Annotated in this window: 101 protein-coding genes, 3 pseudogenes and 1 riboswitch (2 of these 105 cut by a window edge); of the genes and pseudogenes, 40 read left to right on the top strand and 64 right to left on the bottom strand. The window is 65.1% G+C overall.

Features of this window, described 5'->3' with window-relative positions:
* A protein-coding gene (locus ACX36O_RS03160; protein WP_213359281.1) for a mechanosensitive ion channel crosses the window boundary here: on the top strand, positions 1-638 show its 3' end. Its footprint begins 928 nt before the window's first position; only the last 638 of its 1,566 coding nucleotides appear in the window; its start codon lies beyond the left edge, outside the window; it ends in the stop codon at positions 636-638.
* A 142-nt stretch (positions 639-780) separates the two neighbouring features.
* Here ACX36O_RS03160 and ACX36O_RS03155 read toward each other — a convergent pair whose 3' ends face one another.
* The 6 genes and pseudogenes from ACX36O_RS03155 to ACX36O_RS03130 form a co-directional block, all read right to left on the bottom strand.
* On the bottom strand, positions 781-1,845 hold the full coding sequence (locus tag ACX36O_RS03155) for an NAD(P)H-dependent flavin oxidoreductase (protein WP_213359278.1): 1,065 nt from the start codon (positions 1,843-1,845) through the stop codon (positions 781-783).
* Between the two features lie 106 nt (positions 1,846-1,951).
* Positions 1,952-2,947 (bottom strand): annotated as a pseudogene (locus ACX36O_RS03150) (DUF3387 domain-containing protein); the annotation flags it as partial.
* 66 nt (positions 2,948-3,013) lie between these two features.
* Positions 3,014-5,164: pseudogene (locus tag ACX36O_RS03145) on the bottom strand (type I restriction endonuclease subunit R); the annotation flags it as partial.
* Between the two features lie 37 nt (positions 5,165-5,201).
* Positions 5,202-6,275: a Fic family protein gene (locus ACX36O_RS03140; RefSeq protein ID WP_213359273.1), complete on the bottom strand. Its 1,074-nt coding sequence runs from the start codon at positions 6,273-6,275 to the stop codon at positions 5,202-5,204.
* A 335-nt stretch (positions 6,276-6,610) separates the two neighbouring features.
* Positions 6,611-7,942 (bottom strand): restriction endonuclease subunit S, encoded by a 1,332-nt coding sequence (locus ACX36O_RS03135; RefSeq protein WP_488360034.1) that lies wholly within the window; start codon positions 7,940-7,942, stop codon positions 6,611-6,613.
* Positions 7,932-9,476, bottom strand: a complete 1,545-nt coding sequence (locus ACX36O_RS03130) for a class I SAM-dependent DNA methyltransferase (protein WP_213359256.1) — start codon at positions 9,474-9,476, stop codon at positions 7,932-7,934. Before ACX36O_RS03130 ends, ACX36O_RS03135 begins: the two co-directional genes overlap by 11 nt.
* Positions 9,477-9,608: 132 nt before the next feature.
* Between ACX36O_RS03130 and ACX36O_RS03125 the strand changes: the two genes are divergently transcribed.
* On the top strand, positions 9,609-10,169 hold the full coding sequence (locus tag ACX36O_RS03125; protein WP_213359253.1) for a redoxin domain-containing protein: 561 nt from the start codon (positions 9,609-9,611) through the stop codon (positions 10,167-10,169).
* A 21-nt stretch (positions 10,170-10,190) separates the two neighbouring features.
* Here the strand turns inward: ACX36O_RS03125 and ppc are convergent, their stop codons facing one another.
* Together ppc and ACX36O_RS03115 are read right to left on the bottom strand one after the other, a co-directional pair.
* Positions 10,191-13,004 carry a phosphoenolpyruvate carboxylase gene (gene ppc / locus ACX36O_RS03120; RefSeq protein WP_488360033.1) on the bottom strand — a complete coding sequence of 938 codons (2,814 nt, stop codon included), beginning with the start codon at positions 13,002-13,004 and terminating at the stop codon, positions 10,191-10,193.
* A 55-nt stretch (positions 13,005-13,059) separates the two neighbouring features.
* Positions 13,060-14,247: an aminotransferase-like domain-containing protein gene (locus tag ACX36O_RS03115; RefSeq protein ID WP_488360032.1), complete on the bottom strand. Its 1,188-nt coding sequence runs from the start codon at positions 14,245-14,247 to the stop codon at positions 13,060-13,062.
* A gap of 133 nt (positions 14,248-14,380) precedes the next feature.
* Between ACX36O_RS03115 and nth the strand changes: the two genes are divergently transcribed.
* The 4 genes from nth to ACX36O_RS03095 all read left to right on the top strand — a co-directional run bounded on the left by nth (position 14,381) and on the right by ACX36O_RS03095 (position 16,985).
* Entirely contained in the window at positions 14,381-15,043 is a 663-nt protein-coding gene (gene nth / locus ACX36O_RS03110) for an endonuclease III (RefSeq protein WP_213359236.1), read from the top strand.
* A gap of 73 nt (positions 15,044-15,116) precedes the next feature.
* Complete coding sequence (locus ACX36O_RS03105; RefSeq protein WP_371686506.1) at positions 15,117-15,692, top strand: hypothetical protein; 576 nt, start codon at positions 15,117-15,119, stop codon at positions 15,690-15,692.
* A 106-nt stretch (positions 15,693-15,798) separates the two neighbouring features.
* Positions 15,799-16,392, top strand: a complete 594-nt coding sequence (locus ACX36O_RS03100; RefSeq protein WP_371686505.1) for a chromate transporter — start codon at positions 15,799-15,801, stop codon at positions 16,390-16,392.
* On the top strand, positions 16,389-16,985 hold the full coding sequence (locus ACX36O_RS03095) for a chromate transporter (protein WP_371686504.1): 597 nt from the start codon (positions 16,389-16,391) through the stop codon (positions 16,983-16,985). The genes ACX36O_RS03100 and ACX36O_RS03095 overlap by 4 nt, the downstream gene beginning before the upstream one ends.
* Positions 16,986-17,007: 22 nt before the next feature.
* On the opposite strand, the gene cobT is transcribed toward ACX36O_RS03095, so the two are convergent.
* The 8 genes from cobT to ACX36O_RS03055 all read right to left on the bottom strand — a co-directional run bounded on the left by cobT (position 17,008) and on the right by ACX36O_RS03055 (position 24,924).
* The gene (gene cobT, locus ACX36O_RS03090; RefSeq protein ID WP_213359225.1) at positions 17,008-18,048 is read right to left on the bottom strand and encodes a nicotinate-nucleotide--dimethylbenzimidazole phosphoribosyltransferase; all 1,041 of its coding nucleotides are present in this window, start codon (positions 18,046-18,048) and stop codon (positions 17,008-17,010) included.
* Between the two features lie 30 nt (positions 18,049-18,078).
* A complete protein-coding gene (locus tag ACX36O_RS03085) occupies positions 18,079-19,590 on the bottom strand; it encodes a cobyric acid synthase (RefSeq protein WP_213362622.1) in 1,512 nt (503 codons plus the stop codon).
* A 110-nt stretch (positions 19,591-19,700) separates the two neighbouring features.
* Positions 19,701-20,843 (bottom strand): aminotransferase class I/II-fold pyridoxal phosphate-dependent enzyme, encoded by a 1,143-nt coding sequence (locus ACX36O_RS03080; RefSeq protein WP_371686503.1) that lies wholly within the window; start codon positions 20,841-20,843, stop codon positions 19,701-19,703.
* On the bottom strand, positions 20,840-21,823 hold the full coding sequence (gene cbiB / locus ACX36O_RS03075; protein ID WP_213359218.1) for an adenosylcobinamide-phosphate synthase CbiB: 984 nt from the start codon (positions 21,821-21,823) through the stop codon (positions 20,840-20,842). Before cbiB ends, ACX36O_RS03080 begins: the two co-directional genes overlap by 4 nt.
* Positions 21,824-21,881: 58 nt before the next feature.
* A complete protein-coding gene (bioB, locus tag ACX36O_RS03070; protein ID WP_371686502.1) occupies positions 21,882-22,931 on the bottom strand; it encodes a biotin synthase BioB in 1,050 nt (349 codons plus the stop codon).
* An 18-nt stretch (positions 22,932-22,949) separates the two neighbouring features.
* Positions 22,950-23,624 carry a 5,6-dimethylbenzimidazole synthase gene (gene bluB, locus ACX36O_RS03065; RefSeq protein WP_371686512.1) on the bottom strand — a complete coding sequence of 225 codons (675 nt, stop codon included), beginning with the start codon at positions 23,622-23,624 and terminating at the stop codon, positions 22,950-22,952.
* A 129-nt stretch (positions 23,625-23,753) separates the two neighbouring features.
* Positions 23,754-24,323 carry a cob(I)yrinic acid a,c-diamide adenosyltransferase gene (gene cobO / locus ACX36O_RS03060; protein WP_213359209.1) on the bottom strand — a complete coding sequence of 190 codons (570 nt, stop codon included), beginning with the start codon at positions 24,321-24,323 and terminating at the stop codon, positions 23,754-23,756.
* A gap of 10 nt (positions 24,324-24,333) precedes the next feature.
* Positions 24,334-24,924, bottom strand: coding sequence for a bifunctional adenosylcobinamide kinase/adenosylcobinamide-phosphate guanylyltransferase (locus ACX36O_RS03055; protein WP_213359205.1), 591 nt, complete (start codon positions 24,922-24,924; stop codon positions 24,334-24,336).
* Between the two features lie 175 nt (positions 24,925-25,099).
* Positions 25,100-25,339, bottom strand: a riboswitch (cobalamin riboswitch).
* A gap of 130 nt (positions 25,340-25,469) precedes the next feature.
* Here ACX36O_RS03055 and ACX36O_RS03050 point away from each other — a divergent pair.
* The 3 genes from ACX36O_RS03050 (at position 25,470) to ACX36O_RS03040 (ending at position 27,275) form a co-directional block, all read left to right on the top strand.
* Positions 25,470-25,778, top strand: coding sequence for a DUF904 domain-containing protein (locus ACX36O_RS03050; protein WP_488360031.1), 309 nt, complete (start codon positions 25,470-25,472; stop codon positions 25,776-25,778).
* A complete protein-coding gene (locus tag ACX36O_RS03045; protein WP_488360030.1) occupies positions 25,775-26,107 on the top strand; it encodes a cell division protein ZapA in 333 nt (110 codons plus the stop codon). The genes ACX36O_RS03050 and ACX36O_RS03045 overlap by 4 nt, the downstream gene beginning before the upstream one ends.
* A 343-nt stretch (positions 26,108-26,450) precedes the next feature.
* Positions 26,451-27,275, top strand: a complete 825-nt coding sequence (locus tag ACX36O_RS03040) for a sulfite exporter TauE/SafE family protein (RefSeq protein ID WP_213359186.1) — start codon at positions 26,451-26,453, stop codon at positions 27,273-27,275.
* 3 nt (positions 27,276-27,278) lie between these two features.
* Here the strand turns inward: ACX36O_RS03040 and ACX36O_RS03035 are convergent, their stop codons facing one another.
* Positions 27,279-27,965 (bottom strand): sulfite exporter TauE/SafE family protein, encoded by a 687-nt coding sequence (locus ACX36O_RS03035; RefSeq protein ID WP_213359183.1) that lies wholly within the window; start codon positions 27,963-27,965, stop codon positions 27,279-27,281.
* A gap of 93 nt (positions 27,966-28,058) precedes the next feature.
* Positions 28,059-29,456, bottom strand: a complete 1,398-nt coding sequence (hemN, locus tag ACX36O_RS03030) for an oxygen-independent coproporphyrinogen III oxidase (RefSeq protein ID WP_213359180.1) — start codon at positions 29,454-29,456, stop codon at positions 28,059-28,061.
* Between the two features lie 223 nt (positions 29,457-29,679).
* Here hemN and fnr point away from each other — a divergent pair, with 223 nt between their 5' ends.
* Positions 29,680-30,408, top strand: coding sequence for a fumarate/nitrate reduction transcriptional regulator Fnr (gene fnr / locus ACX36O_RS03025; RefSeq protein WP_213359170.1), 729 nt, complete (start codon positions 29,680-29,682; stop codon positions 30,406-30,408).
* Positions 30,409-30,510: 102 nt separating this feature from the next.
* Here fnr and ACX36O_RS03020 read toward each other — a convergent pair whose 3' ends face one another.
* The 16 genes and pseudogenes from ACX36O_RS03020 to ACX36O_RS02945 form a co-directional block, all read right to left on the bottom strand.
* Entirely contained in the window at positions 30,511-30,798 is a 288-nt protein-coding gene (locus tag ACX36O_RS03020) for a nitrogen fixation protein FixH (RefSeq protein ID WP_371686497.1), read from the bottom strand.
* 17 nt (positions 30,799-30,815) lie between these two features.
* Positions 30,816-32,285, bottom strand: coding sequence for a cytochrome c oxidase accessory protein CcoG (gene ccoG, locus ACX36O_RS03015; RefSeq protein WP_434087715.1), 1,470 nt, complete (start codon positions 32,283-32,285; stop codon positions 30,816-30,818).
* Between the two features lie 147 nt (positions 32,286-32,432).
* Complete coding sequence (gene ccoP / locus ACX36O_RS03010) at positions 32,433-33,338, bottom strand: cytochrome-c oxidase, cbb3-type subunit III (RefSeq protein ID WP_488360029.1); 906 nt, start codon at positions 33,336-33,338, stop codon at positions 32,433-32,435.
* Positions 33,335-33,511, bottom strand: a complete 177-nt coding sequence (locus tag ACX36O_RS03005) for a cbb3-type cytochrome oxidase subunit 3 (protein WP_213359150.1) — start codon at positions 33,509-33,511, stop codon at positions 33,335-33,337. The genes ccoP and ACX36O_RS03005 overlap by 4 nt, the downstream gene beginning before the upstream one ends.
* A 30-nt stretch (positions 33,512-33,541) precedes the next feature.
* Complete coding sequence (locus tag ACX36O_RS03000) at positions 33,542-33,853, bottom strand: OmpA family protein (protein WP_488360227.1); 312 nt, start codon at positions 33,851-33,853, stop codon at positions 33,542-33,544.
* 153 nt (positions 33,854-34,006) lie between these two features.
* Positions 34,007-34,633, bottom strand: a pseudogene (ccoO, locus tag ACX36O_RS02995) (cytochrome-c oxidase, cbb3-type subunit II); the annotation flags it as partial.
* Positions 34,634-34,648: 15 nt separating this feature from the next.
* A complete protein-coding gene (ccoN, locus tag ACX36O_RS02990; RefSeq protein WP_371698887.1) occupies positions 34,649-36,088 on the bottom strand; it encodes a cytochrome-c oxidase, cbb3-type subunit I in 1,440 nt (479 codons plus the stop codon).
* A 66-nt stretch (positions 36,089-36,154) separates the two neighbouring features.
* The gene (ccoS, locus tag ACX36O_RS02985) at positions 36,155-36,292 is read right to left on the bottom strand and encodes a cbb3-type cytochrome oxidase assembly protein CcoS (protein ID WP_091816006.1); all 138 of its coding nucleotides are present in this window, start codon (positions 36,290-36,292) and stop codon (positions 36,155-36,157) included.
* 24 nt (positions 36,293-36,316) lie between these two features.
* Positions 36,317-38,608 (bottom strand): heavy metal translocating P-type ATPase, encoded by a 2,292-nt coding sequence (locus ACX36O_RS02980; protein WP_488360028.1) that lies wholly within the window; start codon positions 38,606-38,608, stop codon positions 36,317-36,319.
* 201 nt (positions 38,609-38,809) lie between these two features.
* Positions 38,810-39,607 carry an enoyl-CoA hydratase/isomerase family protein gene (locus ACX36O_RS02975; protein WP_213359133.1) on the bottom strand — a complete coding sequence of 266 codons (798 nt, stop codon included), beginning with the start codon at positions 39,605-39,607 and terminating at the stop codon, positions 38,810-38,812.
* 31 nt (positions 39,608-39,638) lie between these two features.
* Complete coding sequence (gene lgt / locus ACX36O_RS02970; RefSeq protein WP_213359131.1) at positions 39,639-40,466, bottom strand: prolipoprotein diacylglyceryl transferase; 828 nt, start codon at positions 40,464-40,466, stop codon at positions 39,639-39,641.
* Between the two features lie 93 nt (positions 40,467-40,559).
* Complete coding sequence (locus ACX36O_RS02965) at positions 40,560-41,807, bottom strand: OmpA family protein (protein ID WP_371686493.1); 1,248 nt, start codon at positions 41,805-41,807, stop codon at positions 40,560-40,562.
* A gap of 162 nt (positions 41,808-41,969) precedes the next feature.
* Complete coding sequence (locus ACX36O_RS02960; protein WP_213359127.1) at positions 41,970-42,941, bottom strand: S49 family peptidase; 972 nt, start codon at positions 42,939-42,941, stop codon at positions 41,970-41,972.
* A gap of 89 nt (positions 42,942-43,030) precedes the next feature.
* A complete protein-coding gene (locus tag ACX36O_RS02955; RefSeq protein WP_371686492.1) occupies positions 43,031-43,420 on the bottom strand; it encodes a Rieske (2Fe-2S) protein in 390 nt (129 codons plus the stop codon).
* A gap of 18 nt (positions 43,421-43,438) precedes the next feature.
* On the bottom strand, positions 43,439-44,113 hold the full coding sequence (locus ACX36O_RS02950) for an HAD family hydrolase (protein WP_213359120.1): 675 nt from the start codon (positions 44,111-44,113) through the stop codon (positions 43,439-43,441).
* 79 nt (positions 44,114-44,192) lie between these two features.
* Positions 44,193-45,209: an RluA family pseudouridine synthase gene (locus tag ACX36O_RS02945; RefSeq protein ID WP_250130960.1), complete on the bottom strand. Its 1,017-nt coding sequence runs from the start codon at positions 45,207-45,209 to the stop codon at positions 44,193-44,195.
* Between the two features lie 653 nt (positions 45,210-45,862).
* On the opposite strand from ACX36O_RS02945, the gene ACX36O_RS02940 reads away from it, so the two are divergent.
* Positions 45,863-48,913, top strand: coding sequence for an Rne/Rng family ribonuclease (locus ACX36O_RS02940; protein ID WP_488360027.1), 3,051 nt, complete (start codon positions 45,863-45,865; stop codon positions 48,911-48,913).
* A gap of 210 nt (positions 48,914-49,123) precedes the next feature.
* Here the strand turns inward: ACX36O_RS02940 and ACX36O_RS02935 are convergent, their stop codons facing one another.
* Genes ACX36O_RS02935 through hemC form a run of 4 tightly spaced genes read right to left on the bottom strand, consistent with a single transcriptional unit; the run spans position 49,124 to position 53,325 of the window.
* On the bottom strand, positions 49,124-50,437 hold the full coding sequence (locus tag ACX36O_RS02935) for a heme biosynthesis HemY N-terminal domain-containing protein (RefSeq protein ID WP_488360026.1): 1,314 nt from the start codon (positions 50,435-50,437) through the stop codon (positions 49,124-49,126).
* Positions 50,438-50,441: 4 nt separating this feature from the next.
* Entirely contained in the window at positions 50,442-51,536 is a 1,095-nt protein-coding gene (locus ACX36O_RS02930; RefSeq protein ID WP_488360025.1) for a uroporphyrinogen-III C-methyltransferase, read from the bottom strand.
* Complete coding sequence (locus ACX36O_RS02925) at positions 51,533-52,369, bottom strand: uroporphyrinogen-III synthase (protein ID WP_488360024.1); 837 nt, start codon at positions 52,367-52,369, stop codon at positions 51,533-51,535. Before ACX36O_RS02925 ends, ACX36O_RS02930 begins: the two co-directional genes overlap by 4 nt.
* 5 nt (positions 52,370-52,374) lie before the next feature.
* Positions 52,375-53,325 carry a hydroxymethylbilane synthase gene (hemC, locus tag ACX36O_RS02920; protein WP_371686487.1) on the bottom strand — a complete coding sequence of 317 codons (951 nt, stop codon included), beginning with the start codon at positions 53,323-53,325 and terminating at the stop codon, positions 52,375-52,377.
* Between the two features lie 307 nt (positions 53,326-53,632).
* On the opposite strand from hemC, the gene argH reads away from it, so the two are divergent.
* Both argH and ACX36O_RS02910 read left to right on the top strand, forming a co-directional pair.
* Positions 53,633-55,087, top strand: coding sequence for an argininosuccinate lyase (argH, locus tag ACX36O_RS02915; protein ID WP_488360023.1), 1,455 nt, complete (start codon positions 53,633-53,635; stop codon positions 55,085-55,087).
* Entirely contained in the window at positions 55,084-55,356 is a 273-nt protein-coding gene (locus tag ACX36O_RS02910; protein ID WP_213359082.1) for a hypothetical protein, read from the top strand. Before argH ends, ACX36O_RS02910 begins: the two co-directional genes overlap by 4 nt.
* A 96-nt stretch (positions 55,357-55,452) precedes the next feature.
* On the opposite strand, the gene ACX36O_RS02905 is transcribed toward ACX36O_RS02910, so the two are convergent.
* The gene (locus ACX36O_RS02905) at positions 55,453-56,085 is read right to left on the bottom strand and encodes a lytic transglycosylase domain-containing protein (protein WP_371686485.1); all 633 of its coding nucleotides are present in this window, start codon (positions 56,083-56,085) and stop codon (positions 55,453-55,455) included.
* Between the two features lie 14 nt (positions 56,086-56,099).
* Positions 56,100-57,845, bottom strand: coding sequence for a proline--tRNA ligase (locus ACX36O_RS02900; RefSeq protein ID WP_488360022.1), 1,746 nt, complete (start codon positions 57,843-57,845; stop codon positions 56,100-56,102).
* 134 nt (positions 57,846-57,979) lie between these two features.
* On the opposite strand from ACX36O_RS02900, the gene ACX36O_RS02895 reads away from it, so the two are divergent.
* Together ACX36O_RS02895 and ACX36O_RS02890 are read left to right on the top strand one after the other, a co-directional pair.
* Entirely contained in the window at positions 57,980-58,642 is a 663-nt protein-coding gene (locus ACX36O_RS02895; protein ID WP_213359069.1) for an RNA pyrophosphohydrolase, read from the top strand.
* Entirely contained in the window at positions 58,639-59,178 is a 540-nt protein-coding gene (locus tag ACX36O_RS02890; RefSeq protein WP_213359067.1) for a CNP1-like family protein, read from the top strand. Before ACX36O_RS02895 ends, ACX36O_RS02890 begins: the two co-directional genes overlap by 4 nt.
* 100 nt (positions 59,179-59,278) lie before the next feature.
* Here ACX36O_RS02890 and proB read toward each other — a convergent pair whose 3' ends face one another.
* The 4 genes from proB to rplU form a co-directional block, all read right to left on the bottom strand.
* The gene (gene proB / locus ACX36O_RS02885; protein WP_250130959.1) at positions 59,279-60,427 is read right to left on the bottom strand and encodes a glutamate 5-kinase; all 1,149 of its coding nucleotides are present in this window, start codon (positions 60,425-60,427) and stop codon (positions 59,279-59,281) included.
* Between the two features lie 55 nt (positions 60,428-60,482).
* Entirely contained in the window at positions 60,483-61,652 is a 1,170-nt protein-coding gene (gene cgtA / locus ACX36O_RS02880; protein WP_213359064.1) for an Obg family GTPase CgtA, read from the bottom strand.
* A gap of 269 nt (positions 61,653-61,921) precedes the next feature.
* Positions 61,922-62,182 (bottom strand): 50S ribosomal protein L27, encoded by a 261-nt coding sequence (gene rpmA / locus ACX36O_RS02875; RefSeq protein WP_091815958.1) that lies wholly within the window; start codon positions 62,180-62,182, stop codon positions 61,922-61,924.
* Between the two features lie 20 nt (positions 62,183-62,202).
* Positions 62,203-62,514, bottom strand: a complete 312-nt coding sequence (gene rplU / locus ACX36O_RS02870; protein WP_091815956.1) for a 50S ribosomal protein L21 — start codon at positions 62,512-62,514, stop codon at positions 62,203-62,205.
* Between the two features lie 357 nt (positions 62,515-62,871).
* On the opposite strand from rplU, the gene ACX36O_RS02865 reads away from it, so the two are divergent.
* The 6 genes from ACX36O_RS02865 (at position 62,872) to ACX36O_RS02840 (ending at position 69,366) form a co-directional block, all read left to right on the top strand.
* Positions 62,872-63,801, top strand: coding sequence for a polyprenyl synthetase family protein (locus tag ACX36O_RS02865; RefSeq protein WP_213362616.1), 930 nt, complete (start codon positions 62,872-62,874; stop codon positions 63,799-63,801).
* A gap of 43 nt (positions 63,802-63,844) precedes the next feature.
* Complete coding sequence (locus ACX36O_RS02860) at positions 63,845-64,744, top strand: 3',5'-nucleoside bisphosphate phosphatase (protein WP_213359060.1); 900 nt, start codon at positions 63,845-63,847, stop codon at positions 64,742-64,744.
* A gap of 51 nt (positions 64,745-64,795) precedes the next feature.
* Positions 64,796-65,431: an L-threonylcarbamoyladenylate synthase gene (locus ACX36O_RS02855; protein ID WP_213359057.1), complete on the top strand. Its 636-nt coding sequence runs from the start codon at positions 64,796-64,798 to the stop codon at positions 65,429-65,431.
* A 111-nt stretch (positions 65,432-65,542) separates the two neighbouring features.
* Complete coding sequence (locus ACX36O_RS02850; protein ID WP_213359050.1) at positions 65,543-66,211, top strand: site-2 protease family protein; 669 nt, start codon at positions 65,543-65,545, stop codon at positions 66,209-66,211.
* Positions 66,212-66,377: 166 nt separating this feature from the next.
* Positions 66,378-66,974 (top strand): response regulator transcription factor, encoded by a 597-nt coding sequence (locus ACX36O_RS02845; protein WP_213359047.1) that lies wholly within the window; start codon positions 66,378-66,380, stop codon positions 66,972-66,974.
* A 112-nt stretch (positions 66,975-67,086) separates the two neighbouring features.
* Positions 67,087-69,366, top strand: coding sequence for an FUSC family protein (locus ACX36O_RS02840; RefSeq protein WP_488360021.1), 2,280 nt, complete (start codon positions 67,087-67,089; stop codon positions 69,364-69,366).
* A gap of 79 nt (positions 69,367-69,445) precedes the next feature.
* Here ACX36O_RS02840 and rimO read toward each other — a convergent pair whose 3' ends face one another.
* Positions 69,446-70,855 (bottom strand): 30S ribosomal protein S12 methylthiotransferase RimO, encoded by a 1,410-nt coding sequence (gene rimO / locus ACX36O_RS02835; RefSeq protein ID WP_213359028.1) that lies wholly within the window; start codon positions 70,853-70,855, stop codon positions 69,446-69,448.
* A gap of 189 nt (positions 70,856-71,044) precedes the next feature.
* A complete protein-coding gene (phaR, locus tag ACX36O_RS02830) occupies positions 71,045-71,638 on the bottom strand; it encodes a polyhydroxyalkanoate synthesis repressor PhaR (protein ID WP_488360020.1) in 594 nt (197 codons plus the stop codon).
* Between the two features lie 97 nt (positions 71,639-71,735).
* Here phaR and ACX36O_RS02825 point away from each other — a divergent pair, with 97 nt between their 5' ends.
* Positions 71,736-72,293 carry a HugZ family pyridoxamine 5'-phosphate oxidase gene (locus ACX36O_RS02825; RefSeq protein WP_488360019.1) on the top strand — a complete coding sequence of 186 codons (558 nt, stop codon included), beginning with the start codon at positions 71,736-71,738 and terminating at the stop codon, positions 72,291-72,293.
* A gap of 4 nt (positions 72,294-72,297) precedes the next feature.
* Here the strand turns inward: ACX36O_RS02825 and ACX36O_RS02820 are convergent, their stop codons facing one another.
* The 3 genes from ACX36O_RS02820 to ACX36O_RS02810 are packed head-to-tail and all read right to left on the bottom strand — an operon-like array spanning position 72,298 to position 77,859.
* Positions 72,298-74,082 carry a TolC family protein gene (locus tag ACX36O_RS02820; RefSeq protein WP_488360018.1) on the bottom strand — a complete coding sequence of 595 codons (1,785 nt, stop codon included), beginning with the start codon at positions 74,080-74,082 and terminating at the stop codon, positions 72,298-72,300.
* Positions 74,083-74,134: 52 nt separating this feature from the next.
* On the bottom strand, positions 74,135-75,397 hold the full coding sequence (locus tag ACX36O_RS02815) for an HlyD family type I secretion periplasmic adaptor subunit (RefSeq protein WP_213359007.1): 1,263 nt from the start codon (positions 75,395-75,397) through the stop codon (positions 74,135-74,137).
* 2 nt (positions 75,398-75,399) lie between these two features.
* Positions 75,400-77,859: a type I secretion system permease/ATPase gene (locus tag ACX36O_RS02810; protein WP_250130958.1), complete on the bottom strand. Its 2,460-nt coding sequence runs from the start codon at positions 77,857-77,859 to the stop codon at positions 75,400-75,402.
* Positions 77,860-78,188: 329 nt separating this feature from the next.
* Here ACX36O_RS02810 and crcB point away from each other — a divergent pair, with 329 nt between their 5' ends.
* Positions 78,189-78,584 carry a fluoride efflux transporter CrcB gene (gene crcB, locus ACX36O_RS02805; protein WP_213362615.1) on the top strand — a complete coding sequence of 132 codons (396 nt, stop codon included), beginning with the start codon at positions 78,189-78,191 and terminating at the stop codon, positions 78,582-78,584.
* Positions 78,585-78,673: 89 nt separating this feature from the next.
* Here crcB and ACX36O_RS02800 read toward each other — a convergent pair whose 3' ends face one another.
* The 11 genes from ACX36O_RS02800 to ACX36O_RS02750 form a co-directional block, all read right to left on the bottom strand.
* The gene (locus tag ACX36O_RS02800) at positions 78,674-79,195 is read right to left on the bottom strand and encodes a DUF421 domain-containing protein (protein WP_213359005.1); all 522 of its coding nucleotides are present in this window, start codon (positions 79,193-79,195) and stop codon (positions 78,674-78,676) included.
* Positions 79,196-79,208: 13 nt separating this feature from the next.
* Complete coding sequence (ntrC, locus tag ACX36O_RS02795) at positions 79,209-80,702, bottom strand: nitrogen regulation protein NR(I) (protein ID WP_488360017.1); 1,494 nt, start codon at positions 80,700-80,702, stop codon at positions 79,209-79,211.
* A 74-nt stretch (positions 80,703-80,776) separates the two neighbouring features.
* Positions 80,777-81,871 (bottom strand): nitrogen regulation protein NR(II), encoded by a 1,095-nt coding sequence (gene glnL / locus ACX36O_RS02790; RefSeq protein ID WP_488360016.1) that lies wholly within the window; start codon positions 81,869-81,871, stop codon positions 80,777-80,779.
* Positions 81,872-81,904: 33 nt separating this feature from the next.
* A complete protein-coding gene (locus ACX36O_RS02785; protein ID WP_488360015.1) occupies positions 81,905-82,462 on the bottom strand; it encodes a hypothetical protein in 558 nt (185 codons plus the stop codon).
* 166 nt (positions 82,463-82,628) lie between these two features.
* Positions 82,629-84,044, bottom strand: coding sequence for a type I glutamate--ammonia ligase (glnA, locus tag ACX36O_RS02780; protein ID WP_213358995.1), 1,416 nt, complete (start codon positions 84,042-84,044; stop codon positions 82,629-82,631).
* A 382-nt stretch (positions 84,045-84,426) separates the two neighbouring features.
* On the bottom strand, positions 84,427-85,260 hold the full coding sequence (locus ACX36O_RS02775) for a competence/damage-inducible protein A (protein WP_371687196.1): 834 nt from the start codon (positions 85,258-85,260) through the stop codon (positions 84,427-84,429).
* A gap of 35 nt (positions 85,261-85,295) precedes the next feature.
* Entirely contained in the window at positions 85,296-86,249 is a 954-nt protein-coding gene (locus ACX36O_RS02770; protein WP_213358993.1) for an EI24 domain-containing protein, read from the bottom strand.
* An 80-nt stretch (positions 86,250-86,329) separates the two neighbouring features.
* A complete protein-coding gene (locus tag ACX36O_RS02765) occupies positions 86,330-87,076 on the bottom strand; it encodes a 16S rRNA pseudouridine(516) synthase (protein WP_213358986.1) in 747 nt (248 codons plus the stop codon).
* A 6-nt stretch (positions 87,077-87,082) separates the two neighbouring features.
* Positions 87,083-89,446, bottom strand: a complete 2,364-nt coding sequence (gene parC, locus ACX36O_RS02760; RefSeq protein WP_371698231.1) for a DNA topoisomerase IV subunit A — start codon at positions 89,444-89,446, stop codon at positions 87,083-87,085.
* Positions 89,447-89,622: 176 nt separating this feature from the next.
* Entirely contained in the window at positions 89,623-90,690 is a 1,068-nt protein-coding gene (locus tag ACX36O_RS02755; RefSeq protein ID WP_488360014.1) for a lytic transglycosylase domain-containing protein, read from the bottom strand.
* Positions 90,691-92,667, bottom strand: coding sequence for a DNA topoisomerase IV subunit B (locus ACX36O_RS02750; protein WP_371687158.1), 1,977 nt, complete (start codon positions 92,665-92,667; stop codon positions 90,691-90,693). It lies immediately after the preceding gene.
* Between the two features lie 204 nt (positions 92,668-92,871).
* Between ACX36O_RS02750 and ACX36O_RS02745 the strand changes: the two genes are divergently transcribed.
* The 15 genes from ACX36O_RS02745 (at position 92,872) to ACX36O_RS02675 (ending at position 106,786) form a co-directional block, all read left to right on the top strand.
* Positions 92,872-94,098, top strand: coding sequence for an MFS transporter (locus tag ACX36O_RS02745; RefSeq protein WP_213358973.1), 1,227 nt, complete (start codon positions 92,872-92,874; stop codon positions 94,096-94,098).
* An 8-nt stretch (positions 94,099-94,106) separates the two neighbouring features.
* Positions 94,107-94,250, top strand: coding sequence for a hypothetical protein (locus ACX36O_RS02740; protein ID WP_213358971.1), 144 nt, complete (start codon positions 94,107-94,109; stop codon positions 94,248-94,250).
* Positions 94,251-94,453: 203 nt separating this feature from the next.
* On the top strand, positions 94,454-95,383 hold the full coding sequence (gene dapA / locus ACX36O_RS02735; RefSeq protein WP_371687159.1) for a 4-hydroxy-tetrahydrodipicolinate synthase: 930 nt from the start codon (positions 94,454-94,456) through the stop codon (positions 95,381-95,383).
* 65 nt (positions 95,384-95,448) lie between these two features.
* Positions 95,449-96,528: an NlpB/DapX family lipoprotein gene (gene bamC, locus ACX36O_RS02730; protein ID WP_488360013.1), complete on the top strand. Its 1,080-nt coding sequence runs from the start codon at positions 95,449-95,451 to the stop codon at positions 96,526-96,528.
* A gap of 97 nt (positions 96,529-96,625) precedes the next feature.
* Positions 96,626-97,408, top strand: a complete 783-nt coding sequence (locus ACX36O_RS02725) for an MBL fold metallo-hydrolase (RefSeq protein ID WP_371687161.1) — start codon at positions 96,626-96,628, stop codon at positions 97,406-97,408.
* 108 nt (positions 97,409-97,516) lie between these two features.
* Positions 97,517-98,974 (top strand): coniferyl aldehyde dehydrogenase, encoded by a 1,458-nt coding sequence (locus tag ACX36O_RS02720; RefSeq protein WP_371687162.1) that lies wholly within the window; start codon positions 97,517-97,519, stop codon positions 98,972-98,974.
* A 190-nt stretch (positions 98,975-99,164) separates the two neighbouring features.
* On the top strand, positions 99,165-101,399 hold the full coding sequence (locus tag ACX36O_RS02715; RefSeq protein ID WP_371687163.1) for a TonB-dependent receptor: 2,235 nt from the start codon (positions 99,165-99,167) through the stop codon (positions 101,397-101,399).
* A 52-nt stretch (positions 101,400-101,451) separates the two neighbouring features.
* A complete protein-coding gene (locus tag ACX36O_RS02710; RefSeq protein WP_371687164.1) occupies positions 101,452-102,129 on the top strand; it encodes a Fe2+-dependent dioxygenase in 678 nt (225 codons plus the stop codon).
* Positions 102,129-103,295 (top strand): alpha-hydroxy acid oxidase, encoded by a 1,167-nt coding sequence (locus tag ACX36O_RS02705; protein WP_213358945.1) that lies wholly within the window; start codon positions 102,129-102,131, stop codon positions 103,293-103,295. The genes ACX36O_RS02710 and ACX36O_RS02705 overlap by 1 nt, the downstream gene beginning before the upstream one ends.
* Positions 103,296-103,418: 123 nt before the next feature.
* Positions 103,419-104,183, top strand: coding sequence for an energy transducer TonB (locus tag ACX36O_RS02700; RefSeq protein ID WP_213358943.1), 765 nt, complete (start codon positions 103,419-103,421; stop codon positions 104,181-104,183).
* Between the two features lie 44 nt (positions 104,184-104,227).
* Complete coding sequence (locus ACX36O_RS02695; protein ID WP_250130956.1) at positions 104,228-104,923, top strand: MotA/TolQ/ExbB proton channel family protein; 696 nt, start codon at positions 104,228-104,230, stop codon at positions 104,921-104,923.
* Between the two features lie 4 nt (positions 104,924-104,927).
* Positions 104,928-105,344 (top strand): ExbD/TolR family protein, encoded by a 417-nt coding sequence (locus tag ACX36O_RS02690; RefSeq protein WP_488360012.1) that lies wholly within the window; start codon positions 104,928-104,930, stop codon positions 105,342-105,344.
* Positions 105,341-105,592, top strand: coding sequence for a hemin uptake protein HemP (locus ACX36O_RS02685; RefSeq protein WP_250130955.1), 252 nt, complete (start codon positions 105,341-105,343; stop codon positions 105,590-105,592). Before ACX36O_RS02690 ends, ACX36O_RS02685 begins: the two co-directional genes overlap by 4 nt.
* Before the next feature lie 109 nt (positions 105,593-105,701).
* The gene (locus tag ACX36O_RS02680) at positions 105,702-105,959 is read left to right on the top strand and encodes a hypothetical protein (protein ID WP_488360011.1); all 258 of its coding nucleotides are present in this window, start codon (positions 105,702-105,704) and stop codon (positions 105,957-105,959) included.
* Positions 105,960-106,072: 113 nt separating this feature from the next.
* Entirely contained in the window at positions 106,073-106,786 is a 714-nt protein-coding gene (locus ACX36O_RS02675) for a Bax inhibitor-1 family protein (protein WP_213362603.1), read from the top strand.
* A gap of 204 nt (positions 106,787-106,990) precedes the next feature.
* Here ACX36O_RS02675 and rlmD read toward each other — a convergent pair whose 3' ends face one another.
* The 4 genes from rlmD to surE all read right to left on the bottom strand — a co-directional run bounded on the left by rlmD (position 106,991) and on the right by surE (position 111,303).
* Complete coding sequence (gene rlmD / locus ACX36O_RS02670; protein WP_488360010.1) at positions 106,991-108,625, bottom strand: 23S rRNA (uracil(1939)-C(5))-methyltransferase RlmD; 1,635 nt, start codon at positions 108,623-108,625, stop codon at positions 106,991-106,993.
* 85 nt (positions 108,626-108,710) lie between these two features.
* Entirely contained in the window at positions 108,711-109,523 is an 813-nt protein-coding gene (locus ACX36O_RS02665; protein ID WP_213358933.1) for a peptidoglycan DD-metalloendopeptidase family protein, read from the bottom strand.
* A gap of 82 nt (positions 109,524-109,605) precedes the next feature.
* Positions 109,606-110,511 carry a protein-L-isoaspartate(D-aspartate) O-methyltransferase gene (locus ACX36O_RS02660; RefSeq protein WP_213358931.1) on the bottom strand — a complete coding sequence of 302 codons (906 nt, stop codon included), beginning with the start codon at positions 110,509-110,511 and terminating at the stop codon, positions 109,606-109,608.
* Positions 110,512-110,514: 3 nt separating this feature from the next.
* Positions 110,515-111,303, bottom strand: a complete 789-nt coding sequence (surE, locus tag ACX36O_RS02655) for a 5'/3'-nucleotidase SurE (RefSeq protein WP_213358923.1) — start codon at positions 111,301-111,303, stop codon at positions 110,515-110,517.
* 247 nt (positions 111,304-111,550) lie between these two features.
* Between surE and ACX36O_RS02650 the strand changes: the two genes are divergently transcribed.
* Together ACX36O_RS02650 and ACX36O_RS02645 are read left to right on the top strand one after the other, a co-directional pair.
* A complete protein-coding gene (locus tag ACX36O_RS02650; RefSeq protein WP_213358921.1) occupies positions 111,551-112,126 on the top strand; it encodes a YceI family protein in 576 nt (191 codons plus the stop codon).
* A 203-nt stretch (positions 112,127-112,329) separates the two neighbouring features.
* On the top strand, positions 112,330-112,964 hold the 5' end (the start) of the coding sequence (locus ACX36O_RS02645; RefSeq protein ID WP_250130953.1) for a DUF47 family protein. Its footprint extends 1,315 nt past the window's final position; only the first 635 of its 1,950 coding nucleotides appear in the window; the start codon lies at positions 112,330-112,332; the stop codon falls past the right edge of the window.

Here is a 112,964-nt window from a genome sequence, read left to right as displayed (position 1 = left end):
TCATCGTGCTGCTGACCTGGTACGTGGCGCGCTTTGCCGCCATGCTGCTGCGCTCGCTGTTGCAGAATGTGGGCGCCGACGCCCTGCCCGCCAAGCTCGGCATGCAGCGCATGTTCAGCGGCAGCCTGCTGCCCTCCAACCTGGCCGGCAGCCTGCTGATGTTCTTCGCCATGCTGTTTGCCGTGGTGGAAGCCGCCAACCAGCTCGGTTTCACCCAGGTGAGCGATCTGCTGACCACCTTCACTGCCTTTGGTGGCGACATCCTGCTGGGCAGCGTGATCATGATCATCGGCTTCTGGCTGGCCAACCTGGCCTATCAGGCGCTGAGCCGTGCCGAACACTCCTCCGGCCTGATCGCCAACATCGCGCGTTTTGCCATCCTGGGTCTGGTGATTGCCATGGGCCTGCGCGCCATGGGCGTGGCCAACGAGATCGTCTATCTGGCCTTCGGGCTGACGCTGGGTGCCGTGGCCGTGGCCGTGGCGCTCGCGTTTGGCCTGGGTGGCCGTGAAGCCGCGGCACGCCTGGCGAACCAGTGGGTGGATTGCTGCCTCAAGGGCGCCTGCAAGAAGGACAGCACGCTGGTGCTGCCGGATGCGGCCAGCAAGCCTCAGGGAACCGAGCCGCCGCAAGGCTGATCCGAAGCTGCAGGCTCCAAAGCCGGCTGTGCCTTTTCCGGTGCAGCCGGCTTTCTTGTTTGTGGCGCTTGGCGGCAACCATGCATGCCCGCGCCTGCCGCATGGAAAGTGATTCGGGTCCGTGGCCCCCCTGTTGCAGGACTCAGTCGCCCTTCCACTCCCTGACCAGTACCTGCATCAGCTCGGCCGCCGACATTTCCCGAGCCAATGGCGCGCCCTGCCCGGCCCACTGCGCGGCAAATTCATGATTGCCCTGCTGGCTGGCGACTGCGTTCAGCTGTTTGGCCACGTCGTAGGTCATGGGATAACCCGCGGTCGGCGGACTGCCTGCGGCTTCGCCAAACGTGATCAACCGGTTCACCATGCCGCGCGCCGGACGTCCGGAAATCACTTCGGTCAGGCGCGTACGGGCTGCGCGCTCGCTCTTGAGATTCTGGCGATAGGCGACGTTGGCAGCCGATTCGGGACACAGCACGAACGCGGTGCCCAGCTGTGCAGCCGCCGCCCCCAGATCCAGCATGGCACGGATGCCGGCACCATCCATGATGCCGCCGGCACCCACGATCGGCAGCCTGGTCTGTTGCACCAGCATGCGCACCAGCACCGCCGTGCTCCAGCACTCGTCCGGCGCCTGCGGATCGAACATGCCGCGATGGCCGCCTGCCTCGATGCCCTGAGCCACGATGGCATCGATACCCGCTTGCTCGATCCAGCGTGCCTCCTGCAAACTGGTGGCCGTCGCCATCGTCAGGATGCCCGCCTCGCGCAGCGCGGTCAGGGCCTGTGGCGACGGCAATCCGAAATGGAAACTCACCACCGTCGGGCGCAGCTCAAGCAACATCTGCAAGGCGGCATCGTCGTTCACAAAGGTACGGTAGATCTCGTTGAGTGCATCCGGCGGGGTCGCGCCCACCTCGGCAAACAGCGGTGCCAGATGCTGCACCCACGCGGCCTCGCGCGCGGCATCACGCTGCGCTGGCGCGTGGCAAAAGACGTTGACATTGAAAGGCTTGTCCGTCAGAGCGCGCGTTTCCGCGATCATCTGCCGTGCCTGTTCGAGGGTGTTGGCGCCGATGCCGAGCGAGCCCAGCCCGCCTGCATTCGAAACAGCCGCCGCGAGCCTGGGCGTGGAGGTACCCGTCATGGGAGCCTGGATGATGGGATACCGGATGCCTAGGCGCGCCAGGAATGTAGTAGACGAAGTCATGCGATGGACTCTCTTTCAGCGAAGACGGGGGGGACTTTCGCGATGGTAAATCTGTTTGGCAAACCCCTTTTGCCAAGCGGCCCAAATGGAGGGACGACCCCGCACGTCACGCCCAGCTTTCCCCCAGCGTCTCCACCTGCTGCAGCACCAGTTCCACCGCTTCTTCTGCCTGATCCGGAGGGTACTTGTACTTGCGCAGGATGCGCTTGACCATCAGCCGCAGTGTGGCGCGCACGCTCTCACGCCTGGCCCAATCCACCGTAATGTTCTTGCGCAGGTTCTCAGTCAGCTCGTGAGCGATCTTCTTCAGTGTTTCGTCACTCAACTCGCGCACGGCTGATTCGTTGTTGACCAGCGCATCGTAGAACTTCACTTCGTCTTCACTCAGGCCCAGTTCCTCCCCGCGTCGCGCCGCCTCGCGGAAGCGGCGGGCCATCTCCACCAGTTCCTCCATCACCTGCGCGGTTTCGATGCTGCGGTTCTGGTAGCGGGTAATCACGTTGCCGAGCAAATCGGAAAACTTCTTCTGTTGCACCACATTGGTGGCGAATTTGCTCCTGATCTCGCCTTCCAGCAGGCGCTCCAGCAACTCCACCGCGAGATTCTTTTCAGGCAGGTTGCGCACCTGCGCGAGGAAATCTTCATCCAGCAGGCCGATGTTGGGCTTTTCCAGCCCCACGGCGTTGAAAATGTCCACAACATCTTCGCTCACCACCGCCTGGTTGATGATCTGCCGAACAGCCAGTTCACGCTGCTCATCGGTTCTTCGTTGCTGGCTGGTGTCGCGTTTGGTGAGGATCACCTTCACGGCCTGCAAAAAGGCGACCTCATCGCGCACCGCCTTGGCCTCGTCCAGCGTACAGCACAGACTGAAGGCCTTGCTCATGGCCAGCGCCGCGTCGGCAAAGCGCTTCTTGCCATCGCGCTTGCCATCACCCTGCTCGGGCTTGAGCCCCAGCACATGGTTGGCAGCACCGGCCAGCAGGCGATGACCACCTGTGCGGAATGCACTGTAGTCAAAGCCGTGCAGCATGGCACGCAGCACATCCAGCTTTTCCAGCAGCACGGAAAGGGCTTCATGGGCGTCCACCGTCGGCCGGCCACGGCCCTGGCTGGCGGTGTACTCGCGCATGGCAGCCTTCAATTCGTTGCCAATGCCGATGTAATCCACCACCAATCCGCCCTGCTTGTCGCGGAACACCCGGTTCACGCGCGCAATGGCCTGCATCAGGTTGTGGCCCTTCATGGGCTTGTCCACATACATGGTGTGCACGCAAGGCGCATCAAACCCGGTCAGCCACATGTCGCGCACAATCACCATGCGCAAGGGGTCAGCCGGATCCTTGAAACGCTTTTCCAGCCGTTTCTTCACCTGGCTGCTGTAGATGTGCGGGCGCAGCAATTCCTTGTCACTCGCACTGCCCGTCATCACGATCTTGATGGCTCCCTGCTCGGGATCAGCGCTGTGCCACTCGGGACGCAGCTTGATGATTTCGTCGTAGAGGTGCACGCAGATGTCGCGGCTCATGGTCACCACCATGGCCTTGCCTTGCTGTGCCTTGTTGCGCTCCTCGAAGTGCGCCACCAGATCGGCAGCCACTCTGGCCACGCGCGGCTGGGCACCCACGATTTTTTCCAGCGCAGCCCAGCGGCTCTTGAGGCGGGCCTGGGTCCCCTCTTCCTCGCCCTCGGCCAGTTCATCGACTTCATCGTCAATCTGCGACAGGTCTTCCTCCCTCAAACGCAGCTTGGCCAGACGCGACTCGTAATAAATGGCCACCGTAGCGCCATCTTCCTTGGCCTGCTGCATGTCGTAGATGTGGATGTAATCTCCGAATACGGCCCGGGTGTCGCGGTCGGTGCTGCTGACTGGCGTGCCGGTAAAGGCCACGAACGTGGCATTGGGCAAGGCATCACGCAAGTGCTGCGCGTAGCCCACCTGGTAGCTGCTGGCGCCGTAAGGCGGGGGCGCAAACTCGGTCGTGCCTGCCTCTAACCTGCTCTCCCCATCACCGGTCGTGATCGCACCGTAGCTGGCGGTACTCGCCTTCGGTGCCTTGAGCCTAGCCTCGAAACCATACTGCGTGCGGTGCGCCTCGTCCGCCACCACCACGATATTGCGCCGGTCGGACAGCAGCGGAAACACGTCCTCATCTTCTCCAGGCATGAATTTCTGGATGGTGGCAAAAATGATGCCGCCGGAAGGCCGGTTGCCCAGCAATTGCCGCAATTGCTGCCGCGTATGGGCTTGTACGGGGGTTTCGCGCAGCAGGTCTTGCGCCAGGCTGAATACGCCGAACAATTGCCCGTCCAGATCATTGCGGTCGGTAATCACCACCAGCGTGGGGTTGGCCATGGCCGGCTCCTGCATCACGCGGGCGGCAAAGCAAGTCATGGTGATGCTCTTGCCGCTGCCCTGCGTATGCCACACCACGCCACCCTTGCCGCGCACGCCCGCAGCGCTGTCCGGCCGCGACGCCGCCACGACCTGTTCCACCGCCGCACGCACGGCATGAAACTGGTGGTAGCCGGCAATCTTCTTGACCAGCTGGCCGTCATCCTCAAATAGCACAAAGAAGCGCAGGTAATCCAGAAGATACTCCGGCGCCAGCACCCCGCGCACCAGCGTTTCCAGTTCGTTGAATGCTCCCAGCGGGTCCATACAACTGCCGTCAATGGTGCGCCACTGCATGAAACGCTCGGTATCGGCCGAAAGTGACCCCAGCCGTGCATCGCTGCCATCGGAAATCACCAGCACCTCGTTGTACTGGAAGATGTCCGGAATCTGCTCCTTGTAGGTCTGCAACTGCTGCCAGGCACGCCAGATATCGGCGACCTCGTCGGCGGGATTCTTCAACTCCAGCAGCACCAGCGGCAGGCCGTTGATGAACAGCACGATATCGGGCCGGCGCACATGGTGCGGCCCGCGCAGCGAAAACTGGTTGACGGCCCAGAACTCGTTGCGGGAGGGATCGGTCCAGTCCATCAGGCGCACAAAATCGCCCACGGTTTCGCCATCGCGCTGGTATTGCACCGGCACGCCGCCCACCAGCAGCTTGTGGAAGGCCCGGTTGGCCGACAGTTGCGCAGGAATGCCCAGATGCAGCACCTGCTGCAGTGCATCGTCGCAAGCCGAGGCCGGCATGCCGGGGTTCAGCCGCTGGATGGCGGCGAGCAGGCGCTGGGGCAAGATGGCCTGACGGAAGTCGCTGCGCTCGGGGTCGATGCCATCGGGAGCGATGTCCAGACCATAGCGCACCGTATAGCCTACCTCGGTCAGCCAGGCCAGGGCTTCCTGTTCGAGTTGGTCTTCGGTCATGGCGATGGCTCCTGCCTGATGTTTGCGTGCACAGCGATTACTCCCCCTGACTCAGCAGAATCCGGGTCAGCGCAAGATTGACGTAGTAGTTACTGCGCCCGATTTTCTGCTTTTCCACAAACCCGGACGCCGCCAATGCATCCAGATAACGGGTGGCAGTCAATCTGGAAACATTCAAATCCCGCTGCACAAAATCAATCTTGGTATACGGGTGCGTGAAAAGGTTGTTGATCAGATCCTGGCTGTAGAACTTGTGCTCGTCACGGATACGGTGCTTGTAGTCCATCAATGCTCCATGAATGGCCTGCACCGTCTGGATAGTCTGCTGTGCGGTAACTTCTACCGCCTCCAGCATGTACAGCACCCACTCCTCCCAGGTGTCCTCATCCCGTACCGTCTGCAACAGGCGGTAGTAGTCGCCCTTGTTCTGCACAATGTGCTGGCTCAGGTATAGCACCGGGATGTCAAGCAAGCCCTCTTTCACCAGATACAGCACATTCAGGATACGCCCGGTACGTCCGTTGCCATCATAGAAGGGATGGATGCTCTCGAACTGGTGATGCATCAGCGCCATCTTGATAAGCGGATCCACGTCGAACACTGCAGGATCGTTCATGAAACGCTCCAGATCGCGCATGAGGGCAACGATTTCTTCCGGCTCCTGGGGCGGCGTATAGACCGTGCGACCAGCCCCGTCCTTGAGTGCGGTGCCGGGTAGTTTGCGAAAACCTGCGTTGTTGCGCTCCAGCTCGCGCTGGATTTCGATGATGTGGTTGCTGGTCAGCAGCCCGGTGCTGCGCACCTGCTCGAACCCCACGCGCAAGGCCTGGCGGTAGCGCAGCACTTCCTTGGCGGCAGGGTTTGCGAATGCCTCCGGGTCCACGTCGTCCTTGAACAACTCATCATGCGTGGTGACGATATTCTCGATGGCTGAACTGTCCTTGGCCTCCTGCAGGCCCAGGGTGTTGATCAGGATGCTCTGGTTGGGAATGGAGGCAGCCACACCCTTGAGTTCGGCCAGGCGACGGCTGCTGCTGGCCAGTTTTTTCAGGATGCGCGGCGCATCGAAGCGTGCCGGATCCAGCGTCTCCAGAGGGAAAAGGGTTGCCATGAGGGGTTCGCAGCCTTGGACGTGTATAGAAAAACGGAATTTCTATACATGTTAGCATCGACGTGTATAGAAAAACGCGATTTGTATACATGTCAAGGTGCTTATGCGTCTTCGCTTGGCAATTAATCCACTAACTCATTGATTTTATTTAATTTTTACAAGATTCAGCAACCATTGTTAATTGTTTGCTAAACGCTCGGCCCGCCCAGACGCAACGTGTAAAAGGGCTTTCCCTCCCCTGTGTTCCTGCACAGGAAGTCCGTTTTCCAGGTCATCGGCAATGCAGGTAGCCAACTGCGCAAGCAAGGCCTCAATGTCTTCGTACGTTGGCACCTTCATTCGGTCTCCGATTCAGTTTGTGGCAGGCGCAGCTGGCCGGATACTAAACGGGGAAGCAAGGTATCGCGGAGTGTAACGAGCGTCCGAGCCTGCCTTTCGTTTTCCGCCAATCTGTCGAAAAGGTCTCCGACCACGTCAACAAAGGCTTCCACGATCGCCTTGGGCGGCTCGACGATGGGAATAGAGCGAAACACCTTCTTGCTGATCTCCATGAAGGTAGAGCCGTTGGCATGCCCTTTGATGCTCTGCATATTGTGCTTGCACCAGAACAACATGAAGAGTGGAGGTAGAGTGCTTCCAGGAAGCATCGCGATATAGCCCTGATTAATGGCAACTGGCATCTGCGCCACAGCAAGATAGCCTATGGGTGCCCGAGAAGACATCAAAAGGGTTCCCCCCGGCAGCAGGCCCGAGCTGATTTTCTCCAGGCCGGTTGCGCTGATCTTGCGCTCCGTCTCCAGCAGCACCGGACTCACCAAGCCGGATAAGTCCTTAGGAGATGTCCAATGATAGGTCGCCGGCGCCCAGTACGCCTCATCCTTGGTTGAGGGCGTAGCTCCTCCGACCGTTTCTACAAGATCTCCAATGGTACGAACCTGCCAGCCATACGGGATCATCCCCAACTCACTTGTGGATAGCGCATCTGGGAATAGGCCCGCCGTAGTCTCGTCCATGCCTTCGGGTGCACGGCCTTCCATCTTGGCGCGGACGGGATCGAAGTCGACGAACCATGACTTGAACAGAGTTTGGGCGATGGCTTCGAGGGTGGCGTTGGTTTCGCGCAGGAGGGTGATGCGGTCATCCAAGCTACCCAACATTCCAGCGATTTCACGCTGAACAGATATGGGCGGCAAATTGATCGGAACCGCTGAAAGAATTCCCGTATTTAGATTGGGCATCGTTGCGCCCACAGCGTGCCGCACCAACCAGTCCTTGGTATCTGGCAAGCGCAAGCAGTGCGAAATGAATTTCGCGTTTGCAATGCGCTCTGCACCCAAGCGCACCTTCAAGCAACCGGTGCCACAAAACCATCCGACCTCATGCTCGCGAATCAAAGCATTTTTCGTCACGTCGCCACGACGGCTAAACACAATGTCATTCAACATCAGTTTGTGCTGTGACAGGCGATCAACATCTGATTGATCTATTCGTGCAATGCCATCCTCAACGATTCCACCATCGCCAATATTTGTTGGCATGACAACTGGAATGCCCACCTCTTTGTAGTCGGAGGTATGCAGCTGGCTGCCAAAGGGACCTGTTTGAATTGCGCCACCTTGCTCGGCACAAATCTCACCTAGGGTTGTGAGTCGCCACTCAGAACTCATACCCCAGCCCCCCCAGCTTCTGCCGAATCAGCGCATCCAGCTCTGCGCCTTTGGCCATTTGTTCGCCCAGCTTAGCGGTGAGCTTCTGCATCTTTTCGGCAAAGGCCTCGTCGTCGTCGTCCACCTCTTCGGCACCCACGTAGCGGCCGGGGGTGAGCACATGGCCCTGCTGGGCGATCTCGGCCAGGGGCACGCTGCGGCAGAAGCCGGGCACGTCCTGGTAGGCGTCGCTGCCTGCACGCCAGTCGGCCACGGTCTGGCCGATGCGCTCGATGACCTCGTCGCTCAGCTCGCTTTGTACGCGGCTGATCATGCGGCCTTGTTTGCGGGCGTCGATGAACAGCACTTCACCCTTGCGGCTTTTTTGCTTGGCCAAGAACCACAAGCACGCTGGGATTTGCGTGTTGAAGAACAGCTGGCCCGGCAGGGCCACCATGACTTCCACCACATCGGCGTCCACCATGGCTGCGCGAATCTGGCCTTCGCTGTTTTGGCTGGAGCTCATGCTGCCGTTGGCCAGCACAATGCCGGCTCGGCCCGTGGGCTTGAGGTGGTGCAGGATGTGTTGCAGCCAGGCGTAGTTGGCGTTGCCGGCGGGCGGTGTGCCGTAGACCCAGCGGGCGTCGCCGTCCAGGCTGGGGTGCCACCAGTCGCTGATGTTGAAGGGCGGGTTGGCCAGGCAGTAGTCGGCGCGCAGGTCCGGATGCTGGTCACGCACGAAAGTGTCAGCCGGCTCGCGTCCCAGGTCGAAGTCGATGCCGCGAATGGCCAGGTTCATGGCCGCCAGGCGCCAGGTGGTGGGATTGGATTCCTGCCCGTAGATGGACACGTCGCCCCGCTTGCCGCCGTGCGCCTCGATGAACTTTTCGCTCTGCACGAACATGCCGCCCGAGCCGCAGCACGGGTCGTACACCTGGCCGTGGTGCGGGGCCAGCACGGCCACCAGCGTCTTGACGATGGCGGCCGGCGTGTAGAACTGCCCGCCGCGCTTGCCCTCGGCACTGGCGAACAGGCCCAGAAAATACTCGTACACCTGTCCCAGCACATCACGCGCGACCGAGGCATCTTCACCAAAGCCGATGGTGGAGACCAAGTCCACCAGCTCACCGAGCTTGCCATCGGGCAACTGGGCACGGGCGTAGCGCTTGTCCAGAATCCCTTTGAGGCGCGGGTTCTCGCCCTCGATCAGGGTCAGAGCGTTGTCAATCTGCTTGCCGATTTCGGGGCTGCGGGCACCGGCGCGCAGGGTTTCCCAGCGTGCGTTTTCGGGCACCCAGAAGACGTTGGCGCTGGTGTAGTAATCGCGGTCTTCCAGCTCTGCGGCAATGTCTTCGTCGGCAGCATCGCCGTAGTAGTACTCGTCCTCGGGGTCGCGCAGGCGTGCCTTGATTTCGGTCTGGCGAGCCGTGAAGGTGTCGGAAACGTACTTGAGAAAGATCAGACCAAGCACCAGGTGCTTGTATTCGGCTGCATCCATGTTGGCGCGCAGCTTGTCGGCGGTGGCCCAGAGGGTTTTCTTGGTGGAATCGAGCATGGCGGGAACGGTGTGTAAGCGGTCGATGGTACCAACTCCTGCCCTGCTTTTAGCCTCGCTCAGCCGCCTTTCGCACTCTGGAATTTCGGGGCCGCGGCGAAGAGGATAGTTTCAACCCGCTATGCTTGCCCCATGCAATCTTCCGAGCCAACCCCCAAACCGTCCGGGCCCTCGCCCTGGCGCCGCCGCGCCCGCTCCTGGGCGGTCAATCTGGCCGTCCTGCTGGCCGCTTTCATGGCCGCTCACCTTTGGCAGACACGCAACATGGCGTCCGGACAGGCACCCGAGGTGCAGTTCGAGCGCGCGGCCAGTGTCGGCGCCACGCATACGCTGACGCAATGGCGCCAGCAGCACGCCGGAGAGCCTGTGTTGCTGTACTTCTGGGCCACCTGGTGCCCGATCTGCAAGCTGGAACAGGGTTCGGTGGACGCGCTGGTGCAGAAGTACCCTGTGCTGCCCATCGCCATGCAGTCCGGCCCTGCCTCGACGGTGGCGGCCTATGAGCAGAAAAGCGGCCTGCGCTGGAACAGTGCCATGGACCCGCAAGGTGACATCGCGCGCACCTTTGGCGTGAACTCCACCCCCAGCTTCATCATTCTGGCGCCGGATGGCAGCATCTCCAGCCGGACGGTGGGGCTGACCAGCAACTGGGGCCTGCAATTGCGGCTACTGTGGGCGCGTATCGCTGGCTGAGACCGTGGTGCCGGCACAGCCTTAGCCGGTATTGCGCAGCCCCGCAGCAATCCCGTTCACCGAGATATGGATCCCGCGCTTGAGCCGCGCCGGCTGCTGCTGCCACGCCGGCAGCGCCAGTTCGGCGGCATCCGGCGCCCCGTTCTCCTTGCTGGCCCGGTAACGCCGCATCAGTTCCACCTGCAGGTGGTTGAGCGGATCGATGTACGGAAAGCGGTGCGCAATCGAACGCGCCAGCGCCGGGTTGTGCGCCAGGCGATCGCTTTCGCCGGTGATCAGCGCCAGCATGTCCTGCGTGGCGTCCCACTCGGCACGGATGGCCCCGAAAATCCGGCGCCCCAGCGCCTGGTCCGGCACCAATTCCACATAGCGTTCGGCAATCGGCATGTCGGTCTTGGACAGCACCATGTCCAGGTTGGACAGCACGGTGGCAAAGAACGGCCACTCGCGGTACATGGCCTGCAGCGTCTGCAGGCGCTGCGCGTCCGGCGCATCACCACCCGCCATGAGCCACTGCCGCACGCCACTGCCAAAGCCGGCCCAGCCCGGCAGCGCCACGCGCGACTGGCCCCAGCTGAAGCCCCAGGGGATCGCCCGCAGATCCTCGATACTGCGCAAGGCCTTGCGGCTGGCCGGGCGTGAGCCGATGTTCAGCTCGGAAATCTCGCGCAGCGGCGTGGCTGCAAAGAAGTAGTCTGTGAAGCCGGGCGTTTCGTACACCAGCGCGCGGTAGGCCGAGAAACACGCATCGCTGATCTGTTGTGCTGCCTGCAAATACGCCTCGGGCACCGGCTCGGACGGCGCCAGCAGACTGGCCTCCAGCGTGGCCGCCACCAGGGTTTCCAGGTTGCGGCGGCCAATTTCCGGATTGGCGTATTTGGAGGCAATCACTTCGCCCTGCTCCGTCAGGCGGATCTGGCCGTTCACGGTACCGGGCGGCTGCGCCAGGATGGCCTGGTAGCTTGGGCCGCCACCACGCCCCACGGTACCGCCACGGCCGTGGAAGAGGCGCAGCTTCACGCCGTGCTGTTCGCGCAGCGGATCGAACAGCGTCAGCAGTTCCTGCTCGGTCTGATACAGGTTCCAGTTGCTGGTGAACATGCCACCGTCCTTGTTGCTGTCGCTGTAGCCCAGCATGATGTCCTGCTCGGCGCCACTGGCCAGCACCATGTCCAGCACGCCCGGCAGCGCATACCACTCGCGCATGATGCGCGTGGCGGCCTGCAGGTCGGCAATGGTCTCGAACAGCGGCGAAACGATCAACCGGCTGCGCCCCTGCGCCGTGCCGAAGCCGCGCAGCAGGCCGGTTTCCTTCATCAGCACCATCACTTCCAGCAGATCGCTCACATCCTCGGTGTGCGAGATGATGTAGTGGCGCAGCGCATGGCGGCCGTACTGTTCCAGATGCTGCAATGCGGCACGGAACACCCCCAGTTCGCCATGGACCTTCTCGCTGTAGTCGGCATGCGGCACCTGCAGCGGACGCACATCGGCCAGCACCTGCTGCAGGCAGGCGCGTTTGCCGGCTTCGTTGAGCGCGCTGTAGTCGTCCTGCAGCTGCGCCACGCGCAGCAGTTCGGCCACCACGGCTTCGTGTTCTTCCGAGTTCTGGCGCAGGTCCACTGTGGCCAGGTGGAAGCCGAACACCTCCACGGCGCGCAGCAGTTCGGACAGGCGCAGTGCCAGCAGCGGCGTGCCGTGATGCTCACGCAGTGAGCACTCTAGCAGGCGCAAATGGGCCAGCAGTTCGTCGGCGCTGGCATAGGGTTCTCCCCTCACGGCCGGCGCATACGGTGCGTCGATGCCGGTGCGCTGCTTCAGCGTCGCCGCCACCCGGGCATAGATGCCGATCACCACGCGGCGGTAGGGTTCGTCCTTGCGATGGATGTTGGTATCCCCCACGGTATCAGCCAGCGCCTGCAGTTCCGGCTCCACATCGACCAGGATGGTGGACATGGACAGCTCCAGCCCCAGCGCGTTGAGCTCATGCAGGTAGTGCGTCAGCGCGGTTTCGCACTGCAGGCGGAACGCCAGCGCCAGGCTCTCGGCGGTGACGAAAGGGTTGCCGTCGCGGTCGCCGCCAATCCAGTTGCCCATGCGGAAGAACGGCGCGATCGGCTGGCCGGGCAATGCCTCTTCCAGTTCGGCATACAGGTGCGGCACCTCGCGCAGAAAGGTGCTGTGGTAGTAGGCCAGCGCGTTGCGGATTTCGTCGGCCACGCTGAGTTTCTCGTCGCGCAGCATGCGCGTCTGCCACAGCTGGGTGATGCGCGCCTTGAGCAGCAGCGTGTTGCGCTCGCGCTCGCGGGTGGTTACGGCCTGCTCGCGCTCGGCTACCAGCTGCGCAATGGCACGCTCGGCGGTCAGGATGATGGTGCGCTGCACCTCGGTCGGATGAGCGGTCAGCACCGGCGACACATACGCCTGCTCCAGCAGTCCGGCGATGCGCTCGGCCGAAACGCCCTCTTCCTGCAGCCGCGCCAGGCCCGCCGCCAGCGAACCACGCTGCGCCTCGCCGCGGCGCTCGTGAAACTGGCGGCGGCGAATGTGGTGGTGGTCTTCGGCGATATTGGCCAGATGCGAGAAATAGCTGAAGGCCCGCGCCACCTGCACGGTCTGTTCCAGCGACAGGTTTTTCAGCAGCTCGGCCAGCGTCTGGCCGGCTCCCTTGTCGTCGCGGATGCGATAGGCGACCGACAGCTGGCGGATGCGCTCGACCAACTGATACACAGGCTCGCCCTCCTGCTCCCGGATCACATCGCCCAGCAGCTTGCCCAGCAGGCGGATATCGTCGATCAGGGGTTGCTCTTTGTGCAGGGAAGCAGACTGGGGCATGGAAGGTCTCGCAAAAGAAAAGAGTCAGCGGGCCTCTTGGCGAAATGGCAGCGCATCACAGCGCCTGGCCCATTCTCCGCACGCCCTCCTCGATCTTCTCCAGATCCGAGGTGGCAAAGCTCATGCGGAAGCAGGCCTGATCGGGCTGCTGGGCAAAGAAGGGAGCGCCGGGCACAAAAGCGACCAGCTTGTCGACGGCGCGCTTGGCAAATGCACCGGCATCGGCCTCGCGCCCGTTGGCGCCGGTCAGGCGCAGCCAGAAGAACATGCCACCGCTCGGCTCGTGGAAGCTGACGGCATCGCCCAGTTCGCGGCGCAGGCTTTCGGCCATGCAGCGGGCGCGCTCGGCATAGACACGGCGCACCTGGTTTACCGCCTGCGGCAGGCGGTTGCTCTGCAGATAGGCAGCTGCGGTGGCCTGGGCATAGGTGCTGGTATTGGCATCGCTGAATTGCTTGCACATTACGGCATTGGCCAGCAACGCCTTGGGAGCCACCAGCCAGCCCAGGCGCAGTCCCGGTGACAGGATCTTGCTCAGACTGCCGCAGTGGACTAGCCACTCACGGCTGCCGGGCACCTCACTGCTCAGCGCCAGCAGGCTGGGCGGCGGCGGGGCATCGAAGAACAGGTCGCCGTAGGGATCATCCTCCACCACCAGGGTCTGGTACTGCGCGGCCAGTTCCAGCACGCGCTTGCGGCGCTCCAGCGTGAGCATGGCGCCGCTCGGGTTGCCGAAGGTGGGAATCAGGTACACCAGTTTGGGCTTGTGCTCGGCGATCAGCGCCTCCAGCTGGTCGACCTGCACACCATCGCCATCGATGGGCGCGCTGATCACCTCGGCGCCATACAGGCGGAAGCACTGGATGGTGGCCAGAAAGGTCGGACCTTCCACAATCACCTTGTCGCCGGGCGAAATCATGCACTTGCCGATCAGGTCCAGGGCCTGCTGGCTGCCGGTGGTGACGATGAAGTCGTCCTCGGACAGCGGTGCACTCTTGTTGCCGGAGAGCACGGCAATCTGCTCCTTGAGCGGACCGAAGCCTTCGGTAGCGCCGTACTGCAGTGCCGCGCCGGGCCACTGCTGCAGCGCATCGGTGCTGGCCGCGCGAAAGCCCTCCACGTCGAACAAGGCAGGATCCGGAAAACCGCCGGCAAAGCTGATGATGCCGGGCTTGCCGAGCAGCTTGAACAGTTCGCGGATGGCGGAGGTTTCGCAGTTTTGCAGGCGAGAGGCAAATTGCATGGAGCGGGATCCTGGATAAAACGCACGACAGGCACTCCCCCTGCGGGGCGTGCCACAATCGCGCAATCGACAACAACAGACAGACTATAGCGGCTCCCGCCTTGCGTGGCGGGCTTGAAGTTTTTTGTTCCCCATGAAAAAAGACCAGATCGTCCGCTTCTTCAGCGTGCTGCAGGCCGCCAATCCGCACCCCGAAACCGAGCTCGCATACAGCACTCCGTTCGAACTGCTGATCGCCGTGCTGCTCAGCGCGCAGGCCACCGATGTGGGCGTGAACAAGGCCACGCGTCTGCTCTATCCGGTGGCCAACACGCCGCAGGCCATCCTCGACCTGGGCCTGGAAGGGCTGGAGAGCTACATCAAGACCATCGGCCTGTACCGCAGCAAGGCCAAACACATCATGGCCACCTGCCGCCTGCTGCTGGACGAGTTCGGCGGCGAAGTGCCGCACAGCCGCGAGGCGCTGGAAAAGCTGCCTGGAGTCGGTCGCAAGACCGCCAACGTAGTGCTCAACGTCGCCTTTGGCGAACCGACCATGGCGGTGGATACGCACATCTTCCGCGTCAGCAACCGCACCGGCCTGGCGCCCGGCAAGACGCCGCTGGCCGTGGAAAAGCAGTTGCTCAAGCGCGTGCCCAGGGAATTTCTGGTGCATGCTCACCACTGGCTGATCCTGCACGGCCGCTACATCTGCAAGGCACGCACGCCCGAATGCTGGCACTGTGCCGTGGCCGACAGCTGTGACTTCCAGCCCAAGACCCCTGCCAAGGGCACACGCCAAAAAGCGGCGGCATGAGGCCCTGCTGATCCGGCACGGAAACTTCCGCACCGACAGCCCGCCCAAGCCCGTTCAGCCCCGTGCACCCGCCATGCGTTTCGCCCCCCGCCGCACCCTGACCGACAGCGAAATCGCGCTGGTGCGCCCGTTGTTCCGCGACGGGTTGGACTATGCGCTGATCCGCATCCAGAGCGGCGGCTGGCTGGGACTGCCGCACCTGACCCGCGCGGCACTGGCGCATGGCAACACGCTGGTGTTTCCACCGCGTCTGGTGCACCACGACTTTGCCCTGGCCGATGACGCCACCAAGCTGTGGTTCGTGCACGAGCTGGTGCACGCCTGGCAGTGGCAGCGTGGCTTTCGCCTGTGGCGCCATGGGGTTCGGCTGGCCCTGCGCGGCGGCTACCGGCAGCAGCGTGCCTACCGCTACCAGCATCTGTTGCCCCATGCGGAGCGCTTCTGCGAACTCAACATGGAGCAGCAGGCCGACCTGATTGCACACTATTTCGATGCTGCCTTCCTCCACGGTGACGGCAGCGTGCACGACCGTGCCCGGCACCTGCAGCAACTGCCGCACTATCGCGCGCTGCTGGCGGAGTTTCTGCACGACCCCTGCAATCTGGCACTGGTGCCTGCCCACGGCACCCATCGTGCGCCGCTGGGGTGATCCACGCTCCAGCCCTCCTGCACCGGTGCAGCGGCCACTGCACCAGCAACGCCGCTGGGCCCTCCCGTGTATCCCCCGATGGGGCGCATGCCCTCATAATTGGGCCATGCCCAACACCCTGCCACCCTGCCAGCCCCGGTCCCGCGCCGACCTGTTCTGGTCCTTTACCTGGCTGGCGCTCCAGGGCTTTGGCGGCGTAATGGCCATCACCCAGCGCGAACTGGTCGATCGCAAGCGCTGGCTCACGCGCGAGCAGTTCGTGGAAGAATGGGCCGTAGCGCAAACGCTGCCCGGGCCGAATGCCATCAATTTGTGCATTGCCTTCGGTGCCCGGCATTTCGGGCTGTCCGGCGCACTCGCGGCCATGGCCGGCATGCTGGCGGCGCCGATGGTCATCGTCTTGCTGGTCGCCTTGCTCCATGCGGACCTGGCCGGTCATCCCGTGGCCCAGGGTGCCTTGCGCGGAATGGGCGCCGTCGCTGCCGGACTGGTCACCGCCACCGGCCTGCGCCTGGCCAGTGCCCTCAAGACCCATCCTCTCGGCCTGCCCCTGGCGGCTGCCATCGCCGTGCTCGCCTTCGTCGCCGTCGCCCTGCTGCGCTGGCCGCTGATCTGGGTGCTGCTGGGCCTGGGCAGCTTGAGCTGCGTGCTTTCCTACCTCCGCCTCGGCCACCGGGCCGCCACACGACAGCAGCCATGACCATCACACTCACCAGCGCCCAGTGGCTGGATATCTTCCTGCAGTTTCTCTCGCTGTCGCTGCTGGCGGTTGGCGGGCCGATGAGCACCGCGCCCGACATGCACCGCTATCTGGTGAGCCAGCACCACTGGCTGAGCGAAGCGCAGTTCAACTCTTCCATCGCGCTGGCCCAGGCCGCGCCCGGCCCCAATGTGCTATTCGTCGGGCTGCTGGGCTGGAATCTCGGCCTGAATGCCGCTGGCGGCCTCGCTGCCGGACCGCACGCCCTGGTGCTGGCGCTGTTCGGCCTGCTGCTGGCCATGACGGGTTGCATGCTGCCGGCACTCGTGCTGGCCTACCATGCCAGCCGCTGGGCGCACCGCAACCGACAGCGCCGTGCGGTGCGTGCCTTCAAGTCCGGCATGGCTCCGCTGGTGGTCGCGCTGATGATCGCCACCGGCTGGCTGCTGGCCGCCGCACACGACCATGCCAGACAGGACTGGCGACTCTGGCTGCTGACGCTGGCCGCCACCCTGATCGTCTGGCGCACGCAGGTGCACCTGCTGTGGCTGATCGCAGCGGGTGCCCTGCTGGGCGGACTGGGCTGGGTCTAGCCGCCCGGTTCACCCCCGCAAATCAGGCGGATTGCCCATCCACCCCGGCGCTGGCAAAACTCGCCATGTCGCGCAGCATGGTGCAGGCGGATTCGAGCAGCGGCCAGGCAATCGCCGCGCCCGAGCCTTCGCCCAGACGCATGCCCCAGTCCAGCAGCGGTCTGGCGTGCAGCACCTCGAGCATGTACTGGTGGCCTGGCTCGCCGGAACGGTGCGAGAAAATGCAGCGCTGCAGCACCCTGGGCTCGATCTTCGCGGCAACCAGCAGGGCCGAAGTGACGATCACGCCATCGATCAGCAGCAGGCGGTCTTGCGCCGCCGCCTGCAGCATCGCACCCACCATGGTGGCGATCTCGAAACCGCCGAGGGCTGCCAGTGCATCCAGCGCATCCCCGGTATCCGGGTTTGCTGCCAGCGCTTCGCGCAGCACCGCAATCTTGTGCCGCACCCCTTCGGAGTTCAAGCCGGTGCCGGCGCCGGTGCAGTCCACCAGATCCACCCCATGCAGGCGCGCCAGCAGCAGCGAGGCCGACGAGGTGTTGCCAATGCCCATCTCGCCCAGCATCAGGGCATTGCCCGGCAGGCTGCGCACCAGCTCCTGGCCGTTGCGGATCGCCTGCAGGCATTGCTCCATCGTCATGGCCGGGCCCTGGCTGCAATCGGCGGTGCCTGGCGCCACCTTGCAGACGCGCAGGGCCGGACGCGGCGCAAAATCATGCGCCACCCCGCAATCCACCACGGTCAGGGCAATGCCGTGCTGCCTGGCCAGCACACTCACGGCGGCGCCCCCGGCCAGGAAGTTCTCCACCATCTGCCAGGTCACGTCCTGCGGAAACGCCGACACGCCGCGCTTCACCAGGCCATGGTCCCCGGCAAACACCACCATCTGGGGCTGCTCCAGAACGGGGCGTGTGCTCTTGCGGATCATGCCGATCTCCAGCGCCAGATGCTCCAGCGCGCCCAGCGAGCCGAGCGGTTTGGTCTTCTGGTCGATGGCGCGCTGCAGTTCGGCGCGCAGTTCGGCATTCTCGAGGTCCAGCACAGGATCCAGTTCCAGACGCATGGTGATATTTCTCCCAGTCAGTACAAGCAATCAAACAAGCAGTTGGCGCAGCACGGGCGCGCCAAAATGCTCTTCCACAAAATCGGCAGCGCGCTCGAACACCGTGTCCAGCGCTACGGGCGCACTGCCGAACAGGGCCTGCAGCACGGCCGGCTGCTCCAGCAGTCCGTGCAGATACAGGCCCAGCACATTCCCCGCGTGGGGAATATCCGAGGTCGCAGCGCCATTGGTCCAGCCGATGACCTTGCCATCGGCATCCTGCAGCGCTTCGTGTGCCACATGGCCGGTGCGCACCATGGCCGCATGGGGCGCGGTCTGGCCCATGTGGATTTCGTAGCCCGCCACCGCCATGCCCGCCAGCGGCGCCCAGGCGCCTTCCAGGGGGGCGAAGCGCGCCTGCGTGCGGCACACCGTCTTGCGCGATTCGAACAGCGTCACCAGCGGCAGCAGGCCGATGCCCGGCCCGTTGCCGCCCGCACCCCGTGCCTCCACCCCTTCGAGATCGATCACGGCTTCGCCCAGCATCTGCAGGCCGCCGCACACGCCCAGCACCTTGCCGCCGCGCACCGCATGCTGGCGAATGGCGGCATCCAGCCCCCGACTGCGCAGCCACTGCAGATCGGCCGAAGTGCTCTTGCTGCCGGGCAGGATGATCCAGTCCTGCGCCCCCAGCGCAGCCAGCTGCTGCGCCTGGCGTACCCAGCGCACGCGCACGCCGGGCAGCTGCCGCAGCGGCTCGAACTCATCCAGGTTGCTGATGCGCGGATAGGCCACGATGGCTACCGTCACCGTGGCTTCCTCGCCACCGGTGGGCGCGTCGTCGAACACGCCGTCCTCTTCCGGCAGGCCATGGCCGCGCCACATGGGCAAGGTTGCCAGCACCGGCACGCCAGTCATCGCCTGCAGCATGTCCGGTGCCGGCGCCAGCAGGCTGGCATCACCGCGGAACTTGTTCAGCACGAAGCCGCGCAGCAATGCGCGATCCGCTTCGGGCATCAGTGCCCAGGTACCGTACAGGTGGGCAAAGGCGCCCCCGCGATCGATATCGGCCACCAGCAGGCAGGCCGCCCCGGTATGGCGCGCCACCCGCAGATTGACCACATCGCTGCCCATGAGGTTGATCTCGGCAGGCGAACCCGCCCCTTCGATCACCACCACGTCATTTTCGGCACGCAGCGCGTCGAGCGCTGCGGCAATCTGCGGCCAGACCTTCTCGCTGCGGCCGCGCCAGGGCATGGCTGTCAGCTCCGCATCCACCTGTCCCAGCACCACCACCTGGCTGCGCGTATCCGCCTCGGGCTTGAGCAGCAGCGGATTCATGCGCACTTCCGGCTCGGCGCGCGCAGCCAGGGCCTGGAAATACTGCGCGCTGCCGATTTCGCCGCCATCCGGACAGGCCGCCGTGCCGCCCACCACGCGCGCGTTGTTGCTCATGTTCTGCGCCTTGAACGGCGCCACACGCAATCCCTGTCGCGCATACCAGCGGCACAGCGCCGTCGTCAGCCAGCTCTTGCCCGCACCGCTGGTGCAGCCCAGCACCATCACGCACGGCGCCAGCCGGCGGCCGGATGTGTCCGCCGCCTGAGTCGCCCTGGCCGGCATGGCGTGTCCCGGCGCCCCCTCGCTCCGGCCTGCACCCTGCTGTATTCCGTTCATGCCTTCAACTCCTGCATCACTTCCGTCCAGGCATGCACCAGCGCCTGCTGCGCCTGCGGCGTGTGCACGCACAGGCGCACATGGCCCGGCAGGCCAAAACTGCAGCAATCACGCAGCTTGACTCCGCGCGCACGCAGCGCCTGCGTCAGGCTGTGCCAGTAGGGACTCAGCACGCGCAATGCCGAGGCATCCGCCTTCATGCCGTCCCACCCGCCGCTCGCATCGCAACGCGGTTGCGCCGGCTCGCCCCGCCCGCCCTGCACGTCCGGCTGATCGAACAGCAGCAGCGGCCAGGGCAGGCGCATCACGCCAAAATTTGTCTCGCTTGGAATCGCTTCCCAGCCCAGCATCTGCAAGCGCGCCATCTGCTGCAGTTTCCAGCTGCGCAGGATATACCGTGCCTCGTTCATCCAGCGCTGCGTCATGGGCGAGCACCAGCTTTCCAGCAGCGCCACGCCGTGCGCGCCCGTCGGCCACGACGGCCCCAGCTGCGCAAACTCCGCAATTGCGCCACGCTCCGCATGCAGCGGCGCAATGGCATAGGCGCCACGGATGCCGCACACACCCAGCGCCTTGTTGGGCGTCCAGAGCTGCCAGACCGCATCCCGGTCCAGTTCGGGAGCCAGCGGCTTGAACGACAACTGCAGCGGCGCGTAGGCACAATCCAGCACCACGATCGCTCCGGGCTTGCGCAAATCCCAGTCTTCCGGCAGGGTCAGCGCCTGGCCCAGCGGGCTGGACGGTGCACAGAGCCAGACCAGGTCCGCCTCGGCAATCATCTCCGTGCGCTTCAGCCCGACCTTGCTGGATGCCACGGCGTAGTCGCCGTAATGGAACTGCGGCATCCAGCTTGCGCCATGCGGATGGCGCAGGGCCGTCCAGGCCGCCAGCCGTGCAATCAATTCGCTGGCACTGGCACCGATCACGATGCGCTGCACTTCCACGTCATGGAACTCGGCCAGCTGCTCGCGCAGGCGCCGATAGGTGGGATCGGGATAGCGCGTGGCATCGGCCGCATTCAGCGCCTCCATCGTGTACGGGCACGGCCCGGCCGCATTGCTGTTGGTCGAAAAATCCCACGGCGCGGCCCCCATGGCATCGGTGCCGCCGTGCGCCGCAACCATCATGGTGTCTGTCATGCAGCCCTCCCCTGCCAGCCATGAAAGGCCAGCGCTGCGAACAAGATTGTGATTCCGAGCAGGCCCAGCACGGCCACTCGCGTCATCTGCACGGCGCGCGGCACATGGCTGGCCTGCGCCGCCTGTCCCGCCGCATGCAGGGTGTATACGCCCGGCTTGCGCAAGCGCACATCCAGGACCATCGCCATGGCGGCCATGGGCCAGCCACTGTTGGGTGAGGGCGTCCGCCCTGCCTCCTGCTGCAGGCGCTGCAGTGAACAGCGCGTCGGCCGCATGCCGGACAGCAGCAGCGCCAGTCCGGTGATGCGTGCGGGCAGCCAGGCCAGCACGTCATCGACACGCGCCGCCCATTTGCCCGCCCATTCCCAGACCTGGCCGCGGTAGTCGCCGCGGTAGCCCCACATGGAATCGGCCGTATCGGCATAACGGAACAGCGCCGCACCGGGCAGACCCAGCAACGCAAACCAGAACAGCGGCGCAATCACGGAATCATTCAGGTTCTCGGCGAGGCTCTCGATGGCGCTCTCGCGCACCTGCTCTTCGCCCAGCTGCGTCACATCACGGCTGACGATGCGCGCCAGTTGCTGCTGCCCTTCCTGCAGGGAACGCCCCAGCGCCACCTCCACCGCCGCCACCTCGTCGGTCAGCATGCGCCAGGCCAGCAACGGCTTCAGCGCAATGCCCAGCAGCAGGGCGGCCCAGCCCCACGGCAACTGCAACAATAGCCATTGCAGCGCTCCTGCCACTACCAGCACAAGCAACGCCCCGCCCCACCAGGCCAGTGCTCCGCGCCAGAAGCTCGGCCAGTCAGCCTCGTGCGGGCGCACCCGCGCCTGCAGCCAGCGCCCGGCACGGCCCAGGTAGTTGCCCATCCAGACAACCGGGTGCCAGCGCGGTGGCGGCTCCCCGATCCACTGGTCGATCATCAGGGCAAGCAGCACGGCTGCAAATCCGATCCAGAGTCCGTGTGGTCCTGTCATGGCAACACTCCTGCCGGGTCGGTAGCATGCACGGCACCCGCAAGGGTGCCGCCGCGGATCAGTGTCCCGACTTTCCCGCCGTCATGCCCAGACGCTCGATCAGCTTCAGGTCGGCTTCCACATCGGGGTTGCCGGTGGTGAGCAGCTTTTCACCGTAGAAAATGGAGTTGGCACCAGCCATGAAGCACAGCGCCTGCATGGTATCGGCCATGGCACTGCGGCCAGCCGACAGGCGCACGCGCGCCTTGGGCATGGTGATGCGGGCCACGGCGATCATGCGCACGAACTCCAGCGGATCGATGTCTTCGGTTTCGGCCAGCGGCGTGCCCTCGACCTTCACCAGATTGTTGATCGGCACGCTGTCCGGATAATGCGGATGCAGATTGGCCAGCTGGCCGATCAGCTCGGCACGCTGGCGACGGCTTTCGCCCATGCCGATGATGCCGCCGCTGCAGACATTCACGCCCACGTTGCGCACGTTCTCCAGCGTGTCCAGACGGTCCTGGTAATCGCGCGTGCTGATGATGTTGCCGTAGTTCTCGGGCGCGGTGTCCAGGTTGTGGTTGTAGTAATCCAGACCGGCTTCCTTGAGCTGCTCGGCATGGTCCTTGGTCAGCATGCCCAGCGTGCAGCAGGCTTGCAGGCCCACGTCCTTCACCGTCTTGATCAGCGTGACCACGTTCTCGATGTCGCGGTCCTTGGGCGCGCGCCAGGCCGCACCCATGCAGAAACGCGTGGCACCCGCGGCCTTGGCCAGCTCGGCGGCCTCGCGCACCTTGTCGGCTTCCATCAGCTTGGTGGCATCGACGCCGGTGTCATAGTGCACCGACTGCGGGCAGTAGCCGCAATCCTCCGGGCAGCCGCCGGTCTTGATCGAAAGCAGCGTCGCAAATTCCACTTCGGCCGGATTGAAGTGCTCGCGGTGCACCTGCTGTGCCTTGAACATCAGCTCGGGGAACGGCAGCGCAAACAGCGCCTCGATATCCTCCACCGCCCAGCGGTTGGTGCTCTGCGGCACCGGCTGGTTGTTGCGCGGGGCGCAGAAATGCACGGTCTGCTCGCCGCCGGTATGGCAGGTGGCGGGGGAATGGGTGACAGGAGTGTCCATCTTCGGGCTTTCTCTACATCAATCGGAAGAATCGCAGCACGCATTGTCCGCTACCGGGCTTTGCCCAGGCTGACAAAGCCCCTGCAGGAACGGGGCACTGTGGCCCCAGCTATTGTCAAAAACCACATCCGCCAGCGGCATGCGGCTGGCCCAGCGCTGCTGCTGCAGCATGGGCGCATCATAAAACTCGGGCACCGGGCCGATGCACAGCAGCGCCAGCGGGCTGGCCCCTTCGGGCAGCTGCAGCAAGGCACCCAGCTCGTCGGGATCGAAAATCGACACCCAGCCCACGCCCAGCCCCTCCGCACGCGCCGCCAGCCACAGGTTCTGCAGCGCGCAGCCGACCGAAGCGATATCCATATAGGGCATGGTGCGCCGGCCGAACACATGGCGCTCGCGCCCGTCCGCCAGGCATACCGCGATCAGCTCGGCCGCCTCGCGGATCCCTTCGACCTTGAGCTTGAGAAAATCCTCCTCGCGCTCGCCCAGCGCACGGGCCGTGGCCACGCGTTCGCGCTCCACGCAGCCATGGATGCGCTCGCGCAGCCCCGCATCGCTGATGCGCAGAAAGCGCCAGGGCTGCATGAAACCCACGCTCGGCCCTGCATGCGCCGCCAGCAGCAGGCGCTCCAGCACCTCCGGCACCACCTGGGCACCCGGCGTGAAATGGCGCATGTCGCGCCGCTGCGCCATCACGCGGTAGATCGCGTCCCGGTCTGCCGCCGGATAGGCATGCTGGGAGGAGCCCCCCGCTTCGGCATCCGGCCGGCCGTCAGCATCGCCGCCTAGACACAGGGCAATGGAATCGTTCACGGTGTGCGCTCAGTCCTCGATGCCGCGCTGCGCCGGAATGCCCGCATCGAAGGCATGCTTGACCGGGCGCATCTCGGTCACGGTATCGGCGATGTCGACGATCTCCTGCGGGCAGCGGCGGCCGGTCAGGCACACATGCACATCGCGCGGACGGTTCTTCAGCGTCTCCACCACATCTTCCAGCGGCAGCCAGCCGTACACCAGCGGATAGGTGATCTCGTCGCACACCACCAGGAAATACTCGCCGCTCAGGATGGCGGCCTTGGCCTTCTCCCAGCCGTCGCGCGCCAGCTGCGCGGACTTTTCCAGATCCTGGCTCTTCCAGCTGAAGCCGTCGCCCAGCCCCTCGACTGGCACGCCGATCTGCTCGAACATGCGGTGCTCGCCAAAGCGCGCACTCGGCACCTTCATGAACTGGTAGATCTTCACCTTCTTGCCGCGGCCGGTGGCACGCAGCGCCAGGCCGAACGCGGCCGTGCTCTTGCCCTTGCCATCGCCGGTATTGACGATCAGGATGCCGCGACGCTCGCCATCGGACTTTTCGTACGGTTTCTCCTTGGGCGGTTCCTCGATTTTCATGGGCATCCTTTCAGTCGGAAGATTTCAATGTCAGCGGCAGACCTGCCGCCATCAGGGTCACGTGGCTGCACACGGCTGCCACGCGCTGGTTGAGTTCGCCAAGCGCGTCCACAAAGGCACGCGTCTCGCGGCCGAGCGGAATCACGCCCAGGCCGATTTCATTGCTCACGATATACAACGGACCGGGCCAGGCCCGGATGGCCTCCAGCAGATCGGCAACCGCGGCTTCCAGCCGCGCAGCATCGGCGACCGGCTGCACATCCTCCTGCTCCAGCGGCATCAACTGCTGCGTCAGCCAGAGCGTGAGGCAGTCCAGCACCAGTGCCACCTCCGGCGCGCCATGCTGGCGCAACAGGCCGGGCACGTCCAGTGCGCCGCCCCACTCCGCAGCCTGCAGGGTCTGCATGCGCGGCACGCGCCGGGCGCGATCCTGCTGGTGGCGCGCGATGCGCTGCTGCATTTCCTCGTCCCAGGGCAGTGCCGTTGCCAGATACAGGGCACGGCGCCCCGCATCCTGCTCCAGCCAGCGCGCCACCAACTGCTCGGCGCGCACCGTCTTGCCGGATTTCTGGCCGCCCAGGATCAGTTCGTGATGCCTCATGCCGCCCTCCACGGCTGCGCACGGCGCACGCCAGGGCGCAACCCGTTCAGGAGAGAAAGACCAAGAGAGAAAATGTCCGCCAGCACCGGCACCAATGCCACCATGAGAAAAGCCCGGAAAACCGCTGGCGCCCCGCCGCTGCATTCCGTTCCGGCGCCGGCCCGCAGGCAGGCGCCCCAAATCAAGCTTGCTGGCCGGTATCCGGGCTGACGGCATGGCAGCGCTGCCTTCCCGGCACCTGGCCAGTGGCGTGCGAGAACACTGCGGCAGCCGCTTCACAACCCGGGCTGCGCCGTATCACCGTTGCGGGGGCAGCGCAGGCCTGTGCCCTGCCAGCCATCCCGGCAGGACTCCTGCTTCCCGTTTACCCGGCGGCCACAACGACCTGCCAGGCACCAGCAATCCGGATATTGTAGGACGATTCGCCCCGTCCCTGAGGAAAGCCCCCATGGCGTCCCGGCGCCATCATCTACAATGTGCAACAAAGGGCCAGGCCTGCAGCTGCAGGCCACGCCAGCTATCTTGTTGCCTGTCGTTCCCGTGCCATGACCACTCCCCTCACCCCGCTCTCGCTCGACCAGGTCGCAGACCGCATGGAGCACATGCTGCTGCGCTACCAGGAGCTGCAGAAAACCGCCGCCCTGCTCCAGGGCCAGCTGCAGGAAGTTACCCAGGAGCGGGATTCGCTCAAGTCGCGCCTGTCGGCCGCCCGCGCGCGCGTCGACGCCCTGCTCGCCCGCCTGCCGGCCGAGCCGGTGGCAGCGCCGGCCGCCCCGGCGCCCGCCATGGCCAGCGTCTGGGGCCAGCAGCCCCCTGCCGCACAGCCTTCTTCTGCCAAGGATGATCCGCAATGAAGCAAATCGAAGTTCCGATCATGGGCCAGGCCTATGTGCTGGCCTGCCCGGAAGGTTCCGAAGACCGCATGAACGAGGCAGTGCAGCGCGTCGACACCGCCATGTGCAAGATCCGTGATGCCGGCAAGATCCGCGCACGCGACCGCATCGCCGTGCTCGCCGCCCTCAACATGGCCTTCGACCTGATCGAGAAGGAGCAGCAGATTGCGGCCATGCCCGCCCTCGCCGCCGAAGGCGAGGTACAGCCGGCCGAGTTGGTGCACCCCCGCATGCAGGCCCTGCTGCAGCGCATGGACGAGGCGCTGGCCGAGGACGGCCGCCTGATCTGACAGTCGTACACAACGCGCGGGCTTTTACATCTGCAAATTTCCCACGCGGGCCGATTTCATCCTAAAATGAAGGCGTCTGCAGCGAGCTTGGCTTTATATTTCCTTGAACCAATGCTCTCTGAGCCCGGGCTTGGTAGATCGCTCGGCCAGCGTGATCATCTCGCGTTAGATGAACCCAAGGCCTTGCTGCCCTCGCCCACCTGAACCCCTCCGTTCAGGATGACGGTCTGGCTCTGCTGCAGACACCTCTCAGCCGTCTGGCGCCCCTCGCGACAGACCCCAAGCCGCCCCCCGGGCGGCTTTTCGCGTTCGGAGCTCCGAACGCCTCAGCAGATTTCCCGCCATGATCCTCGAACCCATCACCATTGTCGAACTGGCCGCGCTCGGCCTCACCGGCGGCTTCATGGCCGGCCTGCTGGGCGTGGGGGGCGGCATGGTGCTGGTGCCCTTCATCACCTGGATCCTGGCCAGCCGCGGCGTCGACAACGAACTGGCCGTGAAGATGGCGATTGCCACTTCCATGGCCACCATCATCTTCACCTCCATCTCCAGCGTGCGCGCCCACCACAAGCGCGGCATGGTGCGCTGGGATCTGGTCAAGGGTATCGCCCCGGGCATCATGATCGGCGCACTGGTCGTCAGCATCGGCGTGTTCGCCCTGCTCAAGGGTGCCTGGCTGTCCGTGGTGTTCGGCGTGCTGGTGATCCTGGCGGCGCTGCAGATGTTCCTGGATCGCAAGCCCAAGCCCACGCGCCAGATGCCCGGCCGTGGCGGCCAGATGGCGGCCGGCAGCGTGATCGGCTTCCTGTCCGGCCTGCTCGGCGCCGGCGGCGGCTTCCTGAGCGTTCCCTTCATGACCTGGTGCAACGTCGCCATCCACAACGCCGTGGCCACCAGCGCCGCCCTGGGCTTTCCGATCGCGGTGTTCAACGTGATCGGCTACGTGCTGGGCGGCTGGAGCGTGGCGGGCCGGCCGGAATGGTCGGTTGGCTACGTCTGGCTGCCAGCCCTGGCCGTGATCGCCAGCTGCAGCGTGCTGATGGCCCCGCTGGGCGCACGCACCGCGCACGCCCTGCCGGTCAAGACCCTCAAGCGCATCTTCGCCGGCATCCTGATGCTGCTGGCGGTCAGCATGCTGATCAAGGGTATCCGCCTGCTGGGCGCGTAAACCTCAGGGCGTGGTGCACCACGGCGCCTGATCATGCATCAGGCCCATCCACAGCGCCACGCCGGCGCTGATGGCCAGCGCTAGGCCAGCCAGGCGAATGCCCCATTCGCCATCGCCCAGCTTGCGCATGCGCAGCAGCAGCCACGGGCCCGCCATCAGCGACACGCTGGTGCCCAGCACGAACAAGGCCATCACGGCTGCCCCCTGCCATACCACGCCGGTCAGGGCCGCCACCATCAGTGCCGAATACAGCAGGCCACAGGGCAGGAAGGCCCACAGCATGCCCACCAGCACCGGCCCGAAAGAACCGCCGCGCTGCTGCAGGCGCTTGATGCGCTCCCACACCTTGCGCGCCGAGCGATCCAGCCAGGCCGGCTGCCGCCCCTGGAACATCAGCAACACCCCGAGCACCAGCGCGGCGACGTGGATCGTGCTCCACACCGGCCGCAGCGCGGCACTCTGCACCGTCAGCCAGCCCAGGCCCTGCATGGTGGCCGCGGCCAGCGCGCCCAGGCCGGCATAGCCCAGCACCCGCCCCACCTGGAACAGCCCCATGGCCGTATTCTGCTGCGCCGGCCGTTCACCGGCCGTGACGCCGATCCCCGCGCATGCCGCGCCGCACATGGCAATGCAGTGCGGGCCGCCCGCCAGGCCCATCAGCAGGGCCGTGACGATCAATGATGCTTCCATACTTCTCTTTCATGCAAAACGGCCGGCACGGTATGCACCGGTGCCGGCCTTGCCATGGCAGTCCCTCTCACCCTGCCGGGTGTCTGCCACCGATCAGATGATTTTAGAGAATTTCACGCGGGTGCGGTCCGCCTGCAGGTACTTGTCGAACACCATGGCCACGCCACGCACGAAATACCAGCCCTGCTCGGTGACGGTGATGCCGTTCTCGGTGATGCGCACCATGCCTTCCTCTTCCTTCTGCCCGAGCATCTCCAGCTCGCGCGCGAAGTAATCCTTGAAGTCGATCAGCCAGGCCAGGTTGATCGACTCGTAGTCGATCTCGCCCTGGCACATGATGGCCATGATGACGGCGCGGCGGATCAAGTCGTCTCGCGTCAGCGCCAGGCCACGCACCACCGGGAAATGGCCGCGCTCGACCGCGTCGTAGTAGTCTTCCAGCGTCTTGGCGTTCTGGCTGTAGGTGGCGCCGATGCGGCCGATGGCCGAAACGCCCAGGCCGATCAGGTCGCAGTCCGGCTGCGTGCTGTAGCCCTGGAAGTTGCGGTGCAGGCGGCCTTGGCGCTTGGCAATGGCCAGTGCATCATCGGGCAGCGCAAAGTGGTCCATGCCCACGTACACGTAGCCGGCATCGCCAAAGGCCTTGAGCGATTGCGACAGCATCTCGATCTTTTCGCCACCGCTGGGCAGCGTGTAGGCATCGATGCGGCGTTGTGCCTTGAACCGCTCGGGCAGATGCGCGTAGGCATACAGCGCAATACGGTCCGGCCGCAACTCGTTCACCTGCTTCAGCGTGCGTGCAAACGAGGCCGCGGTCTGCTGCGGCAGGCCGTAGATCAGGTCGACGTTGACCGACTTGAAGCCGATGCGGCGCGATGCCTCCACCAGCGCAAACACCTGCTCGGCCGGCTGGATGCGGTGCACCGCCTTCTGCACGTCCGGGTCGAAGTCCTGCACGCCGAAGCTCAGGCGGTTGAAGCCCAGGTCGAACAGGTTCTGCAGGCGTTTTTCATCCACCGTGCGCGGGTCCACTTCCACCGAGTATTCGCCGCCCTCTGCCAGTTCAAAGGCCCCCCGGATCATGCCCATCAGCTGACTCAGTTCCGCATCGTCCAGGAAGGTGGGCGTGCCGCCACCGAAGTGCAGCTGCGACACCACCTGCCCGCGCCCCAGATGCGCGACATGCAGGTCAATCTCGCGCTGCAGATAACGCAGGTACTCGGTGCCGCGCTCGCGGTGCTTGGTGATGATCTTGTTGCAGGCGCAGTAGTAGCACAGCGACTGGCAGAACGGCACGTGCACATAGATCGACAGCGGCAGCACATGGCCCGGCCGGGAATTGTGCCGCTGCTCCAGCGCAGCGATGTAGTCGCTCTCGCCAAAGGCCTCGACAAAACGGTCAGCCGTGGGATAGGAGGTGTAGCGCGGGCCAGCAATGTCGTAGCGGGCCAGCAATTCTGGGGTGAGGATGATCTGTTCGGTACTGCTCATGGTCTCGGGCATTCTAAGTGAGCAAGCGCCAGCATAACCCCTTGCTGCACAAAAGCCTGAACGGTTGCGGGCGCTGCCATGCTGTCATTGCGGGTATCTACTTTGCCAGCGAAATGCCCCTGCAGCCATTGATATGTATCAACCCCTCTTTTCCGCCATGCGATAATCGGCACTTTCCATGACAAGGATCAAGTGCGCAATGGCGCGCGCCCCGGATAGCTGCATGTCTCCTTCGCTCCCCAAGTCTTACAAAGTGGCCTGCTCGAACTGCAATCTGCGCGAGCTGTGCATGCCCATGGGTCTGAGCGAGGCAGAACTGCGCTATATCGACAACATGGTCGGTGCCCGGCGCAGGATTCCGCGTGGCGAACCGCTGTTCACGCACGGTGACCCGTTCAAGGCACTCTACGCCATCCGCACCGGCTTTTTCAAGACCACGGTCACTGCGCAGGACGGCCGCGACCAGGTCACCGGCTTCCAGATGGCCGGCGAGATCGTCGGGCTGGACGGCATCGTGCACGACCGCCACACCTGCGATGCGATCGCGCTGGAAGACTCCGAAGTCTGCGTCATGCCCTATGACGAACTCGAGGCGCTTTCCCGCGAAGTGACGGTGCTGCAGAACCACGTGCACAAGATCATGAGCCGCGAGATCGTGCGCGACCAGAGCATGATGCTGCTGCTCGGCAGCATGCGCGCCGAGGAACGCCTGGCCGCCTTCCTGCTCAATCTGGTGCAGCGCCTGCATGCGCGCGGCTTTTCGCAATCGGAACTGGTGCTGCGCATGACGCGCGAGGAAATCGGCAGCTACCTTGGCCTCAAGCTGGAAACGGTGAGCCGCACCTTCTCCAGGTTTGCCGAACAGGGCATCGTGGAGGTGCGCCAACGCCACGTGCGCATTCTGGATACGGCAGCGCTGCAGCAGCTGGTCAGCCAGCACCACCCCGAATAGCCCGGCAGCACTGCACGAGCAAGCACCAGTTGGGCGAAACCCGCCTCTCATTAACAAAAGAAATGCCGGCACACAGCCGGCATTCTTCAGGAGAGCTTCCGGTCAGTGCGACGCCGGAACGCCGCCCGTGGCGGCATGATTGCGCGCCCGGTTGGCAGGGGTGAATTGCGCCCCCTGGTTGGACAGGCCGGGCGTTTCCACCTCCCGGCTCTCGATCAGCACCTCATTGGGCGAATGCGCGATGAAGTACCAGGTGATCAGGCTGGCGATGATGACGGCCACCGGGCCGCCCACCACCATCCATACGATCGGATACGTCCACCACGACCGGCCCTCTTCGGGGTGAGGGACCTGACCACGGGACGAAGCATCCGGGTTGCTGGTTTGCATGCGTGACTCCTGGCTCATCATTTCGGTACCAGGAAGGCGGCCTTTTCGGTCACCATGGCATCGCTGCCGGTTTCACGGATATCCAGGTAGATCGGGTGCGAACCCGGCTCCATGGAACCCACGGGAATGCGCACGGCGACCACGTGCTGCTCGACCTGGGCCGGGCCGATGGTCATGTCTGCCCCTTCGGCAATGGTGGCGCCGGGCAGTCCGTTCACGCGGATCTCGTAGTTCTGCTCGCTCTCGGTGGTGTTCATCACGCGCACCAGGTACACGTTCTCGATCTTGCCGCCGTCGACGATGCGCGACATCACGCCACGGTCGCGGATGATGTCCACCCGCATCGGCTTGCGCATGCTCAGGCTGGTCACCAGCGCAGCCGCAATCAGCACCAGGATGCCCGTGTAGACCAGGATACGGGGACGCTTGATCCGGTTCCAGATCTCGCTCTTGCCCCAGTTGTTCTTCATCGCGTTCTCGGTGGAGTACTTGATCAGGCCACGCGGGTAGCCGACCTTGTCCATCACCTCGTCGCAGGCATCCACACAGGCGCCGCAGCCGATGCATTCGTACTGCAAACCCTTGCGGATGTCGATGCCGGTCGGGCAGACCTGCACGCACATGGAACAGTCGATACAGTCGCCGAGCGCAATCGTGCTGCGATCGACCTTCTTGGAGCGCGGACCGCGCGGCTCGCCACGGTTCTCGTCATAGGTCACGATCAGCGTGTCGGGGTCGAACATGGCGCTCTGGAAGCGAGCGTACGGGCACATGTACTTGCAGACCTGCTCGCGCATGAAGCCGGCGTTGCCGTAGGTAGCGAAACCGTAGAAGAAGATCCAGAAGGTTTCCCAGTTGCCCAGGTTCCAGTGCGCGAAGTTGCCGATCAGTTCGCGGATGGGCGAGAAATAGCCGACGAAGGTCAGGCCCGTCCAGACCGCAATCGCCAGCCAGATCAGGTGCTTGCCGCCACGCTTGAGGATCTTCTCGCCCGTCCAGCCGCTCTTGTCCAGGCGCATGCGGGCACTGCGGTCGCCTTCCATTTTGGCCTCGACCCAGAGGAAGATCTCGGTGTAAACCGTCTGCGGGCAGGTGTAGCCGCACCACAGGCGCCCTGCCACCGCCGTGAACAGGAACAGCGACAGTGCGGAGATGACCAGAATGCCCGTCAGGTAGATGAAGTCCTGCGGGTACAGCACCAGGCCGAAGATATAGAACTTGCGCGCACCCAGGTCGAACAGCACGGCCTGGCGCTCGCCCCAGTTCAGCCAGGGCAGACCATAGAACACGATCTGTGTGAGCCAGACGAAAATCCAGCGCCAGTTGGTGAAACGACCGGAAATCGAACGCGGATGGATCGCCTTGGATGCCGCAAAAAGCGAACCGCCGGTAGCGGCCGACATCAAGGTGTCCTTCTCGATCGGGATGACCTTTTTTTCCGGTGCCGGTTCAGGCGTTTGCTTTTTCTCGGGGACTTCGTTGGACATAGTGTGTGTTCCAGACTGCCTTACTTACATGAACCCGAATATGATAAGACGATCGGGCGTCGCCATATGAAAAAACCGCCATGACCTTTGATCGAAGTCATGGCGGTGCATTATCCCGTGCACAGGTTTTCCTGTGCACATTGTCGGTTACTTGTTGGAAAGGCTCCACACATAGGCCGACACCAGGCGGATCTGCTCGGGCTTGAGCTTGGTGTGCCACTCGGGCATCACGTTGATCTTGCCATTCGTGATCTGGTTCACGATGTTGGCTTCGCTCGGAACGCCCATCAGCCAGACCGAGTCGGTCAGGTTGGGCGCGCCCAGCGCCGTGTTGCCCTTGCCATCTGCGCCGTGGCAGGCCGCACAGGCCATGAATTTGCCCTTGCCGACAGAGGCTTCAGCCGAGTCGTGCGGCAGGCCGGACAGGCTCATCACGTAGTGGGCCACCGCCTTGGCATCGGCGGGCGTGCCACCGATGGCCTGGATCTGGGGCGGCATGTTGCCGTTGCGACCCTTGGTGATGGTTTCCATGATCTGCTCGGGCTTGCCGCCCCACAGCCAGTCGTTGTCGCTCAGGTCGGGGAAGCCGGTGCCACCCTTGGCGCTGGAGCCATGGCACTGCGCGCAGTTGTTCAGGAACAGGCGCTGGCCCATGCCGTTGGCGTCCTTGTCCTTGGCGATCTCCTCGATCGGCATGGCGGCGTACTTGGCGAACAGCGGTGCCACCTGGGCATCACCCTTGGCCATCTCTGCCTCGTACTGGCCCTTGGAGGTCCAGCCCAGCGAACCCTTCATGTTGCCGAAGCCCGGATACATGAAGAAGTAGGCGATGGCAAAGAAGATGGTCAGCCAGAACATGCCCACCCACCAGCGCGGCAGCGGGTTGTTGATCTCGCGCAGGTCGCCGTCCCACACGTGGCCGGTGGTCTTGTCTTCGGCGGTTGCAGCGCGCGCCTGTGCGCCGAACAGCAGCACAGCCACACAGAAGATGATGCCGAAAGCGACGATCGCCATCACCCACAGTGACCAGAAGGAACTGATAAAGTCACTCATTTTGTATCCTCAGTATGTTTTTGGGGGCTCGGAGCCTCTTCCGGACCGAACGGCAACTGGGCAGCCTCGTCGAAGCGGTGCGTGTTGCGGCGGGAATAGGCCCACCAGCCGATGCCGATGAATGCGGCAAAACTCAGCACCGTCGTCAGGCTTCTCAGGTCGTTGATGTCCATGTGGAAGAAACTCCTCGTCCCTTGTTCTGTTTACTGCAGGGCAACGTCGACGCGACGTGCCTGGCCACCCTGGCCGGCGTTGTTATCCGCAGGCTTTTGCAGGTCGATCTGGTCTTCGGCCACGCCGTTGGCCTTCAGCAGGTCACGCACGGCAAAGGCACGCTGTTTGGCCAGTTCGGCATTCTTGGCGGGATCGCCAGTTGCGTCGGTATAACCGCTGATGACGGCCTTCTTGCCGGCCTTGACGCCGGCGATCACGTCAGCCAGCGCGTCCTTGCCGCCGGCAGCCACTTCGGTCTTGCCGGTTGCAAAGAAGAACTGCACGACGCCGTTCTCGACCATCACCGCGGCCTGGTCTTCGGCCGGAGCGGCTACGGCAGCAGGTGCAGCAGCGCTGGCTTCAGCGGCAGGCGCAGCAGCCGGGGCCGGTGCTGCAGCCGAAGCCGGGGCAGCGGCCGGAGCGGGTGCTGCGGCAGCCGTGGGCACGGCAGCCGTCATGGCATGGCCGAGCGACTGCAGGTAGGCAATCACGGCTTCCATTTCGGTCTTGCCCTTGACGGCAGCGCCGGCGCCGGCGATGTCGGCATCGGTGTAGGGCACGCCCAGCTTGCGGAGGGTGGCCATGTGGGTACCGATGGTCTGGTCATTCACCAGGTTCTTTTCCAGCCAGGGGTAGGCCGGCATGTTGGACTCGGGCACCACGTCACGCGGGTTGAACAGGTGCTGGTGGTGCCATTCGTCGGAATAGCGGCCACCCACGCGGGCCAGGTCGGGACCGGTACGCTTGGAGCCCCACTGGAAGGGGTGATCCCACACGGACTCGCCAGCCACGGAGTACTGGCCGTAGCGCAGGGTTTCCGCACGGAACGGACGCACCATCTGCGAGTGGCAGTTGTAGCAGCCCTCGCGCTGGTAGATGTCACGGCCGGCCAGCTGCAGGGCGGTGTAGGGCTTGAGACCCGGCACCGGCTGCGTGGTGGACTTCTGGAAGAACAGCGGCACGATCTCGACCAGACCGCCGAAGGCGATCACGATCAGGATGAGCACGATCATCCAGAAGTTGCTGGTTTCAACCTTCTCGTGGCTCAGGCCACCGGAAACAGGATGATTAGCGTTAGCCATTTTTATTGTTGCTCCTTAGGCGTGTGCGGGATTGAGCGCCGGGATCTGGGTCGTGACGGAACGGCCCTTGCTGGCGGTCATCAGGGTGTTCCACAGCATGATGATCATGCCGCCCAGGTAGAGCACGCCACCCAGCAGGCGAATGGCGTAGAACGGGAAGGTGGCCTTCACGCTTTCGACGAAGGTGTAGGTCAGGGTACCGTCGGCGTTGATGGCACGCCACATCAGGCCCTGCATCACACCGGCAATCCACATCGCGGCGATGTACAGCACGATACCGATGGTGGCGGTCCAGAAGTGGACCTCGATCGCCTTGACGCTATACATTTCCTTCTTGCCGAACAGCTTCGGAATCAGGTAGTACAGGGAACCCATGGTCACCAGACCCACCCAGCCCAGGGCGCCGGAGTGCACGTGGCCCACGGTCCAGTCGGTGTAGTGGCTCAGCGCGTTGACGGTCTTGATGGACATCATCGGGCCTTCGAAGGTGGACATGCCGTAGAACGACAGGGACACGATCAGGAAGCGCAGGATGGGGTCGTCACGCAGTTTGTGCCATGCGCCGGACAGGGTCATGATGCCGTTGATCATGCCGCCCCAGCTGGGAGCCAGCAGGATCAGGGAGAACGTCATGCCGACGGACTGGGTCCAGTCGGGCAGCGCCGTGTAGTGCAGGTGATGCGGGCCGGCCCACATGTAGGTGAAGATCAGTGCCCAGAAGTGCACGATGGACAGGCGGTAGGAGTACACCGGACGGCCAGCCTGCTTCGGCACGAAGTAGTACATCATGCCCAGGAAGCCTGCAGTCAGGAAGAAGCCCACGGCGTTGTGGCCGTACCACCACTGGACCATGGCATCCTGCACGCCGGCGTAGGCGGAGTAGGACTTCATCAGGCCGGCAGGCAGTTCTGCGCTGTTGACCAGGTGCAGCACCGCGATCGTCAGGATGAAGGCGCCGTAGAACCAGTTGGCCACGTAGATGTGACGCACCTTGCGGGTGCCGATGGTGCCGAAGAACACGACGGCGTAGGCCACCCAGACCAGCGTGATCAGGATGTCGATGGGCCATTCGAGTTCAGCGTATTCCTTGCTGGTGGTGTAACCCAGCGGCAGGGAAATGGCGGCAGCCAGAATGACGAGCTGCCAGCCCCAGAAGGTGAAGGCAGCGAGCTTGTCGCCGAACAGGCGCACCTGGCAGGTACGCTGGACGACATAGTAGGAAGTGGCAAAAAGGCCCGAACCACCGAATGCGAAGATCACCGCATTGGTGTGCAGCGGACGCAGGCGGCCATAGGACAGCCACGGAATGCCAAAGTTGAGCTCAGGCCAGGTCAGCTGTGCGGCGACGATCACGCCAACCAGCATGCCGACCACGCCCCAGACGACGGTCATTATGGCGAACTGGCGTACAACCTTGTCGTTGTACGTAGTCGCCTGCATATTGGAGAAATTCATTTTCACCTCTTTCTAAAAAAACCCTGCCAAGCGTAATCTTATCCGTAAAACACAACTTGACACACATCAATCCTGCTTGAAGATGCGCTGCCCTTCGGCCTCGATGTCCTCGAACTGGCCGCTGTGGATCGCCCACCACAGTCCCGCCAGAATGAAGAACACCAGTCCCACCGACAGCGGTATCAAGAGATAGAGAATGTCCATAGGCCTTGCCTCCTTTTCTCCTCGTCAATCCAGCTTGCTCACCAGGCGCAGGGCATTGAGCACCACCAGCAGCGAGCTGGTGGCCATTCCCAGACCGGCCAGCCAGGCCGGCACCAGGCCCATCACGGCCAGCGGAATGCCGATCACGTTGTAGAGCGCGGCCCAGAGCAGGTTCTCGCGCACCACGCGCATGGTGCTGCGGGCCAGGCTGAAGCTGTCGGCAACGGCACGCAGGCTGCTGCCCAGAATCACGAAGTCGGATTGCGCCTGCGCCAGCGGCACGGCCTTGCCGAGCGCGAACGAGACGTGGGCGCCAGCCAGCACCGGGCCATCGTTGATGCCGTCGCCCACCATGGCGACGTGATGGCCGCGCTGCTGCTCGGCGCGCAGGAAGGAGAGCTTGTCGGAGGCGGTGCAGCCGCCCTGCGCCTGCTCCAGCCCCAGCTGGTCGGCGATGCGCTGCACGGCGTGCGGGCGGTCGCCCGAGAGCACCTGCAGGCGCAGGCCGGCGCCGCGCAGGGCATCGATGGCCTCCTGCGCATCGGCACGCAAATCTTCGCGCAGCACGAAGGTGGCCAGCCAGCCCTGCCCGTCGCTGAGGTTGGCGTGCAGGGTATCGGGCGGCAGCTCCGCCAGGGTGTGTGCGGCAACGCCACAGAACAGGTCGGAGCCCAGGCGCATGGTCTGCCCTGCGGCCGGATCGGCGCCGGAAGCAGCCACCTGCCCTTCCATGCCCTTGCCGGGGTGTTCGCTCACATGGGTGGCGATCCATTCCTGCTGCAGCAACGCTTCCCCCTCCAGGCCGGCGGCCTCGACCAGCGCGCGCGAGACCGGATGCAGGGAATGGCGCGCCAGCGAGGCGGCCTGCAGCAACACCAGCTGCGCATCGGCACCTTCACGTACCAGCACGCGCTCGAGCGCAATGGTGTCTGCCGTCAGGGTGCCGGTCTTGTCGAATACCACGGTATCGATCTGCGAGAGCATTTCCAGCGCCTGCAGCCGGCGCACCAGCACGCCGCGGCGCGCCAGCCCGCCGGCAGCCGCCAGCATTGCTGCGGGCGTGGCCAGCGACAGCGCGCACGGGCAGGTCACGATCAGCACCGCCACGGCAATCATCACCGCATGGGCCGGATCCTCGCGCCACCACCAGGCAGCCGCCAGGCCGGCGGCGAGCAGCACGATGATCAGAAAAGGCTTGGCGAAACGGTCGGCGAACTGGGCCAGACGCGGCTTGTCGACCGAGGCGTTCTCCATCATCTCGACGATCTGGGCATAGCGCGTGTTGGCGCCCAGCTTGTCGATGCGCATCTCGACCGGCGAGTGGATGTTGTGGCTGCCGGCAATCACCTGGGCACCGGTTTCGCGTGCCAGCGGGCGCGACTCGCCCGTCAGCAGGGCCTCGTCCACCATGGTGCGGCCATCGACCACCGTGCCATCGCCTGGAAAGGATTCACCGGGCAGCACGCGCACCAGATCGCCCACCTTGAGGCGGCGCAGCGTGACGCGCTCGAACACGCCCTTCTTGTTGCGGCGCTCCACGCTGTCGGGCAGGCGGTTCATCAGCGCCTCGAGCGCACCGGCGGTGCGGTCGCGCATGCGCCATTCCAGCCAGCGTCCGGTCAGCAGGAAGAACACGAACATGGTGAGCGAGTCGAAATAGACTTCGTTGCCGAACATGCCGTCGGGCTCGAAGGTGCCCAGGGTGCTGACGATGAAGGTGATCAGCATGCCCAGGGCCACCGGCATGTCCATGCTGATGCGGCGGTGGCGGATGTCGTTCAGGGCATTGCGGAAGAATGGCCGGCAGGAGAACAGCACCACCAGCACGGACAGGATCCAGGAACCCCAGCGCAGCAGATGGCGCGCCTCGGGCGCGATGTCGTTGCTGACGTATTCCGGCCATGCATACATCATGACCTGCATCATCACCACGCCGGCAACGCCCCACTGCCAGACGGTCTGGCGTGCCTCCTGGCGGCGGCGCTGGCTGGCGAAGGCATCGTTGGCGGGCACGGCGCGGTAGCCGGTACCCTGCAGCGCCTGCATCCACTGCGAGGGCTTGACCTGTTCGGGCAGCCAGGTGACGCGGGCACGGTGGCTGCCGGGGCTGACCTGCACGTCTTTCACGCCAGGCACGGCCTTGAGCGCGTCTTCTACCGTGAGCGCGCAGGCGGCGCAGTGCATGCCTTCGATGGCGACGCTGGATTCCCATGCGTCGGCCTGATTGGCACAGCGGCGGCTGAACACGCCCCACTCATCGGGGTCGTCGAGCAGCTCGATCTGTGAGGCTGAAGCAGGCAGTGCAACGGTAGACATAATCCTCTGCCACCCCTGCCCTGCTGCAATGCCGCCGGAACCAGGGATGGTGTACAACTTTCAAATGCAGCGCCATTGTACGAAGCTGTGCCAGCCTCGTGTGCAGATTTACACATTACCCCGGTCGCGCATTCAAGTGTGTGCTTTCCGGTGCACGGTGCCCTGGCCCAGGCAAGGCCGGCTACCGATGCCGGCGCCCTCTCAGAATCGGGCGGGACGCTTTTCCAGGAAGGCGCCGATGCCCTCGCGGTGTTCCTCGCTGTCGGCATAGTCGTAGGCGGTGCTGCACTGGCGCAGCAGCATGTCCTCCTGCGCCTGCAGCCATTCGCGCATCATCTGCTTGTGCAGGCGCGCCGCCGAAGGGGACAGCTGCAGGATGCGGGCGACGGTCTGCTGGACGTCCTGGCGCAATTCGGCCGGATTTTCCACCACACGCGTGAGATAGCCGTGCGTGACCATGTCGGGTGCCTGATAGACCGCCGCCTCCAGCAGCATGGAGCGGGCCAGCGTGGGGCCGAGCACGCCGGCTACCAGCGCGGCCTCGCGCGGCGCCATCGGAAAGCCCAGCTTGGCGATAGGCGCGCCGTAGCGGCTCTGGCGCGTGGCCACGCGGATGTCGCAGCAACTGGCAATCTCGACGCCGGCCCCCATGCAGTTGCCCTCGATGGCGGCAATCACCGGGGCATCGCAGGCCAGCACGGCCGACAGACCGCCCCAGACCTGCTCCTCATGGAAGTGGCGCAGGCTGTCCGTCTCGAAACGGAAATCGCTGTATTCGGAAATATCACCGCCGGAGCAGAAGTGCCCTTCGGCGCCCTGCACCACCACACAGCGCAGCGGATCGGCGGCATGAGCCTCGCGCTGCAACTGGATGAAGACCTGCTGCAACTGCTCCCACATGCCACGCGACATGGCGTTGAACTTGCCCGCATGGCGCAGGGTGACGGAGGCGTGACGGGCGCCCGGGGTTTCGTCAATCAGGCACAGAACCTCGGCCATGGCTTTACTCTTGCTTTATTGTTCTTGAATCTCAACGGGTGGCGGGCGCCCGGCTGTAGCGCTGTTGCGACCAGGCCCACAACGCGATGCCGCCCAGAATCATCGGAATGCACAGCCACTGCCCCATGCTCAGGCCCAGGCCCAGCAGGCCGAGGAAATCGTCCGGCTCACGGAAGTACTCGGCGATGAAGCGGAACACGCCATAGCCCAGCAGGAACATGGCAGCCACCTGCCCCGGCTTGCGCTCCTTGCGTGCGTAGAACCAGAGCAGCACGAACAGCAGCAGGCCTTCCAGGAGGAACTGGTAGATCTGCGAGGGATGGCGCGGCAGCATGGTGCCACTGTGGGGGAACACCATGGCCCAGGGCAGCGTGGGATCGGCCAGGCGGCCCCAGAGCTCGCCATTGATAAAGTTGCCGACGCGGCCCGCGGCCAGGCCGGTAGGCACGCAGGGCGCCACGAAATCCGCCACCTGCAGCCAGGGCTTTTGGCGCGAGCGGGCGAACCAGGTCATGGAGGCAATCACGCCCAGCAGGCCGCCATGGAAACTCATGCCGCCCTGCCAGACCTTGAAGATCTCCAGCGGGTTGGCCAGGTAGTACTCGGGCTTGTAGAACAGGCAGTAGCCCAGGCGCCCACCGATGATGACGCCCATCACGCCGAGGAACAGGATGTCTTCGACGTCCTTGCGGCTCCAGGCGCCGGCGCCCTGCACGCTGGCAAAGGGCTGGTGGCGCAGGCGGCGCATGCCCAGCAGCAGGAACAGGCCGAAGGCGGCCAGGTAGGTCAGCCCGTACCAGTGCACGGCGAAAGGCCCGATCTGCACGGCGACGGGATCAATATGGGGGTACATGAGCATGGCGTGTATGGTAGCAGTTGCCTATGGCGTTTCGCCGGGCGCATACAAAAGGAAACCCCGCCGCAGCGGGGTACCGGTTAGCGGGCGCGAGGCTTATTCCGCCTTCACGTCCACTCGGCGATCCTCGGCCAGGCTGCCGCTCTGGCCATCGGTCTGCACCGGCTTGCGCAGCTCGATCTTGCCCTCGGGCACGCCCTGCTCCATCAGGTAGGCCTTGACGGCCTTGGCGCGGTTCTTGGACAGTTCCTCGTTCTTCGCCTTGTTGCCGCGCGGGTCGTTGTAGCCGCTCACCACCAGGGTCTTGCCTTCCTTGCCCAAGGCGACGATGTCGGCAGATACGGCATCGGCCGCCATCTTGTCCACGTCGGTCTTGCCGGTGGCGAAGTAGAACGAGAGCACCTCGTTCTCGTACTTCACGGCACTGGCATCGGCGGCCAGATCGCTGGCCACGGCGCTGGCGGCAGCAGCGGCAGTCGCAGCAGCGGAAGCAGTCATGTGAGGCGCAGGGGCCATCGCGGTACCGGACGCTGCCGGCATGGCCGGCTCGGAAGCCATCGGCACCACCACGGCCGGTTCGGAGGCCGGCATCGAGGCCGGTTCGACCGGGACCACCACTATCGACTCGGCGCTGGCACCACTGGCCGGAACCGCGGTTTCGGCCGGCTTCTGGCCGCAGAACTTGAGCAGCAGCAGCGCAGCCAGGGCCGCAAGAGCCAGCCACAGCCACTTCATCCAGCCACCGCTGGCGGGGGCCGGCGTGACGGCACGGGCAGGCGGAGGGGTGACCGGGGCGGCAGCGGGGCGCGCCTCGACCGCCGCCGGAGCCGTGGCAACAGCACCCAGGCCGAGCGCGGTGGCCAGTTCGGAACCCAGCACGCGATCCAGCAGGCTGCGCTGGCCGGACAGCAGGCTGACGAACTGCGGCTGAGTGAGCTTGCTCGATTGCACCTGCGAGCGCAGCACGCCGAGCAGCATCGGCAGCGCCGCGGCCATCAGGGTGCCGGTATTGTCCGTGGACATGCCGGTGCGGCCCGCCAGCAGATTGGTCAGGCCCGCACTGTCGCCGAACAGCAGGGAGAGCCACTGGCGACCCTTGTCGATCAGCGACGGCTCGACCTGGGTCAGACTCGAATCGACTTGCGGACCCGTGACCAGATTGAACAGCTGGGTCATGCGGCTGGCATCGCCCGTCTGGCCGGACAGCTTGCCCAGCAGTGCCGGCAGGATCAGTGCCACCGCCTTGGAAGCCATGCTGGGCGACTCGCCCAGCTGGCTGCTTGCGAAATTGCTTAACGCGCCACCCACCTGCTCCTGCAGCAGCGCCGACAGATCAATAGACATGGTGCCTCCCTCGAGGGTTGGTTTTCAGGCCGGTCCGCCGGGCGGAACGGTGCGAGCCCCACCCCTGCAGGAATGCGGCTCGGGCCAGTTTAACCATGCACCATGACAGTTATTGACACAAATTTGTATGAAAAAGATAAATAGTTAACGGCAGTTGGCCACTTATCGCAGCAGCGGCGCCGCCTGCATGGAGCGCATGGCGCCTTCGCCCACGGCCGCGCCAAAGCGCTTGGCCAGCTTCTCGGCCACGTTTTCGCGCTGTGTGTAATCCACCAGGCGCTCCTGCTTGACGATTTCACGCGCCACGTAGTCGGTACCGCCGAGCTTGTCGGCCAGGCCCATCTGGATCGCCTGCTGGCCCGTCCACACCAGGCCGCTGAACATTTCGGGCGTTTCCTTCAGGCGCGTGCCGCGACCATTGCGCACCACCTGGATGAACTGCTGGTGGATCTGGTCGAGCATGGTCTGCGCGTGCGCGCGTTGGGTTTCGCTCATGGGGCTGAAGGGGTCCATGAAGCCCTTGTTGCTGCCGGCTGCGATCAGGCGGCGCTCCACGCCGAGCTTTTCCATGGTGCCGGTAAAGCCGAAGCCGTCCATCAGCACGCCCACGCTGCCGATCAGGCTGGCCTTGTCCACGAAGATCTGGTCGGCCGCCACGGCGATGTAGTAGGCACCGGAGGCACAGCTGTCGCCCACCACCGCATACAGCGGCTTCTTGTAGTGCGCCTTCATGCGGATCAGTTCGTCATTGATGATGCCGGCCTGCACCGGACTGCCGCCGCCAGAGTTGATGGACAGCACCACGGCCCGGGAGCCCGCATCCTCGAAGGCACGCTTGACGGCAGGCACGATGTTGGCGGCGCTGCTGTCCGCTCCGTCGGCAATGTCGCCGCGGATCTCGATCACGGCGGTATGCGGCGAGGTCATTTTGGCGGCATCCGGCGCGCCACGCTGGAAGAACATCCAGGCCAGCACGGCAAAGAACAGCAGCCAGGCCATACGCACAAAGGTCTTCCAGCGCCGGTTCGCCTGCTGCTCGCGGATGGAGGCCATGGCCACCTTTTCCAGCATGGCACGCTCCCAGTCCGGCTTGCGCGGGGTTGCGGGGATGAGGTCGTCAGAGGTATCGGGCATGATGCAGGGTCAGTAGGTTCGCTGCCGCAGGGCAGCGGCTCGCCAGGAAAGCCCTGATTGTAGAAGCTGCCGGGGCCGGCTCCTGCGGATCAGCCTTCTCCATCAGGGGCTTCAGGTGCAACAGTGTGTGCATCGGGCAACCACCAGACCTGCCCCTCCTGTTCCAGCAGGGCAATGCGCACCAGGCCGCCATTGCACGGGCCGCCCAGGCATTCGCCCGATTGCGGATGGAAAATGGCACCGTGGCTGGCGCAGATCAGCCATTCGCCGGAGGCATCGAACACACGGTTGGGCATCCAGTCGAGCTCCATGGCGACGTGGGTGCACCGGTTGAGAAAGGCGGCCACCTGCCCCTCGTGGCGCACGGCAAAGGCGCGACACGGCGCTCCGCGGTGCAGCACGTCGAACGGTACGGCCAGCGCGCCATCCACCAGTGCAGCGGACGGACACAGGGCAATGGCGTTGACAGGCCGGGACATGAGCGAAGCCCCCGTGCGTCAGGCACGCGGAGGGGCGTGGACCTCGTTCTGCAGCCAGCGCCCCAGGTCCCGCACCGAATGCGCCATGTACAGCGGCGACCACTGCTGCAGGCCGGCCACGCTGTGCGCCCCGTAGCTCACGGCCACGCAGGCGCAGCCGGCATTGTGCGCCAGTTCCAGATCGTGCGAGGTGTCGCCGATCATCAGCGTGTGCTCGGGCTTCACTTCCAGCTCGTCCATCAGCTCGTACAGCATGAGCGGATGGGGCTTGCCTGCCGTCTGGTCGGCCGTGCGCGTGGCATCGAACATGTCGGACAGCGCCACGACGGAGAGCGCATCATCCAGCCCGCGCCTGCTCTTGCCGGTGGCCACGGCCAGCAGATGGCCCCGGCTGCGCAGGTCTGCCAGCACGCCTTCGATGCCTTCGAACAGGGTGATGTCGGTCATGTGCTGCAGGTAGTGGTGGCGGTAGCGGTCGCTCAGGGCGCGGTACTGCGAGGGTGGCACGTCGGGCGCCACTTTGGCCAGCGCATCCTGCAGGCCGAGCCCGATCACGTAGCGCGCCTGCTCGCGCGTGGGGCGTTCGCCACCCACATCCACCACCGCCTGTTGCAGGGCCATGGTGATGCTGGCGGTGGAGTCGTACAGGGTGCCGTCCCAATCAAAGCAAATCAGGTCGAATCGGTGCGCCATGGCGTGAATTTCCGGATAAATCTGTGGCGATCAGGGCGACAGCCCCGACCTTCTGCCGCCATTGTCGTCGATTGGCGGGCTAGGCCACGGGGTTGCCGACGAACTGCTGCAGCGCCGGCTCCAGCGGCTGCTCCAGCGCCACCGTCTCGCCGGTGGAGGGATGGGTGAAGCGCAAGCGCCAGGCATGCAGGAACATGCGCTTGAGGCCGGCCTTTTCCAGTGCCTTGTTGCGCGCAAAGTCGCCATATTTCTCGTCACCGGCAATCGGATGGCCACTGGATGCCAGGTGCACGCGGATCTGGTGCGTGCGGCCGGTCTTGATGGTGACTTCCAGCAGCGTCATGTCGCCCAGCGGATGCGGCACGCGCTGCGCCACCTTGACCAGGGTGACGGCCTTCATGCCTTCCGGATCGTCCTTGGTGGTGGTGCGCACGCGGCGTTCGCCCTCGGCATTGCCGGCAGCCGGCAGCAGGAATTTGCGCAGCGGCGTGTCGATTACCTTCCTGTTGGCCGGCCAGTCACCCAGCACCAGCGCCAGATAGGTCTTGCCGGTTTCGCGCTGGCGGAACTGGTCCTGCAGCGTAGTCAAGGCCGAGCGCTTCTTGGCAATCAGCAGAATGCCGCTGGTTTCGCGGTCCAGCCGGTGGACCAGTTCCAGAAAGCGCGCCTGTGGCCGGGCACGGCGCAACTGCTCGATCACGCCGAAACTCACGCCGCTGCCGCCATGCACGGCCACGCCGGCGGGCTTGTTGACGGCGATCAGCCAGTCATCCTCGAGCAGGGCCGGGAATTCGCGCGCCGGGGTGGCGGCCTGCGCCTGGCCATCCTGCGTGCGCTCGGGCAGGCGCACCGGAGGCACGCGCACCACATCGCCCGGCTGCACGCGGCTGTCGGCGCTGGCACGCCCCTTGTTCACACGCACCTCGCCGCTGCGGATGATGCGGTAGACATAGGTCTTGGGCACCCCCTTGAGCTGGCGGATCAGGAAATTGTCCAGGCGCTGGCCGGCGGATTCCTCGTCCACCTCCAGATATTTCACGGCCTTTGCCGCGCCCCCCTGTGAAAGCGCGGCTTTCGACCCTATAATGTTTTTCACTGTGTAGTTGGTTAATTGCAACTGCTTGATTTGAATAAGTTTAAGGCACAAGCAAGGCGTCCGCTGCCCCGCTGCACAGAAAGTCCATGCCACTGGCCCCGTTCCGCAGGCAAACCGGCCGGCCCCAAGCGCCCCCGGTGGCCCCCGACGGCTCCAGTCAAGGCTGACGCTCGAAACCCCGAATATGGAATACATGACTGCCTGAATGGTGCGCTGTTTGTTGCCACTCAGGCAGATGGATCGAATGCAAGTGCAAGGTGTCTTTCTGGCTCTGCTAATGCTGACTGCCGGCCTGTCCGTCAAGCTGCCCCGTGGGCAGCGACGCGGCCGCGGCAGCCTGCTGCCTGCACGCACCTCCCCCTCCCTCCCTGTTCCCGGCACCCGGCCGCTGCATGTGGCAGCGCTGCGTGCCGATAGTGGCTGGCTGCCTGCTGTTGCGGCGCCAGCGGGACGGCGGCCTCTTGCTGCATTCTTCCGCGCGCCCTTTGCCCTCCAGTCCGCCCTTCCGGCGGTCTGATCCGGCAGTTTCCGGCAATTCCCTTCGTTTCAGCGTCCGCTCAGGCATTCCTGGGCTGTGTCCGCGCCTGTGCGCGGCCGGCCCGCAGTGTCAACAGAGTCAATGAACCCGTGCGGGTTCAGGAAGGAAACGCATCATGAAACGGATGCTGATCAACGGTACCCAGACCGAAGAACGCCGCCTGGCGATTGTCGACGGCCAGAAGCTGCTCGACTACGAGATCGAGATCGAAGGCCGCGAACAACGCAAGGGCAACATCTACAAGGCCGTCGTCACGCGCGTCGAGCCTTCGCTCGAGGCCTGCTTCGTCGACTACGGCGAAGAGCGCCACGGCTTCCTGCCGTTCAAGGAAATCTCCCGCCAGTACTTCGCCGAAGGCGTGCCGGTCAGCCAGGCCCGCATCAACGACGTGATCAAGGAAGGCCAGGAACTGCTGGTCCAGGTCGAGAAGGAAGAGCGCGGCAACAAGGGCGCGGCCCTGACCACCTTCATCTCGCTGGCCGGCCGCTACGTGGTGCTGATGCCCAACAACCCGCGCGGCGGTGGCGTGAGCCGCCGTATCGAGGGCGAGGACCGCGCCGAGCTGAAGGAGGCGATGGACCAGCTCGAGTACCCGAAGGGCATGAGCATCATCGCCCGCACGGCCGGCATCGGCCGCTCCGCGCCCGAACTGCAGTGGGACCTGAACTACCTGCTCAAGCTGTGGGATGCCATCGACGGCGCCGCCCAGGCCGGCAAGGGCGCCTTCCTGATCTACCAGGAATCCAATCTGGTGGTGCGCGCCCTGCGCGACTACTTCAGCCCGGAGATCGGCGACATCCTGATCGATGCCGACGACATCTACGAGCAGGCCAGCCAGTTCATGAACCACGTGATGCCGGAGCATGCCGGCAAGGTCAAGCGCTACCGCGATGACGCACCGCTGTTCAGCCGCTTCCAGATCGAGCACCAGATCGAATCGGCCTACGCCCGCATCGTGACGCTGCCCAGCGGCGGCGCCATCGTGATCGACCACACCGAAGCACTGGTCTCCATCGACGTCAACTCGGCGCGTGCCATCAAGGGCAGCGACATCGAGGAAACCGCCACCCGCACCAACCTGGAAGCCGCCGACGAAGTGGCGCGCCAGATGCGCCTGCGCGACCTGGGCGGCCTGATCGTGATCGACTTCATCGACATGGACGAGCAGAAGAACCGTCGCGAGGTGGAAAACCGCCTGCGCGAAGCGCTGCGCCAGGACCGTGCGCGCGTGCAGTTCGGCACCATCAGCAAGTTCGGCCTGATGGAAATGAGCCGCCAGCGCCTGCGCCCGGCGCTGAGCGAAGGCGCGTCCATCCCCTGCCCGCGCTGCGGCGGCTCCGGCCACGTGCGCGACACCGAATCCAGCGCGCTGCAGATCCTGCGCATCATCCAGGAAGAGGCAATGAAGGACAGCACGGCCGCCGTGCATGCCCAGGTGCCAGTCGAAGTGGCTTCCTTCCTGCTGAACGAGAAGCGCCCTGAGATTGCCAAGATCGAGCTCAAGCAACGCGTGCACGTGATGCTGGTGCCGAACAAGAGCCTGGAAACCCCGCACTACAAGCTCGAGCGCCTCAAGCACGACGACGCCCGCCTGGACAACATGGACGCCAGCTACACGCTGGCCGAGGAAGTCGAGGATCCGACCGCCGTCACGCGCCGCTCGCAGGAGCCGACGAATCGCCAGACGCCAGTGCTCAAGGGCGTGCTGCCCGATGGTCCGGCGCCGGTGGCACCGCCCAAGCCCGAAGTGGTGGAACCGGTTGCAGCCCCTGCGGCCGCGGCACCGGCCCAGCCGGCGGCCGAGCCCGCGACCGGCCTGGCCGCCCTGTGGCTGAAGATCAAGCGCTGGTTCGGCTTTGCCGAAGAGCCGCCTGCCGAGCCCGTGGCCCCGGTTGCTCCGGCACCCGAGCCCGCAGCTCCGGCACGGGATGACAACCGCCGTGGCGGCAGCCGTGGCGGGCGTGGCGGCAGCCGCAATGGCAACCGCAGCGGCGGTGAGCGTGGGGAACGCTCCGAGCGCTCGGGCGAGCGTGGCAGCCGCGGCGAGAAATCCGGCGATGGTCGCAGCGGCGAGCAACGCCGCAACCGTGGCGAAGGTCGCCCTGCTTCCGAAGGCCGCGGCAGCGAATTCCGCAGCACCGAGCAGCGCAACGACAACCGCAGCGAGCAGCGCGAAGGCAGCAGCGAAGCCGGCACCGACAACCGCCAGGACGGCCGCGGCAACCGCCAGCGCCGTGAACGCAGCGGTGAGCGTGGCGAGCGCAGCGGCGAGCGCCGTGCACCGCGCCAGACAGCCCTGCCGACCGAACTGGGCGGCGAGGAAAGCAGCGCAAGCGAAGTGGCACTGGCCGCAGCGGCAGCCAGTGCCGTGAGCGGCGCTGCCATGGCGGCCGACAGCGCTGCCGACTCCGTGAACGACACCAACGGAGCCCAGGCGCCTGCAGCCGGTGAAGGCGAAGTGAGGGAGCGCCGCGAACGCCGTTCGCGCGACCGCTATGGCCGTGACCGTCGCCGCGGCGGCGATCGTTCCGGCCAGAATGGCGAAAACAACGAGCTGGCCAGCGCCGAAAACGGTGTTCTGTCTGACTCGGAGACTCCCGCCGCCGACACCAGCCCGCGCAGCTACTTCGCTGCCAATGCCAATGCCCCGGTTCCGGGTCTGGCCGCAGGCCTTGCAGAAGACGCCCAGGCTACTGATGCTCCAGCGCTTGATGCCGCAGCCTTGCCGGCACCGGCTGTGCTGGACGCCCTCCCCGCTCCTGCTGCGGTCGATGCGCCGGCTGCGCCCGCCGAAACGGGTGCACCGGCTGCCGAGAGCACGGCAGTAGCCGCCGAAGCGGTCGCTGTACCGGCTCCGCAGGAGGCTGTAGCAGCCACCGGCATGCCCAAGGTGCAGGCATTCACGCTGCCCGAAGCCGAGCTGCACCGCATTGCAACCGACGCCGGCCTGCAGTGGGTGGGCTCCGATGCCGACAAGGTAGCCGCTGTGCAGGCTGCCATCGCCGCCGAGCCCAAGCCGATCCACGTGCCGCGCGAGCGTCCGCCGCTGGTGGTGCTGGACGAAGGCCCGCTGATTCTGGTGGAAACGCGCCGCGATCTGGCCGGCATGGTGCTGCCGTTCGAGGCCGAAGCCAGCCAGCAGACTGCGAGCGATACGCAGGCCTGATCAGGGCGCCTGGACCTGGCCACAGGAACTGGCGCACCGCTGCAAAAAAAAGCCGCTGATGCGGCTTTTTTGCGTTTCGGGTCCGGGAGGCAGAGTGCCATCGTGACAGACACAGACCTCTCCCCCATCACGGACAGTAGCGACTAGGTCGCGCGCCTGGGAGCTTGCGCGCATATGCCCCTATGAGGCGGCGTGCTGCGGGTGCCGCTCTCAGCGCACCAGCGCCGCCTGCTTCCAGGCTTGCTGCGCAGCCGCGGCATCGCTGCGCTCTTCGGCCAGTTCGGCCAGCGCGCGCCAGGCATTGCGGCGCAGTTCGGGCTCGTCCTGCAGACCGTGGGTGGCCTGGCTCAGGAACTGCTGCGCCTTGCCCCAGAGCTGGCGCTTCATGCAGGCCATGCCCATCAGGTACTGCATGTCGGCACGGTTGGGGTAGCGCTGGTAGGCCGCCTCGATGCGCTGCAGCCAGTCGCCGTCGATGTCTTCCAGCCCCGGCTCCAGCGCGGCGACGATGGCACTGCGCTGGGTAGACGTCAGGGTTTCTTCTCCCGCGGCCACACGCTCCCACACGGGCAACAGCCAGGCCCGTGCCTGCGCCGCCGTGCCGCCGTTGCTCACCAGCTGGCGCGCCGCCGCCAGAGCCACTTCCGGCCAGGCACGCTCCTCACGGTCCAGACGCATCCAGATGCGCTGCAACTGGTCCAGGTCGAAGGCAGACCTGAGCTGGTCCACAATCAGACGGCCCACCAGCACCCGGCCAGCTTCGGGCGTGAAGGCCTTGTGGCGGGCCAGCGTGCGCGCCGTATCCAGCGCCAGATCGGTGTTGCCCAGCTGGCGTGCCGCCTTCAGGCGATGGCGCAGCGCCAGTACGCGGCGTCCGGTGCCCTGCGGCAGGGCGTCGAGCCGCTCCAGCGCCACGGCGGGCTGGCGGTCCTCGATGGCCCAGCGCGTGGCGCGCAACTGGATGCCTTCGCGCGTTTCCACGCCGATATCGGTGCGGGTGTCCTGGGCGGCCTGCAGTGCCTGCGCATAATGCTGGTCGCGCTGGGCACCATCCTGCATGGCCTGGCTGCTTTCGGCCATGATGAAGTGCGTCAGGGCGCGCAGCTGCGTGCTGTAGGGCAGGCGCTGTGCGGCCGGGACGTTGTCGCGCGGATCGGCCTGCTGGCCGTTCAGGCTTTCTTCCTGGCGCAAGGCGCGCTCGCCGGCCTGGCGCGCGCGCGAAAAGCGTCCCGCCAGGTAATGCGACATGGCATCGAGCAGGTGCCCGTGCAGCGCACGTTCCTTCTGCTGGATGCGCCAGCGGCGTGCATCCTTGGGCAGCTGGATCAGACTCGAGATGCCGCGCATCACCGCATGGCCCAGCAGGAACAGGCCCAGCAGCAGCAGGATTGCCATGTTCAGCGAGATGTCGATCGCCCGCGTGGGCGACCAGTAGAGGGTCAGAACCGCCTGGTTGTTGCCCGCCAGCAGAGCCAGCAGGGTTGCCAGGACAAACAGGACCAGCAGCCAGAGTAATGCGCGCATGGTCTCAGTTTCCTGCGACGCTGGCAGCGGCGTTGGCGGCGCTCAGCGCTTCAAGCGTGCCGCGGATCTGCGGCAATTCGGCGGAATGGATGTTGCTGTGCACTTCCTGCAACTGCTTGCGCGCCGACTCGACCAATGGCGAATCGGCCTGGAACTGGCCCTGCAACTGTTGCAGCACCTGCTCCACATCCCCCCGCGCCAGATCGGACTGGCGCGACATCAGCGCCATGCGGGCATTGAGCAGGCGCAGCTTGAGGTTCTCGCGCACCAGAAAACCCTGGGCGGGCGGCAGCAGCGCGGCATCGCGGCTGGCGATGGAGCGCACGCGCACCAGCCCCAGCGCCGTGTCGGACACGCTGCCCCACCATTGCTGCCACCAAGGAGCATCCGCGGGCAGGCGTTTAGCCACGTGCGCCTTGCCGCTTGCCGTGGGCAGCGGCACCATGTCGCTCTGCAGCGGCAGGCTGTCGATCTGGCGCAAGACGTTGTCGATGCGCGTGGCCAACATGGCGACGTCGCTTACGCTGGTCTTGCGCAGTTGCTCAATGTCCTGAGCCATGGCCAACTGCAATGCAACCAGGCGCGGCTGCGTGGCATGCTCCAGGCGTTTTTCGGAGCTCACCAGCGCCGCCAGCAGGGGCTGCACGCTGCCGGTCAGCTGGGTCTGCTGCAGCCCCATCTGCACCACAGAGTCCACATCCACCAGCAGGTTGTCGTCCTTGGCGCGCGACAGGCCCTGCAGCACGCTTTCCACCTGGGCGCGCTGGGCATCGAGCTGCACCACGCGCGCATCCAGCAGCGCCACCTTGGCACTGGCTTCGCGGCTCTGCTCGCTGGCCAGGCGGGCCAGGGTGCCAGTATCGCGCGACTGCAGCCCCACATCGGCCACCTGCTTCGCTACCTGTTTCTGCAGCAGATAGACCTGACGCCAGGCGACGCCCGCAGCCGCCGCGGCCGCCAATGCAAGCAGCAGGGCCAGCACCAGCACCACGCGCGCCAGCGCCGACATGCCCGCCTGACGGGGGGGATTCGGCGCGGCAGGAGCCGCCGGAGTCGCAGTCACGGAAGCCGGGGACGTTGTCTCGGGGGAAGCAGTCATAGCCACGATTGTATCGATTGGCTTACGTCATGCAGTGTAGGACGGGTCTGGAGAACACTTTGATAGCCGGCCGCGGCGGCCTTGCCGGCGATGCGCGGATGGGTAGCCAGAGCGCAGGCACGGCTCCAATCCTGCTGCGGCAGCAGCTTTTGCAGGTTCTGCAGCGCCTGGGAACTGCTCCAGAGCCACAGATGGCGCGCGTCGGCCAGCTGGCGCACCGCCTCGCGTTGCGCGTCGGTCCAGCGCGGAGCCTGTCGCTGATATGCAACAACCGTACGCACCGTGATCCCGGCCTGCACCAGCTGTTCACCCATCCAGTCGCGCCCGGAGCCGTAGTCGGGATGGATGGCATCGGGCTGTGGATCATCGGTGCCACGCACGCGCAGCACGCATTGGCCGGCCGCCCGCGCAGCGGCCAGCTGCGGCTGGATCAGGGGCCAGAGGGTTTCGGAATCGAACTGGGCAGCGTCCTGGGGCGGACTGTCGATCCGCTCCGGGCTCACACCGGCCGCCAGCAGCGCGTGCAAGGTGCCGCGACCGGGGGCCCAGGCACGCACCTGCAGGGCATTCCAGCGTGCGGCCGCATCCGGTACGGCTGCAAAGAAATGCTCGACCGCAGGCACACTCACGAAGAAGGCGGCGGCGGTTTCGGGCAGCTGTTCCCAGGCCACCTGCAGCCGTTCGCGGTAGGCGGGATGCTCCACACCCGCAATCTCGATCAGCGGCAGCACCAGCACCTGTGCGCGCGGGCCCAGATCCTGCTGCAGGGCCTGCGCCCATTCGCTCGCCTGCGGCTCGGGCCGGGTGATGATGACGATGGGCGCCCCGGACATGGCTCTCAGTGCGCCGCAGTCGCCGGTCGTGCGCCCTGCGCGATCAGCTCGCGGGCCACCTGTTCGCCCAGGGCCGTGGCTTCGGCCAGCGTGGCCACCGGGGCACTGGCCGTGGCGCGTACCAGCGACACCGCCCCTGCGGCTTGGTCATCGCCCCAGGCAGCGTCGATCTGCAGCAGATCGCCCTGCAGCGTGGCATAGGCGGCCAGCGGCATGGAGCAGCTGCCGCCCATGGCGCGGCTCACGGCGCGCTCGGCGCTTACGCGCAGCCAGGTCGGCATATGCACCAGCGGCTGCAACGCGGCCACCAGCTCCGGCCGGCCGGAGCGGATCTCGATGCCCAGGGCACCCTGCCCGGCTGCGGGCAGCATCTGCTGCGGCTCCATCACATGGCGGATGCGCTGTTCCAGTTCCAGACGCTTGAGGCCGGCTGCTGCCAGCACGATGCCGTCGTACTGGCCTTCATCCAGCTTGCGCAGGCGCGTGTCGAGGTTGCCGCGCAGCGGCTCGATGCGCAGGTCGGGGCGTGCGGCGCGCAGCAGCACGGTGCGGCGCAGGCTGGAGGTGCCCACCACGCCGCCATGCGGAATCGCGGACAGGCTCTCGTAGCGCGGCGACACGAAGGCATCGCGCGGATCCTCGCGCTCCATCACGCAGGCCAGCTCGAAGCCGGCCGGCAAATCCATGGGCACGTCCTTGAGCGAGTGCACGGCGATGTCGGCGCGGCCTTCTTCGAGGGCCACTTCCAGCTCTTTCACGAACAGGCCCTTGCCTCCCACCTTGCTCAGGCTGCGATCCAGAATCTGGTCACCCTGGGTGGTCATGCCCAACAGCGTGACACTGTGCCCCTGCGCCTCCAGCAAGGCCTTGACGTGCTCCGCCTGCCAGAGGGCCAGACGGCTTTCGCGGGTGGCGATGGTGAGTTGCAGGGGGGCTTGGGTGGACTCGATGGACATGACAGACAGCAGCAGGACGGCGCAATGCCGCAGAGGACAGCGCATACAGAGAATGGCGCACATGCTAGCACGGTTGCCCCGCCCCGGGCGCCACCCGCCTCGTCTGCAGCCCTTGCCCGATGCTGCGTGCGGCAAGGGCCTTCGCTACAATCAAGGTTTTATCTGTCGGGGCGCGGATTGAGGCTGAAGCAGGCGCGCATCATGCGCGCGCTTTGCTGGCCGCCCGCCGCCATGCTGCACCATGCTTTCAAGTGCCTTTTGTAGTGCATGGCGCATCCTGTCCCGGCCTTCCATTCCAGCTTCCACCATGTCCAGCTCCCACAACCAACTCGATACCAAGTCCCAGGCCTGGTCCGCCCTGTTCAGCGAACCGATGAGCGAGCTGGTGCAACGCTATACCGCCAGCGTGTTCTTCGACAAGCGCCTGTGGCAGGCCGACATGCAGGGCAGCCTGGCGCATGCCGAGATGCTGGCCGCCCAGGGCATCATCCAGGACGAGGACTACGCCGCCATCCAGCGCGGCATGGCGCAGATCCGCAGCGAGATCGAGGCCGGCACCTTCGAATGGAAGCTGGAACTGGAAGACGTGCACCTGAATCTGGAAGCGCGCCTGACGCAACTGGTGGGCGACGCCGGCAAGCGCCTGCACACCGGCCGCAGCCGCAATGACCAGGTCGCCACCGACATCCGCCTGTGGCTGCGCGCCGAGATCGACCTGATCAGCGGCCTGCTGCGCGAGGTGCAATCCGCGCTGTTGGCCGTAGCCGAGAAGAACGTGGACGTGATCCTGCCCGGCTTCACCCACCTGCAGGTGGCGCAGCCGGTGAGCTTTGCGCATCACCTGCTGGCCTATGTGGAAATGTTTGCCCGTGACGAAGAGCGTCTGGCCGATGTGCGCAAGCGCGTGAACCGCCTGCCGCTGGGCAGCGCCGCGCTGGCCGGTACCACCTACCCGCTCGATCGCGAGCGCGTGGCGCAGACGCTGGGCATGGAAGGCGTCTGCCATAACAGTCTGGATGCCGTGAGCGACCGCGACTTCGCCATCGAATTCACCGCAGCGGCCTCGCTCATCATGGTGCACGTCTCGCGCCTGAGCGAGGAGCTGATACTGTGGATGAGCCAGAACTTCGGCTTCATCCGCATTGCCGACCGCTTCACCACCGGCTCGTCCATCATGCCGCAGAAGAAGAACCCGGACGTGCCGGAACTGGCGCGTGGCAAGACCGGCCGCGTGGTCGGCCACCTGATGGGCCTGATCACCCTGATGAAGGGCCAGCCGCTGGCCTACAACAAGGACAACCAGGAAGACAAGGAGCCGCTGTTCGACACGGTCGATACCGTGCGCGACACCCTGCGCATCTTTGCCGAGATGATCGGCGGGCAGACCAATGCCCAGACCGGCGCCAAGGAAGGCGGCATCACCGTCAATGCCGCCGCCATGCGCGCGGCTGCGAGCAAGGGCTATGCCACCGCCACCGACCTGGCCGACTATCTGGTGAAGAAGGGCCTGCCCTTCCGCGACGCGCACGAAGTGGTGGCTCATGCCGTCAAGACGGCGCAGGACCAGGGCGTGGATCTGGCCGAACTGCCGCTGGAAACGCTGCAGGGTTTCAACCGCGACGTGGAGCACGACGTGTTCGACAACGCCCTGACGCTGGAAGCCTCGCTCAACGCCCGCAACACGCTGGGCGGTACCGCTCCGGCCCAGGTGCAGGCGCAAATCACCCGCCACCAGGCGCGTCTGCAGGCGGATCAGGCATGACGCAGACCGAAATCCTGCTGGGCCTGGTGCTGGCGCTGACGGTGTCGGCCGTCTGGCAGATGCTGCAAGGCATCCGGGGGCTGAAACAGCGCCCGCCGGAATACGCGCGCGCCATTGGCCGCCGCATGATACTGACCACTGTCGTCATGATTGCCATACCGCTGCTGATCATGCTCGGCCGCGATCAATGGGGGAACATGACCAGCCTGTATGCCGTCCTGGCCGGCCTGGTCACCGTGAATGTCATCTGGGTGCGGCGCATCCGCTGAACCGGGATGCGCGGCTTGAGGGGCGAGCCAGCGGCTCCGGCTGCCTGCTGCTGCCCGCCGCCATGGCTCCGCTCCCGGTTGCAGTCTGCCTGCGCTTTACAGTAGCCAGTTGCGCTGCGCCCCAAGTACGGCATTGGGATACTTTGCCTGCCCGCGCGAACCGTTGTAGCGGCCCAGCGCGTAGAAGAGGTTGCCGTTCTCGCGCTGCAGGTAGTAGCGCAGGATGACGCAGCCGAAGCGCAGGTTGGTCTGCTGGTGAAACAGCTTGCTGGCGTCGCCATCGCCGATCACGCGCGCCCAGAACGGCATCACCTGCATCAGTCCGCGTGCTCCGACGGCCGAGATGGCGAACTTGCGGAAGTTGCTTTCGACCTGGATCAGGCCCAGCACCAGCGACACCTCCAGCCCGGCGCGGGCGGATTCGTACCAGACCGTCTGCAGGAACTCGTGGCGGGTGAAATCGTCGATCATGCGCGCGCCCAGCCGACGCTTCATGGCGGCGAGCCAGGCCTGATACTCCATCTCGGACTTGCGATCGCCGAAAACCGGCACGGGCGGCGCCGAGGCCTGCACGGCGGCGCTCAGTGCGGTGCGCACCGAGTCGGCGAGATGCTCCTCCTTCTGCGCTCCTGCCAGGGCGGCAAGCGGCAGGCCGCCGCCTGCCAGCGCCAGGCCCCCAAGGCTCCAGCGCGTGGCCTGCTTCAGCCATTGGCGGCGCCGTGCATTCATCGGAAACAACCTGTTCAGCGCCCCAGTTTCTCCAGCAGCCCTGCGTCAATCCCCGCCAGCGGCAGCTTCTGCGCTTCGGCATCGCGACGGAACTGGTACTCGCACTCGCCCGCCTGGATACCGCGTTCGGACAGCACCACGCGGTGCGGCACGCCGATCAGCTCCCAGTCGGCAAACATCACGCCCGGGCGCTCGCCGCGGTCATCCAGAATCACGTCGACACCGGCGGCCAGCAGGCTGTCGTACAGCCTGGTCGCCTCGGCCTTCACGGCTTCGCTGCGGTCCATGCCGATGGGGCAGATCACCACGGTGAACGGCGCAATCGACTCTGGCCAGATCATGCCGCGCTCATCGTGGTTCTGTTCGATGGCGGCGGCCGGCAGGCGCGTCACGCCGATGCCGTAGCAGCCCATCTCGAAGTGCTGCGTCTTGCCATTCACGTCGAGGAAGGTGGCGTTCATGGCTTTGCTGTACTTGGTGCCCAGATAGAACACATGGCCGATCTCGATGCCGCGCTCGATCGCCAGCCTGCCCTTGCCGCAGGGCGACAGATCGCCTTCGACAATGTTGCGGATGTCGGCCACCACGGCCGGTTCGGGCAGGTCGCGCCCCCAGTTCACGCCGGTGATGTGGGCATCCACCTCGTTGGCGCCGCAGATCCAGTCGGCCATCACGGCCACGTCGCGGTCCACCACCAGGTTCACCGGCTTGCGCGTGTTGATCGGACCCAGATAGCCCGGCTTGGTGCCGAAATGCTCCACGATCTCGTCTTCGGTGGCGAAGCGGAAGCCCTGGTTCAGGCCCGGCACCTTGCCGACCTTGACTTCGTTCATGTCATGGTCGCCACGCACCAGCAGCAGCCAGATCTGGCTGCCCTTCACGTTGCCATCGTCGTCCAGTTCGTCGGTTGCCAGCACCAGCGACTTCACGGTGGTCTGCAGCGGCACACCCAGCAGCTCGGCCACATCGGCGCAGGTGCTCTTGCCCGGCGTGGGCGTGACCTGCATCGCCTGGCTCGCCGCGGGACGCGCCTGGGTGGGTGCCAGGGCTTCGGCCTTCTCGATGTTGGCCGCGTAATCGCTCTCGGGGCAGTAGACGATCGCGTCCTCGCCGGTCGCGGCGATGACCTGGAATTCCTCGCTCAGGTCGCCGCCGATGGCACCGCTGTCGGCCGCCACGGCACGGTAGTTCAGGCCGAAGCGGTCGAAGATGCGGCGGTAGGCCTGCGCCATGTTCTGGTAGCTGGCCTTGGCACCCTCGGCATCCTTGTCGAAGCTGTAGGCGTCCTTCATGATGAACTCGCGGCCGCGCATCAGGCCGAAACGCGGACGGCGTTCGTCGCGGAACTTGGTCTGGATCTGGTACAGGTTCTTGGGCAACTGCTTGTAGCTGCGGAAATCCTGGCGCGCGATGTCGGTCACCACCTCCTCGCTGGTGGGCTGGATCACGAAGTCGTTGTCGTGACGGTCCTTGAAGCGCAGCAGCTCGTCGCCCATCTTGTCGAAACGGCCGGTTTCGCGCCACAGCTCGCCCGGCTGCACCACCGGCATGGTGCACTCGATGGCGCCGGCGCGGTTCATTTCCTCGCGCACGATGGCCTCCACCTTGCGGATCACGCGCAGGCCCATGGGCATGTAGGTATAGACGCCTGCACCCAGCTTCTTGATGAAGCCGGCGCGCATCATGAGCTTGTGGCTGACGACTTCGGCATCAGCAGGAGCATCGCGGAGGGTGGAGATGAGGAACTGGGAAGCTTTCATGGAATTGCAATGGTTCTGACAACACAGTGCCACGCCGCAATGCTGAAGCTGCGGGCGGGGCTATAGGTGTTATTCTCGTTGATAACGGCGGGCAGCCGTGCATAATGAGTCCAATTAAAGAATTGGAGTTGATCATGCTCGACCGGGAAGGGTTCCGTCCCAACGTCGGCATCATCTTGCTCAACCGTAAGAATCAGGTGTTCTGGGGGAAGCGCATCCGCACCCACAGCTGGCAGTTCCCCCAAGGCGGCATAGATCGCGGGGAATCGCCCGAACAGGCCATGTTCCGCGAGCTGCGGGAAGAAGTCGGACTCTTCCCGCACCACGTGCGCATTGTTGCCCGCACCCGAGACTGGTTGCGCTATGAAGTGCCCGACCGCTATATCCGCCGCGAAGCGCGCGGCCACTACAAGGGCCAGAAGCAGATCTGGTACCTGCTGCAACTGATGGCAGGCGACTGGGAGCTCGACCTGCGCGCCACCGACCACCCCGAATTCGACGCCTGGCGCTGGAATGACTACTGGGTGCCGCTGGACGTGGTGGTGGAGTTCAAGCGCGGCGTCTACGAGATGGCGCTGACCGAGCTGGCGCGCTTTCTGCCGCGCAACGACCAGCGCAACCGCTACCTGCGCTCCAGCTACAAGCAGCGCGACCGTCAGGCGCAGCGTCCGGACGGCCGGCTGCAAGCTCCGCAGGATGCAACGCCAGGTTTCGATCTGCCGCCGGATGCCAGTTTCGATCCGCAACCACCCTGCGTGCCGGCCGCCGGCACGCCTTCGCGAAAGAATCCCTCATGATCCGCCTGTTCCGCCCCGTTTCTGTCCTGCTGCTGGGCCTGTCCGCCGCTCTTGCGGGTGGCAGCGCGCTGGCCCAGTATGCCGGCGAAGAGGAAGTCGGCCCCTGGAAAGAGGCGCCCGTGCCGCCGGCACCCGCGCTGAGTACGCGCAATCTGGTGACGGTAGAGCAACCGGGTTATTCGACGCTCAAGGTGGGCGTCGACCTGGACAGCGTGGAACTGGCGCCGGATGGCGTGGTGCGCTACGTGATGCTGCTGCAAAGCAGCGAGGGGGCCCGCTCGGCCTACTATCAGGGCATTCGCTGCCGCACCTATGAAGTCAAGACCTATGCACGCTACGACTTCGGCGCCACGCCACCCGGCTGGCAGGAAGTGAAGACGGAATGGTCGGACCTGCATGACGCCCGCTCGCGCCACGCCAAGAATCTGGCGCGCAACGGCATCTGCGAAAGCTACGCCCCGCCGATCTCCACCAAGGAGGCCCGCCGCATGATCAAACGCGGCAAGGCGGCGTGGATGGACCCGGCCGGCATGTAAACGAACCGCCGGGCCGCGGCTCAGCGGCTCAGCGGCTCAGCGGCTCAGCGGCTCAGCGGCTCAGCGGCTCAGCGGCTCAGCGGCTCAGCGGCTCAGCGGCTCAGCGGCTCAGCACCATATTGTCGCGGTGCACCATTTCCGGTTCGGCGGTGTAGCCGAGCAGCGCCTCGAACTGGCTGGACGGCTTGCGACACAGCTGGCGCGCCTCGTAGCTGGAATAGTTGGCCAGACCCCGCGCGATTTCCACGCCTTCGGGATTGCGCACCGCAATCACCTCGCCGCGACGGAACTCGCCCTGCACCTCGGTCATGCCGATGGGCAGCAGGCTCTTGCCACCCTGCTGCAGCATGGCAGCGGCGCCGGCATCCACCATCACCGAACCATGCAGCTTGAGGTGGTCCTTCATCCACTGCTTGCGCGCCTGCAGCTTCTGCGTCGGCGCCACCAGCACGGTGCCCACCACTTCGCCCTGCACCAGGCGCAGCAGCGCATCGGGTTCGCGCCCCCAGGCAATCACGGTACTGGCGCCCGAACCGGCCGCACGCTTGGCCGCGAGGATCTTGGTCAGCATGCCGCCAGTGCCGACGGAACTGCCGGCACCGCCTGCCATGGCTTCCAGCGCGGGGTCGCCGGCCTGCCCCACCGCCACCAGCGTGGCATCCGGATGCTTGCGCGGATCAGCGCTGAACAGGCCCTTCTGGTCGGTCAGGATCACCAGCAGGTCGGCCTCCACCAGGTTGGCCACCAAAGCGCCCAGCGTGTCGTTGTCACCGAACTTGATCTCGTCGTTGACCACCGTGTCATTCTCGTTGATCACCGGCAGCACACCCAGTTCGAGCAGCGTGACCAGCGTGGAGCGGCCATTGAGATAGCGCTCACGGTCGGCCAGGTCGGCATGCGTGAGCAGCACCTGCGCGGAGGCCAGGCCATTCTCGCGCAGCTTGGTTTCGTACATCTGCGCCAGGCCCATCTGGCCGACTGCTGCCGCCGCCTGCAGTTCGTTCAGCTCGCGCGGGCGCGTGTGCCAGCCCAGCCGCTTCATGCCTTCTGCCACCGCGCCGCTGGATACCATGATCACTTCGCGGCCGTCGGCGCGCAGCGCGGCCAGTTGCCGGCACCACTCGCCGATGGCCTGCTCGTCCAGGCCGCGTCCTTCGTTGGTGACCAGGCTGGACCCCACCTTGACCACAATGCGGCGGGCGTGCTGCAGCATCGCTGCGGGATGGCTCAGGGTCTGGTCAGTGGGCATGGGAAAAAGGACGGCAATGGGAACAGGAGCGACCGCCGGCGCGGCCACATGGGCATTATTTTGCCTCGGGCTTGCGGCGGGGACGGCGTGCGGCCGGTCGCTTGGCGGGTTTTTGTTCCGCCGCCTCGTCCGGCAGCTCGGCGAAACGCGGATCGAAATCATCCGGCAACTCGACAAAGCGCGGATCCACCTCGGCCGGCGGCTGCTCGGCCACCTGCGCACGATGGATGTGCTGGTAGATCTCGCGGATCAGCGTTTCGCAACCTTCGCGTGTCAGCGCGGAAATCTCGAACACCGGCCCCTTCCACTTGAAACGCTTGACGAAATCCTTCACGCGCGCCGCGCGCTCGTCTTGCGGCACCATGTCGAGCTTGTTCAGCACCAGCCAGCGCGGCTTGGCATACAGGTCGGCATCGTATTTCTTCAGCTCGGCCACGATGGCCCGGGCCTGCTCCACCGGATCGACGGCTTCGTCGAACGGAGCCATGTCGACCACATGCAGCAGCAGACGCGTGCGCTGCAGATGGCGCAGGAACTGGTGGCCCAGGCCGGCGCCTTCGGCGGCGCCCTCGATCAGGCCCGGCACATCGGCCACGACAAAGCTCTGCTCCGGCCCGACACGCACCACGCCCAGGTTGGGGTGCAGCGTGGTGAAGGGATAGTCGGCAATCTTGGGCCGCGCATTGGACACGGCCGCGATGAAGGTGGACTTGCCCGCGTTGGGCATGCCCAGCAGGCCCACGTCGGCCAGCACCTTCAGTTCGAGCTTGAGACTCTTGCGCTCGCCGGGATAGCCCGGCGTCTTCTGCCGCGGCGCCCGGTTGACGGCGCTCTTGAAGCGCAGGTTGCCGAAACCGCCATCGCCGCCCTTGGCAATCAGCACCGGCTCACCGGGCGTCAGCAGCTCGTACAGCACCTCGCCCGTTTCGGCATCGGTGATGATGGTGCCGACCGGCATCTTCAGCGTGATGTCGTCGCCGGCAGCGCCGAACATGTCCGAGCCCATGCCATGCTGGCCCCGCTTGGCCTCGAAGCGGCGCGCATAGCGGTAGTCGACCAGGGTGTTGAGGTTGACATCGGCAATCGCCCAGACATGGCCGCCACGGCCGCCATCGCCGCCGTCCGGTCCGCCGAATTCCTTGTACTTTTCGTGGCGGAACGAAGCGCAGCCATTGCCGCCGTCGCCCGCAGCGATGTCGATGAACGCTTCGTCTACAAATTTCATGGGGATTGCACTCGCAAGTCAGGGGATGCGCAACACGCATCCAGGCGCAGAACCCTGCACCGTTGAATCATTGATTGTAGGGGATGGGCCGTCGCGGCCCAAGCCAAAACCGGCATGCCGGCCACGGAACATCCGCCCTCCGGCGCCTTCAAGGCCATGGAACCGGCCACCGTGCTGCTTTCTGCCGACGCCAGAAACAGGCAAGCCCCGCACAGGACGGGGCTTGCTGGGGATCAGGCCGTAGCCTGACCCGGAGGGGCATACGCTGCTTATTCGGCAGGCGTGATGTCCACCACGGACTTGTTCAGCGCGCCGCGCTGACCGAAGGACACGTGGCCGTCCACCAGGGCGAACAGGGTGTGGTCCTTGCCCACGCCCACGTTGTTGCCAGCGTGGAAACGGGTACCGCGCTGACGCACGATGATGGAACCAGCGCTGATCAACTGGCCGCCGAATGCCTTCACACCCAGCATCTTGGGCTTGGAATCACGCCCGTTGCGCGTAGAGCCGCCGCCTTTTTTCTGTGCCATGAGTTACTCTCCTTGGTGCATCAAGCGTTGATGGAGGCAATTTCCAGCTCGGTAAACTGCTGGCGATGGCCCTGGCGCTTCTGATAGTGCTTGCGGCGACGCATCTTGAAGATGCGGACCTTGTCGTGTTTGCCATGGGCGACCACTTTGGCCACCACGGTTGCGCCGGAAACCAGGGGAGAACCCACAGTCAGGCTGTCGCCGTTGCCGACGGCCAGAACCTGATCAATGGTGATCTCTTTACCTTCGTCCGCAGCAATCTGTTCTACTTTGATCTTGTCGCCAGCAGCAACGCGATACTGCTTGCCACCGGTTTTTATGACTGCGTACATTGTGTAAACCTCAATACATTGAAATCTTGCCGGACGGATTTCCAGCAAGCCAATGATTCTACTATGAATTGTCTAGCGGAGCAAGCTCCGTTGGCTCGATGGCACAAACCCCGCGGCAGTCAAGCTCCTGCGGCGGGCCGGGACCGGCCCGGGCAACTGCGCAACAGTACCCGCAAAGTATTGCCCGACCCGCCCCGCTCCCCGGGGACGGGCCCCGCCACTCCCTATAATGAATGCTTACACACCGGGCCGGATATTCCATCCAGGCTTTGGTTCGGCCCTCCGTTTTCCGTGTCCAGGACAACCATCTTGTCTGCTTCCGCTCCCCCGTCTGCCCTCGCCTTGATCGCGCCTGCCATGCAGCAGGTGGACCGTGTCATCCATGACCGCCTGACCACGGGCGTGCCGCTGGTGGCACAAGTGTCGCAATACATCATCTCGGCCGGCGGCAAGCGACTGCGCCCCGCCCTGCTGCTGCTGATGGCCGAGGCGCTCGAATACAAGGGCGACAAGCATTACAGCCTGGCCGCAGTGGTCGAATTCATCCACACGGCCACATTGCTCCACGACGACGTGGTGGACGAGTCCACCCTGCGCCGGGGCCGTCCCACTGCCAACGCCACCTTCGGCAATCCGGCCAGCGTACTGGTGGGTGACTTCCTCTATTCGCGCTCGTTCCAGATGATGGTGGAAACGCAGAGCATGCGCGTGATGGACATCCTGGCCAATGCCACCAACATCATCTCCGAAGGCGAAGTGCTGCAACTCATCAACATGCACGACGCTTCGCTGAGCGAAGAGGACTATCTCCACGTCATCCGCTCCAAGACCGCCAAGCTGTTCGAGGCCAGCACCCGTATCGCTGCCGTACTGGCCGGCTGCGATGCTGCCCAGGAGGAGCGCTGCGCCGAATATGGCCAGGCCCTGGGTACCGCATTCCAGATCATCGACGACGTGCTGGATTACGAAGGCACGGTGGAAGACATGGGCAAGAACCTGGGCGACGACCTGCGCGAAGGCAAGACCACGCTGCCCTTGATCATCGCCATGCGCGAAGGCACGCCGGAGCAGGCCACAGTGATCCGCAATGCGATCGAGCAGGGCTCGGTCGACGCCCTCGAAGCCGTGGTGGCCATCGTGCGCAATACCGGAGCCCTTGACGGCGCCCGCCGCGCCGCTGCGGCCGAGGCACAGCGCGCCATCGCCGCAACCGCCGGCATGCCCGAAAACGCCCATACCCAGGCGCTGCGCCAGCTGGCCGAACAGCTGCAATCCCGCAAGACCTGATGGCAAAAAGGGTTTTGGCGCTCCCTACAATGAACCGGTGAACATGCTGACCCTTTCCCCTTCGCTCAACGCCGATCTGCACTGCCATTCCGTGGTGTCCGACGGCACGCAGACTCCGGAATGGCTGGCAGAGCGCGCACACGCCAATGGCGTGCAGCTGTGGGCTCTGACCGACCATGACGAAGTCGGCGGCATTGACCGCGCTGCTGCTGCAGCGGCGGCCCTTGGCCTGCCCTTCCTGGCCGGTGTGGAAATTTCCGTGACCTGGGCCGACAAGACGGTACATATCGTCGGACTCGGCATCGACCACACCCAGCCTGCCCTGATCGAAGGCCTGCGTCGCACCCGCGGCGGCCGCGAGGAACGTGCGCGTGAGATGGCCCGGCAGCTGGAGCAGGTCGGCATTCCCGGCGCCTTCGAGGGCGCACTCAGGTATGTCGGCAATCCGGACCTGATCTCGCGCTCGCACTTTGCGCGCTATCTGGTCGAGATTGGCGCCTGCGCCGATATCGGCGAGGTGTTCCGCCGCTTCCTGACCGAAGGCAAGCCTGGCTTCGTGCCGCACCGATGGGCCACGCTGGAGCAGGCGGTTGGCTGGATCCGCGATGCCGGCGGCATGGCCATCATTGCCCATCCGGCCCGCTACGGCTTTACGCCGCAACAGGAGCACGCGCTGTTCAGCAGCTTCTGCCAGTTGGGCGGCCAGGGGGTGGAAGTGGTTACCTGCAGCCACACCGCGGAAGAGGTCGAGGTCTACCACCGGATGGCGCTGGATTTCGGCCTGTACGCCTCGCGCGGCAGTGACTTTCACTCGCCCGGCGAAAGCCGGCTCGACCTGGGCCTGCTGCCGCCGCTGCCATCCGGACTCACTCCTGTCTGGGAACACCTGGGGCATCGCGTGCGCATGCCCGATGGCGCCAGCGCCACCCTTTCTTCCACCTGATTCCTTCCCGTTGTGAAGCGGGCCACCCGCTGGCCCGCTGCCGAGCAGTCCATGGCCCAGATTTTCGACATCCACCCCCTCAATCCCCAGCCGCGCATGATCAAGCAGGCCGTCGCGCTGCTGGATGCCGGCGAAGTGCTGGCGGTACCCACCGATTCCAGCTACGCGCTGGTGTGCCACATCGACGACAAGGCGGCCAGCGACCGCCTGCGCCAGATCCGCCAGATGGACGACAAGCATCTGCTGACGCTGATCTGCCGCGACCTGAGCGAACTGTCGAGCTACGCGCGCGTGGACAACCGCCAGTTCCGCATGCTCAAACTCGGCACGCCGGGGCCGTTCACCTTCATTCTCGAAGCCTCCAAGGAAGTGCCGCGCCGCCTGAGCCACCCCTCGCGCAAGACCATCGGCCTGCGCGTGCCGCAGCATGCGGTGCTGCAGGCCCTGCTGGAGCAACACGATGGTCCGCTGCTGAGCACCACGCTGTTCCTGCCAGACAGCGACGAGCCGCTGCATGACGTGTCGGAAGTGGCCGACCTGCTGGACAAGCAGGTGGCCGGCGTGATCGACAGTGGCGCCTGTCCGCACCTGCCCACCACCGTGGTCGACCTGACTCCCATGGGCAAGGGCGATGCGCCGGAGCTGGTGCGCCAGGGCGCCGGCGAAGCTTCGCTGCTCGGACTGTAGTACTCTCTGAACCGCCATCTTTGAAATTTTTTTGATACGAAGGCATCATTTGCGCCCGGAAACAGCAGGGAGCAGGCTCCATACTGTTGCAAACTTTCAACGAAAGCCCACATGGACATCGCCAACATCATCCAGACCATCGCGATCTACGCCATTCCGGTGCTGTTCGCCATCACCGTGCATGAGGCTGCGCATGGCTACGTGGCACGCCACTATGGCGACAACACGGCCTGGATGCTGGGACGCGTCACGCTCAATCCGCTCAAGCACATCGACCCCGTCGGCACCATCCTGATGCCGCTGTTCCTCTATGTGGCCACTTCGGGTGCCTTCCTGTTCGGCTATGCCAAGCCGGTGCCGGTGCGCTTCGACCGGCTGCGCCACCCCAAGCGCGACATGATCTGGGTCGCCCTGGCCGGGCCCGCCTCCAACCTGATCCAGGCGCTGTTCTGGGGCGCCCTGCTCTATGTGCTGCTGGGCCTGGGCCTGCATGAGCCCTTCTTCCTGCAGATGTGCAAGGGCGGCGTGCTGGTGAACATCGTGATGTTCGTATTCAACCTGTTTCCGTTGCCGCCCCTGGACGGTGGCCGGGTGCTGACCGGCCTGCTGCCGCGCGAGGCGGCCAATGCGCTCGCGCGCGTGGAGCCCTACGGCTTCTTCATCGTGATGGCGCTGGTGGTGAGCGGCGTGGTCAGCTCGCTGTGGATGCGCCCCCTGATGAATGCAACCTATGGTTTGCTCGAACTGCTGCTCACACCGCTGAAATTGCTGTTTTCTTAACATAATTTTAAAATTTCAAGCCAAAAGTTGATTCTTTTCACATTTTTGGCAGGGTGTTTGAATAATCATCCAAGCAGATGCCAGCCTTTGTACTCTATGATTTGGCCACGTTAAACATTTACAGGCCATCGCAACCGAATTTGCGGCCATTTCATCTAAACAAACCATGTCTGCTGTATACCTGATTGAAGATCACCCCCTCTACCGAGAAGCCTTTGCCAACCTGCTGCGCCGGCTCAAGCCGGGCGAAGAAGTCGTGGAGCTCGACCGCATTGGCGACCTGCCCCAGGCCGTCAAGTCGCATGGCCAGCCGGCCACCGTTTTCCTCGACCTCACGCTGAGCGATACGCTGGGCCACTCCGGCATCCGCGAAGTCAAGCGCGCCTACCCCGAATCGCAACTGGTCGCCATTTCCGACCAGAGCGGTGAAGAGAACGAGCCGCTGTGCCTGGAAGCCGGGGCCGATGGCTACCTGTCCAAGCAGACGCCCACGCCCGCCCTGTTCTCCGCGCTGCGCTCCCTGATGCTGCCGGAGGCAGAGGGTGAAGAGGCCGAGCTTGCCAACAGCAAGCTGTCGAAGCGCCAGTCGCAGCTGCTGGTGGCACTGGAGCAGGGCTTGAGCAACCGCGACATTGCCGATCGTCTGGGCATCAGCGAACACACGGTGAAAGTGCACCTGTGGCGTCTGTTCCGCCGCCTGGGCGTGAAGAGCCGCACCCAGGCCATCCACACGGCACGCCTGAATGGTCTGATCAAGGGTTGATACCTCACGTGCGCGGGCTGCATGCAGCCCGTGCCACAATCCACAGGCAGCAGATCCCACCCGGGACTGCTGCCTCTTTCTTTGGGCTCGCCATTACAGGAGTTTTCCACCCATGCTGCTGCGCGACCGCATTCTTTCCCTGCTGGTACCGGATACGACCGGGCCTATGCGGTATGCGCTGGACATGCGAACTTTCTGGTTCAGCCACTATCTGTCGACCGGATTGCGTACCAGCAGCGGCATCCTGCTGATTGCGCTGGCGGCGCTGGCGCTGCTGCCGCCCGGCTGGGCCATGGCCGCAGCCTTCGGGGCGGCCGCTCTGGCACTGGTGGATCAGCTCGGTCCCCTGCGCTACAAGCGGCGCGAGTTGGGCGTTTCGCTGCTGCTCAACACCCTGGCAGCCTTGCTGGTAGGCATGCTCACACCATGGCCGCTCCTGCAGGCCGCGAGCATGGTCCTGCTGACCTTTGGCTCGGCCTTTTTGCTGCTGTACGGCAATCGTGCCATGCCGGTGCAGTTTGCCATGCTGCTGGCGATGACGCTGTCGGTGGAGCATATCGGGCAGAAGGCAGACCCGCTGGCCACCTGTGCCAGTTTCTTTCTGGGCGGGCTGTGCTATTTCGTCTATGCGCTGGGTGTGGCCTGGTGGCAACGCCATCGCCTGAAGCAGCAGGTGCTGGCCGAATGCCTGTTCGAGCTGGCGCGCTATTTCGACATCAAGAGCGGCTTCTACGAGCGCAATGCCGACATCGAGCAGCAATTCACCCGGTTGATCCGGCAGCAGGTGGTTCTGGCCGATCGCCAGCAGGCCGCTCGCGACCTGGTGCTGCAGCCGCTGCAGGGGCCGCAGGACGCGCGGCTGATCCAGATCCACCTGGGCATGCTGGACGTGTACGAACAAGTGCTGAGCACGCATACCGACTACCGCGCGCTGCACCAGCATTTCGGGCAGAGCGACATCATGCTGTTCCTGCGCGACCTGATCGCCAAGGCCACGCGCGATGTGGAAGCCGTGGCCTTTGCCGTGACGCGCGGGCTGCCGTCGGAGTCGCCGGTGACCTATGTGGCCGAGCAGCGCGCGATTGCGTTCGAGCTGCACCTGATGGAGCAGGGAGAGTACAGCGTGCCGGTGTCCGACGATGTGTTCCTGCTGCTTCGCTCCACCTACTACAAGATTCTGGACACCATCACCCGCATCGGGCAGATGCATGCCGCCACGCGCAGCTCGCCGGAGCGGTTGCCGGCCATCGACATGGCGCTGTTCGTGTCGCGCCCGCGCATCGACTGGAAGCTGCTGCAGCACAACCTGAACCTGCAATCGCCGATTTTCCGCTATGCGCTGCGCATCAGCCTGGCGATGGTGGCTGCGCTGCTGCTGGTGCAGGCCCTGCCCTACAAGGCGCATGCCTACTGGATCATGCTGACCATCGTGATCATCATGAAACCCAGCTACAGCATGACGCGCGACCGGCGCCGCCAGCGGATGCTGGGAACGGTGCTGGGCTGCATCGTGGCGGCGGTGGTGCTGCAGCTGGTACAGGGTACGCTGCCGTTGTTGCTGGTGCTGTATCTGTCGCTGATGGTGTCATCCACCTTTGTGCAGCTGCGCTATGTGTATACCGCCACGGCCGCCACGCTGACGGTGCTGGTGCTGCTGCACCTCACGACCAGCCAGGGCGGGCCCGGTCTGGTGATGGAGCGGCTGATGGATACCGCGCTCGGGGTGCTGATCGCGACTGTGTTTGCCTATGTGTTACCCAACTGGGAGCGCCAGGCCCTGCCGGGGCTGCTGCAGCGCCTGTTCGACGGGGCGCGCCGCTATCTGCGCGAGAGCCATGCGCTGCTGCTGGGAGACGTGACGCAGGATGAAGCCTACCGGCTGTCGCGCAAGCAGTTTCTCAACGAGATTGCCGGCGTGAACGCCGCCCTGCTGCGCATGCTCGACGAGCCGCGCGTGCGCCAGCGCGGCATCAGCGAGATCAACCGGCTGCTGGTGCGCACCTACCTGATGACCTCGCATGTGGCGGCGCTGCGCATGCTGCTGCGCCGCCAGCCCTGGCTGCAGCGGCAGGCGGACTATCGGCAGCAGATGCAGGCATCGATGGTGCTGACCCACGCACTGGTGGAGGAGGCGCGCACGATTCTGTGCGTGTCGGAGGAAAGCTGTGCACCGGTGCGGGTGCTGGAGCTGCCCGAAGTGCTGGGCGCCGCCGGCGCTACGGACGGTGTGGCGCCTGTACCGGAAGCCGCGCAGCGTGAGGGGGAGCGCCTGCCCCACCCCACGCACGAGGTGCACAACGTGCTGGAAAACCGCATCCGTGCATTGCGCGAGGATGCGGCGGATCTGGTCGAGCAGAGCCGCCGGGTGAAGGCGGTGCTGACGCCGGAATAAGCGTCTCGGGGAGCCATCCGGACGCTCCTGGGCCGGTGTCCGTGTCAACGAGGCATTTGCCTTTGCGCAAGCGCCTCGTTCAGACCGGAAGCGCCACCAGATCGTGGCCGTCGGTGTCGACGATACGGGCCTGCGTGAAGGTGCCGACTTTCAGGGTCTTGCTGATCTTCTGCGGCGGCAGCAGCCTGACCAGGCCGTCGATTTCGGGGGCATCGGCGTAGCTGCGGCCGATGGCGCCCTTCTTGCCCTGGTTGGGCGCGCTGTCGACCAGCACCTGCATGGTGCTGCCAATGCGCTGGCGCAGCTTGTTGACGGAGACCTGCTCGGCCACGGCCATGAAACGGGCGCGGCGCTCTTCACGCACCTCGTCCGACAGCGCACCGGGCAGTTCGTTGGCAGTGGCACCCTCGACCGGCGAGTAGGCAAAGCAGCCGGCGCGGTCGATCTGCGCTTCCTGCACGAAGTCGAGCAGGTGCTGGAATTCTTCTTCCGTCTCGCCGGGGAAGCCGGCGATGAAGGTGCTGCGGATCACCAGCTGCGGGCACAGTTCACGCCAGCGCTGCAGGCGCTCCAGGTTGCGCTCGCCGCTGGCAGGACGCTTCATGCGCCTGAGCACATCGGGGTGGCTGTGCTGGAACGGCACGTCCAGGTAGGGCAGCACCAGGCCTTCGGCCATCAGCGGGATGAGTTCATCCACACTGGGATAGGGATAGACGTAGTGCAGGCGCACCCAGGCGCCGTGCTGCTTGGCCAGTTCGCCCAGGGCCTGCACCAGCTCGAAGGTGCGCGTCTTGATCGGCTTGCCGTCCCAGAAGCCGGTGCGGTATTTGACGTCCACGCCGTAGGCAGAGGTGTCCTGGCTGACGACCAGCAGTTCCTTGACGCCGCCTTCGAACAGGGCTTGCGCCTCCTTCAGCACATCGCCGATCGGACGGCTGACCAGATCGCCGCGCATGGACGGGATGATGCAGAAGGTGCAGCGGTGGTTGCAGCCCTCGCTGATTTTCAGGTAGGCATAGTGCCTGGGAGTGAGCTTGAGGCCGGCCACGCCGAAACCGCCGGGCACCAGATCAAGGAACGGATCGTGGGGCTTGGGGCAGTGAGTGTGCACGGCATCCATCACTTCCTGCGTGGCGTGCGGGCCGGTGACGGCGAGCACGCTGGGATGGATTTCCCTGACCAGGTTGTCGCTCTCATGCCCGGCGCGCGCACCCAGGCAGCCGGTGACGATGACCTTGCCGTTGTCGGCCAGCGCCTCGCCAATGGTGTCCAGGCTTTCCTTGACGGCATCGTCGATGAAGCCGCAGGTGTTGACGATCACCAGATCGGCGCCGGCGAAGGTTTTGGACGTGGTGTAGCCCTCGGCGGAGAGCTGGGTCAGGATCAGTTCGGAATCGGTCAACGCCTTGGGGCAGCCCAGGCTGACGAAGCCGATTTTCGGTGGCTGCTGGGTGGCGGAAGCGGGGGCAATGGCGGCGGTTTCAGTCATGGCCGCTATTGTCGCAGTTTCGACGGGATCGGGGTTTGCCGGCAGCGCCCGCCCGCATTGCAGCGTGCATCTGCTGCAACGGTCTTCCCATGCTGCAGGCCAGCGCCCTTCCCTTGCAGCTTACCGGACACCGGCGCCAGGCAGCTGAAAACAATCAATGGACTGTCTGCCTGCCGCGTAGACGAGGCGTCAACGCTTTGGCTGGAACGCCGACAGCCACTGCTGCAGATTGGCCTGGTACTGGTGCTGCAGCTGCTCCTGCATCTGCTGCATCATGTGCTTGCCCTGCTCGGTGTAGTTGTTCATCATCTCCTGCACCATCTTCTGGCCGGGCATCTGCATCATCTTGGGCCAGGTTTCCGGGTTGAGGCCGGGCGTCATTTCCATCACCTTCTTCTGCATGTCGGCGAAGGCCTGGATGCTGCTTTCGAGGTTGGCGCCGAAGAAACCCTGCCAGGTGTGGCCGTAGTAGCGGATGATGTTGGAGAGCACCTGCTCGGTGAAGATGGGGCTGCCGCCGGCCTCTTCCTCGAGGATGATCTGCAGCAGGATGCTGCGGGTGAGGTCCTCGTTGGTCTTGGCGTCGCGCACCACGAAGGGCTCGACCGCCATGACGAGGGCCTTGACCTCGGCCAGCGTCACATAGCTGGAACTGGCGGTGTCGTACAGGCGCCGGTTGGGGTATTTCTTGATGACGCGCACCTTGTCTTCGGCGGCCTCGGGGGCCGGTGCTGCTGCGTCTGCGGGAATGTCTGACTGCTTGACCGTTCTGGACGTCGCCATATACTGGATTCCTTGTACTGCATCGGCGCTCCGCGGCCGGCGCATATGGTTTCGATTATGCACTTTTCGCGGCACATCACATGCACCAGCAAACCCTATGAATACCCGTTCGCGTGAAGACCTGCTCAATCCGGTCGATGAAGCCGCACTGGCCCGTGCTGCCGGCGTGCTTGGGCCGGCCCGCCATGGTTATCTGGCAGTGCTGCAGCCCGGCAGTGGCTGGCCCGGGTTGAGCCGGGTGGCGCTGGGGCGGGATGCGGAGGGCGTGCCGCTGATCCTGATTTCGCAGCTGTCGGCGCACTTTGGCGCGCTGGAGGCTGACGGGCGCTGCTGCCTGCTGGTGGGAGAGCCGGGGAGCGGCGATCCCCTGGCCTATGCCCGGCTGAGCATGGATTGCCTGGCCGAGCGGGTGGGAGATGCCGAGCGCCCTGCCCTCCGGGAACGCTTCGTGGCCTGGCAACCGAAGGCGGCGCTGTATGTCAATTTCGCGGATTTTGCGTTCTGGCGCTTGCGGCCGGTGCGGGCGAGTTTCAATGCGGGATTCGGCAAGGCGTTTGCGCTGGATGCCGAACAGATCCAGGCTGCATTGCTGCTGGCCAGCCGCAAGCGTGACAGTGCGCAGGAGGCGCGGGACGGGCTGCCTCCTGCGGATTGAGCGCTCAGGGGGTGTCGCGGAACTCGGCGCTTAGGGGTTGCGTCGTCAGGATCGGCTTGAACTCGCCGGTCGGCGCTGTCTGTTCGCTGGCGGCAGCGTCGGCGGTCTGCTGTTCGGCCAGTTCGTTGGCCGAGACAGCGCGCGGGGCGTCTTCCTTGTCTGCGCGCGGCGCAGGAGCAAAGGCCGAAACGCCGATCTGCATGTCGGCTGATTCCTGGTAGGTCGGAGCCGGGACCGCCGGGGCGGGCACCTCTTCGGCGTGAGTGACCACCGGAGCCGGCGCAGCTTCGGGTGCTACCAGCGGCTGGGACGCGGCTGTCTGCTCCGTGACCACGGGTGCGGCAGGAGCTGCTACTGGCTCGGGCGTGGGAACCGCCTCCTGCATGGGCGCGCTGCCCACGGGTGCCTCTGCGGAGGTCTGCGGCTCAGGCACCGGCTCGGTGACCGGAACCGCCATGGCGGGAGCCGGCTTTTCCGGGGCCAGCGACCGGGTGGTGCGCTGCTGCGGCACCTGTCCGATGGCCGCCTGGCGGGCCCAGTCCACCAGGGCCGCATTGGCATCGAGGTAGCTGGCTACGGCAGTGCGGTAGTCGTTGTCTGCCGTCACCTTGGAGACTTCGACGTTGGCCAGTTCGGCATAGGCGTTGAGCACGTCGAGCAGGCTGCGGCGGGCGATGCGGAACTGCATTTCATACAGATCAACGACCTGGCGGGAGGCGCCGATCTGCGCCTGGGCCGCCGCGGCCTGCAGCTGGCTTTGCGCCATATCCGCTTGCGCGGTCTGGCTGCGCTCGCTGATTTCGCGTTCGAGCAACTGCACGCGGCTTTCGGCGGCCGCCAGTTGCTTGGCGGCGCCCTGCTGGCTGTAGAAGGCGCCACGATCGAGGAAGTTCCAGTTCAGCACCACGCGCGTGCTGCGATGCTCCTTGCCTGCCGCCACCACCAGATCGACGCTGGGCCAGCGCGAACGGCGCAGGTTGTCCAGTTCGGAACGCGTGGCCTTCATCTCGTTCATCTGCGCCTGCACGCTGGGATGCGACGCCGTGTCCTTGCCGCCCTGGTAATGCTTGCGCCATTCGGTCCCGTTGAACGGGTCGGCCAGGGTAACCTTCTGCGTGGTGTAGCGCGCCAGCTTGCTCAGAGCCAGGCGCATCGCCTTCTCGTATTGCACCATGCGCATGCGCACCTGCAGGGCGCGCGACTGTGCCTGCACCAGCTCGTAATTGCGGCCCGGGTCATGGCGCACGATGGTGTTGAGGTCGCCGATGATCTTGTCATGGCGCTGCAGGTTCTGCTGCTCGGTCTGCAGCAGTTCGGCATGGCGCAACGCGCTCAGGTAGAGCTGCGCCATATTGATGGCGAGGTTCTCCTGCGCTTCCAGGGTCTTGTTGCCGTAGAACTCCTCGCGGAACTTGTCGCGCTCCACGCGCGAGGAAATGGCGCCGGCAGAGAACAGGTTGAGCTTGCCGGTCAGCGCAACCGGATCCGGATTGGTCAGATCCTTGTACTTCTGGTCGAACTCCTGCTGTGCCTGCACGCCCAGCACCGGCCAGTGGCCGCTGCGAGAGACCTGCGTCTGCATGGTGGCCTGCTCCTGGCGGGCGCGCGCCTCGAGCACGCTCGGGTCTTCCTGGGCCGACTCGTGGATCAGGGCAGCCAGGCTGGCCGCATGCACAGGGGCCAGCGCAAACGGTGCCGGCAACAGGCCCGCCAGGCCCAGCAGGACCGCCGCGGTGCGCCGGGCGCCGGGTCGCGCGGAGGAATGGGGTGGATGTTTCTGTTGCGCCATGCTGTGATTATGGCGGGCAGTGCCCGCTCCTCCCTGCAATCGTGTTTTCTGGTCAGCGCTCACGCAGGGCCTGCTTCAGGCGCGTGATGGGCTTGATGAGATACTGGAATACGGTTTTTTCGCCGGTCTTGATATCGACGCTGGCGATCATGCCCGGGATGATGGGCATGTCCTTGCCGTTCTTGTCCTTGAGCGTATTGTTGTCGGTACGCACGATGACGCGATAGTAGGATTCGTCCGGATTGAGCTTGAGTTCGCTCGGACGGCGGTTGTCCTGCAGCGTGTCGGGGCTGATGTGGGTGACCTTGCCGTCCAGGCCGCCGTAGATGGCGTAATCGTAGGCGGTGAGCTTGACCACGGCGGGCGCCTCCGGGCGGATGAAGGCCACGTCCTGCGGACGGATATAGGCCTCGACCAGCAGCGGCCCTTCCAGCGGCACGATTTCCATGATGTCCTGGCCGGCACTGATCACGCCACCCACGGTGTTGATCTTGATGTTCTTGACGATGCCGCGCAGCGGAGCCTTGATGGAAGCGCGCTTCATCGGGTCGGCACGCGCCGCCATGTTCTCGGTGCTTTGCGCCAGTTCGGCTTCGACCTTGACCAGCTCGGTATTGGCGTCGGCGCGGAACTTGTTGCGGCGCTCGGTGATTTGCAGCGAGAGTTCGCTGGCCTGGCGGCGCATGCGCAGCAGCTCCACCTCCGATACCACGCCCTTGCCGGCCATGGGGGCGGTGATGGCGATTTCGCGGTCGAGCAGCGCCTTGCTCTGCTGCAGGCCGCGCACGCTTTGCTGCATGGCGCGCAGGCGCGAATAGTAGGCAGCAGTTTCGCGCTGTACCAGCTCGGGGCTCAGGTCGGGTTTGAACTGCAGCGGGACGCCATAAGCCTCGGAGCGCAGGCGGGAAGCCGTGGCTTCCAGGGCCTGGACCTTGTTCTCCGCTTCCTTGAAGATGGCGGTGCTGCGGGTGTCATCCAGGCGCAGCAGCACTTGGTCCTTTTCGACGACCTGGCCTTCACGCACCAGCATTTCGGCCAGCACGCCGGGATCCAGGCTCTGGATGATCTGTTCCTTGCTGCTGGGGATCACACTGCCCTGACCGCGTGCGACTTCCTCGACGTTGCTGAAGTAGGCCCAGACCAGGAAGGTGAGCAGAAACGCTGCCAGCAGACCCACCGTCCAGAACATGCCGCGGTGGCGCTCGTGCTGCATGGCTGCCTGCAGGTCATTGAGCAGGGGCAGGTCGCGCTTGTCGACCGCCTCCCCTGCGGGGCGGGAAGATGCAGACTCCCGTGTTGATTTCTTGCCGAACATGCTTACTTTCCTGCGTCCTTCGTTGGCGCGATGGTAGCGGGTGTTGCTTCCACCTGCAGGTCAACCTGGCCTGATTGTTGCGGATTGGCTACGCGCACGACCTGGGTGCGGAGGCCTTGTTGCTGGGGCTCGCCTGCGGGTGCTGCCTGGGGTCGCACGACGACACGCGTGGTGGCCGGCTGGACGACAGCAGCGGGACGGGCCTGCGCGGGCTGACCGGGAGCGGCAGCCGGAGCGGTGCCGGCGGCGACGGAGCCTGCACCCGGGGCTGCAGGCGCGCCTGGAGCAACGGCAACATGCCCCGCCTGGGCCTGATGCGCCGCACGCTCGTTGGCCGCCAGGCGCTGCAGCACGGCATCGCGCGGGCCGTCCATGACGATCTGCCCGCCCTCCACGACCAGGATGCGGTCGACGATGTTGAGCACCTGCGGGCGATGCGTAACCACCACCAGGGTGCGCTTGCCCTCGCGCGCCCAGTCGGCCATGGCACGCAGGGCGTGCATTTCGGTCATCTGGTCGAGGCCGCTGGTGGGCTCGTCGAGCAGCACGATGCGCGGGTCGCGCAGCGTCAGGCGCGACAGGCCGACCAGCTGGCGCTGGCCGCCGGAGAGGCCTGCGCCGTCTTCACCCAGCGGCATGTTCAGGCCCTGCGGATGGGCCTGGATGATGCGGTCCAGACCGAAGCGGCGCAGTGCGGCGATCAGTTCCTCGTCGGTGCTGAGGCGGTCCATGCGGCCCATTTCGAGGTTTTCGCGCAGCGTGCCCAGGAACAGGCGCGGGTGCTGGCCGAGCAGGCTGACGTGCGAGCGCAGGTCGCTCGGGTCGAGCTGGCGCATGTCCATGCCGTCGAGCAGCACGTTGCCCTGCTGCGGCTCGTACAGGCCGGCGGCCAGACGCAGCATGGTGGACTTGCCGCTGCCGATGCGTCCCAGTACGCCGACGCGCTCGCCGGGCTGGATGGTGAAGCGCATCTCCTTGCACACCAGCGGGCCTTTCTCGCCATAGTGGTAGTTGACGTTGTCGAAGGCGAGCTTGCCCTCGATGTGGGTGGGGCTGATGTAGCTGCGGTTGGGGTCACGCTCGGTCTTGCGGTCGACCACGCTGTTGAGGCCCTGCAGCGCGGTGCGCGCCTGCTGGAAACGGATCATCAGGCTGGCTACCTGCGACAGCGGCGAGAGCGCACGGCCGGACAGGATCACGCAGGCAATGAGCGCGCCCATGGTGATGCGGCTGGCGGGGTTGTCGTGGTGGATCAGGTAGGTGCCGTAGACCACCAGGAATACGGTATTGGCCTGCTGCACCAGCATGGCGAAGTTCATCACCAGATTGGAGAGGTCTTTCTGGCGCAGGCCGGCTGCTGCGGTGGAGGCGGTAAAGCGTTCCCAGCGCTGCTGTGCCCAGTTGGTGGCGTTGTTGGCCTTGAGGGTCTCGATGCCCTCGATGGCCTCGACCGCCAGACCCTGGCGCTGCGAGCCTTCGCGCATGGAGGCGTTGATGGATTCGGCCAGCGGCTTCTGCACCGCCAGGCCGGCCAGCGCCACGATGGGGATGGTGAGCAGCGGCACGATGGCGAGCGGGCCGGCGATCAGGAACATGACGAACACGAACAGCAGCACGAACGGCAGATCGACCAGGGCCAGCAGGCTGGCGCTGGTCATGAAATCGCGCACGGACTCGAAATCGCGCAGGTTGTTGGCGTAGGAGCCGGAGGAGACCGGCTTTTGCGACAGGTCGATCGCCATGACGCGGCGGAACAGGGCCGAGCTGATGATCAGGTCGGCCTTCTTGCCGGCGATGTCGGTCAGGCGGGCGCGAATGTTGCGCGCGATGAACTCGAACAGGTTGGCCACCAGCACCCCGATGCTGAGCACCCAGAGGGTTTCGTAGGCGCTGTTGGGGATGACGCGGTCGTACACGTTCATCACGTAGAGCGAACCGACCAGCGCCAGGAAGTTGACCAGCACGGTGGCCAGCACCACCTGCATGTAGTAGGACTTGAAGCGCCAGATGACTTTCCAGAACCAGGCCTTGCCCATGGTGTATTCGGGCAACTCGGAGCGGTTGTCCTGCTCGGGCTTGCGCTTGACGAACCAGCAGTAGCCCAGGTAACGCTCGGCCATTTCGGCCTGGCCGACCAGGTCGGTGCCGCCGTCTTCGCGCATGAGGGTGTAGCGACGGTCTGCGCCGTGGCCGCTGATGTCGGTGGCGACGACGGCGCCGCCGTCCTGCGTGAGCAGGAGGACGGGGACGGCCAGTGCCGGGACCTGGTCGAGCGGGCGCTGGCTGAGCTGGTTGTCGTAGCCGTGGCTGAGCAGGACCTCGCGCAGGCTTTGCAGGTCGGGGCGGCCCTCGGCGTTGCGCAGAGTTTGCGCGGAGAGGGCGTTGGCGGAAAGCGGGTCGCCCTGCAGGCGGGTGAGCAGGGCGATACCGTCGATCAGCGTGGAGGGTTGCGAAGAGGACATGCCGTTTCTATACCTTTGCCAACAACTGTAATGGCTTCGTTGCATTGTACGGTGTAAGGTCGACAAGGCCCGACAAGGTTGACAAGGCCGTCCGAGCGAGCCGCATGAACGTCCGAAAAACTTTCACCTGGGGACTGCCTATCCTGACTCAAATTGCTCAAACCGTGAAAAACCTTGGGCATTGTCGAGGCGGTTCTTCTTTCGTCGCACCCCAAAGCTTAATGATGCTTAACAATTGCGTGAAGTTTTCCGCGCTTGAGGCTTGGCAAGCTCCCCATCCTCGAGGCTGTACACCTCCCTACAATTCAATCATCGACACCCCTCCGCCTATGCCTGCCCTCCTTCAGTCACTCCTCGCGATCAGCCTGGGCGCCTCCATCGGAGCCATCCTGCGCTGGCTGCTGGGCTTGGGACTCAATACTCTGTTCCCTGCCATTCCCCTAGGTACCTTGCTTGCCAACCTCGTAGGCGGCTACCTGGTCGGGCTGGCCATCGCCTGGTTTGCGCAATACCCCGAATTGCCAGTTGCGTGGCGCCTGCTGGTCATCACCGGTTTTCTGGGGGGGTTGACGACCTTTTCCACCTTTTCGGCCGAAGTGGTTGCACTATTGCAGCAAGGCAGAACCATGATGGCAGCGGGCGCCATCACCCTGCACCTGGGTGGATCATTGGTGATGACCTTGCTGGGACTGGCCACCGCCGGATGGCTGAAGCTCGGCCGCTGAGCTTGTTTATCAAAGCGCGTCCCGCGTCGTGGCAGCCTGGAAGCCGGTAGGTCGCAATGGCTGCGCACGCCACCATTGCCTGTGCGCAATCAATTCGCCGCAGAAGCAGAACGACTCGTACCGCCGTTGCCGTCGCCCTGCCCGCCCCCAATCCGCGGCGTAAAGCTGATGGTGCCATTCGTCTCCAGCACCGCCGTATGCACATCCTCCACCGACAGATAGCCGCCTCCGCGCAAGGCAGCATTCAGTTCATGCCGCGTGATCTGCACCGCTTCCAGCACCTCTTCATATACCACGCCGTTGTGGATCAGCAACTGTGCCCGCCCTTCCACCAGGGTGGCCAGCCGCTTGTTGCGGAAGGTGGCAAAGTTCAGCAGCCAGTTCAGCAACACCAGCACCACCGCGGAGATCAAGCCGCCCACCAGGGAGTTGTCCCCCGCATTCATCGCGTTCTGCACTGCATTGGACAACACCAGCAACAGCACCAGATCCATTGGCGACAACTGCCCGATCTGCCGCTTGCCCGTCACCCGCAACAAGAGGATCAGGAAGGCATACACCACGGTGACCCGCAGCACCAGTTCCCACCACGGTACAGATAGTTCAAACATCCCGGCCTCCTGCTCAGTCCAGACCCAGCTCGTTCATCTTGCGGCTGATGGTGTTGCGCCCGATGCCCAGGCGCTGCGCCGCCTCGATGCGGCGCTGCCCGGTCCACTCCATCGCCGCCAGAATCAGCGCCCGCTCGCACTCCGCCATCAGCGTGTCCCACACGCCGCCATGGCCCGTCATCAGCAACTCCAGCGCATGCTGGCGCAGGCCCTCCTGCCAGGGGGGAGCAATGTCCAGCCCGCCTTCCCCAACACTCTGGACGAGCACTTCATCAGCCAAGGTCTCCTCGGAGCCCCCGGCTGCCGCACCCGCCACCTCCCGCACGGCCTCACGTACCTCCTCCGGCAAATCCGCCACCTCCACCACCTGCGAAGGCGCCATCACCGTCAGCCAGTGGCAGATATTCTCCAGCTGCCGCACGTTCCCCGGAAAGTCGAACGCCGCCAGTTGGCGCCCCGCCTCCACGCCCAGCCGCTTGGGCTCCATGCCCAGCTGCTGCGCGCTGCGCTGCAGAAAATGCCGCGCCAGCATGCCGATATCCTCGCGCCGCTCGCGCAGCGCCGGCAGCCGCAGCCGGATCACATTCAGGCGGTGGAACAAATCCTCGCGGAACACGCCCTCGCGCACCCGTTCCTCCAGATCCTGGTGCGTGGCCGCAATGATGCGCACCCGCGCCTTCACCGCCTGCTGCCCGCCCACACGGAAAAACTGCCCGTCGCTCAGCACCCGCAACAGCCGCGTCTGCAGTTCGAACGGCATGTCGCCGATCTCGTCCAGGAACAGCGTGCCACCCTCCGCCTGCTCGAAGCGCCCGCGCCGCTGCGCCTGCGCCCCGGTAAACGCGCCACGCTCATGGCCAAACAGCTCGCTCTCGAGCAAGTCCCTGGGAATGGCCGCCGTATTGATGGCCACGAACGGCCCGTCTGCCCGTGGCGAATGGCGGTGCAGGGCCCGCGCCACCAGCTCCTTGCCGGTACCGCTTTCCCCGGTGATGAGCACCGTCGCCGCACTGTGTGCCAGCCGGCCGATGGCCCGGAACACCTCCTGCATCGCCGGCGCCTGCCCCAGCATTTCCTGCGCCAGATCGGGCTGCTCACCGGAGCGCTCGTGCTCCGCAGCCCCCCTCCTTTGCTCCACCGCACGCCGCACCAGTTCCACCGCCCGCTGCACATCGAAGGGCTTGGGCAGATACTCGTAGGCCCCGCCCTGGAACGCCGACACCGCACTGTCCAGATCGGAAAACGCCGTCATCACGATCACCGGCAACTGCGGATATGCCGCATGCACCCGCGCCAGCAGATCCAGCCCCGATAGTCCGGCTGCATCCGGCATGCGGATGTCGCTCACCAGCACCTCCGGCACGCCATGGGTGGCCGGGTCTTCCAGCGCCGCCAGCACCTGGCTCGGACTCTCGAAAGCGGTGGAAGGCAGCTGCGCGCGCTGCAGCGCCCGCTCCAGCACGAAGCGGATGGAAGCGTCGTCGTCAACAATCCAGACTGATTTCATGGCGTGCACCTTGTTGGGAATGCCAGTATGCACCTTTTTGGTGCATACTAGCGACCACCCGTGCACCAGCGCGATCAGACCAGAGGAATCGTCACGCGGAACACGGTGTGTCCCGGCGCACTTTCGCATTCAATCAGGCCATGGTGCTGCTGCACGAACGACTGGGCCAGGGTCAGCCCCAAACCGGTCCCCTCGGCCTTGCCGGTTACCAGCGGATAGAACACCTGTTCCAGCAGCCCGGGCGCGATGCCCGGACCGTTATCGATCACAAGCAATTCCAGTGCCAGTTTGTGCCGCTGCCTGCCCAGCGTGATCTGTCGCACCACCCGCGTGCGCAGGGTAATGCAGGCCGTGCCCTCCTGCATCTGCGGCCGCAGCGCCTGTGCGGCATTGCGCACGATGTTCAGCACTGCCTGGATCAATCGCTCGCGGTCTCCCTGAAACTCCGGAATCGACGCGTCATAGTCGCGCACCACCGTCAGCCCGGACGGAAACTCCGCCAGCACCAGCCGCTGCACATGCTCGCAGATCTCGTGGATATTCACCGACTCGCGCTTGGGGGCGCTGCGATGCGGCGCCAGCATGCGGTCCACCAGCGCCTGCAGGCGGTCGGCTTCGCGCACGATCACCTGCGTGTACTCCTTGAGCGCCGCATCCTCCAGCTCCATTTCGAGCAGCTGCGCGGCCCCGCGCAGCCCGCCGAGCGGATTCTTGATCTCGTGCGCGAGGTTGCGCACCAGCTCCTTGTGCGCCTGCGCCTCTGCCAGCAGACGGTCTTCCCGTTCGTGGCGTGCCTGCGTGTCCAGCGGCAGCATCTCGATCACCACCTGGTCCGGCTGCTCCCATTGTGCCACCACCACATGCACGGGCAAGGGCTCCTGTCCCGGGCGCAGCAACTGGCTGTCATAGCGCAATGCAGAAAAGGCGCCGCTGCCCGCATCGCGCACCGCCCGCGCAAACGCGGCCGGATCAGCCATGCTGCGATCCAGTGCCAGTCCGTGCAGCAGCTGGCGCGACAGGCCCCAGGCGTTTTCCAGTGCCGTGTTTGCAAAGCGGATGCGCGCATCCTGACCGACTACGGCAATCAGCGTGGCCAGCCGGTCGAAGGCCGCAAACGCGGAGTCAGGGTGCGTAGGCGCTGCAGCAGTGGGCGATTCGGAGGGGCTCATGATGCTGCCATGCTAGCGCACGACGATCTCGGATCAACTGCCCGCTCGGCCCAGTTCGCGCTGCAGGCCGGCAATATCGCTCTCCGCCCGCTGGATGCCGGCACGCAGGCCGGACACGCGGTCGAGGTATTTCTGGTAGTTTTTCGCCTCGCTGCCCAGACGCTCCGGCTCGCCATTGTTGTATTCGCGGCGCAACTCGCCCAGGCGCTGCATGGCCTTGTTCAGCTCGGCCTGCAGGATGCTGCGCGCACCGCCATCACGGGCGCGCTGCACCGAACTGGCCACCACATGACGCGAGGCCGGCAGGCTCACTGCCTGTACATTGGCAGCCGGCCGACGCGGCGCTGCTGCCCTGGCGACTGCCACCGGCTGCCCGCCTCCGCGGCCGGCATTGCGCACCACCGTCACCGCACCGCCCGTTACCAGCACACAGCCGCCACGCTGGATGCGGCTGGGCTGGTTGGTGTATTCATTGCCGCAGCGATAGACGCTGCCCGAAGCCTGTGCAGACGTAGCCACCATGCCCGCGAGGAGAAACACGGCAGCAGAAGCAGCAGACGACAACAGGTGGAAAAAACGCAGGCGGACCATGGCACAGAACATCATCATCCCTGCCCGCCCATGCAAGGCGGAGCAGCAACATTCACTAAAACCAAAATACTATATCGCAACTCGATGAAAATTTCGTGAAGACATGGTAACGCCCCCGCCATGAAAAAAGCGGCCGAAGCCGCCTTTTCCTGGGGTCATCACTGCATCACAGCGAATAGTACATGTCGAATTCCACCGGGTTCACCTGGATGCGCACACGGTTCACTTCGGTCATCTTCAGGTCGATGTAGGCATCGAGCATGCTGTCGGAGAACACGCCGCCCTTGGTCAGGAAGGCACGGTCCTTGTCCAGCTCTTCCAGCGCCTGGTCCAGGCTGTGGCACACGGTCGGGATCAGCTTGTCCTCTTCCGGCGGCAGGTGGTACAGGTCCTTGGTGGCGGCTTCGCCCGGATGGATCTTGTTCTCCACGCCGTCCAGACCGGCCATCAGCAGGGCCGCAAAGCCCAGGTAGGGGTTCATCAGCGGATCCGGGAAGCGGGCCTCGACGCGGCGTGCCTTGTCGCTGGCCACGTGCGGGATGCGGATGGAAGCGGAACGGTTGCGGCTGGAATAGGCCAGCTTCACCGGCGCCTCGAAGTGCGGCACCAGGCGCTTGTAGCTGTTGGTGCCGGGGTTGGTGATGGCGTTCAGGGCACGGGCGTGCTTGATGATGCCGCCGATGTAGTACAGGGCGAAATCGGAGAGGCCGGCATAGCCGTTGCCGGCGAACAGGTTCTTGCCGTCCTTCCACACGGACTGGTGCACGTGCATGCCGGAGCCGTTGTCACCGTGGTAGGGCTTGGGCATGAAGGTGGCGGTCTTGCCATAGGCGTTGGCCACGTTCCAGATCACGTACTTCTGCAGCTGCGTCCAGTCGGCGCGCTCCACCAGCGTGCTGAACTTGGTGCCGATCTCGTTCTGGCCAGCACCGGCCACTTCGTGGTGGAACACCTCGACCGGGATGCCCAGCGATTCGAGGATCAGCACCATTTCGGCGCGCATGTCCTGCGTGCTGTCGACCGGGGGCACGGGGAAGTAGCCCCCCTTGGTGGTGGGACGGTGGCCCTTGTTGCCGCCATCGAACTGGCGGCCGCTGTTCCAGGGCGCTTCGTATTCGTCGATGGTGTAGAACGTGTTGCCCGGCTCGGTGCTCCAGCGCACGTTGTCGAAAATGAAGAACTCGGGTTCGGGACCGAAGTAGGCGGTGTCGCCCAGGCCGGAGGCCTTCAGGTAGGCTTCGGCGCGCTTGGCGATGGAACGCGGATCGCGGTCATAGGCCTTGCCGTCACCCGGTTCCAGCACGTCGCAGCTCAGAATCAGCGTGGTTTCTTCGAAGAAGGGGTCGATGTTGGCGGTGTTGGGATCGGGCATCAGCAGCATGTCCGACGCCTCGATGCCTTTCCAGCCGGCCACGGAAGAACCGTCGAAGGCATGGCCCTCGTTGAATTTTTCTTCGTCAAAGTGGGAGATCGGCACGGTCACGTGCTGTTCCTTGCCACGCGTATCGGTGAAACGGAAGTCGACGAATTTGACTTCGTTTTCTTCGACCATCTTCATCACATCAGCGACGTTCTTTGCCATGCTGTTTCTCCTCAAGAGGTTATGTATAGGTTGTCATCCGGTCTGGCATGCAGGCGACCTTCCCGGGTCTGACAGCAATACAAGCAGGAAGCGTGCCAACTTTCAAGACCAACAGAAACGGTGCCTGTCCACCGAGCCCGGCTCCTGTGACAGAAAGATTTCGCCTGTGATTGTGCACCTTCGGAGCATGCTTTGGCCGGGCGAAATGCCGCTGGCGCGAGAAAATTTCCCGGAGCGCCGCGGGCGGCATTGCGGGCAACCGCCGCGTGCTTCGGTCGAATGGACGACATCGCACCAAATTGGTGCATTTGCGCAACCAAGGAGATGCACCCAATCGGTGCACAGTTTGTCGGACGCTGCCCCATGCCGGCGCCAGCCGTGCCTACAGCGCTGCGGGATGCTGCACCGGCCCGAGTTCGCAACCCAGGCTGCGCAAGCCCGCCATCATTTCGGCAAAGGCCTGCGTCACCTGTGCCGGATCGCCTTTCACCCCCAGATCGATATGGGGACCATGCACGGGGTGCTGCAGCGTGGGCAGGCTGAACACCCTGATGCCGGGATAACGCGCCTCCAGCGCTTCCATCATCGGCGTCAGCATGGCTTCCGAGGCGTTCTTGACCACCACCGCATTTTCGGCCCAGGCACGCTGGTCGAACCAGAACGCGTAATAGGTATCGAGCACCCACTCCATCATGGGCCAGGCCATGGCAGGAAAGCCGGGGAAGAAATGCACATGCCCGACCGAAAAGCCCGGAATCCGGTTGTAGGGATTGGGCACGATCTGCGCCCCCTGCGGAAATACCCCCATCTGCAGGCGCTGCTGATGGTCTGCGCTTTCGGGCTCGAAAGAGATGCCCTTTTGCTCCGCCAGCTCGGCAAAACGCTGGTCGATCAGCACTTTCGCCTGTGGCTGCAGGGCCAGCGGCACCCCCAGGGCTTCGGCCGCGGCCTGGCGCGTCTGGTCATCGGGTGTGGCACCAATGCCGCCACAGGAGAACACCACGTCACCACTCGCCAGCACCTGGCGCAACTGCGCAGCGATATCGGCCCGCGCATCCCCCACCATGTGCACATAGGACAGCGTCAGCCCGCGCGCGGCCAGCAACTCGATGGTCTTGGGCAGATGCTGGTCGGAGCGGCGGCCGGACAGCAGTTCATCACCCACCAGCAGCAGACCGAAGCGTGGCAGCGTGACATGCGGGGGCGGGGACGGCAGCACGATGCCGGACGGATCAAGCGGGGTCGGGGAATTCACGAAACCTCCCTGTTGGCAGTGTCAGTAGGGCCTGGCACGGCAGCAGGCGGCAGGGCCGCGGACTCTCCGGCGCCGGTGGCGGACGCACGCCCGACTTCGCGTGCCTGTACATCCAGCGTGGTCTGCACGCCAGTCGAGCCGCGGTAGCCGGATTCCTGCTCCTGCCGCAACTGCTGCAGGGCCTGCAGGCAGAAGTGGCTGAACCAGAGCGAAGAGAAGGCAAACACCAGCGCATAAATCCAGATTGCCGCCGGAATCAGCACCACGAAAGCGGCAATGAACACCGCCGCCGAAGCCCACACCACGCTCGGCGCAGCGCCCAGCAGGCCGGTGACGATGCCCATGGTCAGCAGTTCCAGTCGATGGCGCTGCATCAGGGCACGGCGCTCCTGCCTGCTGGCGTGCTCGGCCCAGGCGTCGAAACTCATCACGCGATAGGTCAGCCAGCCCCAGATCAGCGGCGGCACCACCAGCATCAGGGGAGGAAGAAACCAGAGTGGAATGCTCACCATCAGCAGCATCAGCGCCAGCAGCGTGTGGCCGAGCGACCAGCCCAGGCTGCCGAAAAAGCCGGCTCCGTGGCGACGCTCGAGATCGGGAAAGCGGCGTGCCCCCACCATCTTCACCAGCGCCGGCGTCATCAATGTGGCCACCGCCAGCAGCGAGAGGATCACGATCAGCGGCGTCACCAGCACCACCACCACCAGCGCCGGCACCACCGACTTGAATTGCGGCACGCCCAGCCAGTCGAAGCCCTGGTCGATCACGGTCTGTACCGCCGTGCCATCCAGCCAAAGACGCACCGCATCCACCACCGGCCACCAGCCCCACTGGGCAAAGGCCAGGCCCGCCAGCACCATCAGCAGCAGCGGCAGCAGGGAGAGCAGGATAACGCGCGGATGCAGGCAGTAGGCCACCGCGCGCCAGAAGGCATCCAGCATGATTTTCATGGCATGCAGTGTAGCAAGTCAGTGTGACAGTGCGCGGCAGCCGGCAGCGTTTTCGACGGGCGGCATCGGCGCAGTCGGGTTTATCGGGTCGTCAGCGCAGCCAGCTGTTCGGGAGCCAGCCAGCGCCACTGCCCGGGCGCCAGATCGGGCGGCAGCTCCAGCGCGCCGATGCGGCTGCGGTGCAGCCCTTCCACGCGATTGCCGACAGCCGCCAGCATGCGCTTGACCTGGTGGTACTTGCCTTCGGTCAGGGTCAGGTCCAGCGTGTGCTCGCCAGTCTGCTCGCAGGCCGCTGCCTTCACCGGCCTCGGGTCGTCATCCAGCACCACGCCGTCCAGCAGGCGCTGCACCTGGCGTGCCTCGACGGGGTGTTTGCACGTCACCTGGTAGACCTTCGGCACGTGGTGCCTGGGCGATGCCATGCGGTGGATCAGCTTGCCGTCGTCGGTCAGGATCAGCAGGCCGGTAGTGTCCTGATCCAGCCGGCCGATGGCCTGCACACCTTGCACGGCGCCCTTCTGCGGGCGCTGGCGCAGCGGTGTCGGCAGCAGCGTGTAGATGCTGGGCCAGGCCGAGGGCTTCTGCGAGCACTCGGTGCCGGCCGGCTTGTGCAGCAGCACATAAGCCGGAGCATGGTATTCCCAGGCCTGGCCCTGCACGGCAAAAGGCAGTCCTTCGCGCACTTCCACATCGTGCAAGGCATCGGTGATGGTGGCGCCCTCCAGCTGCACCAGCCCCTGCTGCACCAGCCCGGCACAGACCCGGCGCGTGCCAAAGCCCTGGGTAAACAGCATGTCGGAGAGAGTGAGGATGACCGGTCTGCTCATGGCCGCTCACTCCACCCGCGCAATGCGCTGCGGCTTGAAGCCCCAGTTCGCCGCCTTGCCCTTGCGCCCGCGCGCGGCAGCGGCGTTGTTGAGCGAGCGGATTTCCAGCACTTCCTCGCGCTCCTTGCCGCCACGCCCAGTGCCTTCCACACGGATGCTGCGCGTGTAGGCGGCAGCGCCCACCAGCGTGTCCTTGTCGTCCAGCCCCATCAGCATCAGGCCGCGGCCGCCCTTGGGCATCTGGCGCAACTCGCTCAGGGCAAAGGTCAGCAGACGGCCGCCCGCACTGGCGCAGGCCACGTGCGTCGCTTCCGGCAGCGCCACGCTGCCGCTGCTGCCCGCCACATGCGAGGGCGCACACACAGTCTCGCCCTCGTTGCAGCCGATAAAGGCCTTGCCGCCGCGCTGGCGCGACAGCATGTGCTCCACCTGCGCCAGAAAGCCATAGCCCCCGCTGCTGCTCAGCAGCAATTGCGCCTGCAGCGGCCCGGCAAAGTAATGCAGCAGTTGCGTGCCCTTTTCCAACTCGATCAGCGTCTGCACCGGCTGGCCATCGCCCCGCGCGCCCGGCAGGCTGGCCACCGGCACGCTGTACACGCGCCCGTTGCTGCCGAAGGCAATCAGCTGGTCCACCGTGCGGCATTCGAAGGTGCTATAAAGCCCGTCGCCGGCCTTGAAGGCAAAGCTGCCCGGCTCATGGCCGTGCCCGGTGCGCGCGCGCACCCAGCCCTTCTCGCTGATCACCACCGTCACCGGCTCGTCCACCACGCGCACCTCGGCCACCACGCGCTTCTCGTGCTGGATCAGCGTGCGACGTTCGTCGCCGAAATTCTTCGCATCTGCCTCGATTTCCTTCACCATCAGACGGCGCAGGCTGGCCGGGCTGCCCAGAATGTCTCCCAGTCTGGCCTGCTCGGCCCGCAGCTCCTTGAGTTCCTGCTCGATCCTGATCGCTTCCAGCCGCGCCAACTGGCGCAAGCGGATTTCCAGGATGTCCTCGGCCTGACGATCGGTCAGCTTGAACGCCTCCATCAGCGCCGGCTTGGGCTCGTCGCTCTCGCGGATGATGCGGATCACCTCGTCGATGTTCAGCAGCACGATCTGCCGGCCTTCGAGAATGTGGATGCGGTCCAGCACCTTGCCCAGGCGATGCTGGCTGCGGCGCGTGATGGTGTTCTGGCGGAAGCTGATCCACTCTTCCAGCATCTCGCGCAGCGATTTCTGCACCGGCTTGCCGTCGATGCCGACCGAGGTCAGGTTGACCGGCGCCGTGGTTTCCAGACTGGTCTGCGCCAGCAGCGTGGTGATCAGGTCCTGCTGGCTCACGGTGCGGCTCTTGGGCTCGAACACCAGGCGCACCGCCGCTTCCTTGCTCGATTCGTCGCGCACGCCATCGAGCACCGCCAGCACGCTGGCCTTGAGCTGCAGCTGCTCCTGGCTCAGCGCCTTCTTGCCGGACTTGACCTTGGGATTGGTCAGCTCCTCGATCTCTTCCAGCACCTTCTGCGCGCTGACGTTGGGCGGCAATTCGTTCACTACCAGCTGCCACTGGCCACGCGCCAGATCCTCGATGGTCCAGCGCGCACGCACCTTCAGGCTGCCACGGCCGCTGCGGTAGGCATCGGCGATGTCGGACGGGCTGCTGATGATCTGCCCGCCGCCCGGAAAGTCCGGTCCCGGCAGCAGCGCCAGCAAGTCCTCATCCGGCAGTCCGGGATTCTTGACCAGCGCCACGCAGGCATCGGCCACTTCGCGCAGGTTGTGGCTGGGAATCTCGGTCGCCATGCCCACGGCAATGCCGCTGGCGCCATTGAGCAGCACGAACGGCAGCCGCGCCGGCAGCTGCGCCGGCTCCTGCGTGGAACCATCGTAGTTGGGTACGAAATCCACCGTGCCCTGGTCGATTTCGTCCAGCAGCAGCGTGGCAATCTTCGACAGACGCGCCTCGGTGTAGCGCATGGCGGCAGCCCCATCGCCGTCGCGCGAACCGAAGTTGCCCTGGCCGTCGATCAGCGGATAGCGCTGCGAAAAATCCTGCGCCATGCGCACCAGCGCGTCGTAGGCGGCCTGATCGCTGTGCGGATGGAAGCGACCCAGCACATCGCCCACCACGCGCGCGCTCTTGACCGGCTTGGCCCCGGCGGCGCCATTGCTGCCGCCAAAGGACAGTCCCATGCGGTCCATGGCATACAGGATGCGGCGCTGCACCGGCTTCTGGCCATCGCACACATCGGGCAGCGCACGGCCCTTGACCACGCTCAGCGCGTATTCGAGATAGGCGCGCTGGGCATATTCGGCGAGGTTGGGGTTGTCGTCCTGCGGCAGCGCAGGCGCGGATTCGGGCAGCGGAAGATCGTCGGGGATGGTCATGCAGGGTCAGCAATAGTCTGGGCGCGAAAACGGAAGCTGTGGCCCCTGTGTTCCGCGCTGGTGTATGGCATCCATTTTGCCAGCAGCTGCGCGTCGGCAAACAAGGGCGGCGCGAGCAAGGATCAGCCCGAAAAAAAGCCCGTCGCTTCTGGCAACGGGCGTCCGGCTCGGTGCTTTCAGTGAATTGGCGGCGTGCGGTCGGTGGGATCCTTGATCACCACATCGTCGCCCACGATGTTCGCCGGTACCGGTGCCGCCTCGGCCACGGTCACCTTGCTGGCCACCGTATCCATGGCGCTCGGCGCCTCGGCCTTGTCGGCCACATCCTTGGCAAGCGCCACGGTCTGCGGCGTCTGGTGCGAAGTCAGCACCACCGGGTTCGGCACCGCCGGCGGCGTCTTGGCCCTGGAGCCCGCCAGCGTCATGCTGACGCGGCCATTGCTCTTCGGATTGCGCGCCAGCGGAATCGGCGTGACACCCGCATAGGCCGTGGCACCGGCCGCACCCGGCTTCAGCGTCTGGTAGATGGCCAGCACCGTGCGCACGTAATTCTGCGTTTCGGTATAGCGCGGCACGGCGTAGCCGGCACGCTGCACCGCTCCGTGGCCGGCGTTATAGGCAGCCACCGCCAGATCCAGGCGGCCCGGGAATTTGTTCATCAGGAACTTCAGGTAGCGTGTGCCCAGCTTGACGTTCAGGGACGGATCGGTCAGCTTCTGCTCCACCGTATAGCGCTCGTCGGACTGCACGCCCATGTCACGCGCCGTGGCCGGCATGATCTGCATCAGGCCCACCGCGCCCGCGCTCGATACCGCGCTGCTGTTGAAACCGGACTCCGCCGCAGCCACCGCCTTGATCAGCTCGAAATCCACACCCGTGCGCGCCGCTTCGCGCTGCATGTGCTTGCTCACATTGCGGTAGGCGCCCGAATGGTTGATCAGCGCCACCAGACGCTGTGCCTTGGTGCCAGCCGCCGAATCCGCCCGGGGGTTGTAGACCAGACCAACTGCACCGGCGCTGCGGGCACCGCGGCCGGAAGAGGCCATCACCGTCGCCTTGCGCGGATCGAACTTGAAGCTCTCGGTCTTGAAATAGAGCTGGTAGCGCGCATCCAGCTTCTTCTCGGCGAAGTGCGTCATGCCGTTCTCGTCGACATAGCCCCACACGTCCGCCTGCGCGGCCAGGGGCAGCATGCTGCCCACAGCCAGCGCCAGCAGGAGAAAACCACCGCGGAGTTGCTTCATTCAGATATCCAGTTCAAGTTCCATGGCATCGCCATGCAGTTCCATCAGCTCGCGGCGCGCCGCGGCCTCGCCCTTGCCCATGAGTTTGGACATGGTGATTTGGGTCTGCAGCCAGTCCATAGTTCCCAGCTGCACCTGTAACAGCCTGCGCGTATCCGGATTCAGCGTGGTTTCCCAGAGCTGTTCGGCCGTCATCTCTCCCAGCCCCTTGAAGCGGGAGATGGTCCATTTGCCTTCCGCCACGCCATCCTTGCGCAGTTTTTCCAGGATGGCCTGCAATTCAGCCTCGTCCAGCGCGTAATGTTTGGCGGCCGGTTTCTTGCCGCGCGCGGGTGCATCCACCCGGAACAGCGGCGGCCGGGCCACATATACATGGCCCGCCTCTATCAGTTTAGGGAAATGGCGGAAAAACAGTGTGAGCAAAAGTACCTGAATATGCGAACCATCCACATCGGCGTCGCTCAAAATACACACTTTGCCGTAACGCAGGCCCGAAAGATCCGGTTTGTCGTCCGGCCCGTGCGGATCGACACCGATGGCGACGGAAATATCGTGGATCTCGGTATTGGCAAACAGGCGGTCGCGCTCCACTTCCCAGGTGTTGAGCACCTTGCCGCGCAGCGGCAGCACGGCCTGGGTTTCCTTGTCGCGCCCCATCTTGGCGCTGCCGCCAGCGCTGTCGCCTTCCACCAGGAACATCTCGTTGTCACGGATGTCGCGGCTCTCGCAATCGGTCAGCTTGCCCGGCAACACGGCCACGCCGCTGCCCTTGCGCTTTTCCACCTTCTGGCCGGCGCGCTGGCGCGATTGCGCCGCCTTGATCACGATCTCGGCCAGTTTGCGGCCGTAGTCCACATGCTCATTCAGCCACAGCTCCAGCGAGGGGCGCACAAAGCCCGACACCAGCTTGACAGCATCGCGCGAGTTCAGCTTTTCCTTGATCTGGCCCTGGAACTGCGGATCGAGCACCTTGGCCGAGAGCACGAAGCTGGCGCGGGCGAACACGTCTTCCGGCATCAGCTTGACGCCCTTGGGCAGCAGCGCATGCAGGTCGATGAAGCTCTTCACCGCCTGGAACAGGCCGTCGCGCAAGCCGCTGTCGTGCGTGCCGCCGGCCGGTGTGGGAATCAGGTTGACATAGCTCTCGCGCACCGGGGCGCCTTCTTCGGTGAAGGCCACGCACCAGGCCGCGCCTTCGCCATCGGAGAACTGTTCGCTGTTGTCCGCATACTGCTCGCCCTCGAACAGCGGAAACATCGGGTCGGCCGGCAGCTCCTGCATCAGGTAGTCGCGCAGGCCGCCCTTGTACTGCCACTGCAGCTGCTCGCGCGTCTTCTCGTTGCTGAGCCAGACGCTCACGCCGGCCATCAGCACCGCCTTGCTGCGCAGCAGGTGCACCAGTTCGGCCCAGGGCAACGCAGAGCTTTCGAAATACTTCGGCTCGGGCCAGACGCGCACCGTCGTGCCCTGCTTGCGGTCGCCACTGGCCGCGGCGCGCACGCTGAGCGGCTCGATCACCTCGCCATGCGAGAACACCATGCTCGCCACCTGGCCTTCGCGGTAGCTGGTCACTTCCATGCGGCTGGACAGCGCATTGGTCACGCTCACCCCCACGCCGTGCAGGCCGCCCGAGAAGCTGTAGGCCCCGCCCTGCCCCTTGTCGAACTTGCCGCCCGCATGCAGGCGGCTGAACACCAGTTCCAGCACTGGCGCGTTCTCTTCCGGATGGATGCCGAAGGGAATGCCGCGGCCATCGTCCTCGATGGTGATGGACTGGTCCTCGTGCAGCACCACCTTGATCTTCCTGCCGAAGCCCGCCAGCGCCTCGTCGGCGGCGTTGTCGATCACCTCCTGCACGATATGCAGGGGGTTGTCGGTGCGGGTGTACATGCCGGGGCGCTGCTTGACGGGCTCCAGCCCCTTGAGCACGCGGATGGAACCTTCGGAGTAAGCGGTATCGGGTGTTTTGCTGGCCATGGCGCTGGATTCTAGGCCACGAACGCGAAAAACACTGGTTTTGCTTACAGCGTTTCCCGGCTACTCCGCCGACTTTGCAACACTTTGGGGCGCTTGTGTCCATGGCGCGCTTCAGGCATCTGCACGCCTGTGCCAATACTGCTACTATCGACATACCCATCTACATCCCGGCCCGCAAGTGCCGGTTTTTTTCTTGCAGTTCCCATGTCCAGCCCTGCCCAGCACCGCCCCCTGCCCCTGTTCCAGATCCTGCTGTGCGGGGCGCTGATCGTCACGCTGTCGATGGGCGTGCGCCATGGCTTCGGCCTGTGGCTGCAGCCCATGACGTCGGACAACGGCTGGACGCGCGAGCATTTCTCGCTCGCCATGGCGATTCAGAACCTGACCTGGGGCTTTACCGGCATCTTCGCCGGCATGCTGGCCGACCGCTTCGGCGCCTTCAAGGTGCTGGTGGCATGTGCGCTGTTCTATGCGCTCGGTCTGGTCGGCATGGCTTATTCGCCCACTCCCACGCTGCTGGCGCTCACCTGCGGCGTGCTGATCGGCCTGGCACAGGCGGGCACTACCTACGCGGTGATCTATGGCGTGATCGGCCGCAACATCGACCCCGAGAAGCGCTCCTGGGCCATGGGCATTGCGGCTGCCGCCGGCTCCTTCGGCCAGTTCCTGATGCTGCCGCTGGAGGGATGGATGATCAGCACCTTGGGCTGGCAGCAGGCACTGGTGTGGCTGAGCCTGGCCACGCTGCTGATCGTGCCGCTGGCATTGGGCCTGCGCGAGCCGGGCTTTCACGGTAGCGCCGCGCCCCGCCGCGAGCAGACCATCGGCGAAGCCATGCAGGAAGCCCTGCGCTATCCCAGCTTCCTGCTGCTGATGGGCGGCTACTTCGTCTGCGGCTTCCAGGTGGTGTTCATCGGTGTGCACATGCCCAGTTACCTGCGCGACTACGGCATGCCAACCGAAGTGGCCAGCTACTCGCTGGCGCTGATCGGCCTGTTCAACGTGTTCGGCAGCTACCTGACCGGTGCGCTGGGGCAGAAGCTGTCCAAGAAGTACATCCTGGCCGCAATCTACATCTCGCGCTCGGTGGTCATCAGCATCTTCCTGCTGGCACCGCTCACGCCCACCAGCGTCTACATCTTCTCGGCCGTGATCGGCTTCCTGTGGCTGTCCACCGTGCCGCCCACCAACGCCATGGTGGCGCAGATTTTCGGCGTGGCCCACCTGTCCATGCTGGGCGGTTTCGTCTTCTTCAGCCACCAGGTCGGCTCCTTCCTGGGCGTGTGGCTGGGCGGCGTGCTGTATGACAGCACCGGCAGCTACGACATCGTCTGGTACATCGCCATCGCGCTGGGCGTGCTGGCCGCCGTGCTCAACCTGCCGATCCGCGAAAGCGCCATCCAGCGCCAGCTGCGGACACAGGCGGCGTGAGGGCAGCCATGTCGGTCACCGGACGTATCCTGCTCTGGCTGCTGGCCCTGCTGGTGCTGGCCGTGGTGTTCCTGCTCTATGCCCGGCCGGATTTCATGGTGGATGTGAGCAACCTGGTGTGGAGCTGCTTCGGACCGGCCCCGGGGCAGTAAAGCCGGAGCCAGGAGAGCCTGTTCCGCCCGCTGCAAGCCGGCTGCCGATCACGGAACAGACAAACTCCTCATCGCCTCAACAGGCTCGCCTGCTGTTGCGCGATACGCCAAGTAACGGATTTGTTGTCCGCGGCTATCGGCAGAAGGCCGGTTTGTGTGGCAATATCTGTTGATTACAATCAGATGTCGCGTCGCCGGCAGTCATGGCCGGCAGCGCCAGCCTTATCGTTCATCGAGAGAAATTCCCCATGCAACCCCTTTCCGGCAGCATTGTTGCACTCGTCACCCCCTTCCAGCCTGATGGCCAGGTCGATTACGCCGCCCTGCGCAAATTGGTGGACTGGCACATCGAACAGGGCACGGACTGCCTGGGCGTGGTCGGCACCACGGGCGAATCGCCCACTGTCAACGTTGACGAGCACGTCGAGATCATCCGCGTCACCGTCGAGCATGCTGCCGGCCGCATCCCGGTAATGGCCGGCTGCGGCGCCAACTCCACGGCAGAAGCCATCACGCTGGCCAAGGCGGCCAAGAAGGTCGGCGCCGACTGCCAGCTGCAGGTCGTGCCCTACTACAACAAGCCCACCCAGGAGGGCCAGTACCAGCACTTCAAGGCCATTGCCGAGGCCGTGGGCGACCTGCCCATGATCCTGTACAACGTGCCCGGCCGCACCGTCGCCAACATGGAGAACGACACCGTGCTGCGCCTAGCCGAAGTGCCGGGCATCGTCGGCATCAAGGAAGCCACGGGCGACATCGCCAAGGCCGAATGGCTGATCCGCGACCTGCCCAAGGGTTTCGGCGTGTACTCGGGCGATGACCCGACCGCCGTCGCCCTCATGCTCTGCGGTGGCCAGGGCAACATCAGCGTCACCGCCAACGTGGCGCCGCGCCTGATGCACGAGTTGTGCGTCGCCGCGATCGCGGGCGATCGCGAAACCGCCATGAGCATCCAGTTCCAGCTGATGCCGCTGCACAAGCACCTGTTTGTCGAGGCCAACCCGATCCCGGTCAAGTGGGCCGCGGAACGCCTGGGCCTGTGCGGCGGCACGCTGCGCCTGCCGCTCACGCCGCTGTCTCCGGGCAACCACGCCGTGGTCGAGTCCGCACTCAAGGCCGCCGGCCTGCTCTGATCCGCATCCGATTCTTACTCCTGCACCAAAGGAAATCCTCTGTGAAGAATTTGCAGAAACTGTCCGTGCTAACCCTGGCTGCTGCCACCCTGGCCGCCTGCTCCCCCTTTGCCGGCCCCACCGGCGTCGACTACAAGTCGGCCCAGAGCGGCAATCCGCTCGAAGTTCCGCCGGACCTGACGCGCATCAGCAATGACGGCCGCTACAACATCCCGGGCAGCGCCAGCGCCACCGCCTACGATGCCCAGCGCGAAGCCGGCAGGAAATCCGGTGCCACCGCGCTCGACAATGTGGGTGACGTGCAGATCAAGCGCGAAGGCAACCAGCGCTGGCTGGTCGTGGCACGCACGCCGCAGCAGCTGTGGGATCCGGTCAAGACCTTCTGGGAAGACAACGGCTTCGTGCTGGCCATGGAAGACCGCCGCGTGGGCGTAATGGAGACCGACTGGGCCGAAAACCGCGCCAAGATCCCGCTGGATCCGATCCGCCGCACCATTGGCAAGGCGCTGGATTCGCTCTACTCCACCGGCGAGCTGGACCGCTTCCGCACCCGCCTGGAAAGCAATGCTGCCGGCGGCACCAATGTGTACGTCAGCCACCGCGGCATGGAAGAAGTGCTGCGCGGCCGCGACAAGGAACAATCCACCTGGCAGCAGCGCGCCAACGATCCGGCGCTCGAGGACGAAATGCTGCGCCGCCTGATGATGTCGCTGGGCGTGAGCAAGGAGCGTGCCGACGCCATGCTGAGCTCCAGCAAGGCCGGCGCTGCTCCGGCCAACACCGTGTCCTACGCCACCAACACCGGTGCCCTGCAGTTGAACGAGGATTTCGACCGTGCCTGGCGCCGTGTCGGCCTGTCGCTGGACCGTACCGGCTTCACGGTGGAAGACCGCGACCGCGCTGCAGGCACCTACTACGTACGCTACGTGCCTTACGAAACCGGCAAGCAGGAGCAGCCGGGCTTCCTGGGCCGTCTGTTCAAGCGCAAGGCGCCCGAGGCCAAGCCGGTGCGCTACCGCGTGGTGGTGCAGTCCCAGGGGGCCACCAGCGTCGTCGGCGTGCTGACCGAGTCCGGCCAGCAGGCCAACCCGATCGACCGCGACCGTATCCTCAAGGTGCTGGCCGAGGATCTCAAGCGCATCTGATCCGCGCATCCCGCCAGAGCCACAACCGCCCGCCTGATCGCAGCCGGGCGGTTGCCATTTCTGGCATCGACTGTTCTTCTGACGTCTTACCGATTTCGTGGCCATCCGTTTCAAGAGCCTGGGCAGCGGCAGCGCCGGCAATGCCACGCTGGTGGAGTCCACCGAGGGCCTGCATACCAGCCGCCTGCTGATCGACTGCGGCATGTCGCCGCGCCAGCTCACGCTGCGCCTGCAGCAGGCCGGCGTGGAACCCGGGCAACTCACGGCGATTTTCATCACCCACGAGCACAGCGACCATATCGGCTGTGCGCCAGTCTTCGCGGCACGCCACCGCATTCCGGTGTGGATGAGCCGCGGCACCCACGCCGCCGTCGGCCGGCCGGAATCGCTGGATGATCTGGTGCACTTTGCCCGCGACGGCGAGGCCATCGACCTGGGCAGCATGCTGGTGCAGCCCTTCACCGTGCCGCATGATGCGCGCGAACCGCTGCAGTTGCTGTGCTCGGACGGCGACCGCCAGCTCGGCATCGCCACCGACCTGGGCCATGCCAGTGCGCACGTGATCGCCATGCTGGAGCGCTGCCATGCGCTGCTGCTGGAGGCCAACCACGATCCCGACATGCTGGCCGCCTCGCGCTACCCGCCCTTCCTGAAGCGGCGCGTGGCGGGGGATTTCGGTCACCTGAGCAATGCCGCGGCAGCGGCACTGGCGCAGCGCATCAACCACGCCGCGCTGGGCCACGTGCTGGCCGCCCACCTGAGCGAACGCAACAATCTGCCCGAACTGGCCTCGCTGGCCCTGACGGCCGCCCTGGGCCGCTCGCAGGACGAGGTGATGCTGGCCACCGCGGCTGAAGGCAGCATCTGGCTGACGGTATAAACGGGATGGCGCCTTTGCCACCCGCCTGACAAACTTCCTTACAAAACCACGCCATCTGCATGTCCCGCCTGGGCCCAAGTGCCATACAGACTTCGTACACTTGAGTCCATGACTGCTTCCCTTCCGCTTTTTGGAGCCACTTCCGCCAGCCCCGCGGGGTTTTCCGCCTCTGCCGACGACCTGCACGCCCTGCTCGAACAGCAGCAGGCTGCCCACCATGCCGATCCGCTGCCTTCGCTGCGCCAGCGCCTGGAGCGGCTGGACCGCCTGCAGCGCATGCTGGAGCACACCAGCCAGATCTTCATCGACGCCATTTCGGCCGACTTCGGCCACCGCTCGGCCCACGAAACCCGCATGGCCGAGATCCTGGTGGTCGAGCTGGAGCTGCGACACTCGCGCAAGCACCTGGGACGCTGGATGAAGCCGCGCCGCATGCCCACTGCCATGAGCTACCTGCCGGGCAGCAACCGCCTGATGCCACAGCCCCTGGGCGTGGTCGGCGTGGTTTCGCCCTGGAACTATCCGCTGCAACTGGCCCTGGCCCCTGCCCTGGGAGCGCTGGCCGCTGGCAATCGGGTGATGATCAAGCCGTCCGAACTGACGCCGCGTTTCTCGGCGGAACTGCAGCAGGCCATTGGCAAATACTTTGCCGCCAACGAAATGACCGTGGTGCTGGGCGATGCCGAAGTGGGCAAGGCCTTCGTCCAACTGCCTTTCGATCACCTGCTGTTCACCGGCTCCACCGCCGTGGGCCGCCAGGTAGCCAAGGCGGCAGCCCGCAACCTGACTCCGGTCACGCTGGAGCTGGGCGGCAAGTCGCCGGCCCTGATCGACCTCTCGGCCGACATGGCGCTCAGCGCCGACCGCATTGCCGCCGGCAAGTTGCTCAACGCCGGCCAGACCTGTGTCGCACCCGACTATGTGCTGGTGCACCGCAGCCAGCAGGATGCCTTTGTCGAGGCCTATACCCAGGCTGTGCGCCGCCTCTATCCTGCCGTTGGCGACAACCCCGATTACACCAGCATCATCAGCCAGAAGCATTTCGGCCGCCTGGTGGGCATGCTGGAGCAGGCGCATCAGGGCGGCGCGCAGATCGTGCCACTGGGCGATACCGACATGGCACAGCGCAAACTGGCCCCCTGTCTGGTGCTGCAGCCACAGGCAGACATGCAGCTGATGCAGGAAGAGATCTTCGGCCCGATCCTGCCGGTGGTAGTCTATGACAACGCCGAGCAGGCCATCGAACTCATTCGTCAGGGCGATCACCCGCTGGCACTGTACTGGTTCGGCAACGATCACCATGCGCGCGACAAGGTGCTGGAGCAGACCCTGTCCGGCGGCGTCACCATCAATGACTGCCTGTACCACCTGACACAGCAATCCCAGCCTTTCGGCGGCGTAGGCGCCAGCGGCATGGGTGCCTACCATGGCGAATGGGGCTTCAATACCTTCAGCAAGCTCAAGCCGGTGTTCGCACAGTCGCGCCACAGCGGCACGCGCTGGCTGCAGCCGCCCTACGGCGAGCGTTTCGAGAAAGTGATGCGCCTGCTCAAACGTTACGGTTGAGTACGGCAGTCCGGCGTGCTGTTGCGCGGAGCAAACAAGCACGCATATACAAATGATAATGGTTTTTATTTGTATACAATGGCGACCTGATACCGGGCCGGCAGGCCCGGCATCGCGTTAGCCAGCCACACTGCCGCGCGCCGCGCAGCCATAGCCAGCAAGTTGTTCCCTCCGCATTTCCTTTGCTGCTATGACCCAAGATTCTTCATCGCGACGCGCCGCCATCGCGCCTTCCTCCCCGGCTCGCAAGGTCGTCCCCCTCGGGGCCGCCCTGTTGCTTGGCAGCCTGGGCACTTCCACCCTCGCACAGACGACCCCTTCCGGAGATGCCACTCTGCCCACGGTGGAAGTGCGCGAGGCGGCCCTCGTCCCGGAAGGCAAGGACACGCTGCGCGCCGCTACCGCCCACATCGGCAAGGGCAAGCAGAAGCTCCGCGACATTCCCCAATCCGTCACTGTCGTGACCGAAAAGCTGATCGACGACCGGCAACTCGATACCGTCAAGGAAGTCTTGAAGAACACCGCCGGCGTCACCTTCCAGGCCGGCGAAACCGGCGAGGAGGACATCCGCCTGCGCGGCTTCTCGCTCGCCGCCAGCGGCGACATCTTCGTGGACGGCATGCGCGATCCGGCGTTCTACGACCGCGACACCTTCAACATGGACCAGGTGGAAGTGCTGCGGGGTTCTGCCTCCATGCTGTTCGGCCGGGGCTCGACCGGCGGCGCAGTGAACCAGGTCAACAAGCTGCCGCGCCTGATTGACGAAAACGAGGTGTCCGCCACCATCGGCAGCGGCGGCCGTGTGCGCGTGACCGGCGACTTCAACAAGCAGACCGGCGAGAACCAGGCCCTGCGCATCAACGTCATGGGCGACCGCGCCAGCGAGAACGGCATCGGCGCCAGGGAAAACAAGAAAGGCATTGCCGCCGCCTACCGCTGGGGCATCGGCACGCAGGACGAGTTCCTGGTGAACCTGTTCCATCTGGACAACCGCAACGGCATCAACTACGGCCTGCCTTACTTGCTGCCGGCGAATCCGTCCGGCGCGTCCGATCGCAAGCTGCTGCCGGTGGATCCGAAGAACAACTACGCCATGGCGAGCGACCGCAACCACAGCAAGGCCACGCTGCTGGGGCTGTCGCACACCCACCGCTTCGATGATGGCGGCGAGGTGACCACGCGTGTGCGCAAGGGCCGGTTCGAGCGCGACATCCGCTCCAGCGCCATCGGCTTTGCCGACCGCAGCACCGACGAGACCACGTTCGGCAACGCGTCTGCGCTTGTGCGCCGTCCCAAGTTCAAGATTCAGGACGTGGACACGCTGCACGCCCAGAGCGACTACACCAACAAGTTCCGTACCGGCAGCGTCGAGCACAGCATCACGGCCGGCGTCGATTTCGGGCGCGAGGAAAAGGATGTCTACTCACCGCTGAGCACGGGCGACAAGCCCGGCACCACCATCGGCACGCCGGCGGATGGCGCATGGATCAACGAGGACGCGCGCCCGCTGTACCGCTCCAGCCACTATCGCTCCAATGCCTTTGGCGCCTATGTGCAGGACGTGGCCCAGGTGGCGCCACACTGGAAACTGGTGGGCGGCCTGCGCTATGACCATCTCAAGGGCGACTACGAAACCTACACCGCCACCGGCAACACCAGTCGCTACCAGATGAAGGTGTCCGAGTGGAGCCATCGCCTGGGGGTGCTGTACCAGCCGACGGAAAGCCAGTCCTACCATCTGTCCTACGGCACCTCATTCAACACCTCGGGCGATACCTATTCCCTCAACGCCAGCAATGCCGGCATCGCCCCGGAAAAAAGCCGCAACATCGAACTGGGGGCGCGCTTCGACAGCCCGAACAAGCAGTTCAGCACGCGCGTGGCGCTGTTTCACTCGACCAAGTACAACGAGCGCAACACCGATCCCGACCTGCCCGTGGCCAACCTGAGCGGCCAGCGCCACACCGCCGGTCTGGAAATGGACATCACCGGGCGCATCACGCCGAAGTGGGAAATCTACGCTTCCTACATGTACCTGCCGGTCGCCAAGGTGGACAAGGCCGCGCCCTGCCCCGCCACCGGCAGCTGCAGCCAGAACCAGCCCGGCGAGCGCGTGGGCGAGCGCCCGGGTCTGACGCCCAAGCACAGCGGCACGGTATGGACGACCTACCAGTTCCATCCGAAATGGCGCGCCGGCACCGGCGTGAACTTCCGCAGCAGCCAGAAGCCGGTGCTGTCGGACATCAAGGTGCCGGGTTACGCCACCTATGACCTGATGGCCGAATACCGCCACAGCGATGCCCTGAGTTTCAGGGCCAACGTCAGCAACCTGACCAACAAGCACCATGCCGCGGAGCTGTATCGCGGCTTCTACGTACCAGGTGCCGGCCGCAGCTACGCGCTGACTGCCACGCTGAAGTTCTGACCCCCCTGCCGCCGCTTTGTTTCGGAGCGGTGGCTTTTCTTCCTGTACCGCCATGCTCGTCACCCTCGATTCCGTGCTGTCTGCTGCCGACATCGCCCGCCTGCGTCCGCTGCTGGACGCCGCCCCCTGGACAGACGGACAGCGCACCGCCGGAAGCCAGGCGCGCCACGTCAAGCACAATGACCAGCTGCCTTCCGATTGTGAAACCGCCGCGGCCGTGCGCCAGGCCGTGCTGCAAGCGCTGGACTGTCATGCGCGCTTCTTCAGCGCCGCACTGCCGAAAAAGGTGTTCACCCCGCGCATCAACCGCTATCAGGGGAGCGGGCACTACGGCATGCATTACGACAATGCCGTCATGCGCCGCGCCGACGGGCAGCAGGTGCGCTCCGACGTTTCCTGCACGGTGTTCCTGAACGAGCCGGACGAATACGAAGGTGGCGAACTGGTGATTCACGACACCTACGGCGAGCAGCGCGTGAAGCTTGCTGCCGGCAGTGCGGTCCTGTATCCCGGCACCAGCCTGCACGAGGTGCGACCGGTCACGCAAGGGCAGCGCCTGGCCTGCTTCTTCTGGATCGAAAGCATGGTCCGCAGCGACCCCCAACGCGCACTGCTGCACGAGCTGGACATGGCGATCACCAGCCTGCGCGCGCAGCACGGCGAAACGCCGCAAACGCACACGCTGACCGGCACTTATCACAACCTGCTGCGCATGTGGGCGGACACCTGATGACTGGCTCCATTCCGCTGCCCCGCATCGACGCATTGCCGCCGGATCTGGTGACTCCTGCCGACTTCGAGCGCCACGCGCTCGCCACGCTCGATCCCGCGGTCGCTGCCTATTTTCTGGGCGGAGCGGCTGACCAGCACACCCTGCGCGCCAACCATCGCGCCTGGAGCGATCTGCCATTGCAGCCACGCGTGCTGCGCACTTTGGCCGGCAGCCATACCCGGACCGTGTTGTCCGGCCGCACGATCGACTGGCCGGTGCTGCTGGCACCCGTCGCACACCAGTGTCTCGCGCACCCGGATGGAGAAATCGCGACGGCCCACGCCGCGCTCGCCTGTGCCACCGGCATGGTGCTGAGCACCCAGTCCAGCGTCACGGTGGAAGACATCCGCGCCATTCTTCACTCGGAAGGCACTGCCAGCGCACCGCCGCTCTGGTTCCAGCTCTATTGGCAGCACGGTCGCGCACACACCCGGGCCCTGGTCCGGCGCGCCGAAGCGGCCGGTTGTGAAGCTCTGGTGCTGACCGTCGATGCACCGGTGCAAGGCGTACGCGATCTGGAGCGGCGCACCGGTTTTCGCGTGCCGGCGCAGTTTCCCGCCCCCCATTTGCATGATCTGCTTGCTCTGCCGGCAACCGCAGCAGACCGTCCCCCCGGCGGCCTGTGCCATGGCCTGGCCGCGCTGGCCCCCGACTGGGACGATGTGCAGTGGCTGTTGCAGCAAACACAGCTGCCCGTCTGGCTCAAGGGCATTACCCACCCCGAGGACGCGCAACTGGCCCGCGAGCTGGGAGCCACCGGCATCGTCGTCAGCAACCATGGCGGACGCACGCTGGACACCCTGCCTGCCACGGCCACCCTGCTGCCAGCCATACGCACCGCCGTCGGCTCCGGCTACCCCGTTCTGGTGGATGGCGGCATCCGCCGCGGCACAGATGTCTTCAAGGCGCTGGCCCTGGGCGCCAAGGCAGTCCTGATCGGACGGCCGCAAATCCATGGCCTGGCAGCGGCCGGAGCCGTCGGCGTCACCAGCATGCTGCGCCAGTTGCGCGACGAGTTCGAAGCCTGCATGACGCTCTGCGGCTGCGCTTCTGTCGACGACATCGGTCTCCGTCACCTTTATACTTCGGCCCCTCCTATCATTGCTAATGATTCTCATTTATAATTCGTGCATCGCTTTCCAAGCCTGAGGAGTTCCACCATGGCCTACAGCCTGTTGATTGCCGCACTGATTGTTGCCCCCGCCTGCTGGCTCATCCTGCGTCCTTGATGTTTCTCCCGCCTCCGCATGTCCTTGCCTCTGTCTTTTTCCGGATCTTCCCGACACGTCCTCGTCAGCACCGGCATCACGCTGCTGCACCTCGTCGTATTCGGGCTACTGGCAGCCCGTGCCACCACGCCTGCCACCCTGCCGGAAGTCACTCCGGTGCAACTGATCGCCCTGGCACCGGAGCCCACACCTGTCGCACTCGCGCCTGAGCCCGCAGCGGCGCCAGCCCTACCCGGAGCGCAGCAGCGCACACAAGCACCCAAACGTCCCGCTCTGCCCAAGCCCGCCGCCAACCCGGAGCGCAAACCCGACCCCGCTCCACGTCCCCGAACACCGGCCCGGGAAGTCCCGGCGCCCGAACCTGGAGCCGTCACAGAGCCCCCGGTCCGGCCCGCACCCGCCGATGGCCGCGCGGACCCTGCTCCGCCTGCCACCGCCCGCGCGGGCGCAGCCAGCACCGGGCTGGATCAGGCCAAAGACGATGTGCCTGCGGCCCCCGCAGTCGAACTGCCCAGCACCCGTGCCAGCTACCTCAACAACCCCAAGCCGCCCTATCCTGCCTCCAGCAAGCGTCTGGGCGAAACCGGCACCGTGCTGCTGCGCGTGCTGGTGGGTGCCGACGGCAGTGCGGAGCGCGTTGCCCTGAAGAAGTCGAGCGGTTTCGACGCCCTGGATTCCTCCGCGCTGGACACCGTGCGCCGCTGGCGCTTCGTGCCTGGCAAGCGCAACGGACTACCCGTTGCCATGGAATACACGGTCCCCATCGCCTTCCGTCTGGAATAACCCCCCTTCCATTTCCCCAAGCGTTTTCCGAAAGGTCGTTTCGAATGACAAGCCCCTCCCCCGTAGCCGCCATGGACCTGTCCCTGCTCTGGACGCAGGGCGACTGGGTCACCCGCAGCGTCGCCCTGCTGCTGCTGGCCATGTCCATTGCCACCTGGAGCGTGATTGCCCTCAAGAGCTGGGATTTGTGGCGTGCGCGCCGCCAGGCCGCAGGCGCCGAGCAGTTCTGGCACAGCGCCAGCCTGCCCGAAGGTATGCGCCACCTGGGCGCGAGCGACAGCCCCTTCCACCAGCTGGCCACCCAGGGCCAGGAAGCCCTCGCCCATCACCGCCAGAATGCCAACGAACTGCACGGCAGCCTGAGCGCCAGCGACTGGATCAGCATGTGCCTGCGCAACAGCATGGACGGCAGTCAGGCGCGCCTGCAGTCCGGCCTGTCCATCCTCGCCTCGATTGGCTCCACCGCCCCCTTCGTCGGCCTGTTCGGCACGGTCTGGGGCATCTATCACGCACTCATGGGCATCAGTGCCAGCGGCGCTGCCACCATCGACAAGGTGGCCGGCCCGATCGGCGAAGCCCTCATCATGACCGCGCTGGGCCTGGCCGTCGCCATTCCTGCCGTGCTGGCCTACAACGCGCTGCTGCGCGGCAACCGCCGCGTGCTGCTCCAGCTGCAGCGTTTCGCGCACGATCTGCACGCCTACCTGATTACCGGCGCACGCGTCGCCAGCAAGGGGTGAGCACATGGCCATGCAGTCCTTCCATCATCCAAATGAAGATGCCGTGATGGGCGAAATCAACATGACCCCGTTGGTGGACGTGATGTTGGTGTTGCTGATCGTCTTCATCATCACCGTGCCGGTGCTGCAGCATGCGGTGCCGCTTTCACTTCCCAGCGCCAACAGCACCCCCGAGCAACTCAAGCCCGACCATATCCAGATCGCCATCGACGCGCAGGGCGGGATGTTCTGGAACGGCCAGCCGGTCTCCGCCGACGTACTGCCGGCACGCATGCGTGCCGAATCGGGCAAGCAGCCGCAGCCGGCGGTACAACTGCGCGCCGACCGCAATGTGCGCTACGACGCCGTGGCGCGCACGCTGGCCGCCGCGCAGCAGGCCGGATTGACCCGGATCGGCTTCGTGACGGAGCCGGTGCGATGAGCGAACTCCCCGCCTGGCCGGAACACAGGCAGCATCCCGAGCCGGCAACACAGGCAACGCTTCCGGTGCCGGCTATGCGCGAAGTGCGTGCCTCGCTGTCTGCCCAGGCCGGGCCGGACACAGACACCCCGCCCTGCTTCGCCAGCAGCGAACTCATGCGAGGTCACCGCACCATCGCCATCCGGCACAATGGCATCACCTACCGCCTGCAGGCGACGCGCCAGGGCAAACTGATCCTGACCAAATAGGGGTCCCGGCAAGGTCGCGCTTACCAATGGAAACCATTGCGCATGGCCGTTTTGTCCAATATTGGCCATGTTTTACGTTACTCTTTGCGATAGAAAGGAGTATCACTACATGACACCACTCTCCCACCGCGCAGTATCCCGGTGGCTTGCAGCAACTGGCGTCGCCCTGGTGCTGACGAGCCTGACGGCCTGTGCAGGCCATTCACAACCGGTAGGCCAGACCACTCCACCCCTGGGCTCCAGCGGGATCGGCATCAGCGGCTCCAGCGACAGCGGCGTGCAGATGTACGGCGTGGTCGACGTCGGGGTGGGCACTACCCGCACCACGGTCAACGGCCGCACCACCACCTCGTCCGGCCTGCGCTGAAACCGGCGCGCAAGCGCTTGAATTCCGTGAAAAAATCCGCATGTATGATGCGGTCTGCCGTTGCGGGATGGTCCCGCTCCGGCAAGCACATCAATTGAATGGAGATTGACCTTATGGACAACCGTCTGCAAACCGGCAACAGCCCCCTCGGTCACAGCTGGGGCCGTGGCAATGCCGTCAGCACGGCCGCCCAGCGCAACCAGGTATTGCGCAACACCTACTGGCTGCTCGCCCTGAGCATGCTGCCCACCGTCCTGGGCGCCTGGATCGGCGTCACCACCGGCATCACGGCCCGCCTCGGCGGCGGCCTGGGTCTGGTGCTGTTCCTGGGCGGCGCCTTCGGCTTCATGTACGCCATCGAGAAGACCAAAAACTCCGGGACCGGCGTGGCCGTGCTGCTGGGTTTCACCTTCTTCATGGGCCTGATGCTCTCGCGCATGCTGTCCGTCGTGCTCGGCATGGGCAATGGCGAACAGATCGTCATGACGGCGTTTGCCGCCACCGCCGGTGTGTTCGGCGTAATGGCCGTGCTGTCCTCCGTCATCAAGCGTGACCTGTCCGGCATGGGCAAGTGGCTGTTCGTGGGCGCCCTGGTGGTGTTCTTCGGCGCCATCGTCAACGTCTTCGTCGGCTCCACCGCCGGCATGATGGCGCTGTCCGTGCTGCTGATCGGCGTGTTCAGCCTGTACATGCTGTACGACCTCAAGCGCATCGTCGACGGCGGCGAGACCAACTACATCAGCGCCACGCTGGCGCTGTATCTGGACATCTACAACGTGTTCCAGGGCTTCCTCGCCATCTTCGGCATTGGTGGCAGCAGCGACTAAGCGCAACGCCCTCAAGACAAAGCCCCTTGCGCCGGATGGCCAAGGGGCTTTTTCGTACCAGTTGACGAGGCAAGCAGGCTACCAGCTGCAAGCGCCTGAATGCACGGCGCATCATCGCCGCCCCCTTCGCTCCTGACCCTGTGTAGCCGCTTCGGTTCCGCGCTGCTCCGTGCAACGCACATACGCGCCCAGCCAGTCAGCCAGTCAGCCAGTAAGCCCCCAGGCTGCATCGTCCCGCTCGAACACCGCCATGCTCTCCACATGCGCCGTGTGCGGGAACATGTTGACCACGCCGGCTGCAGCCAGTTTGTAGCCCGCCTGATGCACCAGCAGGCCGGCATCGCGCGCCAGCGTGGCGGGGTTGCAGCTGACGTACACAATGCGTTTGGGCGGCTGCCAGTCGGCCGGGGCCACGAAGGCACCCTCCTCGCCCTGGCCGAGACGTTGCTGGTGGATATCCGCCAGCGCCTTGGACAGCGCAAAGGCCCCTTCGCGCGGCGGATCGACCAGCCACTTGTCGGCCACGCCATCCTGCACCAGCATCTCCGGCGTCATCTCGAACAGGTTGCGCGCCACGAACTGCGTGGGCGCCAGCGTGCGGCCGTAGGCGTTCAGATTGTTGGCCGCATAGTTCTCGCGCGAGCGCGCCACCAGCGTCTCGCTGCCTTCGATGCCCAGCACCTCGCGCGCGTGCGTCGCCAGCGGCAGCGTGAAGTTGCCCAGGCCGCAGAACCAGTCGATCACGCGTTCCTGGGGCTGCACCTGCAGGCGCTGCAGCGCACGGCTCACCAGCACGCGGTTGATGTGCGGGTTGACCTGCGTGAAATCGGTCGGGCGGAACGGCATGGTGATGCCGAATTCGGGCAGGCTGTAGCTCAGTTGCGGCGTGTTCTCGCTGATGCAATGCACCGTGTCCGGCCCCTTGGGCTGCAGCCACCACTGCACACCCGGGTGGGAGGCGGCAAATGCGTGCAGCTTGCCCAGGTCGCCCTCGCTGAGCGGCTCCAGATGGCGCAGCACCAGCGCGGTCACATGGTCGCCGCAGGCCAGTTCGATCTGCGGGCAGGTGTCGCGTGCATCCATGCCGGCGATCAGCGCGCGCAGCGGCAGCAGCAGATCGCTGACGTGCGGCGGCAGGATGGCGCAGCTCTGCATGTCGGCGATGTAGCGGCTCTTGCGCTCGTGGAAGCCGATCAGCACCTCGCCCTTCTTGATCACATGGCGCACCGACAGGCGCGCGCGCCAGCGGTAGCCCCAGTCCGGCCCGTGGATGGGGCGCAGCAGATGGCCGGCCTTGCACTTGCCCAGATGCCAGAGGTTGTCTTCCAGCACGCGCTGCTTCATCGCCACCTGGGCAGCCGGGTGCAGATGCTGCATCTTGCAGCCGCCGCAAGCCCCGGCATGCAGCCCGAAATGCGGACAACGCGGCGTGACGCGCTGGGAGGACTCCTTGTGCACGGCGGTGACCGTGGCTGCTTCCCAGGCGTCCTTCTTGCGGTGGCTGGTGGCGCTGACCCATTCGTAGGGCAAGGCGCCCTCGATGAAGATGACCTTGCCGTCGGCACGCCGTGCGACGCCCTTGGCGTCCAGATCCAGGGCGTGCACCAGCAGCCAGTCGTCCTGCGCGTGCGGCGGGCGTTTGCCGAAATGCGGCAGCAAGGCGGCCAGCTTGTCGCCGGTTCCACCGGCTTGGGCGGAGCCAAGGTCCGATCCGGCAGGAGCTGCGCCCGCCCCGGCACCAACGGGAGGCACCGGCGTAGCCCCGGACGCAGGCATACAGGCAGCCTCGGCGCCAGCAACAGCAGATTCAGAAAGACGGTCGGACTGGGTGCTACTCATGGCATCTATCACTCAAAAAACAAAAACCGCTTCCCGCATCACAAGGCACGGGAAGCGGGCTGGCAGCCTGCAGGCGTAATGCGGATCAGCGCGGCAGGTAGCTCAGCGGATTCACCGTTTTGCCGTTGCGGCGCACTTCAAAGTGCAGCTTCACGCGGTCGGCGTCGGTCTTGCCCATTTCGGCAATGGTCTGGCCCTTCTTCACGTTCTGGTTCTCTTTCACCAGCAGCTTGCTGTTATGGGCGTACACCGTGAGGAAGGTGGTGTTGTGCTTCAGGATCACCAGATTGCCGTAGCCACGCAGGCCGGAGCCGGCGTACATCACGGTGCCGTCGGCTGCCGCGGTGACGGGATCACCCTCGCGGCCACCAATGCCGATGCCCTTGTTCTTCACGTCGTCGAACGGGGTGACGATGGTGCGGCTCTGCGTCGGCCAGGCCAGCGCGATGCTGGCAGCGCCGGCGTCGGACGGCGGCGTGACGCGCGGCGCCGGCGTGGTGCTGGCGGGCGGCGTGACGCGCGGGGCCACCGGCGCGGCGCGGGCCACGGAGCCGGCCGGCGGCTCGATGCGCAGCACCTGGCCTACTTCGATCTGGTCGGGGTTGGGCACCCACTGGCTGTTCCAGCGCACGATGTCGCGCCAGTCGAGATTGTTGTTGCGGGCGATGCTGCGGATGGTTTCACCCGGCTGCACCGAGTAGTAGCCCGGCTTGTTGCGGAATTCGTAGCCCGGCAGCGTGGCCGGATCGACGCGGGGAACGCTAACACCGCCCGTGGAACGGTTCTCGACCGGAGCACGCGGGGAAGAGCCGCAGGCTGCCAGTACTGCAGCAATACCTGCACACACGGCCACGCGGAACAGGCGTCCGCCGAGGCCAGGGCTTTGTTTCAAAGTCATGCAATCCATCCTTGTTGTGCAACCTGGAACAGTACCCCGGATAAAGTCAGGCCAGCCCGAGGGCTGGCAGCAGGGGTACGGGCTATGCCAGTCCGGATTTTAAGGGAACAAAAAACACTGGCTCGAGCACAGTTTGTTGCAAACCGTTCGCCGTCTTGTCGAGCACCACCAGCACCTGGCTTTGCGGGCCGGTGGCCATCGGCGCCACGATGCGCCCGCCCATGGCCAGCTGGTCGACCCAGGCCTGCGGAATGGCCTGCCCGCCGGCCGCGGCAATGATGCCGGCGTAGGGCGCACCGGACTCGAATCCCTGCATGCCGTCGCCCAGCAGCAGGTGGATGTTGGGGATGCGGAACGGGCGCAGGTTGTCGCGTGCCTTTTCGTGCAGGCCCTTGAGCCGCTCGATGCTGTAGACCTCGCTCGCCACCTGGCTCAGCACGCTGGCCTGGTAGCCGCAGCCGGTGCCCACTTCGAGCACGCGGCCCAGTTTGGCATCGCGCGCTTGGCGCTGCATGGCCGGGCTGGACAGCAGCAGTTCGATCATGCGCGCCACCACGCTGGGCTTGGAGATGGTCTGCTGCAGGCCGATCGGCAGGCTGGTGTCGAGATAGGCCTGGCTCAGCAAGGCGCTGTCGACAAAGCAGTGACGCTCCACCGCCAGCATGGCCTGCACCACGCGCGGGTCCTGCAGGCCCTCGGCCTGCAGCTGCTGCACCATGCGGGCGCGCATGGCCGCAGCATTGCCCAGGCCTGTGTTGCCCACGGTACTGCGCGTCTGGACCGGCACCACATGCGGGCGTACCGGTGCGGGGCGCGATTGCTGCATGGCCGTCATGCGGTCGTACTGGCTGGCGTCCAGCGGCAGCGTGGGCACCAGCGGGCCGCTGCCCGGCGGCACCCGGGGCACGGCACGCGGCGCCGGCGGGCGCGCCGGCTGTAACGTATCCGCGCTCCACTGGTTGCGCGCCGGAAAGGTGGGACGCCCCATGACTCAGACTCCTCCGCTTCCCGCATCCGGCGCATGGGCGGCAAAGGCCTGCGCCCAGTAGCCCAGCGCTTCGTGGTCGGTCAGGTCGATCTTGAGCGGCGTGACCGAGACATGGCCGTTGGCGGTGGCGTGGAAGTCCGTGCCCTCGGCATCGTCCTTGACGGCACCGGCATTGCCGATCCAGTACATGGTTTCGCCGCGCGGGTTCTGCTGCGTGATGACGCGTTCGGCCGAATGCCGACGGCCCAGGCGGCACAGGCGCATGGGCTTGAGCTGCTCCAGCGGCAGGTTGGGAATGTTCACGTTCAGCAACCAGGGCGGCGCCATGCCGGGCTGCTCCGGCAGGAAGCGCGCCATGTGCAGCACCAGGCGTTTGGCCGTTTCGGCCGCGGCCTCGATATGCTCCCAGCCCTTTTCTACCTGCGAGAAGGCGATGGCCGGAATGCCAAACAGATAGCCTTCCATGGCGGCGCCCACGGTGCCGGAATAGATGGTGTCGTCCCCCATGTTGGCGCCGTTGTTGATGCCGGAGACCACCAGATCGGGCGGATTGTCCAGCAGGCCGGTGAGCGCGATGTGCACACAATCGGCTGGGGTGCCATTGATGTAGCGGAAGCCGTTGGCAGCCTGCTGCAGGTAGAGCGGCGAGTGCAGCGTGAGTGCGTTGGACTTGGCGCTGTTGTTGTATTCGGGTGCGATCACCTCGACGTCGGCCACGCCGCGCAGCGCCTGGTAGAGCGCCTCGATGCCGGTGGCCTGGTAGCCATCGTCGTTGCAGATAAGGATTTTCATGGCCCGGGAAATTGGGTGGAGAACAGCAGGTTTGCAACCGATTGTAGTGGCTTGCCAGCGCCTTTCAGTGACAGCAGCACATACCCCCTTCCCGCACCGGCAGGCACTGGCAACCCTTTGTGTGCACACCGGCAAAGACCTTGCATCTTCTTAGGCGATCGGGCGCAATGCTATATTATTCGTTGCGAGTCATTTGCATTGACTGCCCCTCCCATAAACCGGAGTTTCCCTGCCGAAAGGACGCCCCATGCGCAAAACCACCCTCGTTTCCGTCGTTGCTGCTCTGCCCTTGCTGGCCGCCCTGCCCGCGCAGGCCGCAAGCTACAAGATTGATCCGGCCCACACTTTCGCCACTTTCGAGATCGACCACTTCGGCGCCTCGGTCAACCGTGGCCGTTTCGACAGGAAGAGCGGCACGGTCGAGTTCGACAAGCTGAAGAAGACCGGCAAGGTCACGCTGGAGTTCGACGCCCGCTCCATCAACAGCGGCACTCCGGATTTCGACAAGCACCTGATGGGCGCGGACTTCTTCAACGTGGAGAAGCACCCCAGCATCCGCTTCGTCTCCGACAGGTTCGTCTACGAGGGCGACACCCTCAAGGAGGTGACAGGCAAGCTGACCCTGCTGGGCAAGACGCACCCAATCACTTTCAAGGCAAACCAGTTCACCTGTTACCCCAACCCCATCGCCAAGACCGAAGCCTGCGGCGGCGACTTCGTGGCCGAGATCGACCGCACGCAATGGGGCATGGACTGGGGCGTCAAGATGGGCATGCCGAAGAAGGTGCGCATCATTGCGCAGATTGAGGCGTTCAGGCAGTAAGGCCAGTTGGCGCCGCAGCCTGTGCCCGGCTGCGGGCAGCCACAGGGTTCGCTGGTGAACAGCGACAGCGGTCATGATCGCTGCGCGCGCAAGCAACCCGCATCTTCAGGGTGCACGGCCGTGCAGAAGACATAGGGCTTTCACATAACGTTCGCAAAATTGTCTTTTTAATGCTGCCCTCGCAGCATGGAAAGGACAAAGCCTTGCTCAAAGACAAAGCCGTGGCCTCGCTCGGCCAGCAGACGCTGCTGATGCCGGCCTGGATCACCGCCGCCCTGGCGGCCAATGACCGACTCAAGCTCTATCTCTCGCTGACCCAGGCCGCCGCGCAGCATGCGCGCAAGCCCGAGGACAGCATTGGCAACTGGAGCCAGGAACTGGCCCGCGCCGGCCTGCGCGATGCCGGCTGGACGCAGGATCTGGTGCGCCATGCCTATTACGATGAAAACACGCTGGTGCTCTCGCACATGCCGCAACTGCTGCAGGCCTTGGGCGACGACCTGCAGGTGATGGCGCGCCCGGTGGTCGATGGCGGCATGGTGAAAAACGCCCCCGACTTCGTGCAGCGGCGCGACCACTGGCTGCACGTGCTGCAGGCATTGAATGATGCAGAAGGTCTGGAGCAGGACGCCCTCACCTCCCTCACCCACGGCGAACGCAAGGCCGGTGACAGCTTCCACTTGCTGGTGATGGATTTGCACAAGCAGATCAACGCCCTGGCCAGCAGCGTCGCCACCGAGAATCTCGACGGCGCCCATGTCTGGAACATCCAGAAGGACGACCGCGCACTGGTGCGCGCCTTCATGCGCGGCCTGCACAGCACGGCGCCACTCAAATT

This window comes from Brachymonas sp. KE5, assembly GCF_057773645.1.
This window is presented reverse-complemented; position numbering and strand designations above follow the sequence as displayed.

Excerpts from the sequence above, each read along its gene's own strand:
- glnL (WP_488360016.1), bottom strand. The coding sequence starts at position 81,871 with ATGAGCCCCTCCGAATCGCCCACTGCTGCAGCGCCTACGCACCCTGAC.
- ACX36O_RS02840 (WP_488360021.1), top strand. The coding sequence starts at position 67,087 with ATGCTGCTGCGCGACCGCATTCTTTCCCTGCTGGTACCGGATACGACC.
- rimO (WP_213359028.1), bottom strand. The coding sequence starts at position 70,855 with ATGACTGAAACCGCCGCCATTGCCCCCGCTTCCGCCACCCAGCAGCCA.
- ACX36O_RS03080 (WP_371686503.1), bottom strand. The coding sequence starts at position 20,843 with ATGACAGACACCATGATGGTTGCGGCGCACGGCGGCACCGATGCCATG.
- ACX36O_RS03100 (WP_371686505.1), top strand. The coding sequence starts at position 15,799 with ATGCCCAACACCCTGCCACCCTGCCAGCCCCGGTCCCGCGCCGACCTG.
- ACX36O_RS02755 (WP_488360014.1), bottom strand. The coding sequence starts at position 90,690 with ATGAAGCAACTCCGCGGTGGTTTTCTCCTGCTGGCGCTGGCTGTGGGC.
- ACX36O_RS02900 (WP_488360022.1), bottom strand. The coding sequence starts at position 57,845 with ATGAAAGCTTCCCAGTTCCTCATCTCCACCCTCCGCGATGCTCCTGCT.
- ACX36O_RS02770 (WP_213358993.1), bottom strand. The coding sequence starts at position 86,249 with ATGAAAATCATGCTGGATGCCTTCTGGCGCGCGGTGGCCTACTGCCTG.
- surE (WP_213358923.1), bottom strand. The coding sequence starts at position 111,303 with ATGAAAATCCTTATCTGCAACGACGATGGCTACCAGGCCACCGGCATC.
- cobO (WP_213359209.1), bottom strand. The coding sequence starts at position 24,323 with ATGAAAATCGAGGAACCGCCCAAGGAGAAACCGTACGAAAAGTCCGAT.
- hemC (WP_371686487.1), bottom strand. The coding sequence starts at position 53,325 with ATGTCCATCGAGTCCACCCAAGCCCCCCTGCAACTCACCATCGCCACC.
- ACX36O_RS02660 (WP_213358931.1), bottom strand. The coding sequence starts at position 110,511 with ATGGGGCGTCCCACCTTTCCGGCGCGCAACCAGTGGAGCGCGGATACG.
- ACX36O_RS03040 (WP_213359186.1), top strand. The coding sequence starts at position 26,451 with ATGATCCTCGAACCCATCACCATTGTCGAACTGGCCGCGCTCGGCCTC.
- proB (WP_250130959.1), bottom strand. The coding sequence starts at position 60,427 with ATGCCCACTGACCAGACCCTGAGCCATCCCGCAGCGATGCTGCAGCAC.
- ACX36O_RS02765 (WP_213358986.1), bottom strand. The coding sequence starts at position 87,076 with ATGAGCAGACCGGTCATCCTCACTCTCTCCGACATGCTGTTTACCCAG.
- argH (WP_488360023.1), top strand. The coding sequence starts at position 53,633 with ATGTCCAGCTCCCACAACCAACTCGATACCAAGTCCCAGGCCTGGTCC.
- ACX36O_RS03155 (WP_213359278.1), bottom strand. The coding sequence starts at position 1,845 with ATGACTTCGTCTACTACATTCCTGGCGCGCCTAGGCATCCGGTATCCC.
- ACX36O_RS02895 (WP_213359069.1), top strand. The coding sequence starts at position 57,980 with ATGCTCGACCGGGAAGGGTTCCGTCCCAACGTCGGCATCATCTTGCTC.
- bioB (WP_371686502.1), bottom strand. The coding sequence starts at position 22,931 with ATGGACACTCCTGTCACCCATTCCCCCGCCACCTGCCATACCGGCGGC.
- ACX36O_RS03005 (WP_213359150.1), bottom strand. The coding sequence starts at position 33,511 with ATGGACATCAACGACCTGAGAAGCCTGACGACGGTGCTGAGTTTTGCC.
- ACX36O_RS03020 (WP_371686497.1), bottom strand. The coding sequence starts at position 30,798 with ATGCAAACCAGCAACCCGGATGCTTCGTCCCGTGGTCAGGTCCCTCAC.
- nth (WP_213359236.1), top strand. The coding sequence starts at position 14,381 with ATGAAAAAAGACCAGATCGTCCGCTTCTTCAGCGTGCTGCAGGCCGCC.
- ACX36O_RS03130 (WP_213359256.1), bottom strand. The coding sequence starts at position 9,476 with ATGCTCGATTCCACCAAGAAAACCCTCTGGGCCACCGCCGACAAGCTG.
- ACX36O_RS02810 (WP_250130958.1), bottom strand. The coding sequence starts at position 77,859 with ATGTCCTCTTCGCAACCCTCCACGCTGATCGACGGTATCGCCCTGCTC.
- rlmD (WP_488360010.1), bottom strand. The coding sequence starts at position 108,625 with ATGAGTAGCACCCAGTCCGACCGTCTTTCTGAATCTGCTGTTGCTGGC.
- ACX36O_RS02665 (WP_213358933.1), bottom strand. The coding sequence starts at position 109,523 with ATGACTTTGAAACAAAGCCCTGGCCTCGGCGGACGCCTGTTCCGCGTG.
- ACX36O_RS02800 (WP_213359005.1), bottom strand. The coding sequence starts at position 79,195 with ATGTTTGAACTATCTGTACCGTGGTGGGAACTGGTGCTGCGGGTCACC.
- ACX36O_RS03045 (WP_488360030.1), top strand. The coding sequence starts at position 25,775 with ATGAAGCAAATCGAAGTTCCGATCATGGGCCAGGCCTATGTGCTGGCC.
- hemN (WP_213359180.1), bottom strand. The coding sequence starts at position 29,456 with ATGAGCAGTACCGAACAGATCATCCTCACCCCAGAATTGCTGGCCCGC.
- bluB (WP_371686512.1), bottom strand. The coding sequence starts at position 23,624 with ATGGCGCAGCGGCGCGACATGCGCCATTTCACGCCGGGTGCCCAGGTG.
- ACX36O_RS02695 (WP_250130956.1), top strand. The coding sequence starts at position 104,228 with ATGACAAGCCCCTCCCCCGTAGCCGCCATGGACCTGTCCCTGCTCTGG.
- ACX36O_RS03135 (WP_488360034.1), bottom strand. The coding sequence starts at position 7,942 with ATGAGTTCTGAGTGGCGACTCACAACCCTAGGTGAGATTTGTGCCGAG.
- ACX36O_RS03035 (WP_213359183.1), bottom strand. The coding sequence starts at position 27,965 with ATGGAAGCATCATTGATCGTCACGGCCCTGCTGATGGGCCTGGCGGGC.
- ACX36O_RS02745 (WP_213358973.1), top strand. The coding sequence starts at position 92,872 with ATGTCCAGCCCTGCCCAGCACCGCCCCCTGCCCCTGTTCCAGATCCTG.
- ACX36O_RS02890 (WP_213359067.1), top strand. The coding sequence starts at position 58,639 with ATGATCCGCCTGTTCCGCCCCGTTTCTGTCCTGCTGCTGGGCCTGTCC.
- ACX36O_RS02650 (WP_213358921.1), top strand. The coding sequence starts at position 111,551 with ATGCGCAAAACCACCCTCGTTTCCGTCGTTGCTGCTCTGCCCTTGCTG.
- ACX36O_RS02950 (WP_213359120.1), bottom strand. The coding sequence starts at position 44,113 with ATGGCGCACCGATTCGACCTGATTTGCTTTGATTGGGACGGCACCCTG.
- ACX36O_RS02855 (WP_213359057.1), top strand. The coding sequence starts at position 64,796 with ATGGCCCAGATTTTCGACATCCACCCCCTCAATCCCCAGCCGCGCATG.
- rplU (WP_091815956.1), bottom strand. The coding sequence starts at position 62,514 with ATGTACGCAGTCATAAAAACCGGTGGCAAGCAGTATCGCGTTGCTGCT.
- ACX36O_RS02960 (WP_213359127.1), bottom strand. The coding sequence starts at position 42,941 with ATGCCCGATACCTCTGACGACCTCATCCCCGCAACCCCGCGCAAGCCG.
- ACX36O_RS02910 (WP_213359082.1), top strand. The coding sequence starts at position 55,084 with ATGACGCAGACCGAAATCCTGCTGGGCCTGGTGCTGGCGCTGACGGTG.
- ACX36O_RS02825 (WP_488360019.1), top strand. The coding sequence starts at position 71,736 with ATGAATACCCGTTCGCGTGAAGACCTGCTCAATCCGGTCGATGAAGCC.
- ACX36O_RS02680 (WP_488360011.1), top strand. The coding sequence starts at position 105,702 with ATGACACCACTCTCCCACCGCGCAGTATCCCGGTGGCTTGCAGCAACT.
- dapA (WP_371687159.1), top strand. The coding sequence starts at position 94,454 with ATGGCCGGCAGCGCCAGCCTTATCGTTCATCGAGAGAAATTCCCCATG.
- ACX36O_RS02705 (WP_213358945.1), top strand. The coding sequence starts at position 102,129 with ATGACTGGCTCCATTCCGCTGCCCCGCATCGACGCATTGCCGCCGGAT.
- ACX36O_RS02710 (WP_371687164.1), top strand. The coding sequence starts at position 101,452 with ATGCTCGTCACCCTCGATTCCGTGCTGTCTGCTGCCGACATCGCCCGC.
- cbiB (WP_213359218.1), bottom strand. The coding sequence starts at position 21,823 with ATGACAGGACCACACGGACTCTGGATCGGATTTGCAGCCGTGCTGCTT.
- ACX36O_RS02690 (WP_488360012.1), top strand. The coding sequence starts at position 104,928 with ATGGCCATGCAGTCCTTCCATCATCCAAATGAAGATGCCGTGATGGGC.
- ACX36O_RS03105 (WP_371686506.1), top strand. The coding sequence starts at position 15,117 with ATGCGTTTCGCCCCCCGCCGCACCCTGACCGACAGCGAAATCGCGCTG.
- ACX36O_RS02860 (WP_213359060.1), top strand. The coding sequence starts at position 63,845 with ATGCTGACCCTTTCCCCTTCGCTCAACGCCGATCTGCACTGCCATTCC.
- lgt (WP_213359131.1), bottom strand. The coding sequence starts at position 40,466 with ATGCTCATGTACCCCCATATTGATCCCGTCGCCGTGCAGATCGGGCCT.
- ACX36O_RS02685 (WP_250130955.1), top strand. The coding sequence starts at position 105,341 with ATGAGCGAACTCCCCGCCTGGCCGGAACACAGGCAGCATCCCGAGCCG.
- ACX36O_RS02715 (WP_371687163.1), top strand. The coding sequence starts at position 99,165 with ATGACCCAAGATTCTTCATCGCGACGCGCCGCCATCGCGCCTTCCTCC.
- ACX36O_RS02980 (WP_488360028.1), bottom strand. The coding sequence starts at position 38,608 with ATGTCTACCGTTGCACTGCCTGCTTCAGCCTCACAGATCGAGCTGCTC.
- ACX36O_RS02925 (WP_488360024.1), bottom strand. The coding sequence starts at position 52,369 with ATGTCCGGGGCGCCCATCGTCATCATCACCCGGCCCGAGCCGCAGGCG.
- ACX36O_RS03125 (WP_213359253.1), top strand. The coding sequence starts at position 9,609 with ATGCAATCTTCCGAGCCAACCCCCAAACCGTCCGGGCCCTCGCCCTGG.
- ACX36O_RS02700 (WP_213358943.1), top strand. The coding sequence starts at position 103,419 with ATGTCCTTGCCTCTGTCTTTTTCCGGATCTTCCCGACACGTCCTCGTC.
- ACX36O_RS02865 (WP_213362616.1), top strand. The coding sequence starts at position 62,872 with ATGCAGCAGGTGGACCGTGTCATCCATGACCGCCTGACCACGGGCGTG.
- ACX36O_RS02955 (WP_371686492.1), bottom strand. The coding sequence starts at position 43,420 with ATGTCCCGGCCTGTCAACGCCATTGCCCTGTGTCCGTCCGCTGCACTG.
- ACX36O_RS03115 (WP_488360032.1), bottom strand. The coding sequence starts at position 14,247 with ATGCAATTTGCCTCTCGCCTGCAAAACTGCGAAACCTCCGCCATCCGC.
- ntrC (WP_488360017.1), bottom strand. The coding sequence starts at position 80,702 with ATGAAATCAGTCTGGATTGTTGACGACGACGCTTCCATCCGCTTCGTG.
- cobT (WP_213359225.1), bottom strand. The coding sequence starts at position 18,048 with ATGCGTCTGGAACTGGATCCTGTGCTGGACCTCGAGAATGCCGAACTG.
- ccoN (WP_371698887.1), bottom strand. The coding sequence starts at position 36,088 with ATGAATTTCTCCAATATGCAGGCGACTACGTACAACGACAAGGTTGTA.
- glnA (WP_213358995.1), bottom strand. The coding sequence starts at position 84,044 with ATGGCAAAGAACGTCGCTGATGTGATGAAGATGGTCGAAGAAAACGAA.
- ACX36O_RS02935 (WP_488360026.1), bottom strand. The coding sequence starts at position 50,437 with ATGCGCGCATTACTCTGGCTGCTGGTCCTGTTTGTCCTGGCAACCCTG.
- ACX36O_RS02905 (WP_371686485.1), bottom strand. The coding sequence starts at position 56,085 with ATGAATGCACGGCGCCGCCAATGGCTGAAGCAGGCCACGCGCTGGAGC.
- ACX36O_RS03050 (WP_488360031.1), top strand. The coding sequence starts at position 25,470 with ATGACCACTCCCCTCACCCCGCTCTCGCTCGACCAGGTCGCAGACCGC.
- parC (WP_371698231.1), bottom strand. The coding sequence starts at position 89,446 with ATGACCATCCCCGACGATCTTCCGCTGCCCGAATCCGCGCCTGCGCTG.
- ACX36O_RS02850 (WP_213359050.1), top strand. The coding sequence starts at position 65,543 with ATGGACATCGCCAACATCATCCAGACCATCGCGATCTACGCCATTCCG.
- ccoP (WP_488360029.1), bottom strand. The coding sequence starts at position 33,338 with ATGAGTGACTTTATCAGTTCCTTCTGGTCACTGTGGGTGATGGCGATC.
- ACX36O_RS03140 (WP_213359273.1), bottom strand. The coding sequence starts at position 6,275 with ATGGCAACCCTTTTCCCTCTGGAGACGCTGGATCCGGCACGCTTCGAT.
- ACX36O_RS02975 (WP_213359133.1), bottom strand. The coding sequence starts at position 39,607 with ATGGCCGAGGTTCTGTGCCTGATTGACGAAACCCCGGGCGCCCGTCAC.
- ACX36O_RS02815 (WP_213359007.1), bottom strand. The coding sequence starts at position 75,397 with ATGTTCGGCAAGAAATCAACACGGGAGTCTGCATCTTCCCGCCCCGCA.
- ACX36O_RS02930 (WP_488360025.1), bottom strand. The coding sequence starts at position 51,536 with ATGACTGCTTCCCCCGAGACAACGTCCCCGGCTTCCGTGACTGCGACT.
- ACX36O_RS03095 (WP_371686504.1), top strand. The coding sequence starts at position 16,389 with ATGACCATCACACTCACCAGCGCCCAGTGGCTGGATATCTTCCTGCAG.
- ppc (WP_488360033.1), bottom strand. The coding sequence starts at position 13,004 with ATGCCCCAGTCTGCTTCCCTGCACAAAGAGCAACCCCTGATCGACGAT.
- ACX36O_RS03085 (WP_213362622.1), bottom strand. The coding sequence starts at position 19,590 with ATGGTGCTGGGCTGCACCAGCGGTGCGGGCAAGAGCTGGCTGACGACG.
- ACX36O_RS02965 (WP_371686493.1), bottom strand. The coding sequence starts at position 41,807 with ATGTCTATTGATCTGTCGGCGCTGCTGCAGGAGCAGGTGGGTGGCGCG.
- ACX36O_RS02720 (WP_371687162.1), top strand. The coding sequence starts at position 97,517 with ATGACTGCTTCCCTTCCGCTTTTTGGAGCCACTTCCGCCAGCCCCGCG.
- ACX36O_RS03055 (WP_213359205.1), bottom strand. The coding sequence starts at position 24,924 with ATGAGGCATCACGAACTGATCCTGGGCGGCCAGAAATCCGGCAAGACG.
- ACX36O_RS02740 (WP_213358971.1), top strand. The coding sequence starts at position 94,107 with ATGTCGGTCACCGGACGTATCCTGCTCTGGCTGCTGGCCCTGCTGGTG.
- ccoS (WP_091816006.1), bottom strand. The coding sequence starts at position 36,292 with ATGGACATTCTCTATCTCTTGATACCGCTGTCGGTGGGACTGGTGTTC.
- cgtA (WP_213359064.1), bottom strand. The coding sequence starts at position 61,652 with ATGAAATTTGTAGACGAAGCGTTCATCGACATCGCTGCGGGCGACGGC.
- ACX36O_RS02845 (WP_213359047.1), top strand. The coding sequence starts at position 66,378 with ATGTCTGCTGTATACCTGATTGAAGATCACCCCCTCTACCGAGAAGCC.
- fnr (WP_213359170.1), top strand. The coding sequence starts at position 29,680 with ATGTCTCCTTCGCTCCCCAAGTCTTACAAAGTGGCCTGCTCGAACTGC.
- ccoG (WP_434087715.1), bottom strand. The coding sequence starts at position 32,285 with ATGTCCAACGAAGTCCCCGAGAAAAAGCAAACGCCTGAACCGGCACCG.
- ACX36O_RS02940 (WP_488360027.1), top strand. The coding sequence starts at position 45,863 with ATGAAACGGATGCTGATCAACGGTACCCAGACCGAAGAACGCCGCCTG.
- ACX36O_RS02750 (WP_371687158.1), bottom strand. The coding sequence starts at position 92,667 with ATGGCCAGCAAAACACCCGATACCGCTTACTCCGAAGGTTCCATCCGC.
- crcB (WP_213362615.1), top strand. The coding sequence starts at position 78,189 with ATGCCTGCCCTCCTTCAGTCACTCCTCGCGATCAGCCTGGGCGCCTCC.
- rpmA (WP_091815958.1), bottom strand. The coding sequence starts at position 62,182 with ATGGCACAGAAAAAAGGCGGCGGCTCTACGCGCAACGGGCGTGATTCC.
- ACX36O_RS02785 (WP_488360015.1), bottom strand. The coding sequence starts at position 82,462 with ATGGTCCGCCTGCGTTTTTTCCACCTGTTGTCGTCTGCTGCTTCTGCT.
- ACX36O_RS03000 (WP_488360227.1), bottom strand. The coding sequence starts at position 33,853 with ATGGTCGAGAACGGCGTCGTGCAGTTCTTCTTTGCAACCGGCAAGACC.
- ACX36O_RS02820 (WP_488360018.1), bottom strand. The coding sequence starts at position 74,082 with ATGGCGCAACAGAAACATCCACCCCATTCCTCCGCGCGACCCGGCGCC.
- ACX36O_RS02675 (WP_213362603.1), top strand. The coding sequence starts at position 106,073 with ATGGACAACCGTCTGCAAACCGGCAACAGCCCCCTCGGTCACAGCTGG.
- phaR (WP_488360020.1), bottom strand. The coding sequence starts at position 71,638 with ATGGCGACGTCCAGAACGGTCAAGCAGTCAGACATTCCCGCAGACGCA.